Origin of the sequence: Filibacter tadaridae (genome assembly GCF_900609045.1) — a bacterium.
GTDB lineage: Bacteria > Bacillota > Bacilli > Bacillales_A > Planococcaceae > Sporosarcina > Sporosarcina tadaridae.
On record NZ_UXAV01000031.1, the window covers coordinates 57,672 to 173,014 of the forward strand.

Annotated in this window: 91 protein-coding genes, 1 pseudogene and 1 riboswitch (2 of these 93 cut by a window edge); of the genes and pseudogenes, 27 read left to right on the forward strand and 65 right to left on the reverse strand. The window is 41.5% G+C overall.

Features of this window, described 5'->3' with window-relative positions:
• The 7 genes from ilvD to FILTAD_RS05550 form a co-directional block, all read right to left on the reverse strand.
• On the reverse strand, positions 1-397 hold the start of the coding sequence (gene ilvD / locus FILTAD_RS05520) for a dihydroxy-acid dehydratase (RefSeq protein WP_124069515.1). The gene continues 1,271 nt to the left of window position 1, outside the view; 397 of the gene's 1,668 nt are visible here — the first part of the coding sequence; it begins with the start codon at positions 395-397; its stop codon lies beyond the left edge, outside the window.
• Between the two features lie 550 nt (positions 398-947).
• Complete coding sequence (locus FILTAD_RS05525; protein ID WP_124069516.1) at positions 948-2,006, reverse strand: DmpA family aminopeptidase; 1,059 nt, start codon at positions 2,004-2,006, stop codon at positions 948-950.
• Positions 2,007-2,137: 131 nt separating this feature from the next.
• A complete protein-coding gene (locus FILTAD_RS05530; RefSeq protein WP_124069517.1) occupies positions 2,138-3,175 on the reverse strand; it encodes an ABC transporter ATP-binding protein in 1,038 nt (345 codons plus the stop codon).
• On the reverse strand, positions 3,172-4,194 hold the full coding sequence (locus FILTAD_RS05535; protein WP_124069518.1) for an ABC transporter ATP-binding protein: 1,023 nt from the start codon (positions 4,192-4,194) through the stop codon (positions 3,172-3,174). The genes FILTAD_RS05530 and FILTAD_RS05535 overlap by 4 nt, the downstream gene beginning before the upstream one ends.
• A 13-nt stretch (positions 4,195-4,207) precedes the next feature.
• A complete protein-coding gene (gene opp3C / locus FILTAD_RS05540; protein WP_124069519.1) occupies positions 4,208-5,269 on the reverse strand; it encodes an oligopeptide ABC transporter permease in 1,062 nt (353 codons plus the stop codon).
• On the reverse strand, positions 5,266-6,198 hold the full coding sequence (locus FILTAD_RS05545) for an ABC transporter permease (protein ID WP_124069520.1): 933 nt from the start codon (positions 6,196-6,198) through the stop codon (positions 5,266-5,268). Before FILTAD_RS05545 ends, opp3C begins: the two co-directional genes overlap by 4 nt.
• Before the next feature lie 114 nt (positions 6,199-6,312).
• On the reverse strand, positions 6,313-7,965 hold the full coding sequence (locus tag FILTAD_RS05550; RefSeq protein WP_124069521.1) for a peptide ABC transporter substrate-binding protein: 1,653 nt from the start codon (positions 7,963-7,965) through the stop codon (positions 6,313-6,315).
• 124 nt (positions 7,966-8,089) lie between these two features.
• Here FILTAD_RS05550 and FILTAD_RS05555 point away from each other — a divergent pair, with 124 nt between their 5' ends.
• Complete coding sequence (locus FILTAD_RS05555) at positions 8,090-8,464, forward strand: DUF3899 domain-containing protein (protein WP_124069522.1); 375 nt, start codon at positions 8,090-8,092, stop codon at positions 8,462-8,464.
• Here FILTAD_RS05555 and FILTAD_RS05560 read toward each other — a convergent pair.
• The 3 genes from FILTAD_RS05560 to FILTAD_RS05570 all read right to left on the reverse strand — a co-directional run bounded on the left by FILTAD_RS05560 (position 8,449) and on the right by FILTAD_RS05570 (position 11,512).
• Positions 8,449-9,375 (reverse strand): dipeptidase, encoded by a 927-nt coding sequence (locus FILTAD_RS05560; protein ID WP_124069523.1) that lies wholly within the window; start codon positions 9,373-9,375, stop codon positions 8,449-8,451. The two genes, FILTAD_RS05555 and FILTAD_RS05560, sit on opposite strands and share 16 nt — an antisense overlap.
• A 195-nt stretch (positions 9,376-9,570) precedes the next feature.
• A complete protein-coding gene (locus FILTAD_RS05565; RefSeq protein ID WP_124069524.1) occupies positions 9,571-9,843 on the reverse strand; it encodes a hypothetical protein in 273 nt (90 codons plus the stop codon).
• A gap of 145 nt (positions 9,844-9,988) precedes the next feature.
• Complete coding sequence (locus tag FILTAD_RS05570; protein ID WP_160117569.1) at positions 9,989-11,512, reverse strand: plasmid pRiA4b ORF-3 family protein; 1,524 nt, start codon at positions 11,510-11,512, stop codon at positions 9,989-9,991.
• A gap of 214 nt (positions 11,513-11,726) precedes the next feature.
• Here FILTAD_RS05570 and FILTAD_RS05575 point away from each other — a divergent pair, with 214 nt between their 5' ends.
• On the forward strand, positions 11,727-13,769 hold the full coding sequence (locus FILTAD_RS05575; RefSeq protein WP_124069526.1) for a thioredoxin domain-containing protein: 2,043 nt from the start codon (positions 11,727-11,729) through the stop codon (positions 13,767-13,769).
• 167 nt (positions 13,770-13,936) lie between these two features.
• On the opposite strand, the gene FILTAD_RS05580 is transcribed toward FILTAD_RS05575, so the two are convergent.
• From FILTAD_RS05580 to FILTAD_RS05625, 11 genes are all read right to left on the reverse strand, one after another.
• Complete coding sequence (locus FILTAD_RS05580) at positions 13,937-14,608, reverse strand: hypothetical protein (protein ID WP_148085383.1); 672 nt, start codon at positions 14,606-14,608, stop codon at positions 13,937-13,939.
• A 224-nt stretch (positions 14,609-14,832) separates the two neighbouring features.
• Positions 14,833-16,086 (reverse strand): imidazolonepropionase, encoded by a 1,254-nt coding sequence (gene hutI, locus FILTAD_RS05585; protein ID WP_124069528.1) that lies wholly within the window; start codon positions 16,084-16,086, stop codon positions 14,833-14,835.
• On the reverse strand, positions 16,083-17,756 hold the full coding sequence (hutU, locus tag FILTAD_RS05590; protein ID WP_124069529.1) for a urocanate hydratase: 1,674 nt from the start codon (positions 17,754-17,756) through the stop codon (positions 16,083-16,085). The genes hutI and hutU overlap by 4 nt, the downstream gene beginning before the upstream one ends.
• A gap of 156 nt (positions 17,757-17,912) precedes the next feature.
• Entirely contained in the window at positions 17,913-18,386 is a 474-nt protein-coding gene (locus tag FILTAD_RS16040; RefSeq protein WP_238988156.1) for a helix-turn-helix transcriptional regulator, read from the reverse strand.
• Between the two features lie 126 nt (positions 18,387-18,512).
• Positions 18,513-19,349, reverse strand: coding sequence for a hypothetical protein (locus FILTAD_RS16045; RefSeq protein WP_238988157.1), 837 nt, complete (start codon positions 19,347-19,349; stop codon positions 18,513-18,515).
• A gap of 601 nt (positions 19,350-19,950) precedes the next feature.
• On the reverse strand, positions 19,951-20,469 hold the full coding sequence (gene essA, locus FILTAD_RS05600; RefSeq protein WP_124069530.1) for a type VII secretion protein EssA: 519 nt from the start codon (positions 20,467-20,469) through the stop codon (positions 19,951-19,953).
• 1 nt (position 20,470) lies between these two features.
• Complete coding sequence (gene esaA / locus FILTAD_RS05605) at positions 20,471-23,305, reverse strand: type VII secretion protein EsaA (RefSeq protein WP_124069531.1); 2,835 nt, start codon at positions 23,303-23,305, stop codon at positions 20,471-20,473.
• A gap of 15 nt (positions 23,306-23,320) precedes the next feature.
• The gene (gene essC, locus FILTAD_RS05610; protein ID WP_124069532.1) at positions 23,321-27,781 is read right to left on the reverse strand and encodes a type VII secretion protein EssC; all 4,461 of its coding nucleotides are present in this window, start codon (positions 27,779-27,781) and stop codon (positions 23,321-23,323) included.
• A gap of 33 nt (positions 27,782-27,814) precedes the next feature.
• A complete protein-coding gene (gene essB / locus FILTAD_RS05615) occupies positions 27,815-29,188 on the reverse strand; it encodes a type VII secretion protein EssB (protein ID WP_124069533.1) in 1,374 nt (457 codons plus the stop codon).
• Positions 29,166-29,405, reverse strand: coding sequence for an ESX secretion system protein YukD (gene yukD, locus FILTAD_RS05620; RefSeq protein ID WP_124069534.1), 240 nt, complete (start codon positions 29,403-29,405; stop codon positions 29,166-29,168). The genes essB and yukD overlap by 23 nt, the downstream gene beginning before the upstream one ends.
• Before the next feature lie 81 nt (positions 29,406-29,486).
• Complete coding sequence (locus FILTAD_RS05625) at positions 29,487-29,780, reverse strand: WXG100 family type VII secretion target (protein ID WP_124069535.1); 294 nt, start codon at positions 29,778-29,780, stop codon at positions 29,487-29,489.
• Positions 29,781-30,619: 839 nt separating this feature from the next.
• On the opposite strand from FILTAD_RS05625, the gene sda reads away from it, so the two are divergent.
• Entirely contained in the window at positions 30,620-30,748 is a 129-nt protein-coding gene (gene sda / locus FILTAD_RS05630) for a sporulation histidine kinase inhibitor Sda (protein WP_124069536.1), read from the forward strand.
• Positions 30,749-31,037: 289 nt separating this feature from the next.
• Here the strand turns inward: sda and FILTAD_RS05635 are convergent, their stop codons facing one another.
• The 4 genes from FILTAD_RS05635 to FILTAD_RS05650 form a co-directional block, all read right to left on the reverse strand.
• Entirely contained in the window at positions 31,038-31,916 is an 879-nt protein-coding gene (locus FILTAD_RS05635; protein WP_124069537.1) for a patatin-like phospholipase family protein, read from the reverse strand.
• A gap of 238 nt (positions 31,917-32,154) precedes the next feature.
• Positions 32,155-32,346, reverse strand: a complete 192-nt coding sequence (locus FILTAD_RS05640) for a hypothetical protein (protein WP_148085384.1) — start codon at positions 32,344-32,346, stop codon at positions 32,155-32,157.
• 316 nt (positions 32,347-32,662) lie between these two features.
• Positions 32,663-35,131 carry an EAL domain-containing protein gene (locus tag FILTAD_RS05645; RefSeq protein WP_160117570.1) on the reverse strand — a complete coding sequence of 823 codons (2,469 nt, stop codon included), beginning with the start codon at positions 35,129-35,131 and terminating at the stop codon, positions 32,663-32,665.
• A 453-nt stretch (positions 35,132-35,584) separates the two neighbouring features.
• Positions 35,585-36,622, reverse strand: a complete 1,038-nt coding sequence (locus tag FILTAD_RS05650) for an LLM class flavin-dependent oxidoreductase (RefSeq protein ID WP_124069540.1) — start codon at positions 36,620-36,622, stop codon at positions 35,585-35,587.
• Positions 36,623-37,150: 528 nt separating this feature from the next.
• On the opposite strand from FILTAD_RS05650, the gene FILTAD_RS05655 reads away from it, so the two are divergent.
• From FILTAD_RS05655 to FILTAD_RS05670, 4 genes and pseudogenes are all read left to right on the forward strand, one after another.
• Entirely contained in the window at positions 37,151-38,557 is a 1,407-nt protein-coding gene (locus FILTAD_RS05655) for a tetratricopeptide repeat-containing diguanylate cyclase (protein ID WP_124069541.1), read from the forward strand.
• A 104-nt stretch (positions 38,558-38,661) separates the two neighbouring features.
• A pseudogene (locus FILTAD_RS05660) lies at positions 38,662-39,048 on the forward strand (globin domain-containing protein).
• 186 nt (positions 39,049-39,234) lie between these two features.
• Positions 39,235-41,241: a penicillin-binding transpeptidase domain-containing protein gene (locus tag FILTAD_RS05665; protein WP_124069542.1), complete on the forward strand. Its 2,007-nt coding sequence runs from the start codon at positions 39,235-39,237 to the stop codon at positions 41,239-41,241.
• 97 nt (positions 41,242-41,338) lie between these two features.
• Positions 41,339-42,043, forward strand: coding sequence for an endonuclease V (locus tag FILTAD_RS05670; RefSeq protein ID WP_124069543.1), 705 nt, complete (start codon positions 41,339-41,341; stop codon positions 42,041-42,043).
• 199 nt (positions 42,044-42,242) lie between these two features.
• On the opposite strand, the gene FILTAD_RS05675 is transcribed toward FILTAD_RS05670, so the two are convergent.
• Positions 42,243-42,899, reverse strand: a complete 657-nt coding sequence (locus FILTAD_RS05675) for a hypothetical protein (RefSeq protein ID WP_124069544.1) — start codon at positions 42,897-42,899, stop codon at positions 42,243-42,245.
• Between the two features lie 235 nt (positions 42,900-43,134).
• On the opposite strand from FILTAD_RS05675, the gene FILTAD_RS05680 reads away from it, so the two are divergent.
• The 3 genes from FILTAD_RS05680 (at position 43,135) to FILTAD_RS05690 (ending at position 44,530) form a co-directional block, all read left to right on the forward strand.
• The gene (locus tag FILTAD_RS05680; protein WP_124069545.1) at positions 43,135-43,368 is read left to right on the forward strand and encodes a hypothetical protein; all 234 of its coding nucleotides are present in this window, start codon (positions 43,135-43,137) and stop codon (positions 43,366-43,368) included.
• Entirely contained in the window at positions 43,337-43,768 is a 432-nt protein-coding gene (locus FILTAD_RS05685; protein ID WP_148085385.1) for a hypothetical protein, read from the forward strand. Before FILTAD_RS05680 ends, FILTAD_RS05685 begins: the two co-directional genes overlap by 32 nt.
• A gap of 144 nt (positions 43,769-43,912) precedes the next feature.
• Positions 43,913-44,530: a hypothetical protein gene (locus FILTAD_RS05690; RefSeq protein ID WP_124069547.1), complete on the forward strand. Its 618-nt coding sequence runs from the start codon at positions 43,913-43,915 to the stop codon at positions 44,528-44,530.
• A 46-nt stretch (positions 44,531-44,576) separates the two neighbouring features.
• Here FILTAD_RS05690 and FILTAD_RS05695 read toward each other — a convergent pair whose 3' ends face one another.
• Genes FILTAD_RS05695 through FILTAD_RS05705 form a run of 3 tightly spaced genes read right to left on the reverse strand, consistent with a single transcriptional unit; the run spans position 44,577 to position 49,382 of the window.
• A complete protein-coding gene (locus tag FILTAD_RS05695; RefSeq protein WP_124069548.1) occupies positions 44,577-46,214 on the reverse strand; it encodes a thiamine pyrophosphate-binding protein in 1,638 nt (545 codons plus the stop codon).
• Positions 46,211-49,015: a bifunctional diguanylate cyclase/phosphodiesterase gene (locus FILTAD_RS05700; protein WP_124069549.1), complete on the reverse strand. Its 2,805-nt coding sequence runs from the start codon at positions 49,013-49,015 to the stop codon at positions 46,211-46,213. Before FILTAD_RS05700 ends, FILTAD_RS05695 begins: the two co-directional genes overlap by 4 nt.
• Before the next feature lie 34 nt (positions 49,016-49,049).
• Positions 49,050-49,382 (reverse strand): hypothetical protein, encoded by a 333-nt coding sequence (locus tag FILTAD_RS05705; protein WP_124069550.1) that lies wholly within the window; start codon positions 49,380-49,382, stop codon positions 49,050-49,052.
• Positions 49,383-49,395: 13 nt separating this feature from the next.
• Between FILTAD_RS05705 and FILTAD_RS05710 the strand changes: the two genes are divergently transcribed.
• The 5 genes from FILTAD_RS05710 (at position 49,396) to FILTAD_RS05730 (ending at position 52,817) form a co-directional block, all read left to right on the forward strand.
• Complete coding sequence (locus FILTAD_RS05710; protein WP_148085386.1) at positions 49,396-49,596, forward strand: hypothetical protein; 201 nt, start codon at positions 49,396-49,398, stop codon at positions 49,594-49,596.
• 156 nt (positions 49,597-49,752) lie between these two features.
• Complete coding sequence (locus FILTAD_RS05715) at positions 49,753-51,102, forward strand: ATP-binding protein (RefSeq protein ID WP_160117571.1); 1,350 nt, start codon at positions 49,753-49,755, stop codon at positions 51,100-51,102.
• A complete protein-coding gene (locus FILTAD_RS05720; RefSeq protein ID WP_124069553.1) occupies positions 51,099-51,815 on the forward strand; it encodes a hypothetical protein in 717 nt (238 codons plus the stop codon). The genes FILTAD_RS05715 and FILTAD_RS05720 overlap by 4 nt, the downstream gene beginning before the upstream one ends.
• Positions 51,816-51,992: 177 nt before the next feature.
• Positions 51,993-52,379, forward strand: coding sequence for an OsmC family protein (locus FILTAD_RS05725; RefSeq protein WP_124069554.1), 387 nt, complete (start codon positions 51,993-51,995; stop codon positions 52,377-52,379).
• Between the two features lie 222 nt (positions 52,380-52,601).
• Positions 52,602-52,817 carry a hypothetical protein gene (locus tag FILTAD_RS05730; RefSeq protein WP_124069555.1) on the forward strand — a complete coding sequence of 72 codons (216 nt, stop codon included), beginning with the start codon at positions 52,602-52,604 and terminating at the stop codon, positions 52,815-52,817.
• 215 nt (positions 52,818-53,032) lie between these two features.
• On the opposite strand, the gene pcp is transcribed toward FILTAD_RS05730, so the two are convergent.
• The 5 genes from pcp to FILTAD_RS05755 all read right to left on the reverse strand — a co-directional run bounded on the left by pcp (position 53,033) and on the right by FILTAD_RS05755 (position 57,734).
• The gene (gene pcp / locus FILTAD_RS05735) at positions 53,033-53,647 is read right to left on the reverse strand and encodes a pyroglutamyl-peptidase I (protein ID WP_124069556.1); all 615 of its coding nucleotides are present in this window, start codon (positions 53,645-53,647) and stop codon (positions 53,033-53,035) included.
• 186 nt (positions 53,648-53,833) lie between these two features.
• Entirely contained in the window at positions 53,834-55,375 is a 1,542-nt protein-coding gene (locus FILTAD_RS05740; protein WP_124069557.1) for an NlpC/P60 family protein, read from the reverse strand.
• A gap of 355 nt (positions 55,376-55,730) precedes the next feature.
• On the reverse strand, positions 55,731-56,282 hold the full coding sequence (locus FILTAD_RS05745; protein WP_124069558.1) for a manganese efflux pump MntP: 552 nt from the start codon (positions 56,280-56,282) through the stop codon (positions 55,731-55,733).
• Positions 56,283-56,716: 434 nt separating this feature from the next.
• The gene (locus tag FILTAD_RS05750; RefSeq protein ID WP_124069559.1) at positions 56,717-57,163 is read right to left on the reverse strand and encodes a GatB/YqeY domain-containing protein; all 447 of its coding nucleotides are present in this window, start codon (positions 57,161-57,163) and stop codon (positions 56,717-56,719) included.
• A 346-nt stretch (positions 57,164-57,509) separates the two neighbouring features.
• A complete protein-coding gene (locus FILTAD_RS05755) occupies positions 57,510-57,734 on the reverse strand; it encodes a helix-turn-helix domain-containing protein (RefSeq protein WP_238988158.1) in 225 nt (74 codons plus the stop codon).
• Between the two features lie 474 nt (positions 57,735-58,208).
• Between FILTAD_RS05755 and FILTAD_RS16170 the strand changes: the two genes are divergently transcribed.
• Positions 58,209-59,207 carry a peptidoglycan-binding protein gene (locus FILTAD_RS16170; RefSeq protein ID WP_124069561.1) on the forward strand — a complete coding sequence of 333 codons (999 nt, stop codon included), beginning with the start codon at positions 58,209-58,211 and terminating at the stop codon, positions 59,205-59,207.
• Positions 59,208-59,484: 277 nt separating this feature from the next.
• Positions 59,485-59,949, forward strand: a complete 465-nt coding sequence (locus FILTAD_RS05765) for a hypothetical protein (RefSeq protein ID WP_148085387.1) — start codon at positions 59,485-59,487, stop codon at positions 59,947-59,949.
• Positions 59,950-60,087: 138 nt separating this feature from the next.
• Here FILTAD_RS05765 and FILTAD_RS05770 read toward each other — a convergent pair whose 3' ends face one another.
• On the reverse strand, positions 60,088-61,881 hold the full coding sequence (locus FILTAD_RS05770; RefSeq protein ID WP_282432571.1) for a sulfatase family protein: 1,794 nt from the start codon (positions 61,879-61,881) through the stop codon (positions 60,088-60,090).
• A gap of 1,496 nt (positions 61,882-63,377) precedes the next feature.
• On the reverse strand, positions 63,378-64,070 hold the full coding sequence (locus tag FILTAD_RS05775) for a GTP pyrophosphokinase (protein WP_124069622.1): 693 nt from the start codon (positions 64,068-64,070) through the stop codon (positions 63,378-63,380).
• 667 nt (positions 64,071-64,737) lie between these two features.
• Here FILTAD_RS05775 and FILTAD_RS05780 point away from each other — a divergent pair.
• Positions 64,738-66,309 carry an S-layer homology domain-containing protein gene (locus FILTAD_RS05780; protein ID WP_160117572.1) on the forward strand — a complete coding sequence of 524 codons (1,572 nt, stop codon included), beginning with the start codon at positions 64,738-64,740 and terminating at the stop codon, positions 66,307-66,309.
• Positions 66,310-66,656: 347 nt separating this feature from the next.
• The gene (locus FILTAD_RS15785; protein WP_160117573.1) at positions 66,657-68,336 is read left to right on the forward strand and encodes an S-layer homology domain-containing protein; all 1,680 of its coding nucleotides are present in this window, start codon (positions 66,657-66,659) and stop codon (positions 68,334-68,336) included.
• 646 nt (positions 68,337-68,982) lie between these two features.
• Here the strand turns inward: FILTAD_RS15785 and FILTAD_RS05790 are convergent.
• From FILTAD_RS05790 to FILTAD_RS05850, 13 genes are all read right to left on the reverse strand, one after another.
• Positions 68,983-69,681 (reverse strand): ECF transporter S component, encoded by a 699-nt coding sequence (locus FILTAD_RS05790; protein ID WP_124069565.1) that lies wholly within the window; start codon positions 69,679-69,681, stop codon positions 68,983-68,985.
• Entirely contained in the window at positions 69,657-71,336 is a 1,680-nt protein-coding gene (locus FILTAD_RS05795; RefSeq protein ID WP_124069566.1) for an ABC transporter ATP-binding protein, read from the reverse strand. The genes FILTAD_RS05790 and FILTAD_RS05795 overlap by 25 nt, the downstream gene beginning before the upstream one ends.
• Positions 71,282-72,196, reverse strand: a complete 915-nt coding sequence (locus tag FILTAD_RS05800; protein WP_124069567.1) for an energy-coupling factor transporter transmembrane component T — start codon at positions 72,194-72,196, stop codon at positions 71,282-71,284. Before FILTAD_RS05800 ends, FILTAD_RS05795 begins: the two co-directional genes overlap by 55 nt.
• A gap of 115 nt (positions 72,197-72,311) precedes the next feature.
• Positions 72,312-73,160, reverse strand: a complete 849-nt coding sequence (locus FILTAD_RS05805; RefSeq protein WP_124069568.1) for a DUF4430 domain-containing protein — start codon at positions 73,158-73,160, stop codon at positions 72,312-72,314.
• Between the two features lie 80 nt (positions 73,161-73,240).
• Positions 73,241-78,154, reverse strand: a complete 4,914-nt coding sequence (locus FILTAD_RS05810; RefSeq protein WP_124069569.1) for an S-layer homology domain-containing protein — start codon at positions 78,152-78,154, stop codon at positions 73,241-73,243.
• A 191-nt stretch (positions 78,155-78,345) separates the two neighbouring features.
• Positions 78,346-78,534: riboswitch (cobalamin riboswitch) on the reverse strand.
• Between the two features lie 265 nt (positions 78,535-78,799).
• Positions 78,800-79,993, reverse strand: coding sequence for an N-acetylglucosamine-6-phosphate deacetylase (gene nagA / locus FILTAD_RS05815; protein WP_124069570.1), 1,194 nt, complete (start codon positions 79,991-79,993; stop codon positions 78,800-78,802).
• 45 nt (positions 79,994-80,038) lie between these two features.
• Entirely contained in the window at positions 80,039-80,977 is a 939-nt protein-coding gene (locus FILTAD_RS05820; protein WP_124069571.1) for a hexose kinase, read from the reverse strand.
• Positions 80,978-81,051: 74 nt separating this feature from the next.
• Complete coding sequence (locus tag FILTAD_RS05825) at positions 81,052-81,909, reverse strand: tagatose-bisphosphate aldolase subunit GatY (protein WP_124069572.1); 858 nt, start codon at positions 81,907-81,909, stop codon at positions 81,052-81,054.
• Between the two features lie 40 nt (positions 81,910-81,949).
• On the reverse strand, positions 81,950-83,125 hold the full coding sequence (locus FILTAD_RS05830) for an SIS domain-containing protein (RefSeq protein WP_124069573.1): 1,176 nt from the start codon (positions 83,123-83,125) through the stop codon (positions 81,950-81,952).
• A gap of 166 nt (positions 83,126-83,291) precedes the next feature.
• Positions 83,292-84,284: a LacI family DNA-binding transcriptional regulator gene (locus FILTAD_RS05835; RefSeq protein WP_124069574.1), complete on the reverse strand. Its 993-nt coding sequence runs from the start codon at positions 84,282-84,284 to the stop codon at positions 83,292-83,294.
• 33 nt (positions 84,285-84,317) lie between these two features.
• Positions 84,318-85,598 carry a Gfo/Idh/MocA family protein gene (locus FILTAD_RS05840; protein ID WP_124069623.1) on the reverse strand — a complete coding sequence of 427 codons (1,281 nt, stop codon included), beginning with the start codon at positions 85,596-85,598 and terminating at the stop codon, positions 84,318-84,320.
• A gap of 61 nt (positions 85,599-85,659) precedes the next feature.
• The gene (locus FILTAD_RS05845) at positions 85,660-86,559 is read right to left on the reverse strand and encodes an ROK family protein (RefSeq protein ID WP_124069624.1); all 900 of its coding nucleotides are present in this window, start codon (positions 86,557-86,559) and stop codon (positions 85,660-85,662) included.
• Between the two features lie 360 nt (positions 86,560-86,919).
• The gene (locus tag FILTAD_RS05850; protein WP_124069575.1) at positions 86,920-88,617 is read right to left on the reverse strand and encodes a peptide ABC transporter substrate-binding protein; all 1,698 of its coding nucleotides are present in this window, start codon (positions 88,615-88,617) and stop codon (positions 86,920-86,922) included.
• Positions 88,618-89,125: 508 nt separating this feature from the next.
• Between FILTAD_RS05850 and FILTAD_RS05855 the strand changes: the two genes are divergently transcribed.
• Complete coding sequence (locus FILTAD_RS05855) at positions 89,126-90,022, forward strand: PucR family transcriptional regulator (RefSeq protein WP_160117574.1); 897 nt, start codon at positions 89,126-89,128, stop codon at positions 90,020-90,022.
• 113 nt (positions 90,023-90,135) lie between these two features.
• Positions 90,136-91,233, forward strand: a complete 1,098-nt coding sequence (locus FILTAD_RS05860; RefSeq protein WP_124069577.1) for an ABC transporter ATP-binding protein — start codon at positions 90,136-90,138, stop codon at positions 91,231-91,233.
• Between the two features lie 198 nt (positions 91,234-91,431).
• On the opposite strand, the gene FILTAD_RS05865 is transcribed toward FILTAD_RS05860, so the two are convergent.
• From FILTAD_RS05865 to FILTAD_RS05905, 8 genes are all read right to left on the reverse strand, one after another.
• Complete coding sequence (locus FILTAD_RS05865) at positions 91,432-92,163, reverse strand: GntR family transcriptional regulator (protein WP_124069578.1); 732 nt, start codon at positions 92,161-92,163, stop codon at positions 91,432-91,434.
• Between the two features lie 117 nt (positions 92,164-92,280).
• A complete protein-coding gene (locus FILTAD_RS05870; RefSeq protein ID WP_238988159.1) occupies positions 92,281-92,925 on the reverse strand; it encodes a YesL family protein in 645 nt (214 codons plus the stop codon).
• Between the two features lie 65 nt (positions 92,926-92,990).
• Positions 92,991-94,604, reverse strand: a complete 1,614-nt coding sequence (locus tag FILTAD_RS05875; protein WP_124069579.1) for an extracellular solute-binding protein — start codon at positions 94,602-94,604, stop codon at positions 92,991-92,993.
• Positions 94,605-94,620: 16 nt separating this feature from the next.
• Positions 94,621-95,499: a carbohydrate ABC transporter permease gene (locus FILTAD_RS05880; protein ID WP_124069580.1), complete on the reverse strand. Its 879-nt coding sequence runs from the start codon at positions 95,497-95,499 to the stop codon at positions 94,621-94,623.
• 12 nt (positions 95,500-95,511) lie between these two features.
• Positions 95,512-96,402 (reverse strand): ABC transporter permease, encoded by an 891-nt coding sequence (locus FILTAD_RS05885; RefSeq protein ID WP_238988165.1) that lies wholly within the window; start codon positions 96,400-96,402, stop codon positions 95,512-95,514.
• A 124-nt stretch (positions 96,403-96,526) separates the two neighbouring features.
• Entirely contained in the window at positions 96,527-97,678 is a 1,152-nt protein-coding gene (locus tag FILTAD_RS05890; RefSeq protein WP_124069582.1) for a Gfo/Idh/MocA family protein, read from the reverse strand.
• A gap of 1,412 nt (positions 97,679-99,090) precedes the next feature.
• Entirely contained in the window at positions 99,091-100,395 is a 1,305-nt protein-coding gene (locus FILTAD_RS05900) for a M20 family metallo-hydrolase (protein WP_124069584.1), read from the reverse strand.
• Positions 100,396-100,878: 483 nt separating this feature from the next.
• Positions 100,879-101,769 (reverse strand): c-type cytochrome, encoded by an 891-nt coding sequence (locus FILTAD_RS05905; RefSeq protein ID WP_124069585.1) that lies wholly within the window; start codon positions 101,767-101,769, stop codon positions 100,879-100,881.
• Positions 101,770-101,930: 161 nt separating this feature from the next.
• Here FILTAD_RS05905 and coxB point away from each other — a divergent pair, with 161 nt between their 5' ends.
• The 5 genes from coxB (at position 101,931) to FILTAD_RS05930 (ending at position 107,163) form a co-directional block, all read left to right on the forward strand.
• Positions 101,931-102,626, forward strand: a complete 696-nt coding sequence (coxB, locus tag FILTAD_RS05910; protein ID WP_124069586.1) for a cytochrome c oxidase subunit II — start codon at positions 101,931-101,933, stop codon at positions 102,624-102,626.
• Between the two features lie 31 nt (positions 102,627-102,657).
• Positions 102,658-104,598 (forward strand): cytochrome c oxidase subunit I, encoded by a 1,941-nt coding sequence (locus FILTAD_RS05915; RefSeq protein ID WP_238988160.1) that lies wholly within the window; start codon positions 102,658-102,660, stop codon positions 104,596-104,598.
• Positions 104,591-105,160, forward strand: a complete 570-nt coding sequence (locus FILTAD_RS05920) for a cytochrome c oxidase subunit 3 (RefSeq protein WP_124069587.1) — start codon at positions 104,591-104,593, stop codon at positions 105,158-105,160. The genes FILTAD_RS05915 and FILTAD_RS05920 overlap by 8 nt, the downstream gene beginning before the upstream one ends.
• Before the next feature lie 330 nt (positions 105,161-105,490).
• Entirely contained in the window at positions 105,491-106,855 is a 1,365-nt protein-coding gene (locus FILTAD_RS05925) for a plasmid pRiA4b ORF-3 family protein (protein WP_124069588.1), read from the forward strand.
• A 116-nt stretch (positions 106,856-106,971) separates the two neighbouring features.
• Positions 106,972-107,163 carry a hypothetical protein gene (locus tag FILTAD_RS05930; RefSeq protein WP_124069589.1) on the forward strand — a complete coding sequence of 64 codons (192 nt, stop codon included), beginning with the start codon at positions 106,972-106,974 and terminating at the stop codon, positions 107,161-107,163.
• Between the two features lie 334 nt (positions 107,164-107,497).
• Here FILTAD_RS05930 and FILTAD_RS05935 read toward each other — a convergent pair whose 3' ends face one another.
• The 8 genes from FILTAD_RS05935 to FILTAD_RS05970 all read right to left on the reverse strand — a co-directional run bounded on the left by FILTAD_RS05935 (position 107,498) and on the right by FILTAD_RS05970 (position 114,131).
• Positions 107,498-107,875 (reverse strand): hypothetical protein, encoded by a 378-nt coding sequence (locus tag FILTAD_RS05935; protein ID WP_124069590.1) that lies wholly within the window; start codon positions 107,873-107,875, stop codon positions 107,498-107,500.
• 71 nt (positions 107,876-107,946) lie between these two features.
• Positions 107,947-108,516 (reverse strand): hypothetical protein, encoded by a 570-nt coding sequence (locus FILTAD_RS05940; RefSeq protein ID WP_124069591.1) that lies wholly within the window; start codon positions 108,514-108,516, stop codon positions 107,947-107,949.
• 45 nt (positions 108,517-108,561) lie between these two features.
• Positions 108,562-108,879, reverse strand: a complete 318-nt coding sequence (locus FILTAD_RS05945) for a DUF4176 domain-containing protein (RefSeq protein ID WP_124069592.1) — start codon at positions 108,877-108,879, stop codon at positions 108,562-108,564.
• A 41-nt stretch (positions 108,880-108,920) separates the two neighbouring features.
• The gene (locus FILTAD_RS05950) at positions 108,921-110,444 is read right to left on the reverse strand and encodes a ribonuclease YeeF family protein (RefSeq protein WP_124069593.1); all 1,524 of its coding nucleotides are present in this window, start codon (positions 110,442-110,444) and stop codon (positions 108,921-108,923) included.
• Positions 110,441-110,743: a YwqI/YxiC family protein gene (locus FILTAD_RS05955; protein ID WP_124069594.1), complete on the reverse strand. Its 303-nt coding sequence runs from the start codon at positions 110,741-110,743 to the stop codon at positions 110,441-110,443. Before FILTAD_RS05955 ends, FILTAD_RS05950 begins: the two co-directional genes overlap by 4 nt.
• Before the next feature lie 14 nt (positions 110,744-110,757).
• Complete coding sequence (locus FILTAD_RS05960; protein WP_124069595.1) at positions 110,758-111,105, reverse strand: YwqH-like family protein; 348 nt, start codon at positions 111,103-111,105, stop codon at positions 110,758-110,760.
• 671 nt (positions 111,106-111,776) lie between these two features.
• Positions 111,777-113,471: a phospho-sugar mutase gene (locus FILTAD_RS05965; RefSeq protein ID WP_124069627.1), complete on the reverse strand. Its 1,695-nt coding sequence runs from the start codon at positions 113,469-113,471 to the stop codon at positions 111,777-111,779.
• A 237-nt stretch (positions 113,472-113,708) separates the two neighbouring features.
• Positions 113,709-114,131 carry a VanZ family protein gene (locus FILTAD_RS05970; RefSeq protein ID WP_124069596.1) on the reverse strand — a complete coding sequence of 141 codons (423 nt, stop codon included), beginning with the start codon at positions 114,129-114,131 and terminating at the stop codon, positions 113,709-113,711.
• 401 nt (positions 114,132-114,532) lie between these two features.
• On the opposite strand from FILTAD_RS05970, the gene FILTAD_RS05975 reads away from it, so the two are divergent.
• Positions 114,533-115,343 carry the 5' portion of a YifB family Mg chelatase-like AAA ATPase gene (locus FILTAD_RS05975; RefSeq protein ID WP_124069597.1) on the forward strand. The gene runs 716 nt beyond the window's last position, so 811 of the gene's 1,527 nt are visible here — the first part of the coding sequence; the start codon lies at positions 114,533-114,535; its stop codon lies off the right edge, out of view.

Sequence of the window (115,343 nt, forward strand, 5' to 3'; positions counted from 1 at the left end):
TCCGAACCGCCGCCATCAACATGCCTGGTGTAATTTTGTCGCAGTTCGGAATGTAGAACACACCATCAAACCAATGTGCGTTAATGACTGTTTCTGCTGCATCTGCAATGAGTTCACGGCTTGGTAATGAATACCTCATGCCGATATGGCCCATTGCAATTCCATCATCCACGCCGATTGTGTTGAATTCGAAGGGAATGCCGCCTGCTTCACGAATCGCTTCTTTGACGACTTCCGCAAATTTGTTCAAATGCATATGGCCTGGAATAATATCAATATATGAATTGCAAACGCCGATGAAAGGTTTGTGCATATCTTTCAATCGGACGCCGGTTGCGTAAAGTAGACTTCGGTGTGGCGCTCGGTCCACTCCTTTTTTAATCATGTCACTTCTCATTACAGTCACTCCTAATCCATTCACTCATACAACGCTCGATTTCACGTTGCTCCTTCTTTTATCCGCTGATTACCTCTTGCTGTTTGTCTTATGTAGTTGGTGAAGTGAATCACGAACTGTTTTGAATTGTTGCTATCATATCCCGTATTTTCGATAGAGTCAACACTCTTTTTAAAATTATTAATCAATTTCGAACATTGTATTTCTATGTATCCGCTTACAATGTTGCTAGTACTACAGTTATGATTTTGTACACATTTGGAAATATATTTTGATAAGTTATATAGCTCGCATTAAAGATTCCAATGAACACGCTTCGGCGCTTGGGGATGCCCCTCGCAATAAGCCTGACAGAAGGGGCCCTGTCAGTCTTATTGCTTCGGCTACCCCTTTGCGCACCTTCGCTAGTTTGGCACACACAACCCAGTTCTTCAACACTCCCGGTGATGGTATCAGACACCATTTGTACCCTTCAAATTGTGGCAGCAGCTGGCACAAGATTAAAAAAGAGAGACAAGTCTCCGTTAAGAGCTTGTCCCTCATCCATTCGTCAAAAAGGATAGGCGTAGGCGGTATTGTCATTTCTCCCTTTTGTTGTTTCAGCTTGTGATAAGGAGTTCAGTATTGCCTCCTCAACAACTTCTACTGAAGCAAGGAAAAGGGTATCCATGATTACATGATCCTCCCGCAATTGGGATCTGCTCTCGACTGATTCCGTTGTGTCATGCGGAATCTTGTGCGCCGTTGAAAAAGCAATTACAATATCCCCGCTGCCATGACTGAAATGACTGCCCGTCCTGCCGAGTCCGATGCCACATCGTTTGGCCAGCCGCTTCAACTGCCGACTGCTAAGCGGGGCATCCGTTGCCAAGACAATCATAATGGAGCCATCTGCTTCTGTTGGATACGCGGGAGTATCCGTGTGCTTTACACGATATCTGTCAACTTGAAAATCTTCTTTCTTTCCGAAATTGCTAAGTACCATACAACCGATTGTATAGGCAGGGTCATTCTTCTCATCGATTATGATGCGGGAAGATGAGCCGATCCCGCCCTTATAGCCAAAACAAATCATTCCCTTTCCGGCTCCTACCGCACCTTCAGCCGATGTTTCCATTGAGGCTTCATTTAGACATGTTTTCGCGTGCTCAGGTTGAATCGGCAGCGAACGGATGGAATTTAATCGGCTATCGTTACATTCCCCGACGACTAAATTGATAGTCCCCGTACTCACGCCAATGGCAGGGTTATCTTCCAACATATACTGCAATGTTCCCTGCATGACTGCAGGAACAGCAAATGTATTCGTCAGCATGATTGGGGATTCGATGACGCCTAATTCATTCACTTGGACAAGACCAGTTGTCTTTCCGAAGCCATTTAATACATGGCTCGCGGCGACCACTTTATTGGCGAATAAATTGCCGTCATGTGGCAGAATAGCAGTCACACCTGTGCAGGCATGCTCACCATCAGCAAGTGGATGATCAAGCGTGACATGTCCTACTTTCACGCCTTCTACATCGGTGATGCAATTATTCTTACCGATAGGAAGACGGCCGATTGTAATTCCTTTATATCTTATTTTCCCAGTTTTCGGGTGTGTCATAATCATTCACTCCAAAATGTAAATAGATTGAAATACGGATTCCATTCAAAACCGCTTAGGATGTGCCTGCGCTAGTTTTCATACAGATACATAAATAGTAATATGAATTGTCGTTATACCCATAGTTGACTTCATACCGTTTGATAGGTCGAAACTTTTTCATCATAAAGAGGAACCGCGTCTTCCCGGGACATGACTTGTTCATCGTACAAATGGCAGGAAACAAAGTGATTGGATTCGACTTCTAAAAATTGCGGCTCGATTTCAGAGCACACCCCCATTACATTCGGGCATCTTGTCCTGAACCTGCAACCACTAGGTAGGTCAATCGGGCTTGGTACGTCACCGGTTAAGATGATTTGTTCCCTGGATCTTTCCATATCCGGGTCGGGAATCGGAATAGCTGACAACAACGCTCGCGTGTAAGGATGCAAAGGCTTTTCATACAGCGTTTCGCTTTCCGTAATCTCCATAATCTTCCCCAGATACATTACTGCGATGCGGTCGCTTATGTACTTTACCATTGACAAATCATGTGCAATGAATAAATAAGTCAACTCTTTCTCATCTTGTAGCTTTTTCAATAAGTTAACGATTTGCGCTTGAATCGATACATCCAGCGCGGCAATCGGTTCATCCGCGACGATGAATTCGGGTTCAACTGCTAAAGCTCTAGCAATTCCGATACGCTGTCTTTGCCCACCACTGAATTCGTGTGGAAACCGCTGGGCGTGTTTCTTATTGAGACCGACAAGTTCCAGAAGCTCGTTCACTTTACTTTCCCTTTCTTTGCGCCCGAGACCAGGTGAATGGATGATCAAGCCTTCTGAAATGATTTCCATTACAGTCATGCGCGGATTAAGTGAGGAATAAGGATCCTGGAAAATCATTTGCATGCTGCGTTTTTTCTCTTTTTTTGCAGCACCGCTTATTCGACCGTGGACGGAGTCATTGTTAAAAAGGACTTCACCGCTTGAGGGTTGATAAATTTGTGTAATCACCCTACCGACCGTTGATTTTCCACAACCCGATTCGCCGACAAGTCCGAGTGTCTCTCCTTTTTTAATCGTGAAGCTGATGCCGTCCACAGCCTTCAACGAACTCTTTTTCCCAACAGGGAAATGCTTCTTCAAATCGGATACAACGAGTAACTCTTCGTTTTTTTTCATTCGTATACGCTCCCAACTTCCTCGGGGATTTGTGCGGACGGTGTTCGTTCGTCCTGCAACCAACACATCACCGTGTGGCTATCACTTAAATGTGTGTATTTCGGCAAAAAGTCATGGCAGACTTTCATAGTATGTGGACAACGTGCCGCAAAAGGGCATCCAGTTCCAAGCGTCATAACATCAGGCGGCGAACCGGGAATCGGGATAAGCGGTTCCGATCTACTCGCACTTAGATTAGGCATTGAGCGCAAAAGGCCTAGTGTATACGGATGCTGCGGTTGATAAAAAATCTCATCCAATGTCCCTTGCTCCACTATTTCCCCCGCATACATAACGGCGACATGGTCTGCCATATTCGCCACTACACCAAGGTCATGTGTAATAAGGATAATAGCTGTATCCATTTTTTCCTGTAAGTCTTTCATCAACTGCAATATTTGGGCTTGAATAGTGACATCGAGTGCCGTCGTTGGTTCATCGGCAATCAATATATGCGGATTACAAGCAAGGGCCATAGCAATGACGACACGCTGCCTCATCCCTCCGGAAAATTGATGGGGATATGCTTCAAGCCTTTCTTTCGCATTTGGAATCCCGACAAGCTCCAGCATTTGCAGTGCCTTTTCTTTTGCTACTGTCTTTGAGAGCTTTTGATGTTTTAATAGCCCCTCCATAATTTGCTTCCCTATCCGCATTGTCGGATTCAAAGAAGTCATCGGATCCTGGAACACCATTGCAATCTCCGAGCCCCTCACTTTCTGCATGTCGTTCACTGACAGATTGAGTAAATCTTGTCCTTCATACAAGATGCCACCTTGTGAAATCTGAGCATTATGTTTTGGCAGAAGGCGCATGATCGCCTTTGCAGTGACGGACTTTCCAGACCCTGATTCTCCAACAATTGCCAATGTTTCTCCTTTGTTCAAGTTGAAATTTACACCGCGTACGGCTGTTACCATTCCGGCTTGGGTCTTGAAGGAAACGTGCAAATCAGTAACTGCCAATATTTCTTCTGTCATAATTGACCCTCCCCTATCTCTTCATTTTCGGATCCATTGCATCCCGTAGCCCATCCGCCAATAAATTAAAGCAGATCATAATGGCACTGATGACAAATGCCGGGAAAATAAGTTTGTATGAGAAAAACCGCATTGATTTATAGCCGTCTTCTATCAATACACCGAGTGAAGCAAGTGGCGCTTGTAAGCCAAGCCCTATGAAACTGAGAAATGCTTCAAAGAATATGGCAGTTGGTATAGTGAACATTACCGTGACAATAATCGGTCCCATAACGTTAGGCATCAAGTGTTTCCAGATTAACCTGGCATTTGATGCACCAAGTGTCTGAGATGCCAAAACAAATTCCTGACCTTTGAGCTGTAGGACTTGACCTCGTACAACACGCGCCATTCCAACCCATCCCGTTATAACCATCGCTAAAATGATGGAACGAATACCCGGCTCCAAGATGAGTATGAAAAGGATGATGACAATCAAGTTCGGAATACCGACGAGCACCTCGATGATCCGTTGCATGAAGTTGTCCACTCGACCGCCGTAAAACGATGAAATCCCTCCATAAACAACACCAATGACCAGATCAAGCGCCGCCGCAACAAGTGCGATGAATAAAGATATTTGAGTACCCTTCCAAACCCTTGTCCAAATATCCCTTCCGAATTCATCTGTTCCAAACCAATAGTTTTCTTCTACAGCTTGTGTTTCATAGACGTCTATCCCTTTGGAGTTCTTACCGTCAAAACCAAGCCATTCAAGGCCCGAAACTTTCGGCGGCATATTCGAATGAGCGATATTCTGGCTGCGGTATGTATGCTCATTCATAGAAGGTCCTACAAGAGCAACGATCACCAACAACAATAGTACAACAAGCGAAATGACTGCCCCTTTATTCCTGAATAGGCGATGAAAAGCTTCCTGCCAAAAGGAAACGGACGGTTTGGAGATTTCTTCTTGCAACGCAAGGTTCAGCGGCGCAGCTACAAATAAATCGTCCGTGATTTCATCATGGTTACCACGCGCATTTGTAAGGGGGGGTGAATCAACAAGCTGTTTCTCATTGAGTTTACTAGTCATACTTGTCCGCCCTCCTTATACTCAATACGCGGATCGAGGAATCCATAAATGATATCAACAAGGAAAACAACAAAAATAAATAATGCACTATAAAAAAGCGTGATGCCCATGATTACACTGTAATCCAGGACCAGTATAGATAATGTGAATTGTTCTCCGAGACCCGGAACGGAAAAAATCTTTTCGATGACTAATGTACCCGTCATGATGGAAACAGCAAGTGGTCCAAGCATCGTTACAACGGGGATTAATGCATTGCGGACAACATGTTTGATGATAACGGCTGCTTCACCTAACCCTTTGGATCTTGCTGTCGTTACGTAATCTTGTCCCAGCACTTCGAGCATTTCACTGCGTATAAAGCGCGCAACAGTCGCTATAACTGTTACTGAAAGTGCAATCGAAGGCAAAAGCGTACTTTCATAACTTTCCCACAGTGCAACTGGAAGCCATTCAAGTTTTACGCCAATATAATATTGCAGTAATGCGGCAAAGACGAAAGACGGAATAGACATGCCGAGAACTGCCAATGTCACAGCTCCATAATCAAGAATTGTATTATGTTTTAACGCTGAAACAATCCCTAACACCAAACCGATAATCGTACCGAAAATGAGCGCTTGTAAGCCGATGAAAGCGGATGGTCCCACCCGGTCAATAATCATGCTTTTAACCGTACGACCCTCATATTGAAATGAATAACCGAGATCTCCTTGCAGAAGGTTTCCGATGTAGCGGAAGTATTGTATGGCTGCTGGTTGATCCAGGCCATATTTGGCATTTAGGATCTGGAGCTGCGAATCAGACAATTTTTCTGGGTTAGTGAACGGTGTACCAGGAAGTAATTGCATAAGGAAAAATGTGAGTGTAACAATGATAAATAACGTGATAACCATGAAACCAAGCCTTTTTACTATGTAACGCTTCATCGTGGGCACCTCAATTCTGTGAAAAGTTCGTGTTCATCGCATGAAAGATATCTTCATAAAAAAACGTAAAACGCGGGCACACCAGTTGGCTACACCCGCGTTCTTGTCTGTCTATTATTCTTCGATATACGCCCATTTGTAGGACATATCCGCACCTGAAGGATGAATAACGAGTCCTTTCACTTTTTCATTGAGGAGAACTGCAGATCCTCTTTGATAAAGTGGTGCGACTGCTGCATCTTCTTCCAACAGGATTTTCTCGATATCCAGCAACATTTCATAACGTTTCTCCAAGTCTGTTTCACCACGTGCAGCAACAACCAATGCATCTAGTTTAGGATTATGATAATCCATGCGGTTCGCCGAACTTCCTTTTACCCACATATCTAGGTAGGTCATCGGGTCACTATAGTCTGGACCCCATGTTGATAGCGAAAGGTCATACTCAACGGCTTTTTCGATTTCAAGTCGTTGTGCAAATGGTACGGCTTTGATTTCAAGTTTGAATCCAGGAAGATTGTCTTCAAGTTGCGCTTGTAGATATTCAGCGACTTTTTTCATTTCATCTGAATCGGCGATATTGATGGACACTTCCACTTCTTTTTGTCCGAGTTCAGCTAACGCTTTTTCCCAATACTCCTGTGCTTCTTCAGGAGTCCCTTTGTTGAAATCACCATTGAGTTCACGGTAATCTTTATCATCCGGTGAGAAATAGAACGACTCAGCGACGACGCCGTAAAGTGGTGTAGAACCATCTTTCAAGATGACGTCTGTCAATCCATTACGGTCAATTGCCATATTAATCGCTTTGCGAACGTTTACATTTTTTAGTACAGGGTTGTTATGATTAAAACGTAGGAAGACGATTCCCGAGTCTTTTACGTTTTCGAATTCTTTATCATCCTTGTATTGATCGACAAGCGCTGATGTCAATTTAACACGGTCGATTTTCCCCGTTTCATAAAGGTTTGCACCTGACGACGGGTCTTTTACAACAAAGACGTTTACTTTTTCAAGTTTTACGTTGTCGGTATCCCAATAATCTTCATTCTTTTCCATTTCCCAACCTTGCTCTTGTGTCCAGCTTACAAGTTTAAAAGGCCCGTTGGCTAGAATGTTTTCAGCTTCAAGTGCATACTGATCGCCCATTTCTTCAACGAATTTCTGGTTTTGTGGTAAGAATGTTGCGAAAGACAGCAATGTCTTAAATAATGGATTTGGACTTTCAAGCGTGACTTCCAGTGTGTTATCGCCTGTTGCTTTAATACCAAGTTCTTCCGCATCCATTTCCCCATTCATGATGGCTTCCGCGTTTTTAACACCAGCAGTGGCGATCATATAATTGTACGCACCGTTTTCTTTCATGACACGTTTCCATGCATATTCGAAATCTGCTGCTGTAACAGGGTCACCATTACTCCATGTTGTATCTCTAATCGTAAATGTATGAACTGTTTTATCATCATTCATTTCATGTTTTTCAGCCAATGCAGGAACTGATTTATTGCTTTCATCTTGACGATAAAGCCCTTCGTTCACATTGTTCAACACATTGAAAGCAATTGCATCATGGGCTTTTGTAGAGTCCAAAGTAGGGACATCAGCCGGCGCGCTCAAGTTAAGTACTTGGGCAACCTCGCCATCTTTTTCATCCCCACTTTTCTTCGTTCCATCATCACTTTTTTCTGAAGAATTAAAGTTGCAACCCGCCAAAAGTAACGCAAACATTGCAAAGAACAGTAAACCAAACCACTTTTTATTCTTCATTATCCATTTCCCCCTTGCTTATTTTACTGAGTTTTATACAATTATATATGTTAGTAGTTATATTTGCAATAACATTATTAATCTTCAGTTATTTTAGTGTTCATCAGGAATAGGAGCAAATGCAATGACAAATCGTCTAGTAACAATCTTTTCCTTCATACCACTGTTAATCTTCCTGCTTGTCCGGCTGCTTTCCCCTAGTAAGATGATTCATTTTTTAAATGGAACCTTTTACATAGGTTTACTTTTTTTAGTTGTCGGAAGTGCGTTAACTCTGATTCAAGGTGGATTTTTTAATGCTTTTGCAAGAAACTCCAAACGCTTTTTTTCTACGTTAAGCAAAAAAGAACAAGTTATCCGGGAAGTCCATCAACAAAAGGCGCAGGCAAATGGTTACGAAAGAAGCTTTCCTGTTACCAAATACATTCTGCTGCTCGGTTGCATTTATTGTTTAATCGGCGTTGCAGGGTCCATTGCTTTCAGTTATTTCGGGAGATGATTAAGGAAATTTTGGGAAGCAAATCCTTGCACAGTATCCTCGCTATAGTATTTTAATAGTTCATTTACCAAGTTAGTGTGCATAGATGCATCTTCCAAGTTCACAATTTTTTTCGATATACCGTCAAAATCAGACCCTAATCCAATTTGGTGGACGCCTCCCAGTGAACAAAAGTGATCTATATGTTCAATGAGGTTTGAAATCGTCACTTTTTCCGCCACTTTTACAAATTGAGGAGCATAAACGATATGGATCATGCCGCCTTGTGCAAACATCGCTTTTGCTTGATCATCCCTTAAGTTCCGGACGTGATCACAAATCGATCTTGCATTTGAATGGCTGGCAATCGGATATTTCGCCACATCCATTACATCCCAAAACGCTTTTTCACATAAATGGGACACATCCGTAAAGATCTTATGCCGATTATTCCACTCTACAATTTCCGTCCCAAATGATGTAAGGCCTGCTCCACGCTTTTCGCCAGCTCCATCAGCTGCCAAGTTCGCATTGTTCCAAGTCAGACCAATGGATCGAACGCCTAATTCATATAATATTGTCAGTTTTTGAAGGTCATTCCCGATAGCGTCAACGCCTTCCAACGTCAATAAAGCACCGGTTTCCCCTTCTTTCAACAGACTCAAATCATCCCAGTCTTTAATCAGTTTCATAGAGGAGTTTTTGCCAAGTACTTCTGTATAGAAGTAATGGATTTGATCCAAAGCCACTTGGAACTTATCATCCGACTTGACTTCGGGATAGATGAAGATTGCGAATGCTTGGACCTTAACGCCTCCTTTTTTCAATCTCTCGAAGTTCGTATCCAGTTCGGGTGCGTCTTGGAATTTCAGTTTTCCTTTCGATTCGTACAGTTTTAATAACACATCGCAGTGCAAGTCAATGACGTTCATCTTCATACTCCCCTTTGGTATAGAGGTGTTGAAACCTCTTTAGTAGCTGAATAGATGGGACTGGCAGCTATATATAGTAGTTACTATCTTATCAATTAGTTTAGAATAATACAATAATTCTAGCGGTTAAACTTCAAAAAAAATAGGCCTTAGTAGAAGCCCATTACTTTAGTTATTATTTTCCGGTATATACGGCTATGCTTCTCTTTCTTCTTTGCGTTTTTGTTTGCTAGCTATTTTATTCTCATATGCGATTACTACTTGCTTTTTATACTCATCGGAAAAGTAAAGACCAATTGTTTCCAACTCTCGAATCGCACATTGTAAGTCGACACCATACCATTTACTATACGATTTCGCGATATTTTTGGCAGTTGTATTCGGCAACCACTTTGTCTTTGCATTCAACAAACGTTGTTCCCTTTTCATTCTTTTTCTCCGAGGTCCTGGATTTTTCTTTTTCCCCATCCTTTCGCCTCCTATTTCTACAAACGATTCTTAGTATATAACAAACGCCCTTTACGACCTATAGGACGTAAGGGGCGTTTCTGGAATAGTTTATAAGTGAGTGCCTTAATTGTGTGGGGATCTACTTAGACACCCACTTAATATGTTAAAAACCTCTATCCTTCTGTCTCATTTCTCGTAAGAACTCTTTTAATTGCTTAATATTCGGTAGTGCCTTTGTTCTCATGACCTCCATGCGAAGTGGTCTGATAATGAGCGATAGATGCCGGTACGAGTCTTCCGATAACCAGATTTCACGCGGGCGGAAACCTGTCTGTTGCACAAAACTTATAAAGGCATGTTGGGCATTTTCCGCTTCATTCGTACCCTGATAGATTTCCTGGAATAATACTAATCCATTCTTATGATCAAGCACAACGGCCATCATGGGGAACTGCGGTCGTTCGTCTTTCTTTTCTTGAACAGGTGTATCCAAATGAAAGATTTCAAATTCAATAGAACTGTTCTGACGTTCTAGCTTTTGTGCGCGTTTCAAATCCAATTCGGAAATGAACAGCTCAGGCTTTTCTACCCGTTTTCCGTCTCTTCTAATTTTCAATACACCGTCCTTCCATAGAAGTGATTCTTCCTCACTACTTGGAATTTGAGCCGGAAACTCTAGATCCCCCTCCCAGACTGGAACCCGAGTGACACCTGTTCTAACCTGTTTACACATTTCCATCGCCCGCTCGATTGCCACTGACAAAATTCGTGCTTCTTCTTCGTCTATCAACCACGGGTAACTGCCTGGCACGAAACTGCGGAATTGAAGCCATTGTTTCCGTCCACGGAATGTTCCCCCATGTTTTTTAATGAATTTGTAGTCTTCCGTGTCCAACTCATCACGGTCAACGAAAGATAGCAATATACTTCTCTGTTTGAATATCAAATCCATTGTCTCTTTCGTATTGTCGAATGTGTCCTCCAAAGACCGTAGACCCGCTTCGCCAATGTAGACTGCCATGCCGAATTCTTCCCCTGCACCGCCAAGTATGCTACAAAATAGATTTTCTCTACTTTCAGGGTCTATGACGACAAAGATTTGATTGTCATCCAGCGTTTCCCATGGTTTAAGTGCGTTGAATGCTTTTGCCTGGTTAAAGAACGCTTCCCAGTCAAATGAATCCGAACCTTCTCCTTCTCCTTCTCCTGCTACTATAGTTGACAAAGGTGCTAGAGCTTCATTGACACGTAATGTTGCCTTTTTCCAATCTTCATCCCCGGATGCAGATTGTGTCGCTTTTACACATTGAGGATAACGTTCGCCAGGTACTTCTTGAAGGACTTTTTCGAACGTAATTTCATGTTGCCAGTTGACCCCGAAATCATATGTATAGACGGCAAAATCCTTTTCATTTTTGAACCAACCGGATAGTAACTCAGTGTTTTCATCCACTGTTCGGAATGAAGGTGGGCCATCAATCATGTTTTTCGGACCGATATATAAATCAGCCACTTTACGCCCTCCTGTTTTACGTACAGAAAACGAATGCAAATGGCTATCGTCCCAGTCGAATGCCGCCTGGATTATTTCGTGTAGCTGTTGAAATGTCGCTTTACTATCTACCAGAAGCCTTCGCCAAATCGGTGGGCTTGACTGTTTTAGCAGAATTTTGAATTGATAAATCATCGAATCACCTCTGTGTGGAATTTGTTCCATTCTACCAGTTTGAGGTACTTTTCTCACGTACTTACTCGGGCGAATGCCTTACAATGTTGAAAGAATTCATTGCCCAACTACACAATGGCGCATGCTTTTCGTTTTTGCGTGTCATCTCATGTCTTTTTCTTTGTACATGTGGGAAGATTAATGGTGAAGCAATCGTTTGAGGAAGGTGGATTTTATGGACAGGCAACCGAATCGTTTACGTATGGAAAAGTCACCCTACCTATTGCAACACGCTTATAACCCCGTCGATTGGTATCCGTGGGGCCCGGAAGCGTTTGATAAAGCGAAGCGGGAAAATAAACCCGTATTCGTCAGTATTGGTTACAGCACTTGTCATTGGTGTCATGTTATGGAGGAAGAATCATTTGAAGATGATGAAGTCGCAGCTTTATTAAATGAACATTTCGTTTCCATTAAAGTGGACCGTGAAGAACGGCCGGATATCGATGCTATTTATATGGAAGTTTGCATTCAGCAGACAGGGCAAGGTGGTTGGCCACTGAATGCTTTCTTGACATACGATCAGAAACCGTTTTACGTAGGTACTTATTTTCCGAAAGAAAGCAAATACGGTCGTCCCGGGATGATGGATGTACTTCACCAACTGGCCGAAACGTATCAATCTGAACCCGAGCACATTCAGCAAATAAGCGAGGGTGTTGCAAACACATTGAAACCACGTGCAAGAACAGCTGGCGATGAAGTGCCGAGTGACGCCATGCACGCAGCGTTTCAGCAATTGTCCCAGCAATTCGACACGAAATACGGCGGTTTCGGAGGCGCTCCAAAATTCCCGTCCCCCAGTCAGCTGCTGTTTTTACTGCGCTATGCCAAGTGGACAGGTGAAGATAAGGCCCTTTTAATGGTTGAGAAAACATTGCATTCCATTGCGAACGGCGGGATTATGGATCATATCGGAGGCGGTTTCGCGCGCTATTCGACAGACGAAATGTGGCTTGTCCCCCATTTCGAGAAGATGCTACATGACCAGGCATTGCTGTTATCGGCATTTACCGAAGCCTATCAAATGACACGGAATCCTCGTTACAAAGAAATCGTTTATAGCACCGTCGCATTTCTGAAGCGGGAAATGACGCATCCGGATGGCGGGTTTTATTCTGCAATCGATGCCGACAGTGAAGGTGAAGAAGGCACGTATTATATTTGGAGTGAAAACGAAGTGCTCGCACTTCTTGGGGAGACGAAAGGTAATCTCTTCTGCGATGCTTATGACATTTCCGAGGAAGGGAACTTTGAAGGCAAAAACATTCCGCATTTGATCGGTACAGATATGAAAAAGTTGGCTGAAGAACACGAAATGTCGGAGGTAACTGCCTGGCAAACTCTTGAAGAATGCCGGAAACAATTGTTGAAGGAACGCGAAAAGCGTGTCTATCCGCATCTCGACGATAAAATTTTGACGGCATGGAACGGTTTGACGATTGCGGCACTTGCAAAAGCGGGTGCAACATTCAAAGAACCTGCATTCATTGATATGGCGGAAAAAGCAACTTCCTTCATTGAAAAGCACTTATCGGAAGATGATTTCCTGCATGCGCGGTTCCGAGATGGCGAGGCGAAATTTCTCGGTTATGTCGATGATTATGCATTTTTACTTTGGGGCTACATCGACTTGCACCAGGCAACAGGTTCTGACGAGCATCTAAAACGGGCGATAACGCTTTCCGTTTCTCTGTTTAAGCGATTTGGAAGCGAGGAGCATGGTGGTTTTTATTTCACCGATCAAGACGCGGAAAAATTGCTCGTACGGGATATGACCATTATGGAAGGTGCCATGCCTTCCGGAAATGGCGTCGCTGCCTTGCAATTATGGCGGCTCGCAAAACTGACAGGCAATCATAAGCTACTGCAGAAAGTTGAGCAACTTATGTCCGCCTTTACGGATGAGGTCATCAATTATCCGACCGGTGTATTGACCCTTCTTACAGCAAGAATGGCCTTCGAAGTAGGTGGCAAAGAGATTGTTGTAAGCGGAAGCTCAGCCGCAGGGAAGAATGAAATCCTCGAATTTCTACACACGACATTCCATCCGTTTGACGTGTGGTTGGAGGCGGAATATGAATCCAATACGGAAACTATAGCACTGACGGAAGGTAAATATAGTGATACTGAACCGCTCGTTGTCTATGTTTGTGAGCATTCTGTTTGTTCGGCGCCAGTGCGTGATGTGGGTTCGTTTTTGGAGAAGATGGATTGAGAAAGCGTTGCGAGGTTTGGGGCGCAAGCGTTGTGAGGTTCGGCGCGGGCGTTGTGTGGTTCGACGCGAGCGTTGCGAGGTTCACCGCAAACCTTGAAAACCCCATTTCCGCACCACAAATCCCCCTTCGAAGCCCATCGAAGGGGGATATTTTTGTTGCTTCATCATTAGAATGTGAGTCTACCGAAAATGTCGCCTAGCCCTTTATCCAATATAACGCGTAGATAGAACGAAAAGAGAAGCGTGAAAAGTATGAGATAGGAGATGAAACTGTAGTGGGGATCCAAGTTCGATGATGTAGTTGCTAGTAATCGCGTTAGCAGATATAAAGGTAGAACAAAAATGGCATAGAGTACGATAGCTAATAGAAGGACATTTCCAATTACGACTGACTTGATTAGAATAAGGACAAATGTGAGTAGGGATAGTGCGAGTAGTGGAATCAACTGCGTGCCATATATGCCTGTGAGCGTTTTCAGTGTTAATTCGGCGCCTAAAAATTTGTTGATAAGATATAGTGAAATAAGGACGATGAGCATGCCGAAAGCGATGAAAAAGAATGTGTCGCTCACAATGGAAACGAATGATAACGTTGCGCTATCATGACTACTTTTTAATGCGTAATTGACAATCCCGATGAATAGTGCGAACAACGCAAGCGTTACAACATCAAATATGAATTCGCCTTCCGCCCGACGGAACGCTTCAGTCGGTTTTTTCAAATAACGTAATAAATAATTCCAGTAAGCCTGTAACGATCCTTTTACTTTCTCAACATTTTCATTCGGTTGTACACGTGAAGTTCGCATTTCGATTTGTTGATTCTCAGATTTCCTCATTTCCATTCCACAATTCCCACAAAACCGTGCAACTGATTGTTCACTTCCACAATTGACACAAAAGATTTTTTATCCTCCTTTGCCTTCTTCCTACTACCCTATTATATAGAAGGTACTTCTATGCAACTAAAAAATCAGCTACCCGAACTGGCAGCTGATTTTCTAGCATATCTTCAATCCCTACAACAATAGGTAAGCATAAAAATCTTCCCCCGTAAAGATGCTCAGCCTACAACCCGTTCCCCTTTTTTCCAAACGACCCCTACATGATTCACGCCGAATAAATACTGTAATTCTTGATAACTTGCCACATTCCATAGCACGATATCGCCTTGTTTTCCAACTTCCAATGAACCGACGCGGTCTTCCATTTGAATCGCACAAGCGGCATTGATTGTTGCCGCTACAAGTGCTTCCGCTGGTGTTAAGCGCATGGAAATGCATGCTAAATTCATAACGAGTGGCATGGATGTCGTCGGTGAAGACCCTGGATTGCAGTCTGTGGAAATGGCAACGGCAACTCCCGCGTCAACCATCTGACGCCCTTTCGCCGCCTCTTCTCGTAAATAAAGGGCTGTAGCAGGCAATAAACAAGCGATGACGCCCGCTTCCGCCATTTGTTTAATCCCTTCATCAGATGCTTTCAATAAATGTTCCGCAGAAATCGCTCCTACTTTAGCGGCTAGTTCTGCTCCCCCATACGATTCAATTTCATCTGCATGGATTTTGGGTACAAGCCCTAGCTTTTTCCCTGCTTCTAAAATACGTTCTGATTGAGCGGGTGTAAAAACACCTTTTTCGCAAAATACATCGTTGAATATAGCTAACTTTTCTTCCGCCACAACAGGCAGTATTTCATTGACAACCACATCAATATAGGCTTCTTCGTTTCCCTTATATTCCTGGGGCACGGCATGCGCGCCCATGAATGTCGGGACAAGGTCAATCGGATGCAGTTCGTTCAAACGCTTCATCACGCGTAATTGTTTCAATTCAGTTTCCAGGTCAAGTCCATAGCCACTTTTCCCTTCGACAGTCGTCACCCCATGTTGGAAAAATGAATCAAGACGCTTCGTTGTTTGCGCCACCAACTCGTCTTCCGTTGCTTCGCGGGTCATTCGGGTCGTCGCATGGATTCCCCCGCCTGCGTTCATAATGTCCATATACGTAGCACCTTCGAGACGCATTTCAAATTCGCGTTCACGGCTGCCGCCGAATGCCACATGTGTATGCGGATCCACTAAGCCGGGCGTGACTAAACGGCCTGTCGCATCGACAACGTCCGCTTCTTGAGAGCGGGAACTAAACGACTTTTCCAATTCGTCTGTTGTGCCGACTGCTATGATTTCCCCGTTTTCAATCCATACGCTGCCATCTTCAATAATCGCCAAGTCCGACATCTGCTCTTTAATACGTGGCGCATTTTCACCTGACAAGGAGACTAATTGGGCTGCATGTTTTATCCACAATGGCTTCATTTATTTCCACCTTCTAACATAGGGATTTTGATGCCTTTATCGCGAGCGGTCTGAATTGCTAAATCGTAGCCAGCATCTGCGTGGCGGACGACGCCCATTCCTGGATCTGTCGTTAACACGCGTTCAATGCGTTCTTCTGCATCTTTTGTTCCGTCAGCCACGATTACCATGCCTGCGTGCTGCGAATACCCCATACCTACGCCGCCACCGTGGTGGAAAGATACCCAAGTTGCTCCGCCTACTGCGTTAATCATCGCATTCAAAATCGGCCAATCCGAAACTGCGTCCGAACCATCTTTCATGGCTTCCGTTTCCCGGTTTGGAGATGCCACAGAACCTGAATCGAGGTGGTCACGTCCAATGACGATTGGCGCACTTAATTCACCACTTGCCACCATGTCATTGATAATTTTCCCGAAGCGTGCTCTTTCTCCATAACCCAACCAACAAATACGGGAAGGCAGTCCTTGGAACTGGATTTTTTCTTGAGCCATCTTGATCCAATTGCAAAGATGCGTATTGTAGCTGAATTCACGTAAAATGACTTCATCCGTTTTCCGAATATCTTCAGGATCTCCTGATAGTGCTACCCAACGGAAAGGCCCTTTCCCTTCGCAGAATTGCGGACGGATGTAAGCAGGTACGAATCCTGGGAAATCAAATGCACGTTCAACGCCTTCATCTTTCGCAACTTGACGGATATTGTTTCCGTAGTCAAACGTGATTGCTCCTTTGTCCATCATCTCAATCATCGCGGAAACATGCTTCGCCATGGATGCTTTTGAGCGCTTCACATATTCTTCGGCATCTGCACTACGTAATTCCGCAGCCGTTTCAAGTGTCATGCCTGTCGGAATATAGCCATTCAATGGATCATGTGCCGAAGTCTGGTCTGTCAATACATCAGGCGTGAATCCGCGTGCAATCATTTCCGGTAAGATTTCGGCGGCATTGCCTAGTAAACCGATCGATAGTGCTATGCCATCTTTCTTCGCTTTTTCTGCTAATCGAATCGCTTCATCCAACGAATCTGTTTTCACATCGGTGTAGCGCGTTTCGATACGGCGATCAATACGGGATTCATCTACATCGATTCCGATACAGACGCCGCCCGCCATCGTTACAGCTAAAGGTTGCGCGCCGCCCATGCCTCCGAGACCGGCTGTTAGCGTAATCGTTCCTTTTAATGATTCGCCAAAATGCTGTTTTGCAAGTTCAGCAAAAGTTTCATATGTTCCTTGTACAATTCCTTGTGAACCGATATAGATCCAACTTCCCGCTGTCATCTGTCCATACATCATCAACCCTTTTTTATCGAGTTCATGGAATGTATCCCAGTTTGCAAAAGCGGGAACGATATTTGAATTTGCGATTAAAACACGTGGTGCATTCGTATGGGATTTGAAAACCGCTACCGGTTTACCTGATTGAATAAGTAATGTTTCATCATTTTCCAATTCTTTCAATGAACGCACAATAGCGTCGAAGCTCTCCCAGTTTCTTGCCGCTTTGCCGATACCGCCATAGACGACTAACTCTTCCGGATGCTCCGCCACATCAGGATGCAAGTTATTCATCAGCATGCGAAGGGCCGCCTCTTGTTGCCATCCTTTCGTATTCAACTCTGTGCCTCTGTATTGAACGACTTTCGATAATGTATTCGCTTTCATTTTCAAAACCCCTTTCTCTATACTTTCATTCTACAGGGAAGTTTCCGAAAACTAGTTATAAACTAATGACTATATTACAAATGGTCTTAATTCTTTTTTATTTATCTTCACTTTTTATAATTAATTGACAAAGATTACTGACTTATCAATCTCCCATTACGACTGTCGGTATTCAAATGGAGTAAATCCTGTCGACTTTTTGAATTTCGCACTGAAATAGGTAGGATACGTGAAACCCGTCAATCGTGAAACTTCCGTAAGCGGGATATCCGTTTCAGATAGCAACCTTTTCGCTTCACGGATGCGGACGTTCAGCAATGCATCCCTGAACGACACGGCCGATTCTTTGGAAAACTTCCGACTGAGTGTGCTTTTATGGACTTTCAATTGATCTGCACAAGCAGTTAAATTCCATGTAGGGTCCCAATAATTCGATTCGATTAATTCGCGTGCTTTCTCTTCCAACGTGCGCCCGATAGGTGATAATTCTTTTGAAGTACTTAGCAATTGTGCTGAAAAAGATATGAATCCTTGAAGAATTTGATACATAACAGGCTCGCGGATCGTATCCTCGAATAGCGCATGATAGGATTGTTCCAATGCATCCATTTTCAACGATTTAGCAGTCATATAACGACGAATCTGGGCAAGGATACTCGTTAACCGGACACGCACCATTTCTGGATCAGGATAAGGTGATGCGAGCGTCAGAAAATCATGCTCCAGCCATTCCCGTATCGCTATATGGTTTTGCTTCTACAACATTTCAATCCACTCTCTTTGTTCCAATGGTGATAGAAAAGGATCCATTTCCCCCCATACAAGATCACTCTTCACGGTCGTTACGATATCGTAGCCATCATAAAAGATTAGTTCACGGAAACGGCGCATTTTCTTGTAAAGTACAGGATAGCTTGTCCCGTCAACAGACTCATATATGTAAATTGCGAGCAGTGTATCGGATTGGCTTTTCCACTGTGAAAAGAAAACGCGGTAAGCCTCCTGCGATGCTTCTATATCGTCTAGATGATGGATAACGACAACAAAGTCCGGGAAAGCAAAGACGTCAAATCGTGTTGGGAACGCATAGTTTTTTAAGACATTCACAAGATAAGTCAGCGAGTCTTTTTGCGAGGGGATAATAATACTTATCAAAACCGGCCGCACTGGTTCTTTGTTCCCTACCAATAAATCTCCGTACTGTACAATGGATTCATCTGTTTGAACGGCCACTTCCCGATTCACCAGTTCGTTTCGCCACTTAAAATGGGATTGCTGTACATGTTTCATCAAACGCTCAGGTTGAAAAGGCCGGAACAATACGTCTTCGGCTTTATGTTGCAATGCATAATAGACGGTTTGGAAAGTACGTTCAGAAGAAAGCCCCAACCATGCCGATTGTGCTGGCAAATTGAAGTCTTTTTTCGCACTAAGATCCAAATCGATAATATATAAATCAATATCCTGATAATTTTCTAGTAATGAAAAGTCTTCTATTATCGTTTCCACTTTCACATCATTCCATTGGGATGTCAGCATCCATTTCAAGCCTTGTGCTTCGAGTAAGTCTCTCGTAAGGATGAGTATATTCACAGAAACAACCTTCTCTCGTCTTATTTCCTTTATAAGATTGTATCCTATTTTCGTTGTGCATGTTTTATAGGGTATTGAAATTCATTCAAAAATCGTTCTTGTTACTTCCTTCCTTTTTATCGATCCTAAAATTTGATCATGAATGAAACAAGCCTTCATGAAGGTGATATCCGTTACAAGTTTAAAAGACTTTTTCAAAGGCGTGTTTTGAACGGAATCTTTAGCGCAATCTGTATAACTAATCCATAAAAAAATCCACTCCACGTCGCAATTGACATGAAGTGGATTTTTTTGTTGTCGTACTTTCAAAATAGCGACCGGATTCACCTGTTAATCGAAAATAGCAATCACCACAAAAACTTGCCAGATCATTAAAGCTGCAAATACAAGCGCGATTACCTTATTTACGATGAGCGGTGCTTTTAGCAATGTTAGTTGAACATGATAATTAATGCCCGAGAGTATAATAGCTGCATATTTAAATGCATAATCCGAAACACTTGTTCTTTTTTATACTGCTGGAAAGGCTTGAAATATCACCATAAAGTGAATCTATACGCGATCCGTAATCGACCAAACGATTTCCCTCCAATCTTTTGTTCTACACAAACGTCTTCTTGACTTCGACAGTTGAACCCTTACCCTGTTTCGGCAATACTATGATAAATAAAAGAATAAGACTCGCAATAATGATCCCTATCAAAACCAGTATCAGTGTCCGATTATTCGATTTTCCCTCTACTGGTTCGTTGCCTTCAGTTAACACACTTTTTTTTTCCTCTTTTCCGATAAAAAGCTTAAGTTCAGACGCCTTTGCCGCAACGGTGCTTCTCGCTCCCCGTTCCGCCGTCGAGAAAAGAAACGAAGTATCGCCTTTTTTCGACAGTTGGTCCCGTCCATCAAAATAGATATTGAATTGTTTTACGGGTATCGTATTTTTCATTTCAACTTTTTTTTCATCATGTAAATAGTCGGTACTTTTTTCAAACTTTAGCTTTTCATAGAGTAGCGTCTCTAGATCATGAATTGTGTCATCTTCTTTTGCACCCAAGACATTTTCTTCAACCAGTAACGAGACCAGTACGATTACAATCGTCCCAAAGATAATCTTTTTCCACATATTACTGCTCCGCCCCGGTTGGTTCGGTTAGTTTATATTTGTTGATGAAGAACGAAACGAGCAACATTGCGACAGCAATAACTCCTACAATAGCCGCGCCAGATAAAAAGCTAGTTTCTGCTTCATATTTGATGGACATATAGACTGTTGACAATACATCAGGTACGTCAAATTCCGGCACGGCAAGCACTAGAAGTGGACTAATGTATAAGCACATCAAACCGATGCCTGCACCCCAGCCCGGGACCTGACCAAAGTCAAGCGCCGTATGGATCAACGCTGCACCCGCCAAAAGCAGAAGAATCGTGAATAGTGTCCATTCGACTGCTCGTTCATCATTCAAGACATACATATTGATGCTGTACAAACTGACAATAAGACCCACGATTACCGACAATATGCCTGTCATTCCCAATCGGAGACCAATTGTCCCTTCTTTAAACCGGTGGCTGAAAAAGCCGATTAATAGACTACTAATGAGTAATATAATGAACAGGATGACTGGCGGTACCTTTTTCACTTCATCCGCGACGGATGCCTCAGATTTCACTTGTAAAGGATTAACGAAATGATTGAATACATAACCGTTTTCTTGCCCATCCACATACGTATTCGCAAGGAAACCTTGAATATCATCCTCAAATTTAGCCATTTCGTCTACATTTGTTCCCCATTTATCACTAAATACGGTCGTTGTTTCATTTAAATCATTCGCTTTCGCTTGTAGATCACCTGCATATTCCACGAGACTCCCTTGACGATTCGATAACGAAGACATCATTTCACTTAACGATAAAAGTTGGTTAGTCGTATTTTGCTGACTCGCGGCGACTTGCTCGCCACTCGTTGATGCAACAGGTTCTCCTGAAGGAATCATGACGGAAGGTGTCTGAATTTGCGTAAGGATTGCATTAGCTTGCTCATCAATTGAATTCAGCTCAGTAAGCAAAGCAGAATGTTGCTCTTGTACCGTTTCTTTATAGCCGGACATCATTGCAGCAAATGTTGTACTTAAATTCGTCATACCTAGTTGGGATTCCGGAATGCCTTCACCTACCCTATTCCAACCATCAAGCTCAATCTCATTTATATCCACTACATTTTTCAGTAACGAAGTCAAAATCTCATCTTTCAATAGTTCGTCTTTATGAACACCTTGACCTTGTTCGTCGAGTGTGTACTTAAATTGTTCGAGGGTAGAATAATAGGAAAGCAATGCTTCTGTATTTGTACTTTTTGCACCTAAGGCAAATAATTTCTCCAATCTCGATTTTCGTTCGGCAGACAAACTTTTGTGTGCAAGAAGTGAAGCTTCTTTTTGATTAATTTCAGCCATGATTCTTGCAGTATCTGCCGGGTATGAATTTAATAGGTGACGGGCCGACTCATAGTCGTTGTATAAGGAATTATAGTTTTCAAACAAACTTCCATAGTTTGTGGACGCCGCTAAATAATCATCCGCGTCTTCTTTTTTCTTTCCGCTCCAAAGATTCACCTTTTCGGTTAGGATAGAAGGTACTTTTGCTAATTCAGAAGACACTCGTTCCAATTCCGGGAGAATAGGAGACTGCGGATCTGTTGCAGTAACGTTGTCTTTCAACGCGGATAATGCGACTAGTATCTCGTCTATTTTTGTTTGTTCTTGTTCAAGCCCTGGTAGTTGCGCTTGCGTTTTTGCAACAGCTTTTTGATCCATCTCTTTTTTTATAGCCTGACTCTTTTGTTGAGTAGCCGATGGATTTGCAGATCCTGTTACAGGCGTTCCGCTTTTTCCTTCTCGGATTCCCTTTTCCAAGTTTTTCAAAACCGTATCATTGTAACGATCAATTGCTGTTCCTTGTACGACAAGAAGGTCTTTCATCTGTCGGTTGACTTCGTTTTGACGTAAGTCGGATAGAGCTTCGAACTGTTGCTGATTCGCATCTATTTTTTCATTTACATTTTTAATTTTACTGTTCAATTGCTGATTACTATCCTCTAAACTTTGAACAGTTTCGTTAAATTGTTTGACTTGATTGGTTGCTGCCAGATGAATTTTAGCAAGACTATCATCCTGGATTTGTTGCAATACTTCTTTTTGCTTTTCTTGAAAGCTTTTATATTCCGTCACATACGTGATGAATTCATGCATTTGCACTTCGAATGACTCTGCGTTTTCAATACGCCTATCGTGCGCATTGTTCGCATTTCCCATCGTGGAAAGTAGATCTTCCATCTGTATTTTTTGCTTGTTCATCTCAACGGCAAGCGTTTCCGCTCCTGGCTCATAGTAAGCAGACATCGTTGATAAGAACGCTGTTTCTTTTCCTAAAATAGTTGTAAATTCCTTTTTAATATGGTTCATTTCCTGAGCCACATAACTCCAATAAAGTGTGGATATCTTTTCATTAACCCGGTCCGTGGCTGTTTCAATCTCGTGTAATACCTTTTCTTTCTTTGACCCGATTTTTTGGCGCTGTACGTCATATGAGAATTTCGCTTTTTGTGGATTCTCTTGATCATAAGACATAATGTTTTCCGAGAAGTCGGAAGGGATATAGACAATTGCCTCATACTGACTTGACTTCAGTCCATTGACAGCAGCACCTCGCCCCATCACTTTCCACTCGTAGGGGGAATCCTTGGCTAAAATGGACGTGACTTCTTTCCCCATTTCAATGGCCTCTTCATCTTTTGCAACGCCAAGGTCTTCATTGACAATCGCGATAACTCGTTTGTTCGACTCCTTCACATCTAGAATACTAACGCCCATAAGTTGGAAGAACAAAATGGGTATTGCTACTATCAATACAATCCCTGCAATTACTTTCAACGTTCTCACTGATTTATAATTCATTTACTACTCTTCCTTTCATTCTGCAAAGGGGGTTTGGATTTTCGTAGCATTGCCATTCAACACATAGTGTGCGAATCCTTTTGGCAGTTCCGTTTCTTTTCGTTCATATGCAACTGTATATAATGTCTGCTCGGATTTCTTCATAAAGAGAAGTGCCTGGCGAACAAGTTTAAGTTCATTTGTGAATGCATCGTAGCCTTTCGTGATTTCAGCGTTATTTCCTGAAACAATGACTGTAAATCCTAAATGGGAATACTTTTTCATCAGTTTCGATAAACGATCCTGGATACCGATGTCGGCAACTTGTAAAAATCGCGTGTAACCGTCTATGACGAAATAAGAAGGCGTGATTTCAATCACTTTGCTACCTTGTTGCAAACTTTTCAGGTACTTGTTTTCTGTTTCCATAAAGAATGATTCCACATGCGTCAACCATTCCGTCAATGTTTCCTTAGTTTCTAAATAATCGACCTTCGATTCTTCTGCAAAACTGGCTAATCCACGGTCAAATGAATCGAAGATAGCGATGAATCCTGTTTCTTGCTCAAGCAGTGTGTGTAGCATCCATTTCAACATATTCGTTTTACCGCGTTGGGGTTGACCGATTAGTAGACAATGATGCGTCTTTTTAAAGTCGATGACAACCGGTTTAACTGTTTCTTCATCCAGTCCCAGTGGTACGGAACCATTGTTTTGATTTGCTTCAATAAATGAAGGGAAATTAAAGGATGTCAATTCCAATGGCAACATCGGAATTGAATCAGGAATGTCTTCCCCTTTAAATTGTTCCTCCGTAAGCTGCACATGTTTTTTAATAGTCTCCAGTACTTCAAAATCATCTGTTCCGGAAGCTGGAAGGAATACTTGTGAAAAGTATGCATCCTCTTTTTTGATAATCGCTCTTCCAGGGAAAGGCTCCAAGTCGAATGGCACACGCCCGATAATCGTAAATGATTCAGTAGCATCCATTAAAAAGTGAACGACTTTTGTTTTCAAGCTATTCATCAGTGATTGTCTAACCGCTTGCACGCGCGTGGCAGTGATGAACAGATAAATGCCTAACGACTGACCATCGCGGCCGAATTGAATCAGCTGCATTTCAAGATCTTCCATCTCTTCACGGATAATATCAAAGTTATCCACAACAATATAAAGAAGGGGTAATGGCTCTTTGGCCAGTTTGTTATACATACTAATAGTGCTGACCTCAGCTTGTTGGAATGCAATTTTTCTTTCTGAAATCTTTTCTTTTATTAATTTAACCAATTTTTCACGTTTCAGCTCTTCATCCAAGGTCAAATAATCGGCGGTATGCGGAAGTCTGCGAAGCGGCAGTAACGATCCGTTTCCGTAGTCCAGGATGTAGAAGTTCGCCTCTCTTGGGGTCAGTTTGTCTGCCAGCCCAAGTAATACAGTGGTTACTGTATACGATTTACCGTATCCCGGAGAGCCGAAAACGCCTAAATTTCCGTCTTTTTCCGGATAATAGTAAATCGGGGTTTGACTTTGTTTTTCAGGCTCATCTACTAAGCCTAGCGAGCATCCCTGTTGTTTCAGTAAAACACTATCAGGCTTTTCCATTCGTAAAGGAAGTGGAGGTAGCCATGGACTTGCCAACTTTTGAATGCCCATCTCTTTTTGAGTAGCGAATATTTGAGCGGTCACCGCTTCAATTTCGGATACGCCGCTGGTTTTCTTCTTCACATTGGTTTTGATGCCGGAAAGAGGATGTAAGCCCAGATCTGTTACAATGGCTACCTCGTCTTCCCCTTCCAACGTTTCCTCCAAATAAGGCGCACCACTCCACGCAGACTGGAATAATTCGTATACTTCATTGTTCCCGACTTGTAAATAGCCACGACCGGTAATCGTAATCGATGCGGCATCGCTATTTTTCAAAATTTCTTTACTGTCTGATGCATCTTGAACTTTCAACGCAACACGAAAACGGGCATTACTCCAAATTTGTTCATCGATGATGCCGCCCGGTTTTTGTGTCGCTAAAATGAGATGAACACCAAGGCTCCGTCCGATTCGCGCCGTACTGACCAGCTCACGGATGAATTCAGGTTCTTCACTTTTCAACTCTGCAAATTCATCCGATATAAGGAATAAATGCGGTAGTGGTTCATCCGCCTTTCCTTCTTTATATAGTGTTGTGTAATCATCGATATGTGTCACGATGTATTGATCAAATAGACGTTGTCTTCGTTTCAACTCACTTTTAATAGAAGCGAGTGCGCGCATACTGAAGTTCTTACTGCCTTCAATATTCGTAATTGTACCTAGTAAATGGGGTATATTGCGGAATGGTTGTGCCATCCCTCCCCCTTTGTAGTCGATTAAAAGAAATGCCACTTCATGTGGATGGAAATGAACGGCAAGAGATAAAATGTACGTCTGTAGAAATTCACTTTTCCCCGAACCCGTAGTCCCAGCCAATAATCCATGGGGACCATGTGCCTTCTCATGTAAATTAAGTTCAATCCGTTCCTCTTTCCCTTTAAAACCGATTGGAACGGCAAGCGACTTCGCCGATTCATTCGTCAGCCATTTACGCTTAATGGATAACTCTTCAACTTCTTTCACATCGAACAGTTCAAGGAAGCCTACAGAAGTCGGTATTGAATTTGTCATGCCGACTTGGTGATTGAGTGTTTTCAACATCCGCGCAAATCGTTCGTCCGTTAACGGGTTATGCACATCAAGCTGAAAAGCTGTATCAGCGGCCTTTTTTTCATTGATGAGTATATCCCCTTCGCGTTCATTCACATAGCGGACGAGCGTATGAACATTTTCAGTCATCCGTTCCTGTGCTGATTCAGCGAATATAACGGAAATACCAAGCTCCTCGTGATTCTTCCCTTCCAAATATTCGAGAATGACATGCTCTGCAATCAGTGTGTAGTTGGATACGACAAATAAAAGATGTGGCGTGAATTTCACTTTACCTTTCATCTCATCGATATCTCTTTCACGAATGATTTCATACAGGGAAGAAAGCAATTGGTCCCGCGTTTGTTCATTGTGTATGAACCCTTTCGCATGCATATGAGGAAGGGTAAAATGCGGCAACCACTTCATCCATTCAATATCCGCATACTCATTATTCGGGAAAATATAAATGAAACGCGTATCATGGTAACTATGGAAAAAGGCCAGTTGTCCGATAAGTTGATGGAGTTCGCGCTTAATAATGGTTTCCTTTCCGACAAGTCCTAAAATGCCGACTGCTAATTTAGCGGTAATCGGTGCTGAGGGGATTTCTTTGTATACGGTTTCCATTTTCTGTGACTGTTCGACCAATTCATCGATTTCTCGATTCGCAAGATCCCCTGAAGATAATTTAATTTCGTAACTTGCAGGAATTGTCCCCGTACCCAACCTAACTTCCAGAAAGTCTGGGCTTTCCAATGTTCTTTCCCATATTCGCCCTGACAGCTGTTTCGTCATGAATTTCATTTGCTCAAATGTAGGAAAGTGATAATCCAGCACTTCTTTTTGTTTTTTCGAAAGCTCGTAAAGTTCTTCTCGCATGTTTTGTAAATAGTTTTTGTAGACTCGTTGTCTTTTTTCTTCGTTTAATTTGCGACGCTTTTTATCTTTCACATATTGGATAGTGGAGGTGACGAGTGTCAGTAGAAACATTGAAATCGAAATCATAATGAATATGCCTCTTGGTATTAAAAAAGCAACAAGTCCCATAACAATCAACATGACAAGCGGCGGAGCAATGATAAGCAAAAGACCGCGGTTTGTATCTTCACTTTCCTGGCTTGGAAATGATAAGGATACTTTTTCTTCCGGCAAGTCATAATTCATACGGGGTGTACGTCGATAATCGGGATACATGTTAAACAGTTCCGATTTCCGTGTCTCAATTATGGGAAGTTCTGTAGTGTAATCATCTACGGTGCGGAGTTCCAGAATATCCTGATCTACCAGTTTCATCTCCATGAATGCCCACTGTATGACATCCCCAATTTGTATGTATTGGTTCTTCACACACTTTTCTCCATTGATATAGAGCGGACAACTGAAGTTTTTAGTAATCATCCAACCAGGTGCTGTTTTGTTAAGTGCAAAATGGCCCGATTCGACTTCATGGAAATGGGCCTCATCCCGATTCACGAGCGCATCTTTACTTTCTATAGCAAATGACACTTCCTGCTCATAGTCGAGAAAATAGTGTCTTGCATCGTGAAAAGCATTCGTCAAAAATAGATGAAGACTTGTTTCTTTTTGTTCAATGACTAAGGATTCACCGTTGGAAAGTTGCCGAACAGGACCATGACCATCCTGTACGGTAAAACAGTTTCCGTCTCTTTCCAAAGTGAAATGTCCATTTGTAAATGGGTATGCACCTATCGTAACGTCATCCTCGATTTTCGAACCGATTGATAATGCCGTAAAATTGCTCTCGTCAAATTCAATTCGTTGATAATGTTCCCCGTAAAACACCCATAGCTGTAACAACGTGCACACCTTCTTTTTCAATCAATTTTCAGTTCATGAGCCGGACTTTTCTTTATCCGCTTTTTGTTGTTGCACTTTCTTTTGCTCAAGTTGTTGTTGGTTCTTTTGCTCTTCTTGCCGCTCCTTCTGTTCTTGCTGTTTCTCTTGTTCTTCCTGCTCTTTTTCCGCTTCAAGTTCCTTCTCTCGTTGTTGTTCTTCTAGCTTTTGTTTCTCTTCTTGTTCCATTAGTTTTTCATACGCTTCGACTTCCGTATCGATTTCAGCCATAAGTTGTTGTTTCTCTTCACCCGTCAATTCCGGATCAGCTTGAATTTCTTCACGTTTTTTCAGCAAGCCGTAAGTAAGTAGTTCCCCATCTTCCATCGCTCTTGCCAAATCGACTGCTTTAGCCGCTTCCGCCCGACCAATATATATCCAGTATTTCAAATAATCCTCGTCCGTTTGCAATGTGATATTCGCCAATACATTCTTTTTCTGTTCCTCATCCAGCTTTTCATTCGTGACCGAGGCGTGCGCCAGTTCATACAGCACAACGTATGGCATTCGCTTGACACGATAAGGGCTTAAAACTGTTACGACCTCACTATAATTTTGCAACAAATAACTTTCATGGCTATCAAGGTAGGCTTCGTTTTTCGGCTTATCGTATAATAAATTTGAAATGGCAAATATAAGTGCGGGAATAAAAAGGATGCCGAGTCCGATAGTTAACCATTTTGTTGTTTTCCATTTTTTCTGGGGTAGCTTTATAAACGTTTTCTCTCTTTCTTCTTGCTGTTCAAGTTGTTCTTCTATGTAGTCGAGAAGTGACTGGCTATCGGACATACCCATGATTGTTGCACCGGTTTCTTTTAACTCAAGTGTCTTATGGTATTTTATAAATTCATCGTACGTAAATGAGCCATCCACCGCTGTTGCTACAGCAGCCTTCGTTTCCAACCAGACACGTTCATCATCGTTTTCGAAAGGCGGCAAACTTTCCAGCACGCCATAATAGATGAAAGCGGAAGTCATTCCTCTGCTATACACAATATTTTCCGGACAGACAATAAGGTTCAATCGAGGGTACGGGTGCGCATCGATTTTTTCGACAAGCTGATGGGCAAACATCCATTTTATCTTTGCATCCTCCAGATGAATTGCATCAAATCGTTTGAACGATTCAGGTATAGTCGCAGTTACGATTAATTCGTCCTCAGTTAAAATTACTTCTTTTTCAATTTCGGGATTGACTTCTTTTAAAAAGGTGACTTCAGCACTTTTCTTCAGTCCAATTCTTTCCTTTTGGAAAATGAAGGTACTCTTTTTTTCCTCTTCATTGATATCACCACTTATGAGGTTTTTTAAATAGGTATGTGGTTCAGTCGGCATCATCATTACTCCTTCAAATAATTTCAATCCGGTCACCTGTTGTGACTCCACAATCAGTTAGCGTTAAATGACCAGGAAATAATTTGTTTTTATTTACGACACGTACCCAGTGTCCTTCACGGGGACTTCTTGAAATCGTTGTCGTTTGCCAGGCGATATCCAATAGCTTCTTCACTGTATAGCGATCTGATAATCTTAGGTCCAAAACAGTGCCCTCATAATTTGTAAGATCCACCGTCACTTCTATGTACACAACCATCACTCCAATTAAAGAAGAGGCGTCTTCTGTGGAGAGAATGACGCCCCTCTAAAGTCAATTGCTTATTCAATGGAATTAGCCGCGGATTTGGCCCGCAATTTGTTGGTCTGCATCTTGCATTGCTTGTCCAGCGCGGTTCAACTGAAGACCAACCTCACTTAAAAGTTGCTGCATATCGTGGAAATGTGGTTTAAGACGCTCATATTGCTCCGCAAATGCAGCACTGGAAGCCCCTTCCCACATAGATTGTAATTCACCAATCATGCCATCCAAACGACCGATTTGTGATGCAACTTCTCCTGATTCATGATTGTACCTTGTGGACATAGCTTCCAATTCCGCAGGTGTTACGCGAATAATTCCTGACATTCCATACATCTCCCTTTTTCTTCGAATTTGGTTACATTTATAAAATAACTGTACAAGATGACACCTGATGAAAAATTTCATCAAGCATCATTCAGAGACAGGTACTTCCGTATTCTGGATACAAGTGGAACTCGGGCACCGCACTTTATTATCAATAGACTTTATTAATCTACTTTAGGATAAAAAGGTGTACACCATTCCCTTCTCTTATAATTACCATCCTAAAATGCCCATGTCAAAGAAACCCAAAATCTAAAAAAAAGTAGTAGTTCCTTCTTCTCTAGGTGTATTGTCACTTTCCTTATTACACTAGATAATCCCCTCATATTTTTACACTTAATCTCATAACTTCATGCCCTTTATAATACAAATGGTTGAATCTCACGTGTTTTAATGACTATCGAATCATTTTTATACAAATTTAACTAAATAAAGTCCTGATTTCAAGCTATGTAGTATAAGTATTGACCTTTATTTCATTCGATTATTTTTCTGCTGAATGAAGTTAAATGGCATATCACGCCTCCGGTTTTTACAGACCTTGAGACATACAGATCGTCTTAAAAATAGAATACTTAAAAGAATGTTTCGACAAATTTCGCAAAATCCGCGTTTGTGGATAACATTACTCACACTGTACCGCCTACCCACCCTACTGTCATATAGTATATAAACAAGTTAAGCACAGGTTATCCACCATTTACTGTGGATAAACGAACGGTTGTTCCACGATACTTTATCTGATAGATTAAAGGTACAACAACGAATCTTACCAGTGTATGTGTGCTGGTTTCATAATAGAACTAGATGTACCAATCAAATCGGAGGTGACAGAACAAATGAAGAAGATGTCTGATGAATTGTTGATGGAGGCTTATGCACAAGCAATAGAGTTAAAGCTATGCCCTGACTTTATCAGTCTATTGGAAAACGAAATTCGGCAACGCTCTCTCGTTATTTGTGTATAAAGAGTGGATTATTGCCCTTTATGGGCCTTTTTTTTGCGTATAAATGTAGTTGATACTTGTTGAATTTGGTGCCAGTAACTGGCACCGGGTGCCTGAAAAAAACAGCGAAGGCGCCTTCATAGTGGTAGCCGAAGTGATAAGACTGGCAGTGATCTTCTGCCTGGCTTATCACGGGAGGCATCCACGAAGCGCCGAAGCGGCATTCAATGGTATCCATCATTTATAGCTTCTAATTAGTAGTAACGTTGGAAGCGCTTTTACCTTTTATCGTGTGAATCATTCAATAGATTCACCACATTTTCAAAAACTGTTCGGTACGCGTACGCCCTATTTCCATGAGCTCGTTCTTCGTTTCTTCATCCAAATCAAAATCAGTCGCACTATAATTTTCGACTGGAATGAAAACGATATTATTTTCGTGTTTTCGGGAAATATACCTGTCATCATGTGCGTTTTGCATGGTCGAAAAGAGGGCTTGGAAAAGGTCCAAAGCGTTTTTTATTTTGTGTCCCGGCATTTCTTCTTTGCTGCCACTGAGTTTCAAACCAAGCACAGGGCGTTCGTTTTTCCCGTCGCCATCTTCGAATAACCAAATTGGAAAGTTACTTAACACGCCACCGTCCACGACGATTGTTTCACCTGATTTCGCTAGCAATCGAAGAGGTTCAAAGAAAAACGGAATGCCGCAACTCATCCGTAAAGCGCGAGCAATCGGAAACGAATCCGCATCTATGCCGTAACTCTCCAAATCATCCGGCAAGACAATCATTTTGCTGTTCGTCAGATCCGAGGCGATGAGCTTCAAAGAACCTGGCGGTAAATCAGAAAATGAGTAGACACCTTTGGCTGCTAGCTTTTCCAAAAACCAATTTTCCAATGCCTTACCTTGATATAAACCAAGTTGCCAATAAAGACGAATCCACTTCATAGATGGTAAAGGAATAATTAATCGGCGCGGATCAAGTAGCTCATTGAAATCCTGTTCATCTAGCAACCTTTCGATTTCCTTACCAGAATAGCCGGCTGCTATGAAGGACGCAAGAATCGCACCTGCGCTTGTTCCCGCTACACGTCGGAATTCATAGCCCTTCTCCTCTAGTACCTGGTAAGCCCCAACCAATGCGAACCCTTTCAAACCACCGCCTGAAAACACTCCGTCTATTAACAGAATGACCTCTCCCTTTTTGTTGTCATTGTTTTAGTGTAGGTAAGAGAGGGGGAAAATAGAACATTTTAATGAGTGGTTTTGTTTTTTGGGGTTAAATTCGGAACGATGAATTTAAAAAAAGTCTCCTGCCCGAAATTAAACGGATGGAAGACTTTTTTGTAGATTTCATGCACAATTCCTTCATACACTTGTAACTTTTGAATTATTTTGCTGCGCAGCATTCGAACAATTCCGTTGTTCACAAGTCTACGTGATTGACCTGAGTTGATGAAGGTAGTCCTCTATCACGCACCACCAAATCGACCGATTGCAAAAAACCTTCGGATTGCATTTTTTCGATAAACTCGTTAAGTTCATTCATAAATTCATCAATCACATGATCTCTAGATTCTACGTCCTCAATTGCTTGAAGCCTTTTTTCCAACATCATTTCACGCTCCTTGTGTTTTTGTAAATAAATTATTGGCTATAGTTAGGTATACTGCTGCAATACAAGCAAAAACGTATAGTGTACAAGGTCCTTAATTCATTTTGTAATTTTTAAAATTTCATCATGCTCTGCTACTGTCGCTTCTTCAGTCCTACGCAACTAGACTACCCCTTTTTGCTGCCATTCTAAACATCACATCGAACGGATATCGGTGTATCTTCATAAAAAGAATACTAAAAAGGAGCAAAAATACATTAAAATGTAGTTTTGCTCCTTTTCGGCGTCTGGCGTGCGGGTAAACTTGTCCAGCCCCAGTTCAAACTTCAACGCCATTTCGAATGGCTTTCAAATAGCGCATTTTTTCTACTTTTACGAAGTTGCAGTTTGGTAGGTATGGGTTTTTTCGCACTTGAATAGCAAATGAGTTCAATAATTTCACGAGTGCTGGTTGCTCGTTTTCGCTAAGTTTAAATTGAACACCATACTGATGAAATTCACCGATGTTTTCTTTCCAAACGATGTGTCCCGTCAACTTTAACGCTTCGTCCAATATTGTTGTTCCGAATTCCAAAAGAATATCATCGTCTACAGGAAGAGCTACATGGGACATGAACCGTAATCCCCCTAGTCCTATATTTTCCACTAGAACTTCAATTGCCCCCACTCTCACGGATTTTTCCTTATACTGAATAACCGTCATTGTCGAACCGAGTGGGAAAATCATTTCCACCCGGAATCCCTTGCGCCTATTTTGGGCAGGCTGCCGGGATTTACCTTTTGCAATTTGTATAACCGGGTTCTCTAAAAGCTGAACAAATTCTCCAACAGGAATAGGCTTGCTGATCAAGTAACCTTGTATCTGGTCGCATTCGTTTTGTCGAAGATAGGTCGCTTGCTCCGCTGTTTCCACTCCTTCCGCTATAACTGTCATGTCCAACTCATGCGCTAAACGAATAATCGCTTTTAAAATCAGTGAAACGTCATTGTTTAGTAACTCCCTTGTGAAAGACTGATCTATTTTAATCGTGTCTACTTTAAACTTCTTTAAGTATAGAAGGGATGAATAGCCAGTCCCAAAATCATCAATAGAGATTTTGATACCCGACTGTTTAAGCGTTTCGATAGAAGTGATGAACGTTTCATCATTTTGAATCAATACCCCCTCCGTTATTTCCAATTCCAACAAACCGGGGTCAACATTTGTTTCATCCATGATTTGTAGCAAGGTTTCCACCCAATCTTGCCTATCAAATATTTCCGGAGATATATTCACAGAAATCGGGACAGTCGTCAAACCACCTTTTTCCCACCTTTTCAGTTGCTCACAAGCAGCACGGAATGTCCAGATGGTGATTGCAAAAATCATTCCGTTTTCTTCAGCTAAAGGTATAAAATCGCCGGGAAATATCCTATTTCCATTTGGATGATTCCACCGGATTAGCGCTTCCGCACCCACCAAACCATTTGTTTTTGCATTAATTTTAGCTTGATAGTACATTTCGAATTCATTTCTATCAACCGCTTTTCTTAAATCACGTTCCAGTGAGTATGACTTATATGCATCCTCAGTCATGGATTGGTTATAAAATTTATAATTATTCTTCCCCTTTTCTTTAATGCGATAAAGGGACAAGTCAGCCCTCTCCAATAATGTTTCTGCGCTTTCACCGTCTATCGGGAAAACTGCAATTCCAATACTGACTGTAACAAACAGTTCGGATTCCCCGATAAGGTAAGGTTCGCCCAATAAATCTATCATTTTCGAAGCTATTTCCTCAATCTGTTCCCTACCCTTCATATTACGGATTAGCACAGAAAATTCATCTCCGCCTAACCGTGCCACAAAGTCATGTGAAGAAATGCATAGTTTCAGTCTCAAAGAAAATTCTTTTAACAATTCATCTCCAGTATGATGACCCAGCGTATCATTCACTTTTTTGAAACCATCCATATCTAAATACAACACAGCAAATTTGGAGTCGAATAGAGCGGACTTTTCCAGCAAGGCATTGACTTCTTCATTAAACATCCTTCGATTAGGGAGTTCTGTCAAATCATCGTGATAGGCAAGACGCGCGAGATAATCCAACTGACTTTGAGTACTTTTTTGTTCAGTGATATCAGTAATAATTCCGTCTAACCGTATAAGTTTTCCCGCTTCGTCGTAAGTCGGAATCGATTCATCCCGCACCCATCTAATTTCACCATTCTTATGCACAATACGGTATTCCGACTGGGGCAACTTTTCCCGTTTCAACATTTCTTGTCTGTCACGATAGTCCTGAAAATCCTCATGGAAAACGATGTCTCCCCATGACATGATGTTCATCTCAAATACACTTGATGAATAACCGCAAATAGGTTCCATTCCTTTGGAACAAAACAGCACCTTATTGGTAGCTGTATCTACTGTCCAAATACCTACTTCCAAAAAACGGGCTATTTCTTTCAAATTGCCTTGCTTTCCATCCGGATTTTGTTGACTCTTCTGTTGTTCCGTAATGTCAAAAGTGGTCCCAATTACACGGAGAATCTTTTGATCCTCATCAAAAACTAGATCTGTATATTGATCCAACAATCGTATAGAGCCATCATCCCGGACAATATGAAACGCAGTCCGAAATCCAATCCCATTTTCGACGGCGGACCTATAAGCGACGACGAAACTTGTATGGTCATCGGGATGGACTCTGGAAGTGAAAACTTCATAATTAACATTTTCAGTCTTTTCTATTCCATATATGTCAAAGACTTCATCAGAGCAATCAAGTTTGCCAGTTTCCATTTCATAGTTCCATATTCCGACGCCTATCATTTTCACAATGTTCTGAATTATCAAGTCATTTGAAAGCGAGGTTTTATCATCCGTGGCGGGATTTGTACTAGTAGGGGGTGGGATAGAATTCTTTACTGAATTAAATAATTTGGAGAACAGAGTCATTTTCCATCACTTCCTTTTCTTTTTTAAAAGATTTCTGAGACTTTTGTCGAATATTCTTTTTATTCTCTTATTATAGCACAAATTGCCTAATAGACAAACAGAATATTTGTTAGCTACTAGTAATTTATACGATGAAAATACTGCCGTTATACAAGGCCTGTTTTCTTATAAATTCAAAGGTATATATACCCGGTCTGTTGAGCTTTCAACCCACTTTGATGATTGGACATTTTTTATAAAAAACGGTACCTTGATCCTAAACATCCGAAGTTGTTTAGCATCAAGGTACCGTAAAATTTATTTTGTTGAAGAAAGAGTAAACGCGTTTGCCAATAACTCATATGATTTATGGCGTGTCGTTTTTTCCGTCAACATATTCAATATCATGATTTCATCGACCATGGCGTCTTCCGCTAGTTGGCGCAGCTGTTTTTCAACGTTTTCCACACTCCCGATAACAAAACGGGCCCTGTTTTCAGCCAACACGGCCTGTTCAGCCGGCGCGTAGACATGCGTACACGCTTCTTCCAGCGTCGGCGGTCCCATCTTGAATTCGCCTGTTCCCCATCGAGTCCATTGCAAAAGCCCCGGACCCGCCAAATATTCGGCTTCTTCATCCGTTTCAGCAGTTACGACAATAATCGCCAAAATACTTTTCGGTTCGGGCATAAAACGTGACGGCTTGAAGTTTTCGCGGTACGCCCGCAGCATTGGTATAGCCAACCGAGGTGAAATATGGGCAGCAAATACGAATCCGAGCCCTTTCTGCGCCGCAAATTGCATACCGCCATCACTCGAACCTAGCATATAAATGTCCGGAATCAATTCATTATCCGGCGACGCTGTGATGTTACTGAATGGGTGACCTGCCGGGAACTCATGCGTCAAGAAAGACAACAATTCATTCAACTGTTCAGGAAAGTCATACTGCGTGACAGCCTCCCGGGAACGACGTAGTGCCAATGCAGTCAAACCGTCCGTACCCGGTGCACGTCCGATCCCTAAATCGATTCTTCCTGGATGAAGCCCCTCCAAAATCGAGAAATTCTCCGCCACTTTGAGCGGGCTATGGTTCGGCAACATGATGCCGCCCGATCCAACACGGATGTTCTTCGTCACAGCAGCCGCGTGTGCACTGAGTAGATCAGGCGATGTACTAATTTGAAACTTCGTATTATGATGCTCCGCAAACCAGTAACGCGTATAGCCCAAACGGTCCGCCAACTGGACGAGTTCCGTTGAATTTCGGAGCGCCTCTGTGGCTGTTTCCCCGTTGTACATCGTCGCTAAATCTAGAATGGATAGTTTTAATTCTTTAGGTTGAATATATGTCATTTTGAATGAGACCTTCTTTCTTTATGATTTACTTCAACTTAGTATGGAATGTAGTCGTTTATACGTATGTTTTTGGATGTATGGGCGGCACCGCTTTATAAATTAAACTATAGCAGACCCATTACATCTTCAACAGGAAATGGGTTGCACAAATGTCCATTGTTCGTGGGACACTTTCGGGATTTGTTTGGGTTTTAACTAACAATAGTTAAAGTCTTTGCGATGGATGTTGGAAATATCCATGACTAATGTAGTGAAGTTGACCCATATAAGTAGCGATATTAACTTTATATATAGGGAATTCCCTACTTTTCACCTTGTAAAGCGTTCAATATCATTACTTCCATCTTTTGGTGATACAATGGAACTATATATATTAGGTAAATGGCTATCTATTTTAATTATGCGAGGACGCCTTAAATGGGGCAGCCACAACGGATTCAATCGAATTCTTTATAGCAACATACTCAGCCCTTAATTGGTAAGTGAAAAGCTGGACAAGAAAATTGTATACAAGGAGCCGAAACTATGGATAAAAGTGAATTGATTTTATTGCAAAAAAAGGTGACATCGCTAAGAAGTGAGGGTAACTATAAGGAATCGATTAATGCATGCTACCAACTTCTTGAGAATGGCATGAAATTAAATGATACGAAGTCCATTTTAATAGCTCATATGAATAATGCTTTTTCTTACTACTCAATAGGCGCACTGGAAGAAGCTTTCAACAGTATAGAGGTGCATGAAGAACTATGTAATATACATGGCGATGAAGAGGATCAATTGAATTCGCTTTTAGCATTGTTTTTTCTTCATGAATATAACAAAGACTACGATAAAGCCAAGTATTCAATCAAACAAACCATTTTGCTTGGGAAAAAGTTAAAACATTATGACGCCGTCAGCATGGCCTACAATAACTACAGTACTATCCATGCTGAAGAGGGGAACTATGAAAAAGCATTGGAAATGGCTGAAACAGCCCTCGTATTTGCGAAGTGCCACGAACCTATGAGCCCGATTTTGGAATTCAGAATCAAAATGAATAGTGCGAATGCCTATATCGGATTGAACGAATTTGCTGCATCAAAAGTTTTAATAGATGAACTGATGAACGACTCCATTCTGGATCCATTTTCCCGCAAAAAGGCACAGTTACATTCTCTTCAAGGCCGCTGGTATATGAAGCAACAATTCTATAAGGAAGCATTTGAATCGTTAACGGATGCTAGAAATTTGGCTGCGAGTTATACGGACATCCATTTATTGAAAGTCATCCAAGAACAACGGGTTGCATTATGTGAGCTGATGAATGATGTCCATACGGGTTACGAAGTGCAAAAAGAATATATTTTATTGCTTACCGAAATTGGTAAGCGGGACTTGGCGTTGGCGGCACTCAAGCTGGATGTCAAGCACACGGTGACTTCAATTGAAAAACGGGCGAATACTGATTATTTAACGGGCTTATACAATCGGAGTTATATGGAAACGACTACGGATTTATTGTTGAAGCAAGCTGTCACGAGAAATGAAAGCATTGTTTGCATTGTCCTGGATTTGGATAATTTGAAAGCGATTAATGATAGATTTGGTCATCTTTATGGTGATGAAATGATCAAGCTCGTCAGTCAAACATGCTCCGCTACGATTCGCAGGGAAGATTTGATAGGCCGGTTTGGCGGGGATGAATTTGTTATTATTTTAAATGGCGTTTCACTTGAAGATGGTAAAAAGAAAGCGGAACAACTAGCTGAAGTCGTGCAACATACGAAATTGGAGATAGATGGTGAAATTATCGATATAACAGCAAGCATCGGCATTTCAGACAACTCGGAATGTACGACTCCGAAATTTAAAGAGCTTTTTCATCGTGCGGATATGGCGCTTTATGAGGCGAAGACGAATGGGAAAAACCAGATATGTTGTCGTTAATGGTTGAAAATTCCCTGAAAAACATCCTTATATTTAATGTGGTATACTGAATACATGTTTAGAACACACCAATGGTTGCCACTACTTTATAGGAGGTTCACGCTATGTCGAAGCAAAGTCTACAAACACTTTACAATCAAATTGGCGGCGAAAAAATTCAAGAGTTAGTGAATCATTTTTACCCCAAAGTGTATGATGACCCTGATTTAAGCCCCTTGTTTGTTGGTGATATCAATGAAATTAAGCGTAAGTAATATATGTTTTTAACACAGTTTACAGGTGGTCCACCCTTGTATAGTGAGGAATTTGGTCCGCCTGCTATGAAATATCGCCATCTGCCATTTGAAGTGACACCGAAACGGGCTAGATGTTGGCTGCGCTGTATGGGTGAGGCGTTTGAAGAAGTCGGATTGGATCAAACCGAAGCCGGACAGTTTTTTTATAGCCGCTTACAGCAGGTAGCGGGAGCTATGATTAATACAATGGATTAAGGATTCCCTTTCAACTAGTATGTTGGAAGGGATTTTTTTCACACAATTTTTCAAGTACATTAGTTGTTCCCTTCCATTTATTCGGGTAGTATTATAATTGAATTTCATTTTTCAGAAACGAATAAAACTTACTACAAAAAGACAGTACACGACCTACCAATAGCTATGATGAAAGTGGGAATACGTATGAAAAAATGGAGAGTTTTAAGTATTTTTCTTATCCTGATTATTGCGCTCGCGGCTTGTTCGAAGAAAGATACGCCGGAAGATAGGCTTGCTTCTTATACCAAACTGTGGAAAGACGCGGAGTTCACAAAAATGTATGAGGGTTACTTAAGCGATGCGTCAAAAGACGTTTTTGGTCCAGATGAATACATTGACCGCACGACGAAACTGTATAAAGACCTGGCGATTACGGATGTACAAATCAAATTTAAAAATCCAGATGAAGACAAGAAATATAAAAAGGAAGATCAGCCGGAGTTTCCTGTTCAGATAAAAATGGAAACCGTTGCAGGTCCAATTGAATTCGAAAAAAAGGTGATGATGACATATGGTAAATCGGGTGAAGAGGAAAACTGGTTTGTCGAATGGGATCCTTCGTTCAATCTTCCAAATCTAACAATGAACGACAAAGTGGGCGTCTCCAAACTCCCTTCCAAACGAGGCGAAATTCTTGATCGAAACGGCTCGCCATTGGCTATAAATGGAAAAGGGTACGAAGCTGGAATTGTTCCCGAAAAGTTTAATGAAGAAAAAGATGCAGAAAGACTAGCTAAAATACTGAATACGACGCCTGACTATATCAAAAAACAACTTAATCAGAGTTGGGTGAAGCCCGATCAATTCGTGCCTATTAAAAAAGTTGCATCTACTCAAAATGCTATTGTAGAAAAAATGATTGAAGTCCCCGGTGTTACGTATACACAAGTCGAAATGCGGGAATATCCGTATGGAGAATCCCTTTCACATCTTGTTGGCTATATCGGTCGTATCAATGCTGACGAGTTAGAGAAAGTCAAAGACAAAGGGTATAAGGAAACAGATTTAATCGGTAAACGGGGGTTGGAACAGCTTCTCGATGAACAACTTCGTGGAGAAGACGGGGCTCGAATCTATATTGAAAAAACAAATGAAAACGCAGAAAAAATAACAATTGCTGAGAAAACGGCGGTAGATGGGAAATCACTGTCATTAACCATTGATGCGGATCTCCAACAGAAAACGTTTAAAGCGATGGATGGCGAGGCGGGAACAGCTACTGCAATTGATCCTAAAACGGGCGAAGTTCTTGTTTTAACAAGCTCCCCCGCCTTTGATCCAAATGAATTTGTGATTGGTGTCAGTGCGTCACATTACGACAAATTATCCAAGGATCCGCTCCAACCCTTATTAAATCGATTCGCGGCGACATATGCCCCAGGATCTGCAATAAAACCGATAACAGCGGCAATTGGATTAGAAGCGGGAACGATTAAACCTGAAAAAGGGTATACAATTGAAGGAAAACGATGGAAAAAGGACGAATCATGGGGAAATTTCGGTGTTACGCGCGTTTACACACCACCAAATCCAATCAATTTGAAAAAGGCAATTGTCCATTCTGATAATATCTATTTTGCAATGGAAGCAATAGAAATGGGTAAAAAGACCTTAATTGAAGGCTTTAAAAAGTTCGGTTTTGAAAAAGATATCCCATTTAGTTATCCACTTCGGGCTTCTCAAATTTCGAATGATGTTACGATTGGAACGGAGGCACAACTTGTGGATACATCGTATGGGCAAGGCCAAATGCTAATGAATATCGTTCATCTAGCGTCCAGTTATTCCCCACTACTAACGAACGGAAAAATGGTCAAACCAGTTTTATTCGCGGATGAAACCAAAAGTGAAATCTGGAAAGAAGGACTTATTTCACCTGAGAACGCAGCAATTCTCCGAGCTGATCTTCGCGAGGTCGTTACGAAAGGTTCCGGTAAAGACGCAGATATCCCTTCTGTTAAGATTTCCGGTAAAACAGGAACCGCAGAACTAAAATCCGGGCAAGATAAACGCGGAAAGGAAAATGGATTTTTCGTAGGCTATCAAACGGATGAAACAGCCTATATTATGGCGATGATGATTGAAAGTATAGAGGATAATGGCGGCAGTGGTTACGTCGTTAAAAAGGTTGCAGAAGTTATGGCTGAGTAGTTTTATGGGGATGCATCTGTACTTGCAGATGCATTTTTTCTTTTGTTTAATTTGGATTGGGGGGCGTTTACAACAGGTGCCCGAGGGAGGAAACCACTTGAATAATGAAGAAAAACAATCGCTATCCATTGAAATTGAAAAGTTTAAAACCATTCAAACCTTTCTCTCCGACAAAATCAGCTTAAAAAATGGTCGGGCGGTTGAACGGATACAATTTTGTGCAGGCGTGGATGTCGCTTACTGGGAAGAAGCAGGCGTGGAATGGGGAGTTTGTAGCATTGTCGTAATCGACTACGATACGAAAGTAGTTGTTGATAAAACACATAGCATCGGAAAAATTACTGTCCCCTATATACCTGGCTATTTAGCTTTCAGGGAACTGCCACTCGTTCTGGATGCGGCTAAGAAGCTATCCAAGACACCTGATTTGTACATGTTCGATGGCAACGGCTATTTGCATCCGCGCCATATGGGTATCGCCACACACGCTTCTTTTTTTCTTAATAAACCAACAATCGGCATCGCGAAAAGTTATTTCAAAATAGATAATGTGGATGTCACGATACCTAAAAACAAGACCGGATCTTATGAGGATATCGTCATTGGAAATGAAGTGTACGGTAGAGTTTTACGTTCCCATCAAGATGTCAAACCTATTTTCATCTCCTGTGGAAATTATATCAATCTACAAGCAACTACGAAAATCGTACTTCATTTGATTAACGAAGAAAGCCGGATTCCTATTCCCGTGCGGTTGGCGGATTTGGAAACAAAGCGGATTAGGAGACGATTGGTCGAATGATGGATGGGAAAAATACCTGAAAGCTTCTTGATTGTTCGGCGGTATACGGAGATTGGAATTCATAGGATATTTGCGGGAGTTAGTTATAAATCTCCCACACGAAATGTCTATTTAAGTCAAAAGGGTTGGAAACCTACTATGCAAATCCCGCATGAAAAACCAGCCAAACACGATGCGTTGACTGGTTCCCTTTTTCAACTTATGTAGTTGGTTGTATATCAGGAAAAGTGATGAGAACTTCTCCATCGCTATTTATCACTTCAATCAGTTCTTCATTGAATAGGTAAGGGGTATCATTTTTGTCTTGAGCTTTTATTTTTTCATAACGGTTCTCAGCGGATAAAATTTGAAAAGTAACAGGAATATATCGTCCTTTGTTGAGCGTTCTCATGTTCCCCATCAAAAAGATTTCTTTGCTGGAAACCGCAAAGCTTAGGTGTCCGACTACTTTATTCAAATTACCCGATACTAATTTGACATCTTGCAATAAAGAGATGATACATAAAATGAAATCATTAATTATTTCAGAAGACAGTTTGTCAAAACCATTTTTCAAAAACAATGTGTTGAAACCGTTTCTGATTTCTTTGAAGGAGAAGATATCCTCAATTTTCTTGGTTTTTACGCCGCTCCCAAGTTGACTGATGATTTGTTTGCACTCGTCAAGATATTGATTTACATAGCCCGTGCTGTTTTCCCGCTGCGCTATAAAGTTTCCGAGTTCTTTAATATTTTCATTATCTTGCGCTTCTTCCCGCACCAACATCATGAAACTGTATAGGTCTTTTTCATCAAAGTTTCGATCTGCAAACTTAGTATAGTAGTAGGCAAATAACTGTTGTTCTTTCTTATCCACGTTTGTTCCTCCCTTATATCAACCCCCTCTATCATAACATGTACGATGCCGTTAATTTAAGCGATTAGCATGCTTTTCTCCTACAATTAAGCTATCGGAATAGTGTCCAATTTAATCTAGTCACTGTACCAGAAAGTGTACAACTACTGAATTTTATTCTTTAAATCGGCAATACTTGCTGAATAGGACAATCTTTCAATCTCAATCACATCCAACAAGTAGGGGGCCAATTGCCATGAAAGAATTCAAAGTAACTTACTTCTTTGATGAAGAACATTATATCCGCAGATTTATCCATATGGAATCTATGGAAAGTGCGGAGGCGCTCATTCAAAGTGAGCGGGATAATTACATTTCGTTTCGGGATAGTAGAGGAATTTATCATGAGTTGAATACACAGGGCGTACGCGTCATTCAAGTTGCTGAATACCATAGGATTGATAAAAGTAGTCAATCGGGGGCGGATTGAGCGGTTCTCCAGCGCAATTGATCGCTCCACCGCGGGGATTGATCGCTTCTTCATCGTGATTGATCGCTTCTCCATGCGGATTGAGCGCACCAACGCAATGATTGATCGCTTCTCCATGCGGATTGATCGCTTCAACGCAATGATTGATCGCTTCTCCTTGCCAATTGAGCGCTCCAACGCAATGATTGATCGCTTCTCCTTGCGGATTGATCGCTTCAACGCAATGATTGATCGCTTCTCCTTGCCAATTGATCGCTTCAACGCAATGATTGATCGCTTCCCCTTGCCAATTGATCGCTACAACGCAATGATTGATCGCTTCTCCTTGCCAATTGATCGCTACAACGCAATGATTGATCGCTTCTCCTTGCCAATTCAGCGCACCAAACGCAATTATTGAGCGCTTCGCCTCGAGAATTGATCGCCCCGCCTTGGGTTACTAGCTATGGTTCTCCCTGCCCCACCAATTCCCTCAATCTACCCTTATGTTATAATTCTATCTATCTATAAACATTATTCATTACAATAAAATGGGGGCTTTGGCATGCAAGTATCACAAACAGATAATAACATTGAAAAAATCTCGAAAATAGACCAAATGGATCTCCTTCTGGAATCATCCAGCGGCAGTTTGACATATACGGATATTTGTACGGTTGTACAAGAGGTTTTTGCTATTAACTTAGACATTGCTTCGCTTACACCCGAATGCAAAATGGATTCTGCTTCTTCATCCAGCGCTGTAATCGATGCGCATCTTTCTGGCAAGGAAATGACGGGTTCGGAAGTCCGTGCTATGATTCTCCGCTTTTTCGGCGTGAATCTGAACGGGATTGCCTCCCTTGAGAAAACCAAAATTTCGTTATACTCAAAAAGGCAGTGGATTGTCCAAAAAGCTACTGATTTAATTGTTGTGTATACGGGGTCGGATGATGTGGATGTGTCGGTTTATGCGACGGACTATTTCAAAGAGAAAACCGGATCGGCTGGAATTCCCAACGACTTACAAAAGGCATTGATGAGTCTTGGTTTCACGTATGACGAGGCTAACGGAAGCTGTTATTACGCAAATCCCACGGGGCAGGCGGTACCTGATGCCTTTAAAGGGCAAACAATCGGGGCAATAGCCGAATCCCTACATAATTTGTCTACGCCATTATAAAAAAAGAAATCCAGAATGGGCACTTGGCCTATCCTGGATTTCTTTTTCATTTACCGAAAGATGATAAGAATTTAACACGATCTCCCATGGGCGGAATTGTTTCATCCACCAATACGATTTCCAAAATGGAAGGGCCTTTTGCCGCCATCAAGCTTTCGATGACATCCTGGCTGAGGTCTTCCATGCTTTCAACTCGTACACTTGGAATTTGCATGGCCGCAGCCATTGCAGAAATATTGATTGGTTCCTGTGCAAATGAAGGATGAGAGCGTTTATATTGCAATGAATGGCCGTGATAGACCATTCCCAATCGCGCATTGTTCATGATTACGAATACAATCGGCAACTGCTGTTCTTTCGCAGTTAGTATCTCCATGCCGTGCATGAAAAAGCTACCATCACCGGTTATACAGATAACTGGACGCTCAGGTTCCGCCAGTTTCGAGCCTATCGCCGACCCGATTCCACTTCCCATTGCCCCAAAATGCACATTAATGTTAAATGTATCCGTGTCCAGCACATTCATATGATGAACGACATAAGCCATGAACTCGCCAATATCGATGGTGTAGCGAGTGGAAGCGGGTGCAAACTTCTGTATTTGCGTCAATACGTTTTTAGTGTTGTATTCTTCCAGATTCTCGATTTCGTTCTGCTTTTTAGCAGTAGGCATGCTTCTTCTTGAAAGTCCAAGCGCTTTTAATTCCACAATTAGGGCTTGTAAACTTAGATTGACATCACCTAAAACAGGGATATCAATTCCATATTTCCGGTGAAAGACGGATTGGTCGTAATCCATCTGTACAGTAAAGCGGTTTTTCGTCAGATTTTCATTCCAGTTATTCGTCGCCGTTTCGCCTAAACTTGAGCCGATGACCAATAAGGCCTGCCCGTCGCCTTCATTGATGAGTACTGATGCTTCGTCGTGACCCGCAAAGCCGAAAACGCCCGCTACGAGAGGATGATTATCTTGAATATACCCTTTTGCCTGAGGCGTTGTGATGATTGGCCATTCCAGCATTTCCGCCACTTCGAGCACGAGTTCTACAGAGTTCCTAATCCCTTGCCCCACAAAGATATAACCGTCTTTTCGATTGACTAGCTCTTTAGCCGCCGTCTTAAGTGTGTCATGATCGGGGACAATCGGTTCTCTTACAATAAATTCAGGTATATCAACATTCTCCATTTCTTGAAGTTGGATATCGATTGGCATGGCAATATGGACAGGTCCCGGGATACCCGACAGCGCCAGTTCAGTTGCCTTCACGAATTCGGGAAGTAAATCCTTCGCATCCGTAATCGTGACACTATATTTTGTCACCGACCGGAACAGCGGCTCGGCATCCAATTCTTGAGAGGCATTTAACCCGACGGTATTTACAGGGACTGCACCCGTTATGAAAAGCATGGGTAGATGCTCACGCATTGCATTTGCTGCACCCGTCACAAGATTTGTTCCACCAGGGCCACTGCTTGCGATGCAAACGCCTAGTTGTCCGGCATATTTAGCATAGGCGGCCGCCATATAAGCCGCAGCTCCTTCGTGTTTTGTGACGATAGGTGTTATTTCAGGCGTTTCATACAACTCATCAAAAAACGCATTTACCGAACCTGCCGGAATACCAAAAATGTATTCTACTCCATTGTCTTTTAAATAATCCACTACTGCTCGTACTGCCTTCATCGAATTCCTCCTGCGTTAATAAGATATTTTTGTTCGAATTCTTGCGCGTTCATCGGCCGGCCGAAATAAAACCCTTGCATCAAATAACAATCCCGCGTTGATAAAAATTCCGCCTGCTCTTCAGTCTCAACGCCTTCAGCAATTACATCCAAGTTCAAATTTTGGGCAAGTGTAATAATGGTATTAGTAATAGCCGCACTATTATCATCTAGTTTCAAATCTTGAACAAACGATTTATCAATTTTCAGGATATTAATGGGAAAGTCTTTCAAATAGCCAAGAGATGAATAGCCCGTACCGAAATCATCAATGGCAATCTTTATGCCGATTCCTTTTAACTTTTCAAGCGTTTTCAAGGTTAGCGCTGTGTTTTTCATGATTTGGTTTTCAGTGATCTCCAGTTGTAAAAACACGGGAGATAACGCTGTTTTATCTAAGATCGTTTTGACGATAGAATATAAATCATTCTTTTCGAACTGGCGGACAGACAAATTGACGGACACACTTAATAAAGGATAGCCCTGTTCATGCCAACGTTTCACTTGGTTACATGCCTGCTCAAGGACCCACTCGCCAATAGGGACGATTAAACCCGTTTCTTCCGCTAACGGAATGAACTTATCGGGCGGTATTAACCCTTCTGTTGGATGATTCCACCTGATTAGAGCTTCCATACCGACAACCATTTTCGTTTTATAGTCTATTTGAGGCTGATAATAGATTATAAATTCCTCATTTTCGACTGCTTTATATAAAGCATTTTCGAGTATAAGATTTTCAAAAGTGCCTGTATCCATTCCGGCTTTATAGAATTGGTAACTACTTCCTGCAAGTTCCTTAGACTGGTACATTGCAATATCCGCATTCTTTATCAACAGATCCGCAGTATCCCCGTCTTCAGGAAACAGACTAATCCCCATACTGACCTTAATGTGAATTTCATTTTCTTTGAGCGTGAACGGTTTTGAGAATGCCGCAATTACACGATCAATGACCTGTTGTATGTCCTGTTTATTTTTGATGTCAGGCAGATAGATGATGAACTCATCCCCGCCTTGCCGCGACGCCGTTGCCCCTTCAGGAATACATGTCCGTAGACGGTTCGCCAAATAATCAAGCAACTGATCACCATAACTATGCCCTAATGTATCATTCACCGTTTTAAAACGATCCACATCCATATACAGGATAGCGAGTTTGCCATCATGTGTTTTGGCGTGTTCTAGCCCTTGCTCCAGCCTGTCTTTTAACAGCACTCTATTTGGTAAATTCGTTAAACTATCATAATAGGCACGATGTTTTATTTCCTCTTCCATCTGTTTCTTTTGCGTAATGTCTTTAAACGTTACGACATACCCGACAACCTTTCCGTTTTCTGAAATCGGGGAAACAACATATTCGGACTCCAAGCTGGTACCATCATTTTTGTATAAAAGGCCTTCTCCTTGAAACTTATCGTTTTTAGCTTTTAAAAGGGCGGTTACCTTTTTTTGTTCCCCCATATGGCTAAAGTTAAATACAGCGTCATACGGTTTCCTGATGAGTGCACATTTTGTTTCGTAACCCAGCATGGATGCTCCTGCCGGATTACAAAATGTGACATTGCCCTCTAGGTTCAGACCGAATATCCCTTCACCGGCCGAGTTGAGAATCAGCTCTTTTTCACGGCCAAGCTGCTGCAACTCTGACACAACGTTTTCAAGTTGCTTGTTTTTATCGATTACTTCAGAAGTTCTTTCATTTATAATCAATTCCTGCTTTTCCATATACAATAAATTCGACAGCGTTGATGCCGTTGCATCTATAATCGACTGTGCGAGTTTTTGATTGGCTTCCGAATAGGAGACCCCTGTCTTTTCCAGATTCACCACGGCGATGACGCCTAAAACTTGGCCCAGCGATACCAACGGAAGCACGAACATCCCCTTCATCCCGAATTCCCGGCACGCTTCATGATTCGGTCTTTCATCAGCAAAGACATCCGGAATAAGAACCGCTTCCTTCGTCCTTATCACTTCTTGGAATACAGCATCCGATCTTTCGTCTATCCTCGCCATGCCGTGGGTTTCCAACCATTCTTCTTCTGTCCAATCGCTATTCTTGCTTAGGTGGGCCGGCTTAATAAGTTTGCCGGCTAGGGGATCCAATAAATGCACACCGATATTATGGTTATTCAACACTTTTCCGATATAGAAAAAACACTTCCCAATTCCCTCGTCCATTGATGAACACATGGATAAATCACGTGTGACATCCAGCAACAATTGTTTTTCAGCAAGTAGATTTTCCTTATGCGTTAAATTAGCTGCATTTTGAATCGCAACAGCAGCCATATTTACATAGGCCTCAACAGATTGAATCTCGGACTCTGTTAAGTTCATCGGAATTCCATAGTCAAATAAGAAGACAAGACCAAATAATTCATTCTCATAGGAGATAGGGAGCACCAATAACGATTTAATCTGGAATCCTTCCACCGCTCTAGGATCCGGGCGATTATCCTTTGATGTATCCGGTATGTAAATCGTCTTTTGAGTGTCAACCACTTCTTTGGCCAATAAATCGTAGTCCATATCAATTACATGCATATCCAGCGTCATACCATTAATCAATTCGGGTTTTCCAACGTACCCCCTGAAAGACCCATCCTCACGCGGTAAATAGATACCAACTGAATCGCATTGAACGATTTCTTCTGATATGGCCGTTACAACATTCTCTAGCACTTCACGTAACTCAAGCTTCGTATTAATCAACTTCGTAATATTGGCAAGCCGCGAATACCTCGTTTGTTCTTCCATCCTTTTCCACTCCTATATCGGTGTTACATGCTCATTACTTTTCCATTAAACTAGTAACCGATTGGTTGTCGTCCTTTTTAGTTATCGTACCATAACTTTCATATAGTTGAACGTATTTACTGGTGAATTTTATCGGATTATCTGGTGTTTTTTGGGGATTGGGCGATTTATTGTGTGGGTTGATCGCTTTGGGGTGGGGATTGATTGCTTCTTCGTGAGGATTGATCGCTTGGCGTGCAGGATTGATCGCTTCGGCGTGGGGATTGATCGCTTCTCCGTGGGGATTGATCGCTTCTCCGTGGCGATTGATCGCTTGGCCATGGCGATTGATCGCTTCTCCATGGCATTGATCGCTTCTCCATGGCATTGATCGCTTCTCCGTGGTGATTGATCGCTTCTCCATGGCGATTGATCGCTTCTCCGTGGCGATTGATCGCTTCTCCGTGGCGATTGATCGCTTCTCCATGGCGATTGATCGCTTCTCCATAGCGATTGATCGCTTCACCATAGCGATTGATCGCTTCACCGCGCGCATTGATCGCTTCGACATGGAAATTGAGTGTACTCTTCTAAACAGGTAGTAACAGACAGAATAAATGTATGGGTTTTGGTCAAAGATAGCTCTAACAGTAATATCGAAAAAGGAATAAAAAGTTCTAAATTAGGTTTAACTCGTTGAATATATGCCTGTTAATCTGTATGATTTATATATAGCAATCTTCGAAAGGATGTACATTATGGAACCCATTGTTCGTGTTCTAGAAGTAACATTACAAAACTTTAAAAACGTCGGCCATGGAATCGTCACCTTCCCGTCTGCCAAAAAAATGACCACCGAGAAAGCGGATATTTTGGGGATATACGGTCAAAACGGCTCCGGAAAAACAACTATAGTAGAAGCGTTTGCCATGTTAAAAACGTTGCTAGACGGAGCTGGATTCCCCAATGAATTTAACCATTTGATCTCATCAGGTAAAGATGAATCGGTTTTAACATTCGCTTTTTTATATGAAGAAGACAAAGAAAAAATGTACTTAGAATATAAAACGGCTTTTGAAAATAAACGAAACAAGATCGTACTAAAAAATGAATCAGTGAAATTTAAAAAAGTGAAAAAAGGAAGTAGAATTAAGGACCTAATCGGGTACGAAAGTGATAAAAACTTTGACTTTATGACGGTTAGAAACCCGGCAAGCATTAAAGAAATTGAAGCAACTGTTGGATTAAAAGTAAGCAAAAGCTTAGCAGAAAGAGAAAGAACCTCATTTTTATTTAGAGAAGATACACTAGAAATTTTAAGCCAAAACAATTTGGATGACGAATTCAAGTATTTACAAGCACTTAAATCTTCATTCGGGAAAAACCTTCACATATTGACCAATCAAAACTCTGGTTTAATCTATGCAAATATCGTTTTACCGATTGCATTTCAAATGGAAAGCTCGAATTTCGAAGCAGGCGGTACCGTCCCTTTACGGTTTGACGAAGCAAGGGTAATTCCTAAAGACTTATATGTAATAGCCAATGACGTTTTCCAACAAATTAATATCGTATTAAAAAAGGTCATTCCCGGACTAACGGTAGAACTAAATAATCTAGGAAATGAAACGGATAGTAACGGCCGAGAAGGCGTGCGGGTTGAATTACTTAGTAACAGGAATGGTATGAAATTGCCCTTCTGGTGCGAATCTGACGGTATTAAAAAGCTATTTTCTATACTGAGTACCTTAGTGACCATGTACAATAAATCGAATTCTTGCATCGTAATTGATGAACTGGATGCGGGTATTTTCGAGTTTTTATTGGGAGAAATAATCGAAGTTCTTGAAAACTACGGGAAAGGACAATTACTATTCACTTCCCACAATTTGAGATTACTGGAGGTTCTCCATAAAGAAAGCTTATTGTTTACAACCATCAATCCAGAAAATCGCTTCATTAAATTAACAGGGATCAAGAAGACAAATAATATTAGAGATGTCTATATCCGCGCAGTTCAATTGGGTGGTCAAACCGAAGACATTTACCAAGAAACGGATGCTTATTACATTAGACAGGCTTTTAGAAAAGCGGGTGATGTTAAGTGAGCCGCGCAAGTAGAAAAGTGGTCATAATCATTGCGGAGGGGTCGTCTGAAGAGGATGCGTTATATCCTTTCCTTGAAAAAGTTGGTAAACCGCATAATGTCATGTTCAAAGTAACGCATGGTGATCTATTTTCCGATTTAAAAAGCAAGAGTAAAAGTCCTAAAAATATAATCGGAGAAGTCGTCAGTAAATTTATCGATGAAAACAAGTTTTTGAAAAAAGATATTTTGTTGGTTGCCCAATTAACAGACACCGATGGGACTTTTTTAGATGAATCAAAAGTGGTCGTTAAAGAGTCCGTTGAACGGATTAAATACACTGAAGACGCGATTTTCGTTCCGAGCGAGAAAAAACTCGAACAAATAGTTGAACGAAATAAAATGAAATCCCAACGGTTAAAAACACTAGTGAACACCAATTTTACACTATCGTCCATCCCCTACAAGGTTTATTATTTTTCCTGTAATTTGGATCATGCAATCCATGATTTACAAACCATCAAAGCCGAGGAAAAAATAAAAAAAGCAGAATCCTTCGCTGACTCCATTACAGACGATGCGTTCGTCGAATTTTTTAACGAGCTGGCGATATTCGGGGAAAAGGATTTCGGAGAGTCTTGGGATTTCATCATGAATGAAGAAAACTCGCTAAAAAGAAGTAGCAATTTCGTCTTGTTTTTGAATGAATTAGAAGGCCTTACAGCGCCGAATTAAAGAAGTCCATTGAATCCTATACTTCGCACGGGGATTCCTTCCGCCACAAGCCGGACAGAAGTTCACTGTTAGTCTTGTGGCTTCAGCTACCCCTCGTTATCTGAATAGTCCAGTACACAATATATGCTTTATTAATCGAAACCCTCTATAATTCTAGTTCAAGGGAGGCGTATGATTATGAAATTTGAAATGATGGAAAATGGTTTTGAGACGGAGATGGATTTTGGCCGACTTGAAATTTCAGGTAATGAGGAATATGGGTTCAGGCCATTCCAACTTCTTGTTTCTTCACTTGCGGTATGTAGCGGCGGTGTATTACGGAACATTCTAGAAAAAATGCGCATGCCCGCCGATAATATAACAATTGAAGTGAAGGAAGTAACTCGAAACGTAGAAATTGCCAACAGGATTGAAAAAATTCATCTGCATTTTATCATTGAAGGTCAAGATATTGATGAAACAAAAATGGATAAAGTCTTTGAGTTGACGCTGAAAAACTGTGCCATGGCACAATCCGTCATCGGTTCGATTGAACTTGTGGAGACGTATGAGGTTAGGAATTGAGCTAGAGTAGGATAAGGTGCTAGATAGCCGAGAGCTTATAAAAACATCAACGCGGACGGAAAGTAATCTTTCCACGTTGGTGTTTTTCTTAATTTAACGGTGATTGGTACCAACAATCTCCAGTACGCAATGCAAAGTAATTAGCAGAAATCGCTTCTCAGGCATACTTGCCCCTCCCCCGTTATAAGTCGTACATATGTTATAGACAAGGGGGTGTATAGTATGTCGAAATTTAGAAACGATGTTCCGCTTTTTCTCGCCTGTATTTTAGCAGCTTATGCGGTTCTTTTGCTAATTATTATCGTGCCGGGATTACTCGTTGGGGCTAGCACTTTGCTACTTATCGGGATTGTTGTAGTTGTGATTGTTGTTGTGTTATTTGCAGTAGCGATCATTTTGAAAGGCCTTTCAAGTCTTTTAGGCGGTTTTAAATCGTAAAAGACTTGTTCGGATCAACGGAATTGAATTGATTTGATGGACAGCAGCTGGTGGTCTAAGCTGCTGTTTTTCCGTGTTTCCGTAGCATTTCTATGCATGATTCATTTAAATGACTACTAAAGAGAAGTACTTATATATACATACGAGCCTTTTGAAAAGTTTGAATCAAACGTACCTGAAACTTTGCCACCACAACTTCAGGTATGTACATTTTCTTATGATTCATCTACTGACAACATTTCAATGCAAAGCGTTACACCTTTTTTCAACTCTTCGTGTGACCAGCTTGGTATTTTGCCGTATTCGATGGCGAGTTCATGAGACGCTGGAATGTGAAGGAAACCGGCTTTCATGTTCGGTTGATTTTTCGCGGCATAATGCAATGCTTCGTACATCACATTGTTGCATAGATACGTGCCTGCAGTGTTTGAGATTTCAGCAGGCAACCCGCTTTCAAGTAGCTGATTGACCATCGCTCTAATTGGCAAGGTCGACATATAAGCGGGCTCACCATCCACTTGGATTACTTCGTCTACCGGTCGATGGCCATTATTATCAGGTTCTCCGTCTTTAATGTTAATGGCGATACGTTCTGGTGTCATTTTATAACGTCCCCCGGCTAATCCCAACGACATGACTGCATCGGGTTGTATCTGTTCAATATGTGCGAGAAGTTGCTTACCTGAAGCGTTGAAATCGACGGATAATACTTCACTATGAATGACGTAATCCCCGATTTGTTGGCCGTTTAGTTCTTCCACAATCTTCATCGTCGGATTGACCGTGAATTTCAGGAAGGGTTCGAAACCTGTAAGCAGTAACTTTTTCATCAATATCGTCCTACTTTCATATTAATGTATGCTTATTATCACTTTTGCGATGAAGATTTTGTTTTGGATTGGTATAGTTGGGCTTGGAAGTATTTGATTGGAAGTTAAAGGCCCCTCTCAACTGACTGGTTGGGAGGGGTTTTGGGTGCTAGTTGATCCTGTTTAAGGCGTCAATCCCGACACACGTTACTTCAAATATCGCCTTGAACCAGCGTAGTTCGCTTTGTATGGCTGGGCATTGATAGAAACGATTTCAACGTTTCTGCTTGAATTCGGCGCATGGATCATTTTGTTATTTCCGATATACATACCGACGTGGTAAACTTTCCCTTTCCCTTTATTATATGCGAAGAATAACAAATCCCCGGGTTGCATCTTGCTTCTGGCAACAGGTGTACCCTTTACTGCCTGAACGAATGAATCGCGCGGAATCATGATGCCATGATTTTTGTACACGGAATGGATGAGTCCTGAACAGTCGAAGCCGAACCCTGAAATGCCTGACCAGACATACGGTAGACCGAGGAACATCTTAGCGCTATCGACAATATCTTTCTGGGTCGGTTTCGGAATTGTGGCAAAGTTTTTAACAACTTTTGCATCTACCTTACGGAGGTATTTCACCCCATTGGCGGGTGTTTGCACATGAAGCCATCCCCCCTCTTCCTTAATGACTGGAAGAATCGTTGTATAACTAATGTCCATGTATTTGTTCTTCATTTTCGGTTCATTGTAGAGAGTCGCTATGTTCGTATCGACAATTGCAATTCGGCAATTAGTGTAGTCTATCGTACGTTCAGTCACATGGGATTTCGGTACCCATCCTTGATAACCAGCTTTATTACCCGGTTTGTATTGATCTTTTACAGCAATTTGATGCCAGTTTCCGCTACTTTTTAAAATGACGACTTCCTGTCCATAGAGGGCTTGTGTATCCGTTTTCCCGACGAGCCATTGTTTTTGGCTGATGGACATGCTTTTTGCCCATTTTTGCATATCTGTCGGATTGGAAATTGACGGCCGGTCTACGATACGATTTTTATTTGGTGACTTCCAAACGTTGGTCACTTGCACGTTGACAACAGTAGTCTTTTTACCATCCGCGTAACAGACGGGTATCTTTTTGAATTCAGGATTCAAAATACGTGCGAGAAACGTACCAAAATTCACTTTTGTAATGAATGCTGTCGGCCTGTACGTATTGTTCGGATAGCCCCTTGTAACTTCATTCGCAAAAAGTGTTTTAATCGATTCCGATGCCCAGTATGTTGCAGGAACGTCTTTAAAAAAGTGTTTGGATGTTCCCTTCAACTTAAAAGCTTTGACGAGAATCGCCGCCATTTCTCCTCTGGTCAACTTTTTGTACGGCATGAATTCGCCGTTTGCGTTGCCATTGACAATCCCCTTGTCAGCTATGGTAGCAATGATGTCATACCCCTCGACTTCAGGCGTTATATCGATAAAATTAGGATCAGGCCGGTTTACCGTTTCCAGTCCGAGTGCCCTGATAATCATGGCGGACGCTTCCAAGCGGGTAATTTCTTCCTTCACCCCGAAGTTTTCCTGCGGATTTGCAAAGATTATGCCGCGTTCCGCCAAAAAGTCCAATTCCGCTTTCGAACCATGCCCATCACCGACGTCTTTGAATAAAGGCGCGGCAGACACGGCGCCGATTGTTGTGAACATAAGAAAGAGTGCAGTTAAAACTGCTATCCACTTTTTCGTCATTTAGATTCTCCTCTTCTACCGAAAGGTTATCTATTAATAGTACAGTAGAATGAAAAATCTGTATAGTCATTCTTTGCAGTTAATCAGGTTCACTTTTCATCTACATCCATGAAAAGTGTACACATATTGCGAACCATTATCGCTCCCAGGCATTCTACTAAACTAAAAAGAAAGAAAACCCATTCCTGTCAGCAGCCCTTTAGCATCTATTTCCCGAGTATTCGCGGTAGAAAACAAGGGTAAGCAATCCATACACAAAAATAAACATACAGCAAAAATCAGACGACCTTCCAGTAGTCTATTCTTTACTGTATGTTTACAAAATCACGATGTGGATCCGACAAATAAACGATACTCAAATAAAGATCTCATATATTCCGATTAGTATCAGCAGAATGCCGCCGATCCGTTCTGCTTGCTTTCCGAACCAGGTGGAACCGACTTTATGGCCAAGGCGAACACCGAGTAAAATGGAAATGAATGAAAAAACGCCGACGACTAATGCTGTAGACAAAGGGGGTAGGCCAGTAATTCCCGCCCCGAAACCAATTGTTAAGCAATTAAGGGAGAGAATGAATCCTAAAACGATTGATTCCTTCCAGTTGATGGTAACAACTTTTTTACCCTTTGAAAGATTTGCCGGCAAGGTATTTACTTTCAGGACAATCCAAATACCAAGCCCGACCAGCAGTACCCCACCAATGAAATTCGCTACAAAGACGGTTAGATACTCGGACAACAAGCTACCAGCTGTAATGGCAAAATACGCACAACCCATGGAGATCAATGAAATGATTAAATTATATAGAAATGGGATCCGATTGGAGCGCAACCCGTACGCAACACTAATCCCTAAATTATCGATGTTTGCAGCCACGCCAATGAAAATAATCGTAAGCAAATGCATGTCGCACCTCCGTACTCTACATCTATCCTGTATTATATGGATGGAATGCGTAAGCGTTTAGGCGATATGACGCTTGTCTGTGCAAAGGAGTTGGATGCCAATCACCCCCTTTTTTACGTTTGCATGGGCGGTATCGAATAGTAGCTGCGAAACCTAGCAATATAATTCCTGAACCTCACAACGTTTTCTTCACACCTAGCAACCTTTTCTTCGATCCTAACAACGATATACCAAAAGCCCACAACATTTTCCCAACCTCGCAACGTAATCCCTGAACCACACAACGTTTTCCTCCAACCTTACAACATAATCCTTCAGATTCATTTTAAAATCTTCTTGCGTTGAAACAGCAAAAAGTCCCTCGATTGATTACTCAATCAAAGGACTAGAAACTTTTTTATGTCATTTTTTCGCACGGATAATCCTGCACTCTATCACAATAATTCCTTAACAACCTTGCTGATCAAACTGCCTTCTGTTTTGCCTTTAAGTTCGGCCATTGCAAGGCCCATCACCTTGCCCATGTCTTGCTTACCGGAAAAACCATTCGATTCGATGATGCCCGCTATAATTATTTTGACTTCATCTTCACTAAGTTGTTCAGGTAGATATTTTGTAAGAAACTGCTTACGATTCTCTAGATCTGATATCATTTCAGTTTTATTTGTCTGTATAGCGAAACCAAGAGACTCCTGCGTTTGCTTGATTTCCGTTTGAATGATCTGCATTACTTCCGCATCAGTCAATTCTTCTCCATCGTTTTTATCGATTTCTTTTTTCTGAATCGTACTTAAAACCAAACGAACGCTTGTTAACTCTTCTTTGTTTTTGGCTTTCATTGCTTCTTTCATCGAATCCTTCAGTTGTTGTTTTAGCGTCATTTAAAAAACTCCTTTTTCTAATTCATTTTCCACCTACTGCTATTTTTAATTATACCGCACGTTTATTACTTTTGAAAAAATAATAGCGTAATTGTGTGCAACAAAAAACAACGACCAATTCATGCAGTTGCATAAACAACCAATGGCGATGGGACAATCACGCGTTCGTCTGATCCTCAGCTCATAAATATGTAATTGTAGTGTATTGTCAGAGTACTGTCTTGCACGAGGCTCCTGAAAAAAGAAAAAAAGGAAGCCGGTCAATTGTTGATATGGCTGCATTCCTCTTTTACTTTTCGGGTTATCATGTGTTTTCTTAATAGGATCGTGCACAGCATACCAATTTTTACAGTTCAACATAAAGGTTAGAATTATTACCGTCGTTTGTCCCGTCAATTATAAAAGGTGTGTCTAATACTCTAGATATTTGCAGTAACGGATTCACCTTAGGATTTGTTATACCAGCTTCGATTCGTCCTATTGTGGATTTTGGAATACCTGCTGCATCCGCAAGATTTTGTTGGGACATATTTAGGCTTTTGCGCTTTGTTTTAATTTGTGCAGTTATCAAATTCAACATTCCTATTAATATGCTTTATCGAAGGAGTGCCCTTACCGTCTTCAGATTCACTTTCATTATGCTCTTCAGGGTATGGATTAAAACGTAATATGGTAAGTTGTCGAGCATATATGTCGGCTAATTTACACCAATACCCAACTTTCCCTATTCTAACTTATTGTTCAGGATTGCCCGACAACCGTTCTTCAAATCCCCTTACGTTTCCCTCGTATATAATTAAAAACCCCTGAGATTCATACATATCTTTGATTCTTTTCTATAATATTTACTTTACGATAGCACTCATGCTACCATTCTTCAACATTATATAAACTTTTTAAACCTTGTATCCACCTTCCCACTTTCACTCTATATAAAGAAAAAGATGTGATTGCATCATTATGGTGATAATCACTGCATCCAATGGCATTAGCCGCAAGGCCCATCGCCGCGCGGAATACAATAAGGTAAAGGAGTTGAAATAGTATGGCATATCCAATTGAAAGACGTATCGTATCTGCGGTTCCTAAAATAAAGTTACAGTCCAACTCAATTATCGTCGCCCACGAATCAGGCAATGCAAACAACACTGGAAATAATTCGCTTGAAGCAGAAGTCAACTATATGGCGAACAACTGGAAAAATGCTTTTACACATTTTTTTGTAGGCAGCAAAGCAATCATCCAACTCGCGGAGGATGGCTTTATGGCATATGGTGCTGGAGGACACCTAAATCCCCATTCCCCCGCGCAAGTCGAGCTATCACGGGTTGATACGCAAGCGGAGTTTGACGAATCATACAAACGCTATGTATGGTTGTTGCGGTATATGGCAGATAAATACAGTATCCCTAAGACACTTGATAGCAATAAAAGGACAGGCATTAAAACACATGATTGGGTGACGCGGCATCTAGGGGGCACGTCACACACGGATCCCTACACTTACTTGGCACAATGGGGAATTTCGAGAGCGCAATTCAAAAAAGACGTTGAAAACGGAATTTCCACAGCTCCAACCGAAGATAAACCTGTTAACAAGCCATCCGCAAATAAACCGACGGCACCTAAAACTACAGGGATTGTTGATTACATGAATTCGGTCGGAATGGATTCTAGCTTTACAAATCGTGCAAAACTTGCAAAACAGTACGGCATTAATAATTACAGCGGCACAGCTGGACAAAATATAGCGTTGCTGGAAAAGATCAGGGACGGAAAACTGGTTACTAAACCCAAACCGCCTTCATCAACAAAAGTGCTTAAATACGGTGATAGTGGTGCAGAGGTGAAAGCGATGCAACAAGCATTAGCATCCGTCTATTTTTATCCCGAAAAAGGCGCTAAAAATAATGGAGTCGATGGTTATTTCGGCGTTAAAACGCTGGATGCATTGAAACGGTTCCAATCAATCTACACACCAAGCGACATCGACGGGATATATGGTCCGAAAACACGGGCGGCTTTGGAGAGGTTGAAAAAGTAATTGTGTCCGTACCTGTGCGATAAACAACAACCAACAATTCATGCAATTGTATAAAAAACCAATAGAAATCGGCCACTCATGTACTTACCCACTCCCCAGCTTATAAATATGTAATTGTAGTGTATTGTCTGAATACTACCATGCACAGGTACTCAAAAAACGATAGAAACCAAATAAACGCACATTTATCTAATCCCCAACTCATAAACTTGTAAATGCAGTGTATTGCCTGAATAATCCATGCACCTGACATTTAATTCAACAAAAGGGGATAGTGATGTTGAGAAAAAGGAACAGATACAAACCTCTTCTTATTGTTATCCTATCAATAGGTTCCTTACTTGTGTTGATAGGCGGTATTAATTATCTACTTTCGCCGAGCTACAAAACAAAAAAAGTAGTAGAAGCGTTTTATACGCATGAACAAAATGGAGACTTTGCCGATTCGTGGGAGCTACTTCATCCTTTTATGAAAGAGAGATGGGGTAAATCAGCGTTTATGCGCGACCGTATCCATGTTTTTATTGGCCATTTTGGTGCCGAAACGTTCCAATTTACAGTAAAAGAAGATAGTAAAATCAAGAGTTGGAAGATGTCTGAGGAATCGGAACCATTTGCTGTAGCATACAAATTTACTGTCATTCAAACCTATAAAGGTAAATACGGAAAGTTCGGTTTCCTACAAGAAGTATATGTCGCAAAAGATCAAGGAGAGTGGAGGATACTGTGGGATTATAATTGAATTGTGTACTGTGCAATAAAAAACAAGTAATTCACACAGTTACATGAAAAGTCAAAGAAGTTCAGGTAAGTAGGCACTTATCTGAACTTTTTTGACCGTTAATATGCAATTGTAGTGTTTTTCCACATAAATAATTACCTACAATTTTTCTCCTTTACAACCACACCCCGGCATACCAGGTACGTCCCCACTTGTGGGTGCTATCCTTTTTAGTCGGCATTGTTCTTCAAGTGTCTTCATTAAAACACTTTGAATAATGGCTGATTTAGTTGTTGCGAATACGGGATCTGCTAAATTCTTTTCTTCTAGGGGGTCTTGAGTTAGGTTGTATAGTTCAAATTGTTCCGGAACCGGCTCTGTTTTTATCGTTGATTCGCAGCCGTCATCTAACCCAGTTACGACGGTATCGGCACAACCGGGTTCCGTCCAAAACTGTGGGTTGTCAAAATAACGAGCGAATTTCCATATCTCTTCACTTGAATTTTTACCGGTTTCAAGCGTGGTAATCACTGCTTCGATATCATTTGGTTCCACTACGGATGTGTAGGGTTTGCCCGTGACGGCATTCGTTTGATTCAACCCTTTGAAGACATCGTCGTCTGTCATGAAATAAATGGGTTCATTTGCACCGATACAGGTCTTATGCCCGTGAAGAAGCGGCTTCAAGTTTCGGCCGACGAGCGGAAGTGCTTCTGTGTGATCAATCGACAGCTTTTCCCGCGCTAAATCAGCGTCTATGCCCGCCAATCCTAACAATGTGGGCAGTACATCAACATGGCTAGTTAGCATTTCCGTACATTTTCCTTCATTAAATAACGTTGGGCTATGAATGATCAATGGAACATGGATGGATTCTTCATACATGTTATACCACTTTTGATGTAGACCGCCATGAGCGCCTAGTTGGTCACCATGATCGGCCGTGAATACAATAATTGTATTCTCATAGAAACGTGAGTTTTCAAGAGCCACTAAGACTTTCAGCATTTCATCATCGACCTTTTTTTGTAAACTATAATACAATTGTCTGTAAAAGTTATTGTCATTAATTGGTTGCAACGCTTTTGGATAGGTAGTGCGGTAGCTTCCCTGCGCAGATGGTTTTGTTAACAATGACTCCCTTGCTGTCGGGGCTGGCGGAATGTAAGGAAGTGTCGGATCGACTTCAAAGTTAAAGTTCGGGAAAATTGCAGATAGCGCACCGTATAACGCAATATCATGAGGATTTAAGAAAGAGCACATGATAAACCAAGGATTTTCGTCAGTATGACAAGATGATTGTTCATGTAACGATTTAATAAGCTCTACCGTTTCGGCAGCAAACACTTCGTCCCGACCACTTGTGCCGGTTCCTGCAGACGAAGCGGAATTTCGTGGATCAGTGCCATGAGGTTCCGGTCCAATCCAATCGGAATAGCCAAATGAATCAAGACGATTCGCTTTTTCATACATTTTTTCTTTCGTCTTATCGGGAATACCCGTTTTCGGATCATAGCTCGGTAGCGCTTCATGCGTACCTGGGATTAAGATATCCTCGGCTGATGCATGCCACTTCCCTTTCCAAAAGGTACTGTAACCTGCAGTCCGAAAATAATCCCCCATCGTAGGAACCGTGTTCGGGTCAAGCCAAAAAACATCCGGGTCAAAAGATCCCTTGGCAGCCCCCGGCGTTTGAGTAACGCCATGGAGCGAAGGATATTGTCCTGTATATAAAGTTGCCCGACTTGGCGCGCAGGCAGTACTTCCTGCATAGTGATTGCAAAATTCCATTCCCTTCTTCCGCAACCATTCTTGTGCAACTAAATGCTTTTTCCGCCATTCCTGCAGTGCCTTTGTTTCATAGACAGATGGAAAACGTTCCTCGTCAACCATTAAGAAAAGGATATTGGGTTGCTTTTTCTTATTTGAATAGTTGTTATTCTGTTCTTCCACTTTTCGCACCACCCTTTCTAAAATCATAAGTACTTATATACTGTATGAAAAAAGGCGTAGGTTCCTATGAGTGATTCACACAAGTTGCGTGTTTTTGGTATAACGTTGTGGGGCATGGAGAAAACGTTGGTAGGTTCGGGGAGTATGTTGGGAGGTGTGACGAATACGTTGTGAGGTTGTAGTTTTTTGTTGAGAGGTTTGATTATATGGATATCCCCCCAAAAACAGGTACCTTCACAACCAAAATGCTGTCAAATCGCAATGGTCTTGTCGGCTTTTCGATGTTGCTTCGACTTTTATTTCATCCACTTAGGTTTTCCGAAGCCTCCAAAATCCGTGAATGAGTGACAGTCACCGAAATATAAACAAAGACATAGGAGACTCATCGACGATTTATCGATGGGTTTCCCATGTCTTTTTGAATTAAGAGCTCCACAACTAACTTCCCACTTACTAAATTATCGAGTCATTTCTCCTTACATATCCACAACGACTGCAACAATTTGAATAATAACTCATCCGGTGATATCCCGACAGCTTACATACCCATTTCCCAAACCATTTTCCGATGAGAATCCCCCCCATATATAACTAAGAAAAAGTACCGGTAATTGATAGAGATAGCTGTAAACTAAATATCTCTTCTCCCTATATTATACACTTAGTGTGCTTTCTTACTAACTATTACTTTTAAAATAGTTAAATAATTAATAAAAAGAGCATTTGGACCTAATTAGTTAGGCACAACGAACCTAAATAGTTAACATTTTTTCATCGTTCGGATAAAGTCTAGGGTTCCAAGCATGTCAACTTTTAATTTTGGACAATAAACGATAATAATGCTCTGTCCCAATAATGCAAGCATCAAATATCACCCACCTGACTTTTCAGGGAAGCGCTTGTTTGATGTTGTGAGCTTGGTGATGTGTTGCGGGGTTTTGGTTAAACGTTGGGTGGTTGGCGTTTTTGCTGCACGTAATGCAAATGCTATATTTTCATAACGTTTAGGTTTGCCACTTAGGGTGCCGGGATATTGGCACCCTAAGTGCTTCAAACCATGGCAGTACCTGGTATCCTGTAAGTCATTCAATTAGTGGAACAAATAACCAATCGAGATGGAACAATCACGCGCCCGTAAAACTTGCAGAAGAAAAAGGCGACCATTCCTAGTGAATGGTCGCCTTTTTCTTCGCTATTTTAAATCGATATGGTTGTAATAGACACCATTTTATGGTGACAGCCACTCACACTTTATATATGTTGAACTAATGATTCAATATAAACTCCAGCGAAGGAGCCTCACTGGGGTAGCCGAAGCAATAAGACTGACAGCGGTCTTCTGTCAGGCTGATTGCGGGAGGCATCCCCAAGCGCCGAGCGTTGTTAAGAGGATTCTTTATATCAAAATATATATCTTGATTATTTGAACTATCATATTTGTATGAGTGAAAGGCACCGTATATCGCTTACGATTTAATTGAGAACTAAAACACCAGCTATATTTTAGTCGGAGTAGTATTGCTATTTCCATTCATCATTTCCAGGAATTTAAGCGGGATATTGAATTCATTCTTTTCATTAAAGAGAGTCGTAGAAAATTCTTCATCCATTCGTTTAATTTCACTGATTTCCTTATGAAGATTCTCCATCTTCCAATCCAATTCGTTGGCAGATTCCGCAGCCTCTTTCAACTCTCTTGTTATTTTTTCAGGGACTGATTTATTAAATTTATAAAAGATTTTATGTTCCAGACTTGCCCAAAAATCCATAGCGATTGTCCTGATTTGCATTTCAACGAAGACATGCTCCACCCGATCTGACATAAACACAGGAATTTTTAATATCAAATGTAGACTTCGGTACCCATTGGGCTTCGGGTTTTTAATGTAATCTTTATACTCAATCACTTCAATATCCTTTTGCTTTTGAATCATTTCACTTAGCTTATAAATGTCAGAGTTAAAGGAACAGTTAATACGGATTCCTGCAATATCCCGCATATTTTCCTTTATGGAAGGTAGGGATAGTTCAACGTTTTTACGAAGTGCTTTTTTTATAATGCTTTCTGGTGTTTTCAAACGAGTATTAATATGTTCGATAGGGTTGTATTCATGTATCAATTGAAATTCTTCTTCCAAGATATTGATTTTGGTGCTCACTTCATCTAATGCAAATTTATATGCCAGCATGAATCTTGTCACTTCTTTTTTCAAATGATTCAATCTACTATAGTCTTGTTCATTTGTACGTTTCAAAATAAATTCCCCTTTTCTTTACATTCGCCATCACTAAGATGTTCTAGAGTTGAAGTTTACTTTAGTTCTCTCTCGGAATTGGATGATTACGTCCGGCGGAAATACCCTGGGTTCAATCTCTTTCACCGTCGTGTTTTCGTATCCTTTTTCTATAAATAAAATGCGGTTACTCTCAAATAGAGCTGTTCATTTATTTTCGGAACGTTTTTGTTGTGGCAGCATCGGAAAAATCTCAAAGAGTGGACTGTCTTGTTTGTACATCTTTTGACCACTTTATTGAATAATAGCATGAATGATAGAAAATGCTTAACTTGAGTTCAGGTAATTTTAGCATTTTTACGGGATATTTGCTTTGGCGTTCACCCTTTGTTCAAATTCGGTTTACGGTTACAGTCACTCAAACTTTGCGCTTCACCAACCTCGCAACGTAATCGCCAAACCTCACAACATAATTTCTAAACCCTGCAACATTAGACGACGACCTCACAACGTTAATTATGCAGATGCCTAAAATTAGTACTCTTTTATAGGCCATTTGATACGAGAAATAGAAAGTATTCCATTCTATAATAAATTTAGTTTACTAGAAAGGATGTTTTCATTGAAAAAAGTACTACAGGTTTTAATGGTATTATCATTAAGCCTTTCCATAGTTACTCTTCCAACTCGGAGTGTAAAAGCAGCAGGATTTTCTGATGTATCTGGATTAAAAAAAGAAATCAACTATTTAACTGACCAAAAAGTAATCAACGGTTACAAAGATGGCACATTCCGTCCTTCTGAAAAACTTACGCGCGCGCAAGCGGTTGTGATGATTATGCGCGCAATCGGTTTGCCAGAGACGCCAATGCAAGACTCAGGATTCTATGATGTGAGTCCAAGCAGTTTCGGCTATAAAGAAATTTCCCACGCCGTGAATGGTGGGATTATTAATGGAAAAAGTAAACATCAATTTGATCCAACCGGGAAAATCACGCGGGCTGAAATGGCTAAAATACTGGGGAATACATTTAAACTGGAAGGGGTCAATGAGTTCGAATTCAAAGATGTATCCCATGGTTCATGGGCATTCCCATTCATCTCATCATTGGCTGCGAACAATATTACCGTTGGGTATGACGATAGAACGTTCCGACCAACTCAACCGATTGACCGTGCGCAATTTTCAGCTTTCCTCGCGCGAAGCATGAAGCCACACTTCCGCCCGTCCACTGGAAAAGTTAAGCATTCCGTCGTCGACCTACCCATGGAGGCAACAATCATAGATGTTGTGAAAAATCCAAAGAAGCCATTCATTTACTATCTTGATAAGGAGTCAAAATCGCTCGTACTGCTAAATTTGGAAACCAAAGCTAAAAAGGTTGTGAAACTGACACATCCAGCAGAAAAGCTCGCCATCAAGAACGATAAAATTTTCGTCACGCAACTTATTCAAGAAAGAAGCCCGTATAACTTCATCGAGACACAAAAAGGACTCATCAATGTCTACGATGCGGATGATCTTTCTTTTCTAAAGGTAGTAAACGTAAATATCGAACCCTACGATATTGCTGTGGCTGATGATGAAACCCTGATTGTTTCATCTGGATCCGGTCAACATACGGAGCTTCATACGTATAACTGGCAAACGTCAGAACACCTTTCGTCTGCTGATAGTATACAACAAGAATTGATTGAACTATCACCAACGCAAAATAAAATCTATTCAGTGAAAACTTCGCACTATACGGGTAAAATTGATACGTATAGTTTACTAGCAGGGGTTATCAAGAAGGAAGAAATGGTGTCTCGCTTCTTCGACACCATGAAACTTAGAGGCTATATTCAAATGTCTCCTGACGGAAGGGTTATTTATAATGGAGACGGGACAGTTTACGCATCAAGCAGTGACCCATCCAAGGATTTGGCTCCTCTTGGCAAGTTGGCCACTCCTTTCAGTACGATGACGTTCGATGAGTTTGGCAAGCAAATGTTCCTTGCTGATCGCTCACCACAAATTTCTGTTTATAAATATGACTCGCTTGAGCCTACTTTTGCTTTGCGCGTGTATGGCAAAGTAAATCGACTGGTTTATGTAGAGGAGACAAAAGAACTATATGCGCTTACCTCAATCAAGCTCGATGGTTCTAAAGTAGAATCCACGATATTGGAACGATTTGATTTTGGACAATAAATGATAAAAGTGGTTTTGTTTCACTAACGCAAATGAGAAATGGCGCCCGCCTGTCTTTTTTCAGGGGGGCGCTATTTGTATGTTGTGGGCTTTGTAGAATGTTGCGTTTTTTTGGCGAAACGTGGGTAGTTTCGGGGATTGCGTTGGAAAGTCCGTTTGAAAGTTACAAAGAGACTATAGTTGAAGAATAACTAAAAGTTGTTGCCTAAACTTTCATGATTTAGGACTAATAGTAACCTATTCATTCGCAATTATCCCGGTCGTTAAACAATTTAAAATAGTAGTATTCCTTTTACATTACTAATGATATAATACAAATGTCATGGTAATGTAAAAGGAGGAATTACATGAAGCGTTTTTTATCTATATTTATAGTCTTAGGCCTTGTATTTTCATTGGTTACACAGGTAAGTGCAGCAAGCGCTACTTTTAAAGATGTACCCGCAAGCCACCCTTTTTATAAAGAAATCACATTTCTTCTTGATAGAGGGGTAATTAGTGCGAAAGATAAATATGGCGTAAACGACAAGGTAACACGTGAAGAAGTTGCGGTAATGGTTTCAAAAGCAGTTGGACTCAATGGGACTCAAACCTCAACTAAATTCAAAGACGTACCAAAAAGTAATAGATCTTCTGGATATATTAATTCAGCGGTTAATGCAGGGATAATTAATGGATATTCGGATGGTACATTTAGACCTAAATTAATAGTGAATCGTGGGCAAATGGCTATCTTTTTAGCAAATGCATTTGATTTAAAGGTAGATTCTAGTTCGAATTTTAAAGATGTCAAGCCATCGATGGCTTCTTATTCAGCGATCAAGAAGATTGTACAGGCAAAAATTACTACTGGATATTCAGACAATACTTTCAGACCGAACGATACTTTAACACGTGGACAAATTTCAGCTTTTCTTGCTCGCGCAATGGATTCTGGAAAAGTAGATTCTGAAAAAGTTTATTCCACAAAAGAAGTTGTAGAGTTAAATGACCCGAAAGTTGTATTAATTGAAACGGATACTGGTCAAGGTAGTGGTGTCGTTATTGCCAATGGCTTAATTATAACTAACCATCATGTAATTGATGAAGCAACAAGGGCAACTGTTACATTTAATAACGGTGCGAAATTTGAGGTTGCTGGTGTTGTAGAATCTGACTCGAAAAAAGATATAGCTATTTTAAAAACAACAAAGACATTTACAGAATCAGGTGTATCCATTAGGCCTTCAAGTAAAGGGCTATCTAAGGGTGAAAAAGTAATAGCTATAGGTAACCCAAAAGGATTACAAAACACAGTTTCAGAAGGGATTATCAGCTCATTTAGAAATCCCGAAGGCGTTTCACTAATTCAAATAAATGCAGATATTGACCACGGTAGTTCAGATGGTGGATTGTTTGATGTCAGTGGTAAACTAATTGGTATTACTAGCAGTGGATATGATAAGGCATATGCTAATCTTAATTTTGCTGTTGCTTCTGAAGAATTCGTACCAATGGTAAACAAGTATATTAATAAGGACTTTAAAAATATTAATGCTTCGTTCGCTAAACCGAATATTCCTGAACAGCCAACAAAACCAACAGAACCAACAGAACCCAATCAGTATCCAGTATTAGGAAAAGTAGCATTAGGGATGACAAAGGAACAAGTAAAAAATTTAGCAGGCGGATATTTTTCGAATGAAACCACCAATACTCTGTATTTCAGTAATGCTAACGTATTGGGGTATTTAGCTGATACAAGTTATGAATTCCAAGGGAATAAATTAGTAGCAATTAATGTTTTTCATTATGTAGTAGAAAATCAATATGATTTGGATATCCTAGAAGCCTTTTTTGTAGTCATGTACAATGAAATTAGTGACGTTTATGGGCGAGCAGATATTCTGGATACCGACTGGTATGATGATAACGATGGTTATTCTTTAAGTGCGTACTGGATGAACCCGACTCATAACACACTTCTTGTAGTTAAGATTATGGAGAGCTTTGATACTTATGGAGGAATTCGAATTTCGATTTCATAGTCGTTCATCGTGATTAACAACAAACCTGTAGGTTTCCGCATTCGTAGCAACCCGCCGAAAACGTATAAAGCGAAACTTCAATCAGTGGGGGGGCGACGCACAGGACGTGCTAGTGCAGACGTTGCGACAGGACGTCACTTATTTAGTCTACCTCATCCCCCACTTATTGTTTAAGGCCCGAGCCATTCGGACATTAAAGCGGAATCGCATTTTAATCCGCAAGCTCTTCGGGCAGTTGATCTCCCACTAATTCTTCTTGTTTCCGCGAAGACTTGAAGTTAGGGGTCTTACTGCACGTTAATGCGGGATAAATGGATGCATGCCACGATAACTGCAAAAAACAATATATCTATATAAGTTTGTAAGCCACCTTCGCCGAGAACAATCTTAGGGTGCCGGGCTATTGACACCATTTGTGCACTTCAAATTGTGGCAGTACCTGGAATTCCGTAAGTTACATTTTACCAACCTCGCAACATAAAACGTCAATCCCACAACGTAATCCCTGAACCTACCAACGTTTTCTTCACACCTCACAACGTTTCACCAAAACCTCACAACGTTTAATAAAAAGGTACCAGGTTACAAAACAATTCCAAACTGTTTTGTAACCTGGTACCCTAAATTAATGAACAGGCATCTAACATCAAGCCCTCTGAAAATCAAACAATCCATATTTTTTCTTAAAACGCTCGAGAATACGCATCCAGCTAACACCGAACACAAGTAGAAAAAAGACATTGGATAATCCATGCGCAAGGTCAAAGTAAATACTGGCCACATAAATTCCTGTGAAAAACTCCCATGAAAAGCTTTCAAGGTTACCAACAATGATCCACATATTCATGAACCATCCAAACAAATAACCCCACACAAACCCAAACACACACTTGCCCCAGAGTTTGCTCATCCACCACGTATTCCGTAATAAGCCTGCAGTCATGCCGACCATGCCCCATGCATACATTTGCCAAGGGGTCCATGGTCCTTGTCCTAGAAAGATGTTGGATACAATCGCCGCCACTGCCCCAACAAGGAACCCTGATTCAGCTCCAAATACAAGGCCTACCATAATGATGACAAAAGTGGTGGGTTGTACACTCGGCAACCCTGCGAACGGCACACGTCCAACCGCCGCTATGGCTGCAAGCATCGCAAGCATGACAATTTCACGGCCGCCGATTTCCTTCATTTCAAAACGAGCGAACATCGGCAGCATGATACAGCCGATAAGAAGAAAACTGAGTAACAAATACGCTTTATATTGAAATAAAACGATTGACGCTACCAACAAGATGACGATTAGGATTGAAACAGCCATTAAATAACGATTGGATTTCGCCATAGGATACGCGCCTCCTCTAACGTCAATACTTCACCTACTGAACTTTGTCTTGTTGCGCGATTCAACGCTGTTGTGTAAAAGTAATTGCCCTTGAATAATTGTCCCGGTGTCCCATCCACCGTTATTTCTCCGTCAAACATCATTGCACATCGCTCCGCATTTTGTGCGGCAAACTCAATATCATGCGTCACCATCATAATTGTGATGCCTTGCTTATGAAGTTCAGCTATTATTTCTGCGAATCGCTGCTTTGAAATCGGGTCGAGCCCTTTTGTCGGTTCGTCGATAAACAACATCTCAGGATTACCAAGCAACATACAAGCCAACGCAGCTTTTTGAATTTCGCCCCCCGAACAATCATAGGGATGCCGTTCGCGAAGGTTTGAAATACCGAAACTCTCTAGTACCTCCGTAATGCGATTTCCTCCATTTACCACCCCATATCGCTGAACGGCGTCCTCCATTTCCTTCCCAATCGTATCTTGAACAAAATACGTCCGTGGATTTTGCGGTAAATAGGCGACCTTCCCCGCGAGGTCAAGCCCTTTTAACTTCGTAATTTCTTTTCCCTCAAACGTTATATTGCCGCGTTGGGGACGAAGACTACCTATGCATGCTTTCAAAGCTGTCGTCTTACCTGAACCGTTCCCCCCTACTAGCGCGAAGAACTCTCCTTGTCTGATTTGAAGAGAAAAACTTTTTAAAATAAATTTATCCTTCTTTCCGTAGCGGAAATACACATCCTTCACAGCAAGCAGTGGATTGGCTTGCCTCTTCTCTGTCGTTGACTCATGAACATGTCCACTTGAAAGTTGAGCAGATTGCGTCGATAGCCATCCCCTCGCCTCCTTGACATTAAGTGGAACTTGGGAAGCGACAGGCATTTGGTCAAACTCCATGTACATTCGTGAAACACTTGGTATGTAAGGGATGAACCGTTCATCTTCTGTCATATAAAGCGAATGAACCAATTCACGGCTCATACCTTCATAAATGATTTGCCCGGCCTCCATCATAACGATATGATCAGCCACAGCAAATAACTCTTCCAGCCGATGTTCAACAAGAATAATTGTCATGCCCATTTCTTTATTTAACCGTTCCAGCATCATGATTAATTCCTTTGCCGCAATCGGATCGAGTTGCGATGTTGGTTCATCCAGCAACAGAACTTTCGGTTTCAATAACAAGACGGAGAGCAAATTGAGCATTTGTTTTTGCCCACCTGAAAGTTCAGAGGGCTTCGTTTGCAACAAATTTTCCATTCCAAAAAAGTGAACCATTTCCGCCACCCGCTTGCGCATTTCAAAATTTGAATAAGCAAGGTTTTCCATGCCGAAAACAATTTCCTGCATCACTTCATCCATCACAATTTGATTGTCGGGGTCCTGTGAAACAAGGCCTATTTCCTCAACCAACGTACGGTCATCCCATTTGTCCATCGCCTTACCACCGTAGCGTATTTCTCCCGTCCGTTTACCGACAGGAGCCAGCTCTTTCTTCAAAAGGCGCAGCAATGTCGTCTTGCCGCAACCACTTGCCCCGCATAGGACGACGAATTCCCCTTCCGACACATGCATATCAATGTTTTGAAGAACTTTTACGTTCTCGTCCGGGAATTCGAATGAGACGTTTTCCATAGCGAGTAATTCCATTTCAGCAATTCTCTCCCTTCTATCAGTAACGGAAATGCCATAATCACAAGCATACTGATGAACACTATCCAGTCAATTGGATATAACTGAAGCGTTCCAAGCTGGGGATAAATAATTATTTTTCCATAGCCAAGCAACCCACCAACAAGACAAATCAACAGCAAAACGGCAAGCGTCACGAGCCAACCGACTTCCTGCCTAGCCAATCGATAAGGAATATAAGGACTGCGTTTACCGATTCCATACCCGCGCGCTTTCATGGAATCGGACGTTTCGATCGCCTCTTCCAATGACCAGGTCAGCAAAACTTGCAGAATCACCATTCCGCTTTTTGCTCGTTGACGAATCGTCCCCGTCTTTATCGATAAGCCTTTCACGCGTTGCACATCGGCAATTTCATCTAATCTTCTATTCAAAAGTGGCACAAAACGGATGGCCAACATAGTCAAAAATGCCGTACGTGGTAAAAATCGTGAAAAGACAAATAAGAATTTATTGCCGTTCAATATCAAGTTGAATGATATGAACATCAGTAAAATGAGAACAAGCGACATCGACAAGACGGCACCATATAAGGTGGCCTCAAGCGTTACTTGCTTTCCGCGGAAATAAAAGAAAATATGCGTCCCGCGGGAATTAATAAAAGGATTCACCAAAATGATGACAGCGCACATTACACTGAGCATCGGAATCCATTTTTTTAGTGCTTTGCCATTGTCATGTGTCAAGTTGACAAGGATCAAAACGATACAACCCACCCCCAAAAACAAGGGGTGATTGAAATACATCGCCAAGACACCAACCGCTACATAATACAAAAACAAGACGAAAGGATGCATTCTTTCAAGCCCGTTTGACATCACTCGTCACTCTCTTTCCAGTGGAAGGATTTTAACTGTTTCCACAACTGAATTTGAAAACCGAATCGATCCTTCGCCTAGGCATAAAGGATGGATTCGGCTTTTACTGAACTCCCTAACGACGGAACGGTTTTAAATTTGCATTCAAGTCAACGCCGAGATTTGTCGTATAAAGCCATTCGACCCGGTCACCGTCCAGCAGTTTGACAACACCTGCACCTCGATCCGGGAAAATGCCATTTACACGATACATCCAGCCGCTTCCTTGACCACGGTCAAATTCATAGACATTGTCGATTCCTTCCACGTAGGCAGTCGCTCCTTGGCCGCCTCGGTAATCCATTTGGACCTTATTCTTCTTTGTAATGTTTATGAGCGTTTTCAATACCGTATCGCCGTCTTTAATTTCCATGGTTGTCGGTGCTAATGGTATTTCACTTCCAGAAATAACAATTGAGTAAACCACTTTACTTGTCTTGGCTTCAGGTACTGTAGCCGGCTTGTTAGGCTTCGGTTCCGCCGGTTTTGTTGGAGAAGGTTTTGTCGGAGCAGGTTTCACTGCCCCCGGTTGAGTAGCTGTTGTAGATTTCGCTGATTCGCTTGCCGGCTTATGCACTACAGCAGGCGATTTCGTGGTAGCTGCCGGCTTCTTGGACTGTTGATCGGATGCAGGCTTCTCCACCGTTTTGTTCGCTGACTTCACATCGACCCCTGGTTTTTGTGTAGCTTCTTTTTCAGAGGTAGCTCGAGTCTTTTCTTGCACAGTAGCATCCGGCATCGTTTCTTCATCTTGCGTTTCGTCCTCTATTGCCTTCTGTGATTCATCATTCACTGCTTCCGCAATAGGTTGGTCCTCATTCTCCAAACCGGTAGGCTTCTGGAGGGATGATCCACATCCACTAACGATAAATACCATGAGAAATACACTAAGGGTCAGCACTAGATGTCTCGAAATTCGCTTCATTAGACAACCTCCTGATCATTTTATTTCCCCCTCAAACATTTGTGTTGGAGGGGTGAAATTCTAAATAGCTCGTTCACACATCAGTTTGCTTGTTCTAGTTCAATAAGGTTCACTAGCATTTTTGTTGCTTGTGCACGTGATGTTGGACTTCCCGGCATATACTTTCCGTTATTACCTATCGCAATCCCAGTGGCATATAACACCGATATCGCATCTACTACTTCTTGGCTATAGTACCCAAAGTCAGTAAAAGGTGCTTTTTTCGGCGCACTATATTCACCACCAAATTTGTATGCCAATGCACGTTGCATCATTAGAGCCATTTCAGCTCGCGTCACTTTCCGGGTCGGATTGAAGTTACCGTTGCTCCCCTTCACAATTCCATATTTGTAGGCAGCCGCAATTCCCATCTTCGTTTCTTCGGGAAAGTTTTTTATATCTTTGAACGGTGCCTTATCCGTTGTTTCTAATTCCAACGCTCGAACAATTAGTAAAACTGACTGGGAACGTGTTAAATGATTATTCGGTCTGAACGTTCCATCTGTATAGCCTTTTACGACTCCAGCTTGAACTGCTTTATAGATATAATCTTCCGCCCAATGTGAAGAAAGATCTTTGAATCGAATCTGTGTCGGCTTTACTTGTTGACCTGTAAATTGGTAAAGCGCCCCTTCACCTTTCACATATAATTCAACTGCGACAAGCGCTTGCAAGGCTTGTTCAGTCGCCATGCTATTTGCTGTTTTATCTTCTGCAGTATGCTTGAATCCACCATTTTTTGCCTCGAAGCTTAGTAAATGATCCAGTAAGTTAATGCCATTCTTTGTAAATTCCTCACTTCTTGGATCAATCCCATTCGTCGTCAACGCAATAATTACTTGCGACGCCGCTTCACTTGTAATGCCGCCGACAAAGGCTTCATTAAATCCGCCTGTCGCGCCTTGTTCTTTCGATAAAAATGCGACTGCCTTGTCAATCGCTGTCTTCACATTTGCTTGTTCTTTATAAGGGGCCAACGCAATCAATGCCATTGCCGTAATATCAAAACTTGTAGAGCCTGTTGTCGATGTTTCCAAACTCCATGAGCCATCCGCTTTTTGATACTTTAAAAGTTCTGCAACGAGTTTGTCGCGTGTCCATTTTGCATTAGCAGGAACCTTATACGCTTTTGAATCAAGAGCGATAAGCGCGAAAATAATTCCGTTGTTCCCTTGGAAAGTTAGGCTATCAACACGCTTAGTCCCCATTATCCGATCTTCACTGTTGTAAATTTTCTCAATAAGATTGAAGCCTTTGCCATCCACATTTTTCGGATCGATACCGATTGCGGTAGCCGCCATTGTTAAGCGTTCAATATCTGTGATTTTCATGCGTCCTTTACCTGATTTGCTGATTACTTGGTCTTCCAGGTTCTTCTTGAACTGAGTCACATAATTAGCTGGTACTTGTACACCCGCTCTAGCGAGACCGATTGCTTCCCATTCAGTTTTCACACCATCACGTAATAGCTTATCGCTAATCGCTTTGATCGCCGACTTGACAGTATCGGGTACTTCACCAGATTGTTTTCCAGTTGTTTCAAATACAACAAATTCAGTAAAATGCGTCGTTTTAATGACAAGGTCTTTCCCATCTTGGAAAGCATAAACATCGTCTTGACTGTTTCTTGAACCCTTTTTGTCGATACGTGTGAACTTGCCGTCCACGTCGATAAAGCCCGCTTCTTTTTCACCAAGATTTTCAAATGCCAAGCTCACATGTTTATCAAATGTAATCGTTTGGCTTCCGCCCACTTTGATATGCGCATCAATGCCAACTAATTGTTCACCTGCAAGCGCTTTTGTAACTTTCGCTTTGTCTTCTTTGGTTGTTTTTATTTTAGTGGGTGCTTGTATTTTTTTATCCCAATCACTTGTGACCGACGTACCTGAAGGTATCTCCAATTTTGCACCTGCACGATCGGCAATCAAATTAGGAAGTACAGCAGTGCTGAATTCCATCATTACTGGAATCGAGACGTCTTCGTTCGGTTGTACTGCAAGTGTATAGCTTTGATTTGACGGAACACTAACAACGGGCAATTTAGGCGGAGTTAATGGCTTTCCAACCTGATTTTCTTCCTCGGAACTCCAACTATTTCCGACATCTTTACCTAAGTCTCTTGTATATTGCCAACGAAGCGAGTCTCCCTCTTTAAGTGTATAAATTCCAGCACTAAATTGGGGGAATTCTCCGTTCACCGAATACATCCAGCCGCTAAGTGGCCCACCATCGAACTCACCCAGTCCATCAATTGCTTGGACATAAAGTGTCGGACCTGAACCGATGGAGCTTATTGAAATGCTTTTATTATCCACGACTCTTTGCAATAACGTATACGCCGTGTCGCCTTCTTTAAGAGTGGCTTCCATCGGTGAAATGATATCGCCTTGTCCCATCGTCCGTTTTTCAACAGATATGCGGACCTTCTTCGTTATTGGAGTTGGATCTGGTGTTTCTTCCGGATTTGGTGTTTCCTCTGGATCTGGCTTTTCTTCTGGATTAGGTTCTGTCGATTCTTCACTTCCAAATTGATAAAGAGGGCCATTTCCATTCACATATAAATCAAATGCCACAAGTGCTTGCAATGCTTGCTCAGTTGCCATGGCATTTGAAGTTTTATCATCTGTAGTATGCTTGAATCCACCGTCTCCTGCTTTGAAGCTCAGTAGATGATCTAATAGAGTTATACCGTTTTTTGTGAATCCTTCACTTCTTGGATCAATCCCATTTGCTGTCAAAGCGATAATGACTTGGGAAGTTGCTTCACTGGTAATACCGCCAACAAAGGCTTCATTAAACCCGCCTGTTGAACCTTGTTTTTCCGCTAAGAATGCCACTGCATCGTCGATTGCTGTCTTCGCATTCGATTTGTCTTGATAGGGAGCCAACGCAATCAATGCCATCGCCGTAATATCAATACTGGTAGTACCTGTTGTTGATGCTGATAAACTCCATGAACCATCGGATTTTTGATTGTTCAAAAGCTCCGTGACTAGTTTATCGCGTGTCCATTTGGCATCAGCAGGAACCTCATACGCTTTTGAATCGAGTGCGATGAGCGCAAAAATAATTCCGTTGTTTCCTTGGAAAGGAAGGCTATCAACATGCACAGATCCCATTATTCGATCTTCACTGTTGTAAATTTTCTCAATAAGGTTGAAACCTTTTCCATCTACGTTTTTCGGATCGATACCGACTGCAGTTGCCGCTATCGTCAGGCGTTCAACATCTGTAATTTTCATACGGCCTTTGCCTGATTTGCTAATCACTTGCTGTTCCAGGTTTTGCTTGAACTGATCTACATAACTAGCTGGAATCTCTACACCCGCTTTAGCGAGCCCGATTGCTTCCCATTCGGATCGCACGCCATCGCTCAAAAGCTTGTCACTAATGCCCTTGATTGCCGACTTAACAGCTGCTTCTTCATTTTCATCCGGGTTTGATGCCGTCAAATCTTGCTCAGCGAGTCGCTGCCAGACTGATTTGCCCGTTTGGATATCTGTCAATGCAACGAGTGCTTGCTCTGTTGACATTCCGTTCACGTTTTTATCGTTGTGCCTCCACTTAAATCCTCCGTTTTCTAGTAGAAAACCTCTATATGCATCCACTACTGTCTTTCCATTTACAATCCATTTCTCCGCTAGTGGATCTTCTCCAACCGCCACTAGTCCCGAAATAGAAGTAGAAAGGCTATTGGAATTATCGCCCATTCCAAATCTACCTGCGGAATTAAAGCCTCCGTTTTCCAAGTCCAATTGTCGCGCTTTCAAATAGTCCTTCGCGCGTTCAATGGCTGCATCAGTAGCACTTTCCCCCTGATAGTTTCCGAGAGCCAGTAATACCATTCCTGTTATATCTATATCAGATTGAGTACCAAAAAGAGCAAAGCCACCATCGTCATTTTGTGAATCCAATACGAATTTCAATGCTTGTTGTTTTTTACTTGCATCCCAAGTCCCCACATCATGGCCAAGTTTTTCACCCGCATCCAAAGCGAGCATTGCCCATACATGCTTGTTTATGCCACCGATATTTCCTTTTTCTTTTTGCTGAGCAGCTAATTCGGCATACAGATTCCTATTTGTCTCCCAAGCCTTTGAAGGATCTTCACCCATAGCTAGCAAGCCAAAAATGTAGCGGATATGTTCCGTATCTCCAGAATCCGGCTTCAACTTAGGATCAGTTGTCTGCCAACTCGGCAATGTCCAAGAACCGTCCGTCAGGTTCTCTCCTGCCCCCCATAATGCAACAATTTTCCACCACCACGATAAGTTAGTACTGTTCATTTTATAATACTGGACCGTATCTTCAATCATTTCTTCCAATGACTTATCACCCACCGAGCCATTTAAGGACGGTTGTGTCTGACGGTTGTAATAAAAGCGTACAGTATCACCCGCTTCCAGTTCATATACATCCGCACCAACCTGAGGAGTTTCTCCATTGACCGTGTAAATCCAACCATCCGAGCCATCTAGACTTCCAGCTGCTTCTCCATTGATTGCTTGAATAGATGAACCTTCAAGCGTATAAGATATTTCTTCTGCATCCAGCGTTTGTTTCAACGCATCTAGTGCAGTTTGATTATCAGTTATACTGATAGATTTACTTGGTAATAGTACACTATCAATTCCATCTACCGATAAATCAACGGTAAATTCGTTCACTTCTGCCTTTTCACAAGATTCGCTACCTGATTCTGTTTCTACATCTATAGTAGACTTTTTTTCAGCTTCCAGTGGAGCCCCTTCCTCTGATATATCAGATTTGGATGAATCTAATGTAGAAGATTCTTCCGCGTCTGTATCAACTAGCTCCCCTTCACTATAATTGCTGCCTTCTTCATTCTCGACACTCCCTGCTAGTGCTGTCGGTACTACCATTGAAAATATAAGTAAGAAACTCATTAAAATTGTGAAGCATTTTGTCAACTGTTTATGTAGTTTTCTCAATTCCTAATCCTCCCTGTTTTGGTACTTCCCATTAGATTGCCACTCATTCAGTACTAGTGATTTCCTTTCAAGTTATTTTTATAAAAATTAAAAAGCTCCTACCTCCCTAAATAGAGGTAAGAGCTTATGCACTCGCATTAAATTACTAATGACATGAAGACATACATAATGCTACCTTTCTCCGGAAGGTATTTCGCATACAAGTTTTGGCAAGTCTCCTGACTTATGGGTATATCGTTTCTTCCACCTTCCCAGTTTTTACACCAGTGGTATGAATAGAAGTCACTTCCCATTTACAGTGGCCGGACCGTTCAGGATTTTCACCTGATTCCTTTTTAATCTTCGCTAAATAGCAAAAAGCCAAAACTGTTTTATTTAATTTTTTATTTTTACTCTATTAAGTATAGTGCTAGAGTTTGAGAAATGCAAAACTATTTGCAGTTCTTTACTTAGGATACCAGGCTACTGACCCAGGTTTTACGGTGACAGGTACTCACACCTTCACGTTTGTTTTAACTATCTTGATTAATTATACTCTCATGTTTGTATGGGTGACAGGCACTGTATATTGATGTTTCACCAACCTTGCAACATTATCCTCACACCAACAACGTTTCACCAAAACCCCGCAACATAAATCAAAAGTCACCCAAACGCCCCACTACGCTCATAACCAACAGCCCCTCTACAAATCGTCAACTCAATTTCACCATCCCTGCCAATTACAACAATATCAGCATCTTTCCCACTCTCTAAAGATCCTTTTCGGTTTGATAGTCCTAAACGGTTAGCTTGATTCATTGAGGTGATTTGTACTTGGTCATGTATAGATAATTCAAGCCACTTTGCGAGATTCAATCTTACATCATTCATCGTCACTATACTTCCCGCCAAAGAACCCGTAGACGTTAATGTACATTTCCCGTCCAGGGAGGTCACTTGCTGTCCACCCAGATCATATTCACCGTCCGGCAATCCTTTCGCACGCATTCCATCAGTTATCGCTAGTATTCTTTCAAGCCCTTTCATTTTCACAATGAGTTTCAGTAAATCCGGATGGAAATGGATGCCATCCGGAATAATTTCAACATGGACATCGTCTTGTAAAAGGACCGCTCCAACAACTCCCGGGTCACGATGGTGCATTCCCTTCATCCCATTAAACAAATGCGTTGCATGGGTAACCCCCTGCTGGATAGCGTGAATCGATTCGTCGTAGGTTGCATTTGTATGCCCCATTGATGGAATCACATTGGTTCTTTCAAGTTCGGTTAAAAGTTCAAAATCAGTGTCCAACTCAGGGGCATATGTGATTACTTTAATAGTATTCCCGGATAACTCCTGCCATTCTTTGAACAGATCAGCATTCGGTACAATAATGGCACTCTCTGGCTGGGCTCCTTTTTGTTCTTTATTTATAAAAGGTCCTTCCAAATGAATGCCAATCATTTCCGCAACGCCAGGGCCATTACTGTCCTCTTTATACCATCCAAGACTTTTTAACGTATCACTTGTATGTGAGACGGGGTTCGTTATCGTCGTCGCTAAGAATGAGGTGGTTCCCTCTTTTGCTAGAGCGCGCGCGATTCCTTCAAAAGCTTCCTGTTTTCCATCCATAAAGTCAAATCCTGCTGCGCCATGAACATGGATATCAATCATACCCGGAATCACATAGCCTTTCTCACTACAATCAAAAACTCTATCGGCGGCCGTCAAAGATGGACAATTTTCCATCTTACCAATTGACTCAATTTTTTCTTCTTTAATATGTATAAACCCTTCTTGCAAGATACTATCTTTTAAAGCTATTGTTGCGTTAAGTAAATATACGTTTCCCACGAATAACTTCCTTTCCTATGCTTCGTTCAATCATATACAATCACATTAGTCATTTTCGATTCTTTCAACCACTATCTGGCCAACAGCCCAACCGATTTTTTCTACATTAATATGACCTGTTTTTTCTTCCAATGCATTTAAGACACCCATCGACAGACCAAACTTGATCAATTCTTCATCGGCTAATTCACGAGCGATTCCTGCAGCAAATCCCGCTACAACTGAGTCACCCGAACCGACCGGATTACTAGCACTTACTTTTGGTACCCTTGCCCTGTATAAATTTTTATCATGTTTCACAATCGCTCCATCTGCCCCAAGCGTGACAACGACCCAAGGAATATCAGCAAATAGTAACGATCCTAGTGCATCCATTATTTGAGACTCGTCAACAGACCTTTGGCCAAGCAAATTTGCTAGTTCTTCCTCATTTGGTTTGATGAGTAAGGGTTTATGTTCACTTTCTATTATGGTTGTCAATGAAGCACCATTTGAATCTAGTAAAATGGGCGTATCATACTGATTAGCGATTTCCACCAATTTCACATAGTAATCAGCTGGAAGTCCCTTTGGCAAGCTTCCGGATAGCGTTACTAGCCTAACCAGTTGTACGTATTCAGTAAACCTTTCTAAAAAAAGTGTTGCTTCATTTTCTGAAATCAGTGGACCACTTTCCAGTATTTCCGTTTGTTTTCCTTCATGGATAATAGCGATACAGTTCCGTGTTTCTCCGTCTATCGGAACAAAAAAATCCCGTATACCTAAGGCCGCAATCTGCGCACTGATGAACCCTCCTAAACTGCCACCTAAAAATCCCGAAGCAGCCACATCCTCGCCAAGCTGGTACAATACCCTTGCAACATTCAGTCCTTTACCACCCGCAGTTTTAGAAACATCCCCAACCCGGTTTACAGTGTCTAGCGAAAGATTATCAAGCTTATAACTTATATCTACAGCTGGATTTAATGTAATCGTTACTATCATCGTATACCACTCCATCCCCGCTACATTTAGCTCTTTATAGTCAAATGGAGTGAGAATAATCTCACCCCACAGTTTTATGCTTTCCCGTCACTCATACACATAACTATCTTCTCTTTTACCACGTTCCTCATCGCATCTTTTGCCGGTTTCATATACTTTCTAGTATCTGTCTCATTTGGATTTTCGATTAAATGCGTGCGCAATGCATCGGAAAATGGAATTTTCAGCTCCGTAGAAATATTCACTTTTGCACAACCAAGTGAAATACATTTCCGGACATCCTCTTTGGAAATCCCTGAAGCACCATGAAGTACAATCGGAATATCCACTAAGTTCTTTATCTCTTCCAGACGATCAAAATCGAGATTCGGTTCAGTTTCGTAAAGACCATGACCTGTACCGATGGCAACAGCTAGGGAGTCAATGCCCGTTCGCTCGATAAACTCCTGGACAGTACTTGGATCTGTATACGCTGCATCCGCCGCTTCAACAATCATATCGTCTTCTTGCCCAACTAATTTTCCGAGTTCAGCTTCGACTGTTGCACCGTATTTATGCGCTATGTCCACTACTTTTTTGCTAAGCTCAATATTGTCTTCGAACGTACCATGCGATCCATCTATCATGACCGCTTTTACACCTAATTCAAGCGATTCTACAATCGTTTCAACGGTTTCATGATGATCTAAGTGCAAAGCAATAGGGATATCATGGGTCTTTGCTGCTACCTCCGCAATTGCTTGAATGTAGGCGCGCCCACTGTAAGCCATCGTTCCTGGAGTCGCCGCTAAAATGACAGGTGACTTTAATTCAACTGCCGCCTCAATGACCACCTGGATTGTTTCTAGGTTATGAATATTAAAAGCGGGAACAGCATACCCCTCTTTTCTAGCTTTCTTAAGCATTTCCATTGTGTTTTGTACATATCCCATCACTTTTCCCCCCTGTTGGTCGATTTGATTGTCGGATTGATTATTCTTTATAGTCGTAAATCGTAACACCTTTTACGACACGACTAATCGCACCATCTGGACTTGGATTATCCGGTGTAATTCCCAATTGGATTGACTTTTTCAACGCTAAAGCTTGCGCGAAAACAACATATAGTAGTGCTAAATGGAAATCGTTTGAAATTGGTTCAGTTCCAGCATTCACTGAAATAACCCAATCTGCGAGTTTCTCCACTTCTTCATCGTTTGTTTCAGTAAGTACGATGATTTTCATGCCTGATTGTACTGCTGCTAATTCACGTAAAATATCAAGATCGTATTTTCGCGTATAAGGATCTTGTGACATGAACAAAACGACTGCTGATTTATCAGTCAAAATTGATTTCGGACCATGACGGAAACCGAGCGATGATTCATGGATTGCAACGACTTGTCCACCAGAGAGTTCAAGCATTTTTAAAGCTGCTTCATGCGACAGTTGAGCAAGTAATCCAGAACCCAAATAGACAATTCTTTCAAAATCGAATTCTAATACCTCATCAATAGGAGCCCCAATTTTACCCATTAACTGTTCCGCACTATCAATAATTTGGTGGGCTACATCTTTTGTAAAAACGTTTTCTGTAAACAACATATAAGCAGCAATGGTCATGCTTGTGAAACTACTTGTCATTGCTAGTGATTGATCATTTGCTTTTTCAGGCATTAATAAAGTAATACTTTTGTCATCACCTTGAATGTTTTTCGCTAATTGCCCGTCTTTATTACACGTAATCACAACTTGGTAAAAGTCAGTAACAATCTCTTGTCCTAATGTGACAGTCGCAACACTTTCAGGACTATTTCCGGACCGTGCAAATGATACCAATATTGTTGGTGTGTCTTTAAACAAGTAGGCTGTTGGATTTGAGACAATATCCGTTGTTGGAATGGACTCAAATTGGATGTTTTGTTGATTTTGTCGTGCTAATTCTGGAACGAGCGTATCGCCAACAAATGCAGATGTACCGGCACCCGTTAAGATGACTCGAACCGTAGGGTGTTTTATGTAGATAGAGTCAAGAAATGTTTTATATGATTCTTGTTGCTCGAATAGATCTGTAACTAATTCCTGCCATACAGCAGGCTGTTGGTGTATTTCCGTTGTCGTGTGTATCGCGTTACTTTCATTGATTTGTTCTAAAGTTAAGTTAAACATTGTCTGAAACCTCCACTTTTCAATAAATAATAGATGTCGAACTAAAGATTCCATTCAAAACCGCTGTGGCGCTTGGGGATGCCTACGCTGGAGATTATATCGAATCCCCTGTTCAACATATACAGCATGCAAGAGTAACTTATCAATAAACTCACTTAACGAGTCCTTACTTTTTCACACTATCACGGATTACAAGTTTGGTGGAAACAACTATTTTCTTTGCAATTTTTCTTCCTTCTAATCGTTCTACTAATGTATCGACAGCTGTTTCTCCCATAACTTCCGTATATACCCTAATCGTGCTCAATGCTGGATACATATATTTCGAAACGGTCATGTCATTTATTCCGATGATACTCACCCGCTCCGGGATTGCTATACCCGCCTCGTGAAGGGCTCGTAAACCGCCAATCGCCATGACATCACTACTCATGAAAAAGGCAGTGGGTAAGTCTTCACCTAATTCTTCGATTGCTTTTTTCATTAAACGATAGCCATCTTCAACGGAGAAAGAGCCTACATACACAAATCGTTCATCGAACAAACGATTTTTTTCCATATAGGATCGGAATGACTTTTCACGCAACTCTTCTAGGGGTTCAGTTTGCCCTTTCAGTAACTCCCTCCCGCCGATAAAGCCTACTTTGCTATGATTGGTCGCAAGGAAATAATCGATGATTTTTTCCGTCGCTTTTTCAAAATCAATGACAATCGCATCATATTTATCTTCATTTGGGCTGTAGTCTACAAAAACAACTTTCGGATTAATCGTCGTCAATTGCTTCACTTGTGGGTCGCTGAACTTACCTACAGCAATAATGCCCCCGATTTCAGCTGCATTTATATCAGTAATATTATCGAAAAAGTACACTTCCGGTTTCATACCGATTTCCTTACATCTGACTTCAATCCCAAGCCTTATTGATAAATAATAAAGATCATTCAATTCTTCTTTTTCTGTATACCAATGTACAATCGCAATTTTTTGATCGATAAATTTTTTCACTGGACTTTTTCGGTAAGATAACGCTTCGGCTGCTTCAAATATTTTCATCTTCGTGCCATCTGCTACCGACAAACTTGCATCATAATTGAGCACGCGTGAAACTGTTGCAGAAGATACACCAGCTTTTTCTGCTATATCTTTAATCGTTGCCATTCTACTATCACCTTTTCCATTTCCATGACTACCTTATTTCACACTAAGAGACTTCACTCGAGAGACTTCATTCGAAAAGTCAGCAATACGAATTACTTTACCATTTTGAAGCCTTGAAGCTTCAGCGCTAAATGCAAGCAAATGACTTTCTAAGGATACAGCAGCGGATGATCTGCTCTCATTCCCATTATAGTTTTTAACTTCATGTAAAAAGTCCCTGACAATTGCTTCGTCACCACCACCATGGCCGCTCTTTGGTTCATTCAATTTAGTAATTGTTTCATTTTTTGTTTGGAAATCAAATACGGATATCGAGTTTTCATCCATTTTTCCTCTAATTTCTCCTTTTGTGCCCATGATTTGCACAATGCGCGTTTGCTCTCTTGTGAATCCACACATACTAAAAGTAGCGGTAGCGCCATTTTCAAACTCCAGGTTGACCACTTGATGATCGACAACATTATTATCAGAACGGTAGACACATTTTCCGTAAGGCGTTGTTTGTAATGCATGAATAATACCTTCCCGTGAATGATCCGTTGTGAACTTTTTCGCCCAGCCTCTTCCTTCACCTAAATAATATTTCCCTGCATGAAAAGCACATTCGTTTTCGATTGGACAGCCATCCAAACAGCGTAAAGGTCCCTCTTTAGGCGCGTTCGACTCTTTAAAATGCATCAATGATCCGAATGAGCTCACATGCTTACATTTTTGGTCCATCAAATACATTAAGATATCCATATCATGACATGACTTTTGCAAGATCATCGGGCTGGATACATCACTATTATTCCAGTTTCCACGTACAAAACTATGTGACATATGCATAACTTCAACATTTTCATTCAATTGAATGGAGACGATATCCCCTATTTTTCCTTCTTCAATAATGCCTTTGATTGTTTGCCAAAATGGTGTATACCTTAACACATGGCAAATCGTCAGCAATTTATCATGTTCTTTTGCAACCTCCACCATGGAAATGCATTCTTGCGGATCTGGAGACATCGGTTTCTCAAGTAAAACATGATAGCCCTTTTCAATCGCTTTGACTGTCGGCTTATAGTGCTGCCGATCCAATGTACAAATGAAAGCGACATCCGCTTCGAACTCATCTTCCAACATCTCTTCCCATGAGGCATAACAACAACTTTCCGAAATTGAGTATTGCTGCGCGAATGCCTCTCGTCGCTCGGAATTCAGCTCGGCAACAGCTACAAACTCCAATTCATGTGGAAAATCGTTGGCATAAGGGGCATATGCTTTCGCTCCTCTATCACCTGCACCGATTAAAACCGCTTTTATCTTTTTTATGGTTTTCTCATCTTTATCGTGTTTCAAAGTCTTATTTCCTCCCCTTAAATCGAGTAGTTTATTATTCAATCCCTTTTAAACCCGCACCGATAATTCCTGAATCCTCTTTCAACTTGCTTGTAAATAAGCGCTCCAAGCTATGGAGTTGTTCGGGGATTAGATATTTTTTCAATTCCTCCTTGAATAAGTCCAGTAAAAAAGGATTGCTATTCATTACACCGCCTCCAAGAACAATTCGATGGGGATCTAACAAACAGATTATCGAATAAATACCATGCGCTAACGATTCGACAACCTCACTCATTAACGCTTCCGTTTCTGCATCTTTCTGTCCATACTTCGCGAAAAAATCACTTGTCGTAACAGCAGGGTTGTTGAATCGTTTTTCCGCAAGTTTTTTTATTGCAGGACCTGAAGCTGACTTTTCCAAATTAGCAATTCCATTTGCTGACGACTTTGCCAAAACTGGAAACAAACCTAATTCCCCTGCAAACCCATTGCCTCTTATAAATGAACCTTCATGAATGATCGAACAGGAAATTCCTGTACTAATTGTTACATACACAAATGTGTCTTGCTTATTCGTGTTCGCTACTTTCCATTCTGCAAATGTGGCCATGTAGACATCATTATCAATCACAATATTTTCAAATGAAAAATAATCTTGTAACCGACTCACGATCGGAAAGTTATCCCAAGGCAAGTTATTTTGAAAAACCGCTATACCCTTTTCACGATCTACTTTTCCGGGTACACCAACACCCATACCTTTGATATCATTTAGCTGTACATGTGAATCCTCTAAAACCAGTTCAATACTTTTAATAACTTGCTCAAACATCTTTTCTTTATCTGATGGATCACTTGGAACTTCTGAACGTTTATATATTTCGCCATTTTGATCAATTAGTACAGACGCTATTTTTGTGCCGCCAATATCCACACCCAATGCATATGCCACATAATTCACCACACGATCTCTTTATTTACTTGTTAGCTTCATTATTAAACTCTGAAAGTATTTAGTAAAACTATTACCTATGTATTTTCACCTTATCATATACTCTTTTTTCTGTCTACACAGTTCATTAGAGAATAATCCCCTCCGTAATAACTAGGACACTTGTCCAGTCGCTTGTGCATAGGAATTTAACAGAGGGAATCCTCTCAACACCGCTCGGCGCTAGGGAATGCCTCCCGCGATAAGCCGGACAGAAAACCATTGTCAGTATTATCGCTTCGGCTGCCCCAGTAGGCACCTTCGCTGGAGATTAAATAGAATCTCATTTGTTCAACTTATATAGTTACCTACCAAGACTTTTTACTTCCCGTCTTCTTCGATATACATCCACTTATAAGTAAAGTCACTACCGAATGGATTAACGGCAATTCCTTTTACAGCAGGATTCCGAAGAAACATTCCGCCGCGTTGATAGGTCGGAGCGATGGCTGCATCATCTTCAAGTAGGACTTTTTCAGCTTCCGCAAATACTTCAAAACGCTTGATAGGATCATTTGCATACGTTGTTTTCGTAGATTCAATAAGTTCGTCATACACTGGATTCGAGTAACCCATTTTGTTCTGCGGGCTATCCGTTACAAACAATTCCATGAATGAGATTGGATCCTGAAAATCGGGGCCCCACCCTGTTGCTTGGAGATCATAATCACTTGTGTCATCCAGTTCAAGACGTACTGCCGCAGGAACTTCTTTCAATTTAATCGTCAAGCCTGGAAGGTTTCTTTCCAATTCGGATTTGTACCACTCTTGTTGTTTCTTGGAGCTTTCTGCGTCTCCGCCGAGAAATTCAAGTGTTATTTCGTCTGTTCCAAGTGCTTCCAACCCTTTTTTCCAAAACTCTTGTGCTTCTTCAACGTTGTAAACAGTGAAATCTTTACTATACTCACGGAAGTCTTTCCCGTTTTCGTCGAGCACAAAGTCATTTGCGACGAGGAAGTTAGCAGCTTTAGCTCCATTCGCCATGACCGCGTCCGCAAGTTCTTCTTTATTGAACGCCCGTGTGATTGCCTTACGAATATCAGGATTGGCAAGCGGTGTCGGTTTACCATCACGCAGTTGGTTCATTTTTAGATAGAACACGGCTGTTTCAACCTCATTGTAAACGTTTGGATCTTCAGCATATTGCATGGCATACTCAGAGTTCAGTACTACACGATCTTTATCGCCGCTTTCATATAATTTTACAGCTGTTGATGTTTCTTTAATAACATCCACAACGATTTCATCAAGTTTTACACTCCCAGCATCCCAATATGTATCATTTTTAACGTAGTTCCAGTTACCGGTGCCATCCCAATCTGACAATGAGAATGGGCCATTGTAAATCATTGCATCCGAGCTAGTCGCATAACTATCACCTTTGTCTGCTACGAACTCTTCGTTAAGTGGTAAAAATGTAGCGAAAGAAGTAAGTGATAAGAAGTAAGCAACTGGGCGCTCAAGTTGAACGACAAGTGTTTTATCATCTTCAGCCTTAACTCCAAGGTCCGCAACTTCTGCTTTCCCTTCACCAATTTCGGTTGCATTTTTGATCATTCCCGCCATCAAATAAGGTCCGTAAGGCGAAGCCGTTTCAGGATCAACAGCACGTTGCCAAGCATATACGAAATCATGCGCAGTTACAGGTGTACCATTCGACCATTGTGCATCACGAATTTTGAACGTATACGTCATTCCATCCTCACTGATTTCAGGCTCTGTTTCAGCCATCGCTGGCGCTAGTAAACCTTCTTGGTTCACGCGGTAAAGCCCTTCCATTATATTGTTCAGTACCTTAGTGCTTACCGCGTCTTCAGCAATCGATGAGTCAGCAGATGAAATTTCGGCTACTTCAATCAAACTCAAAACTTGCGATCCATCTCCCCCTGATTTTTCTGTAGCCTTTTTTCCGGATTCAGTAGAATCATCAGCATTGTCATTTTTATCGCTGCACGCCGCGAGGAATACGCTAAGTACAAGCATAATACCCATCAACCACATAAATTTTCTATTCTTCAAATCAATGACCTCCTCAATAATTGTCAAGAAAACGCTTACTTTAGTGTTATAAAGTTATTCTTACAGTTTGGCAATCTCTTTGAAATTTCAACACGAACTGGGACAGAGTACTATCATTCACCACACAATCTTTTTATCTGATTTTGAAAAATACTATCAGATTAAGTAAAACTAGAAGTAAATATGGTAACTAAACTATTTACTAATATTTTTTTCAACATTAACATATATCGACTTTTCTGTCTATATAGAATATGAGAGAACGCCAAAGAAGCCCCATCTATAGACCGGACCAAGAATCTTTGTGACAAACGCTTAGGAGGTCTGGCTACTGACACCATTTGTGTTTTTCAAATTGTGGCAGTACCTGTGGTCAAGCTTAATTGGCGTGGATTTGTTGGACACTTAAGCGGAACTTCCCCGGCTTTACTTATTGGAATTCTAAAAATACAATATAGATTAAGGTATTCCTCCATTAAACGGATTCATGAAAGGAGATAACCAGGCAGTGCACAACAACTTATCTGTACTTTTTCCCTCTATTCAACTACTATCCGAACGCCCTGTGGAATCCAGTGAAAAGGTATATGTTTTCCACAATAACTATACAGGAAATTGGATGAAAATCGACCAAACTGAAGTATCCGAACGTGAATACGCCTTACTTTCTTCCCTTTTTTCAGAAATTAAACCAAATCCTTCAGCCAACCATTCAGTTTCAGAGAAGTGGTTTAAATTTCTTTTTGAAAATGGTTCCGCACCTTTTGAAGAAGAAACAGAGATCCGTGTTATCCAACTTCATTTTAAGATGGACCACGGTAAGAATTCTGATTTAGAAGAGGCCGTTAAAGCATTTTTTGATGACTCTATACAATTAGTTTTTATTTCTGCTCAAAATGCGATACTTATTGAACAGAGGTCTTCATATATTCAGACACCTGAAGACTTCTATTCTTTTATCAACACCCTGGAGAGTGATTTCTACATTAAGTTGAAGTTGTATATTGGAAAATTCCACTTAACTGATAGACATTTCCCCATTCATTTCTCAACTGAAAAAGAGTGGTTTCTTAAAGGTATTTCCCGGAACCGTGCTATACGAATCTACACAATGGAAAATACATTTCCATTTAGCCTGGTTGATCAAATGTCCGATGAAATGAAACACATAATCCGTAAAGAAATTCTCAACCCGATTCAATATGACCAGGAATTACTGCAAACGATGCAACTCCTTTTTGAAAATGGCTTTAATGCAACAGTTACGGCTAAGAAATTGCATGTACACAGAAACACACTGCAATACCGCCTTACCAAGTTTCAAGATATTACCGGCATTTCTGTCCGTAATTTTGACGGTGCACTTGTTGCATATTGTGCGAGTCTGATTGCTATAGAAGGTTAAGTCAACGTGCACAATTGAGATGTCTAAATACTGTGCACACTTCACATACCGCATCCATTTCATCTTTGGTAACCTTAGTTTATAGAAACCGAATGATAAAGGGGTGCACCTAAATGGAGAAAATGGTTCTTGATAATATTTTCAAGATTTATGATGATGGCGCTACGGCAGTTTCGAATTTCGATTTACGCGTCCAAGATAAGGAATTTATCGTTCTGGTCGGTCCCTCGGGTTGCGGAAAGTCAACGACACTACGTATGATTGCGGGACTCGAAGATATTACTGAGGGTGAATTTCTAGTCGATGGTAAGTTAATGAATGATGTGCCTCCAAAAGAACGAGATATCGCGATGGTGTTTCAAAACTACGCTCTTTATCCACATATGAGTGTCTACGATAATATGGCTTTTGGTTTAAAGCTTAGAAAGTTCTCGAAAAAAGAAATTGATGAGCGCGTGAAAAATGCAGCCGACATTCTTGGGCTTGAACCTCATTTAGGTAGGAAGCCCAAAGCCTTGTCAGGTGGACAACGACAACGTGTGGCACTCGGTCGCGCAATTGTTCGTGATGCAAAACTATTTCTTATGGACGAACCATTATCAAATCTGGACGCGAAGTTACGTGTACAAATGCGTGCCGAAATCGCAAAATTGCACGGACGCCTAGGAACCACAACAATCTACGTAACACATGATCAGACAGAAGCGATGACCATGGCATCGCGTCTTGTCGTTATGAAAGATGGATTCATCCAACAAATTGGGACACCAAAAGAAGTCTATGAAAACCCAGAAAACATATTTGTTGGTGGTTTTATCGGATCACCTGCCATGAACTTTTTTGAAGGTCAAATTGCTGACGGCTATTTCAAAATCGGAAACGAACTTATTAAAATCCCGAAAGATAAATTGACGTTATTGAATTCTCAAGGATTTAATGGACAGGATATTATTCTTGGCCTAAGACCGGAACATATCACTGATACCCCTGAATCCCTAGCTCTATTTCCTGAATCTATAATAGAGGCAGACGTTGAAGTAGCCGAATTAACCGGCGCTGAACTAATGGTTTATTCATCTATTCAAGATCAGCAATATGTAGCGCGTGTAAGTTCTGATGCTAATATCCGGCCAGGTCAAAAAGTTAAACTTGCATTTGACCTTGAAAGAGCTCATTTCTTTGATAAAAAAACTGAATCTCGTATCAGATAAAAAACTACCCCACATCCGATAATTCACGATGTGGGGTAGTCTTTTGTAGGTAGTCTATCACTCTTAAGACTGCCCTCGCTACCGACCGTATTGACGATGTTAACTTTAGAGGCATCTGCGCTTAAAATGATCCCATTCAATGATTAGGTTGTCTGTACAACTCCACTTATTTTCAAATTCAAAAAAGGCTCTACGAATTTATACAAGATCCGTGTAAAACCTGCAACGATCCCCTCGTACGATTGAAATACAAAATTCTACCGGTTCGCCGTTGGTATCATATGCTGTTCGCTCCAAAAGTAAGGCAGGTTTCCCTACTTCCGTTTCTAGGAGAACGCTTTCACCTTCCCTTATTAAAACCGGTTCAAAAGCTTCTTTCGCGCGGACAACTGTTACGCCATAGCGTTCATCTAACAAATCATAAAGGGATGATGTTCCTACCTCATACAAAACAGATATGTCTTGAATAACCGATTTCGGCATAAACGATGATTCAAGAATGATCGGTTCTCCATCTGCACAGCGTAGGCGTCTCATTTCAACTACATTTTCTCCTAAAGGGAGCTGTAATCCTGCTCTAACGATTGCAGATGGCTCGACTTCCCTTACTTCAAGCACTTGGTCAGTAGGATGAAGTCCTTTTTCCCGTAAAACACGGCTAAAGCTATAAAATCCTGTTAAAGATTGTTCAAACTTGGGTCTCGAAACAAAGGTGCCTTTCCCTTGTATCCGATAAAGTGTGCCTTCCTGGACCAATTCTTCGATTGCTTTCTTCGCTGTATTTCTACTCACATGAAATATATCCATCAAACTATTTTCCGAATCGATTTTATCGCCCGGCTTCCATTCTTCTGCTCGGATGCGTGCATCCAAACGTTGTTTTAATTGATGATATAGCGGAATAACACTTCCTTGGTCTAACGGTTTCATCACATATCATCCTTTTTCATAGTTCTTATACTTCCAATGTACAACATTTTCACTAGAATTCACATTAAATTAACCGCCTGTTCAAGAACAAACGCCACGTTAATTTCATATAGCGTTTCACGACATCTTTTCTTTCAACGTTCCTTCCGAGGCATCTTTAAGCTTAAAAATCTGTGATGACATCCATGTAAGGAAAAGTACAGTTATGCTTACACCGAAAAATGGAAGTAACCCTGGAACAATCATAAATAACCGATAAAGCACATAAAGCCCCATAACAGATCCAATAGCTTGAAAGGGAAATGAAATACTAAGTAGAAGTGACGCGGAAAAGTACCGTGTAAACGGCATATTATAATGTGCAAATACTTGGAAAATGTTCATCAGCATGACCGAATACAAAATAGTGATCATGACAAGTAGCGTTAACATGAACAAACCGGAAGTTCCGTTCAAGGTCAACACAATCCGTAAATTAAGAATAAGAAAATAACCAATGACAAGCAAAATAACACCGATTTTATTGGAATTGACAAACTCCGCTTTATATGTCGCCCAATAGTTTTTCGCAAGTGACCGCAAATCATCTTGCCCTTGCAATCTAGCCCTCATGACAACGAATAACCCTGCAGTAGCCGGCGATATTCCAAAAACAACTAAACCGAGTATAGTAAGACCTACCCACATTAGTTGCAGCACCGCAAGCATGGTAACGAATTCAACAAAACGATATAAACTTCCCTTCCATCCTTGTAAGTCCAAGCAAATAACCTCCCTGAAAGGGTAAAGCCCATACAAAGATACTGAATTTGTATGGGCTTTTTATTTTATTCCTCTTCTTTCGAACGCTCATATGCTCCTTGAGCTACTTCGAGATAAGATTCTAACCCCATCTTATCCAATGTCTTCTTATAGTCATCCCACTTGCTGAAATCTTGGTTTCCAGTGATAAAGCCTGCAGTCATTTCATCAACATATGTCTGAACATCCGTCATAACTGCACTAACCTTTTCATTCTCTTCGAGCGTATAGTTCAGTCCCGGTAGAATGTCCTCGTCTTTGATGCGGTAAGGTAAAACTTTCTCAGCATTTAAAGTAGAATTTTCTTTACCCTCTGCACCTTGGAAGTACTTTTTCCTTACCATTCCTGGATAATATCCTCCAGGCCAAGTCAAATATTCACTAATTGCTTGGTCCACATTTAATCCATCTGGGTTGTCTGTAATTGTCTCTAAGTATTTGAAGTTTCCTTCTTCATCTTCTTCGAACGTAACACCTTCGAAGCCCATAAAGAACATTTTAGATCCTTCTTCTCCATAAAAGTAATCCATCCAGCGAACCATTGCTTCGGGATTTTTTGCCTTATCAGTCAGCACGAACATCCCTAGATTTCCAAGACCATTCGAAACCGTGTTATAAGCCCGTTCACCAGTAGGACCTTCAAGGACAGGTACACCAACGTAACCGTCAAGGTTCAGTAATTCCGCCGGGTCAACCTCAGCGAGCATTCCAAAATTCCCTTTAGACGCTTCCGCGGCAAACACATGCGGTTCGGTAGTGAAAATATCCTGATTGATTAATCCCTCTGTATATAGCTTGTTCAAGAATTTAAGCAATTCCTTATACTCATCTGTAGCCGGAACAAAACGGAATTCTTCAGTTCCTTCTTTAAAGTCGAGGTTTATGTTCATAGATCCCTGTTTGTTCAATCCATATGTTCCTCGTAAATAGCCAATGAATTGATTGATACCATAGCCGGTGCCCCAACCTTCTTCATCCGCTTTTCCATTACCATTCGGATCTTGTTCTTTGAACGCTTTCAACACTTCGTACAATTCATCAGGAGTTTCAGGCTCCTCTAGCCCCAATTTGTCCAACCAATCTTTTTTGATCCAAGGTGTACCTGCGCGGAGTGCCTCGAAGTTCGGGTCATAGAAAGCAGGGAACCCATAAATTTTACCATCAGGCATTGTAACTCCTTTTTTTACAGATGGATATTCTTCAAGGATTTTCTTGAAATTCGGTGCATATTCATCAATATAATCACTTATTGGTAAGAAGACGCCTTGTTGCCCATATTTAATCAGGTCTGTTTTCGGAAATGCTGATGCAAAGAACAGTTCAGGATAATCACCAGCTGCCAACATTAAGTTTCGTTTCTCGGCAAGACCTTCAATTTGAACTGTTTTCCAGTCCACTTCGATATTTGTCATTTTTTCATACTCATCCCAAAGCATCAAGTCATTCCAATTTTGTGAGGCAAAGAACTTTGCAGCAAAGCCATCAACCTGAATACTTTCCTCAACAATCGGCATGCCGGTTGCCTTTACATTATGCGCATTTTCACCTTTTTCAATTGTCTGATCGTCTTCTGAACAAGCCCCCAAAATACTTGCTGTCAATAGTAATGCTGCAACACTTGAAAAGTACTTTCTCTTCAATGCGCTCTCCCCCTTATTATCCTTTTAGTGATCCTATCATGACACCTTTCACGAAATACCTTTGTAAAAACGGATATAGCATCAGCATCGGTAGATTCGCAACAATTAGCACTGCATACTTCAACCCCTCAACGCTAAGTTGTTGTGCCAAAAAGCTTTCCGAAGTTGCTTTAATCATGTCATCGGTTTGACCTTGAATAAGAATTTGTCTGAGAATCAGTTGAAGCGGAAACTTGTCTTGATCCTGCAGATAAATCAATGCCTGGAAGTAGGAATTCCAATGGCCAACAGAATAGAAAAGAACCATTACAGCAATGACAGGAAACGATAACGGGAGAACGATACTCCACAGTATTCTGAAATTCCCGCATCCATCAATCTTCGCTGATTCCTCCAATTCATGCGGTATGGCCTGGAAAAATGTTCTCATAATAATAATGTTCCAAACTGCAACCGCATTAGGAATCACCATAACCCAAAATGTATTCAGCATTCCAAGATCGTGAATGAGTAAGTACGTTGGGATAAGTCCACCACTAAAGAATATAGTGAAGACAATGAACGCCATAATGAGTCCACGACCCTTTAAATCTCTTCGTGAAAGCGGGTATGCTGCTAATATTGTCATTATGACGTTCAGTATAGTTCCAAATACCGTATACTTCAGCGTGTTTACAAATCCATTAATAATATCTTTGTTTTTGAATACTTTTTCATATGCATCTAGCGTTATATCTTTTGGCCACAACCACATCTCACCTGACACTACGTATTGTGGGTTACTAAATGATGCACTCAAAACAAAAACTAAGGGATAAATTACGAGTAAGGCGACAATGGTCAGGAACACAAAGTTGAATATATTAAATGTCCGATCTGTTTTGGATTCTCTCAACTACCCCACCCCTTACCATAGACTTGTCTCATTTACTTTTTTCGCAATCTGATTAACCATTATGAGCAGGAAGAAGTTTATCAATGAGTTGAATAGCCCTACTGCCGCAGAGAAGCTGTACTGCGCTTCCAAAATCCCACTTCGGTAAACGAATGTCGAGATGACATCGGAAGTCGACATATTCAAATCATTTTGCATAAGATAGACCTTTTCAAATCCTACAGCCATAACGGACCCCGCATTCAAAATGAATAAAATTACAATTGTAGGCATAATGGCTGGAATGTTAATGTGTAGTATTCGTTGAAATCTTGACGCTCCGTCGATCATTGCTGCCTCATGTTGTGAAGGATCTACTGCAGCGAGTGCGGCGATGTAAATAATCGAGCTCCACCCCATTGTTTGCCATACATCTGAAAACACATACAAACTTTTAAAAAAAGCAGGTTCCGTTATAAAGTCAATTGGTGTACCTCCAAAAATTTTGATCACCTGATTGACTAACCCATCCGTTTTCAAGAAGAGTAACAACATCCCGACAACTACTACAGTTGAAAGAAAATGTGGTGCATAGATTACTGTCTGGACAAACTTTTTATATCGTAAACTTTTTACTTCATTAAGCATTAGTGCTAGTATGATTGGAACCGGGAAAGATACAACTAGAGTGAAAACACCAATTCCGATTGTATTTAGTATCAGTCTCCAGAAATAGTAACTATCAAAAAACCGCTCGAAATGTTTCATACCTACCCACGGGCTTCCCCAAATCCCTTTGTTTGCGATGAAATCTTTAAATGCAATTTGCAAGCCATACAGAGGGAAGTAATGGAATACGAGAAAATATAGAATGACTGGTGTTAGTAATACGTACAATTCCCAGTTTCTACGTATTGATTTCATCCATCCAATCCCTGTTTTTTTCTTTACTTTTTCACTCTTTTTCCTATGCACTCCATCCTCTTTGACACCCTCTACACTTTCGCTCATATTTGTCACAATCAGACCCCTTTTCTTTCTAACACATTCAACTGTGCACGATGCTAGACACCTGAGAAATCCTGACGACTTTACCTCCTGCACGGATTGACTCCGTTGCCGCACAGCCAACTGCCACACTCATTCTTCCTGCGAAAGGCGTTGTAAGGGGTTTTTTATCATGTAGAATCAGATCGATAAAATCTTGCGTTATTTTAGGATCCGCTCCACCGTGACTACCCTCTTCCTTCTTCATTTCATACGTTACATCACTAAACTCTTTCCACGTATTCGTTTTACGCGTTTTCAAGTATACTTTCCCATTCACATCGTCATTCTCTATACGACCTTCAGTTCCAATAAATGTATAGTTACGGTTATAGTCTGGCGTGAAATGACATTGAAGATAAGATGCCTTAATCCCGCCCTCAAGCTCCATAATAAGCATGTTATTGTCTTCAACATCGATTTCTTCACGGAATGCACATTCCGTAAATGTATGAGCAACATACTCAGGACACGTATTCTTTAACTCACACTCAGGACATGTTAAGTCGTTTGGCTTATCCCCTCCGTAGTAATCAAGGCTCCCGAATGCAGATACTTTTGTCGCATACTTGCCTGAAATCCAATGGATCACATCAAGGTCATGCGAACCTTTCTGTAATAGTAGAGAAGTTGTATTTTCTGATTTCCCATGCCAATCGTGGTAGTAGAAATAACCGCCAAAGCCGACGAAATGACGAACCCAAATTGTTTTTAATTCTCCGATAGCACCTGAGTCAATTAATTCCTTCATCGTCTGGTACATACTCATATAACGCATATTGAAACCAACCATTAAATGCTTTCCTGAATTCTGCCATGTATCGATAATTCGGTCACATCCTTCAACCGTAATCGCAAGCGGTTTTTCGGAATAGACATGTTTCCCAGCTTCAAGGGCTGCAATGACGTGTTCCTCATGCAAGTAATCCGGTGACAAAACCGCAATCGCATCGATATCATCACGCTTCAATAATTCTTTGTAATCATTTGTTTGAAATAACGGTGTGTCGTATTTTTCTTGAAACTTTGCAATGCGTTCGTCAGAAATATCCGCAATCGCAACGACCTCTGACTCCCCCCCTGGCTTATGCCAGTAGTGTGCAAGTCCACCCCGTAGACCCGCTCCGATAATTCCCATTCTTACCTTTTTCATTTCTCCACCCCATCTGTATATGTCGTTTTTTTCTTTCAAGGGATTCCCCGGTTTACAGAAAAAACTTCCCGATTGAATCAATAGGGTTACTTGTACATTGTCGTGTTAGTTGACGAACGACTAATCCGAAATACCGTACACAACTTTGTCGGGTATCCTAAGCTCTAGCCCATGTAACACAGGCGTTACTGCTATTTTCCTATTTCATTTGTAACCGTTTTCTATACCCATTCCCACTATACAATTACTTACTACTCGACCTTCATTTTGAGAAACCGGGTTGTCGGGTTGTAGGTACAACTTTAACGAAATAAAAAGAAAAACCATTTTTCTCAAAATCGTAACTTCTATTAATAATAATATATAGCTAGCAACCTAGTATGTCAACAGATATTTTTAAATAGTCTGTTAGTTATAGAATAGGTGACACACCGTGCTTAAGTAAATTCACACATCAAATCTAGGTATTCCGCCACCAATACGTTATCGAAGTCGAAGAAAACTGAGTGTCAATACGATTAAATATAGTTTTTTAGGTTGGACTGGCTCTTCCAATGAACTTCGCTATTTCGATTTTACGTCCTTTCCACAGTGAACGTTGGGTGGTTCGGGGATGATGTTGTTAGGTTGGCGGGGTTTGTTGTGTGGTTTCACTATTATGTTGTGAGCTTTGCGAAGCGTTAATTAGGTGTCAGCTGCCTGGCACCTATTCTAATTGGGCAGAATCCAGCGTCATTGATTGCACTCACGCAGGGTTTGGGCTGAATTCCATCGCCTTTGATCGCTCCCGCGCAATGTTTGAACGGAATTCCATCGCCTTTGATCGCACACGCGCGAGGTTTGAGCGGAATTCCATCGCCTTTGATCGCACACGCGCGAGGTTTGAGCGGAATTCCATCACCTTTGATCGCACACGCGCGAGGTTTGAGCGGAATTCCATCGCCTTTGATCGCACACGCGCTAGGTTTGAGCGGAATTCCATCGCCTTTGATCGCACACGCGCGAGGTTTGAGCGGAATTGCCTTTGCCGCAGGAAGCGGCAATCTTGTGATGCCTTCTATTTATGAAATTGCGGCAGTACCTATGCATCCCATAACTAAATACGCCGCGGCGCATCGCTCGATTCACTTAACTAATTGTAGAAATACCTGATACCCCGTGAGTTACGTTTCACCAACCTAGCAACATAACCCATGAACCCCGCAACAAAAAACGCCAACCTCCCAACATAATCCCTAAACCTATCAACGTTTTACCAAAACCCAGCAACGTTTCACCATCTAAATAATAAAAAACAATAGAAATCAGAAAATCAAACACTTACCTAATCTACATTGCATAAATAAGTAATTGCTGCACATCGCCAGAATACTATCATAATCAAGTACCCAAAACTCGGTTTCTAAACTTTTTCAAATCGAATGTTGCAATTTCTCCAGGAATTTTTTCAGAACATGTACTCCTGTTACACAATCATTTAGACTCGTCCACTCCACGGGATTGTGACTGATCCCGTCTTTGCTTCGGATGAAAAACATCGCGATTGGGACATGGCGGCCTACAATCATAGCATCATGGCCTGCCCCACTTGGAATATAAATGGGATGGATTTGGTTTTCCTTAAGCGAATCAGCCTGCAATACCTGCATGAAATCCTGTACAAGGACCGGATCTGCTAGTGATGTCTCTTCCCAAACAGCATCCACCTTATGAACGGTAGAAATTCTTTTCGCCTCATCAATGATCAGTTTGACTAGCTCGTCTAGCGTTTCCCTGTGGATATCCCGAATATCTACACTGAGCTTAACTTCCCCTGGGATGACATTTGTTCCATTGGGGAAAACATGCAGTCGTCCAACAGTTGCGACTGCAGTAGAACTTACTTTCTTCGGAAGGAAACTCACATTTAGAATGAATTCACTTGCCGCAACCATCGCATCCTGGCGGTCATCCATTGGCGTATTTCCAGCGTGTCCCGCCTTCCCTTTAAAGGAAAATTCAAGTCCATTGAGGCCCGTTATCCCAGTCACGATACCAACCGGTTCATTATTCTTTTCAAGTTGCTTCCCCTGTTCTATGTGAACTTCCACAAAAGCAGCTATTTCTTTAGTATCTCTGGCAGCGTCCATGAAGCTGTTTGCCGATAAACCATTTTTACGAACTACTTCCTCAAAAGGGACCCCTTCATGATCTATTAATGATTTTAAATCCGATAACCCGACGTCACCCATCATCGCCTTACTGCCGGTTAGACCTGCGTTAAATCTTGAACCTTCTTCATCGGAAAATATAACGACTTCAACTGGCCTAGAAGGTTGATAATTCGTCTCTTTCCATGCTTCTACAACTTCCAGTGCCGTTAAAACGCCCAACACTCCATCGAAATGCCCACCATTAGGCACACTATCAACATGGGAACCTGACAGTATAGCAGGAAGATTATCCTGTTTCCCGGCCAGCCTACCTATCACATTTCCAGCATCATCTTGCCTAACTTCAAGCCCAGAGTCTCTCATCCATTGCTTGACCAAGTCTTTCGCCTGCTTCTCTTCATCGGAATAGCCGAGCCGGCATGAACCCATCTCTGCAGTGAATCCAACTTGGGCAATCTCGCGGAGTCTTGATGCAAGTCTTTTTCCCTGAACTCCCGAATGATCCAGGTGAAGATCATATTCCCCTAAAAGTCGTTGTTCCATAGCGTCATTAAATAAAACCATGTTTTATCGTCCTTTTGAGTAATCTTTAATTTATTCAATATATTGCGTTTACTTAAATGATACCATAGTAAAGCGCAGCCGTGTCTAGCAAATTAATTACTAAGACATGGCTGCAATTGTACGAGTGCCTGTGTAATAAAGCGAAACTTCAATCAGTGGGGGTTTTCCTCATCCCCCACTGATTGTTAGTTGAGCCATTCGGGCTTTTACGGGCAGTTGATCCCCCACTTATTCTTCTTGTTCCCTCGATGACTTGAAGTTGGGGGTCTTACTGCCCGTTAATGCGGGATAAAAAACAACGAACAATTCAACCGGTTAGATAAACATGCAATAGGTAGTAGAAATTCATGCACTTATCCACTACTATACTCATAAACATGTAATTACCTAGCATAGTGAGAGTAGTTCCTTGCCTTGGCGCCTAAAAAACGCAAAAAAAAGACTATTCCCACTTTACAGGAACAGCCCATTTCGTAACCTACATCATTCCTTCTTCGGTACCACCACGTCTAAATCAGTCCATTGAAATTCTCCCGTTTTCAGCTTTTCGCGACGCTCTTTAAACATATAATCCTTTTCCGGATCCTTGTGGCTATCGCCAATTTTTTCAGGATCTCCTTCCGGCCGGTCGTGCGATAGTACAAAAGCTGCGAGGTCTACCGCTTCCTGGTCCGTCAGTGTATTTGCTTGGCCTTTCGGCATATTGTTTTGAATGAAAGCCGTTGCTTTACTGAGCCGTGTCAATCCTGCACCTTCATTGAATGAGCCTTCTCCCCATAACGCAGGGCCTGTATGGTCGCTCGTGCCCGAGCCATCCCCGGCGTGACAGGTGATACAGGTTTTTTGCACAAATAGTTCTGCCCCATCGTTTACATTCGGCTCAGGCACTTTTTCTCTATCATTCGTCATCCGCCACGTAATATCATCAACTGTTTCCACGTCTTTTGATATGAATTCCATATAGGAAACCATCGCTTTCATTTCTTCGCTATCCATTTCTAGTTCGGTACCATTCATGCTTCGTAGAAAACAGCCGTTGATGCGGTCTTCAATTGTAGTCCATGTACCACTACGATCTTTCGGATATTTCACTGTTACACCGACCATCGGCGAATTAGCGGAAAGTCCGCCATCCCCGTGGCAGCTGATGCAGGACAAATTATTGCCAACATGCTCGGGCAACACTGTTTTCGTACTGTCAAAGAGCTCTTTGCCGTATTGAATCATTTTCGTTTCCGGGTCATCCGGGTCCAAATTACTTAATTCTTTCCGGATTTTCGCAGCATCGTATCCTTCGCTGCTGCATCCTACTATGACAAGTGCCAGTAACAGTAATAGAAATAGAATCCCTGTTGCTTTTTTGTAAGAAAACATAAACCATATAACCCCCTACTGTAAATAAATCCGTATAGAGCTCTACCACCTTTCTACCTTTCCGAAACTATTTTTCATAAAATCCTGGTGTTTACTCTATTCTTTTGGGGGAATAGAAGTCTAATAACATACTATATTTAGTTAGAAAGGTGGGGACACACGTGAAAAAATTGGGCATCTTTCCTTTGCTCTTTCTGTTGGCAGGGTGCACGAATAGTACTGTATTGAACCCGAAAAGTACGACGGGAAAAGAACAAGCTTTTCTAATTTGGTTTGGGCTTGGCATTATGCTGTTCGTATTGGTGATAGTCTTTTTTCTGCTTGCCAGAGTAGTCATCAACTATCGCGAAAAAAAGAATGGACTGGAAGAGTATAGACCTAAGTTTATTAGTCCAAAAAAGCAACGGAAACTCGAATTGATTTGGACGATTGGTCCAATTGTTTTACTGATTATCCTTGCCATTCCAACAGTCAGCACAGGTCTCAAGCAATCCCCGGTCGCGGAAGCCGAATCTACTATGGATGGCGTACATATTGACGTAACGGCAAAACAGTTTGAGTGGACGTTTATCTATGAAACAGATAAAGAGAAGCACAATATTTTACTGTTGCCTGAAGGTGAACCGATTATCCTTCATTTGTCTTCGATGGATGTGATTCATTCCTTTTGGGTGCCTGAGCTTGCTGGAAAAGTAGACTTGGTCCCTGGAAAACCAATCGTTTACAGGATTGAGAATCCCGAAATAGGTGTTTACAAAGGAAAGTGTGCTGAGTATTGCGGAGTTCAGCATGCAAATATGACGTTTACTGTAAAAGTAGTAGCCAAGGAAGAGTTTGAGGAGTATATAGCAAAATAAATAAGTAGCCGGCAAGCAAGGGTTAGCGGCTATGAATTGGAGTGAAATAACTGTGCATATTCCTTTTTTCGGGGAGTCTATTTTCTTAACGATTGACGTTTTCATCGCATGGATCCTTCTAATCGTACTGGTTATCGGGGCTATCGTTTATGCCTTTAGAAAACGCAAGTTTCCTGTTATCCGGGATTACCTATATACGACCAACCACCGGAAAGTCGGTACCCTTTACATGATATTTGGATTTATCTTCTTCTTGCGAGCCGGGCTGGATGCACTCTTCATCCGCCTGCAACTCGCGTTACCGAATAATAATTTTATGGATTTTCAGCTTGAAAAGTATAATGAAACCTTTACATCACACGGTACGATGATGATTTTCTTCGCTGCCATGCCGATGCTAATCGGTCTTATGAATATTGCAGTTCCATTGCAAATTGGTGCCAAGGATTTGGCGTTCCCCTTTTTAAATGCAGTGTCCCTTTGGCTGTTTGTCGCTGGCGGAGTCATGTTTGGATCTGCTTATTTTCTTAACAGTTCACCGGCAATCGGGTGGACGGGCTATGCGCCTTATTCGACCGCGGTGTATACGCCCGGCGCAGCTACCAACTTTTACGTTTTCGGCGTGCAGATTTCTGGTCTTGGGACTATATTTGCCGCCCTCAATATGATTGTGACGATTGTCCGGCACCGGGCTCCCGGCATGAAGCTAATCCGTATGCCCTTGTTTCCATGGGCCTCCCTTGTTACTTCATTTTTGATCGTAATTGCCTTTACGGTGCTTGCGATTGCTTTATATTTGCTTATGTTTGACCGGTTGTTTGGCACCTCTTTTTTCGGAGGTGAAGAAGGTGATCCGGTTTATTGGCAGCATTTATTCTGGTTTTTCGGTCACCCGGAAGTATATGTATTGGCATTGCCTGCATTCGGTCTTTTTTCTGATATTATTTCGTCATTTTCAAAGAAACCAATCTTCGGGTATCCGGCAATGGTCATTTCCCTTGCGTTGATCGGCTTTCTTGGTTTCATGGTCTGGGCACATCATATGTTCACCGTTGGGCTTGGGCCGATGGTCAATACATTTTTCGCTGTAACAACGATGACAATCGCTATTCCGACGGGCATTAAGGTATTTAACTGGATTTTCACGATGCACGGCGGATCACTTAAGACGACAACGCCGATGCTGTTTGCGATCGGTTTTATCCCATCGTTTGTTATGGGAGGTGTGACGGGTGTTATGTTGGCTGTATCGGCAGCCGATTTCCAGCTCCATGACACACACTTTGTTGTTGCACATTTCCATTACGTCATTTTAGCTTCTACCATTCTAGGTATTTTTGCTGGCCTCTATTACTGGTATCCGAAAATAACCGGCTATCAGCTGAATGAAACGCTGGGCAAATGGCATTTCTGGCTCTTTTTAATCGGCTATCATATGACATTTTTACCGATGCATCTTACAGGGATGCAAGGCCTGCCGCGCCGTGTATATACTTACGGTTCTGACGAAGGCATGACCGCACTTAACTTTACGAGTACAATCGGCGCTTCACTAATGGGCGTTAGTATCGTTATTTTGGTTTGGAATATTTGGCAGACGAACAGGCAAGGTATACTCGTCGGAGATGACCCGTGGGATGGAAGAACTTTGGAGTGGAGTGTGGCTTCCCCGTCTCCTGAAGATACATTTACGCCTATGCCATTCATTGAATGCACCGATCCGTTTTGGGATGCAAAAACGAAGGGCCAGAAACTGAAGACTGCACCCAATCCACGACCTGCTCCAATCGATGAACATACCGTACTGCCTTTTCTTATGGCACTTGCTGTTCTTGTTATCGGTTTCGGTCTCATTTATCAGTCGTATCTAACGGCTGGTATTGGCGGCGTTGCGATCTTTGCGTTATTTATCATCCGTTCGTTTCGTGATGAACACACATCTTTTCACAAGGAGGGAGCGCGCCATGAATAATACAGATGCTGCCTTGTTTAAAGACAAAAAAATGGGATTCCTCATTTACTTAGGTATTGAGGCTATTATGTTTATGGTCCTTTTCATGACATATACCATTTTTACGCCACCAACCAAAGATCCATTCCCAGCTGACATTTTTGAAATTAAAACCGTCGTGCTTGCATCCGTTTTTCTTTTATCAAGCAGCGTCACACTCTTTTTGTCTGATAAGTATTTAAAAAAAGAACGGAAAACACCATTTATCATCTGGCTAGTTCTTACCTTTTTGCTGGCCGCCGCCTTTCTCGGTGTGGAGATCAACGAGTTTGCAAGTTACGTCCAGCAAGGCTACACAACGAGCAGCAATGTTTTCATGGGAGCGTTTTATGTATTGGTCGGCCTCCATGCAGCGCATGTGGTGTTTGGAATTGGATGGATGATCATTTTGTTCATTCACCACATAAGAAAAATTCCGGCCCCCTTGTTTCTGAGTAAACAAACAATCTTTTCGTACTACTGGCATTTTGTCGATTTGATTTGGGTACTGATTATTATCATTGTATACGTTCCTTATTTGTAACTAATTTAGGCCCGGCTGCATTTCATCGATATGTGAAATGGGTTAAGCCATCATCTAGGGTGCCCACGTCTAACAGAATTCTGAGTTAGACGTGGGCACCTATTTTAATCTCAAAACCTCATAATATAAAACGCCAACCCTACAACGTAATCCACAAACCTCGCAACGCTTTCTTCACACCTCACAACATAATCCCTTAACTTATCAACAACTTCTTTACACTCGGCCCTTCTATTTCATTTGTAACAAGTGTTGGTAGACTGTTATTATCAAAGTACTGCCTACAATCCAATCGGCAATGCGCGGAAAATGAACACTTGGAGTGAGTCTATGAAAGCATATATCGTAAAACTGACATTCGAAGGCATCGAACCGGTGATTTGGCGGAGAGTGATTTTGCCGGCGGATGCTACATTTAATCGACTGCATGAATTAATCCAGAGGGTCACAAACTTCCAAAGTGAATGGATGGATGAACCTTATCATTTCTTCGAGATACGGGTGGACGACCTTCTCGTCACAAACACCCCCGTTGTCCTGGAGGAAACGAAGAAGGCGTCGAACGGTCTTACGGCCAAGCAGCCATCCCGTATTAAAATCGATACGTATTTGGAAAAGCACGGCTCTTTACATTATCTATATGATTGGGGGGACGAATGGCGGATTACGGTCGAGTTGGAGGAAATTGTGGAAGATTACTTTTTCGGCTATCCGACTTTACTTGCGGGCGAAGGCACGGCGCCGCCTGAAGATGTGGGGGGACCGCCTGGCTATGCGGCATTTTTGCAGGTTTACCGCGACCCATCCCACCCGGATTATTTGACGACCTACGCATGGGCTGAAGAACAAGCGTACAAATCATTTGACTTGGATCACATCAATGACATGCTAAAGTCCATGAAATACAAAAAAACCGAATGGGCACGGATTGACCATGACAACTATGTCGTGCTATCAGACAAATACCGTGGATCCGATAAGGCGGACTTGAACGCCATTCCCAATAAAAAGCTGTACCTTGATTATATCGCTGCTTGCACTTCTTTATATGGAATGGTGCGTTTTGACAAAGTGATGGACATCTACAATGCACAAAATAAACCCGAGATGACGCACAAACGAATGTTGCAATTGGTAAACGATCCGGAAACTGTCCAACTTTTGGAGAAAAAATTCGTCTATATGCAACACCATCAATTTCTTCATGAGTCAATGGATTACAACGATGAAAAGCTGCTCGCAAAGCGGACAGCAGGGAAACCCTTTTATGTCCCTAACAAGACCGAACTACTCCATTATGTGAAAGACGCTTATTTCAAACGGACGCCGCAACATAAAAAGTTGCAGAACCTGTTAAAGAAGGACGGGCTTACTTCACGACAAATCGAAGAGGAATTACAAGATTTGGTCGGCGAACTATCCCTCGTAAATGCCAATACAAACCTGATATTTCGGAACTTCGCAAGCCGTCTGGACCTCACAAATCGTGAACAGCTCCAACGTTATCTTCAACCCGTCATGGAAATCGCAAATTCCACGCGAATCTGGGAAAACCGGGGACATACGCCGGATGAACTATTTCAAATGGAAAAGCATCATTTAAAGCCCCTCCCTGAACCGATCACGGTGAAAACGGGCCGCAACGACCCCTGTCCATGCGGCAGTGGGAAGAAGTATAAGAAATGTTGCGGATAAGATTTCTGTTGCCAGTCGCCCCTGCCATCGTTTGATTGACCGGCTTCGATAGAAAGAATATTTTCCCACTCATAAGAGAAGTCAGACAGCAATATCCATTAGGAGGGGGTGCACTAATGGATAAGAAAAAAGAAACTGCATTGGAATTTGCAAAAATACTGATTCAAAAGAATAACGTAGTCCCTGTGTCAACAATGAGTAGTATCGACTCCAATTCCATCCAATACACGATTGGTGAAAAAAATTACACTTTCTTTGAAATTGTTTCCCACTTCTTGGAATGCATCGATAACTTTGAAGAATTATAGGAGTCGCGTGGAAGATAACCATGGATAATTGAATGTTCACCATTCAAATCCCTGAATAAAAATAAAAGAGGATGCCGCCAAATGTTTGATATGGCGGCATCCTCTTTTAACTTATGCTATCGTAATGTACTCTCTGAAAAGTGTCGTCCCCAGATACCCTATACTAAATTTCTAATTCCTGTAGTGTATGGTGACAGTCACTCACACTTTCACGTTTGTTTTAACTATCTCGATTGTTTAAACTTTCATGTTTGTACGAGCAACAGGTACATTACATAAGTTCTGCGCGTTATATGGTCGGTCTGCTTGCACAATCGGGATGTTTCGAAAAAAGTCAATCCTCGTAAGGTATTTGAATTGAATGTTTCTTAAAGTATTCCCCTTTAAAAATAGGATAGTGCGATGTCCACATGTTATGTACAAAATACAAAAATGGCAGCGCAGCAACTGGCAATAGAAATAGGAAGAAATAATATGGACTCTCTTTAAGCCCTAGGACCGCGCCGCCTATGAAACCAAATAGAATGTACAGTATGGAGATAAAGCAAAGGCTTGCATAGACTAGAAAAAAACCGATATTCATATATATTAATACATATACTTTTATCCTTTTGCCCCTTTCTTGTACACATTGGCTAAACTTCCAATTCGCCTTTATTTCAGAGGCGGATTCTTTCAACACTTTGCTTATACCACTCATTATTTTCTTCATATTTTCGGGGCCTCCATAACCTCTCTAGACGCAAAAACGCTACAACTTCGTGAAAAGCTGTAACGCTTTTTTTATTTTTCCAAATCGAATTTGGCATTTTCAAGTTTCAAAACCTTATTTTCCTCTGTCATCAACTGTAGGAGTTCCTGTCCTTCTGGTGTAACCGGAACGGTAAATGGAATTGCGTGGTTTGGTTGAATAACACCTGCAAGTGATTCGGAAAGTTCTACTTCTTTACGATCAAAAACATATTTGACAGAACCCTCAGTCTCCACACCCAACGTGTAGTCAAACTTAATGTCTTTAATCCCTTTTTCCAACCGATTAATGCCTAGGAATAGCATGACTTTCTCGCCTGTAGCCGTCTCTACAAGGTCAATTGCATGAACACTAAAGTCTTCCGCAACGCCAATATCTGGGTTTGCTTCTACAAGTCCAGCCAGTTGTTGGTACATCTCTTCTTCTAATGTGACGCCATTTTCTTCATCCGCTTTCAATAATTGCATAGAAAGTGCTGGCTCCTCTTGTTTGCCTTTATCTTCCTCCACGTTTACTTCATCTCCTTTCTTTTGTTGTTCGTCGTCGGCATTACACCCTACTAACAGTATTGCAAGGAATAGAACTCCAAGTAGCTTCTTCATTTACGGAATCTCCCATCATTAGTCAATATAACTGGCACCTATTCGTTAGTTACTACTTTCCTCTTTTGCTAGTAATCTGTTTAACTCTTTTCGGAAAGCCAGTTCCCCTTTTGTTTCTAACCCTTTGAAAACGACATCCGCAATATCTTCGTGTTGGAAGAATATATTCGTATTCGTTGAGATATGTCCTTGTGGATAAGGACATCCCACATAATCCCACAATTTTTCATCGCCATCCACTTGGTTTTGTTTCCTTCCGTAAATCATGATGAAAGGTTCTACACCGTCCATCTTGAGTACTGTTCCGATTGGCAACAGCTCATTTCCTTTATCAATCGATTGTGAATGAAATTGATCCTTCATTTAAATTAACTCCTTTTACCATTTATTTTGCAGAAAGCAACTTATTGCGATTCATTTTCAAAACTGATTCCCACTTTTGCTCCGAATAATAAACGTAAGTCTATTAAAATTTCCTTGCCAATCTTTGCTTCGCCCCCAATGCCTATTGCGGATACACCCAACGTTAGCTTCGCGTTTATATCCGTGAACGGTATCCCAATCGTCGGGTTCACTTCCGCTTCCGCTACCGAAGCTTTAGCGCCAATTCCAACTGATCCTTTATCAAATCCTGCATATGCTTTTGCGTTACCAATACTTGCACCAGCACCTATACCGGTACCCCCAATTACTTTTCCAAGATAGGGAATCTCTCTATCAAATTGCGTTTTACCTTCCAATCCATAAACAGTACCTTCAACTTTAGCCAATGGCAATGGTAAATTCAAGCCCAGTACAGATTCCCCACCGATTCTTGCATCGGCAGAACCTTTTAAAACATTTATCGTTCCTTCCCCGTCAATAATTGTTGTATCAAGCCCAACTTTCCCGTATATCAAACTGGCTTCTGAACTTCCACCAATTTTTTTATCCCCATTCGTATAGCCATCAAAACCAGACCAATCATTTTTATACATGCCTGCCCCGCCAGTAACCTCTATATTCTCGCCTACCGCTACGGTATCCCCATCAATGAAGTAATCGGTGGTAGAAGTTTTTTCAACAGAATCGGGTTCTTTCACATCATTACTTGCGGAAGCCCTATAGTGCAGGAAACCAGAGCTAAATGGGGTACTTGGATAACGCCCTTCATTAAAAAGAAGTGAGTTCTGAAATGGAAACAGGTTTTGTGTGTTTAAGATGCTACCCACAGTCGACCGATCTTCTAGTATGGATACAGGAGCACCCATCATTTCCTGATGAGTTAACTCTTTCTTTAATGGATTCCATGTGGAATAAGCAATCCAATCGGCTTTCGGAAAGTTTATTCCCGTAAGATTGTTCTTAAAAAGACCTTCTAAATCGACTAACCAATTTTCCATTATTGTCAGGCTACTTTCAATCGTTGAAAGAGCGTTCGTTTGTTCCGCGTCAAATTGATTCAAATTCGTGACGGTTTCATTTCGTTTTCTTTTTCCATCCCTTACGCCTTGCTGAACTTCATGATCATTCAAATGAGGTAAGGCGACAATATCCTGGACTTGGGCCATAATACAATTTGCCTCGTCCGTTAACTCGGTTGTCAATTGTGATACCGCCGATAGTCCGCTTTCAACTTCTACTTCAAGAAAATTTTCACGAATGAAACCATTCGAACTCGGTTCAAGCGTATGTAAAGCAGATTCGATTTGAGTAAGAATACTAGCAAAAGTGTTTTTGAATACAAGAAAGTATTGAACAAAAGGCAAATGACACTCGCTGTAAAATGCCCTGATCGCATTTCCTCCCTGTCCTTTTAGGGAATCTTCCATCGCAACAAGTCCTTCGATGGCGATTTCAATCGCTTTCATCTCACTTTCAAGACGATCGAGCATGATACTATTCTTCTGTAATCCTTCTTGAAATGGATCAACGTCTAGAATCTTCATTGTGACACCTTCCTTGGACCAGCCAACGTTTCTTGCATGGCGGACGCCACTTTATCATCGGATTCACGCATAAATATCACTGAATTTGTGGTCATTTCAGTGTTAGCAAGAAGCACTCTTTGATAATTCGTCAATAACGTTTCGAGCTTCATCGAAAGCTCCGTCAATTTCGACACGACATCCAGTGTGTTGCCTGGAATCGGTGGTTCCACTTTTGGATTGAGCAATTCTGCTGCATTCGTTATATCTCCTACCTTATTTTCAACGTCTGCATACACTATTTTTACTTCGGTAGACATACTCGTTTCGCCTCCTATTCACTTGCTCTTGCCTCTGCCGCCTCTAAACTCGCAATGGTCTGTTGAAGTGAGGCGATTTCAGCGCTGAGCGAATTAATTTTGTCAGCAATTGCATTGTATACGTTTGCGAACTGGGCGTCAGCCATTTCCAGAAAAGCCGTATGGATTCCCATTTCGCGAATATCCTGAAACGCAGTGGCAAGCGTACCGTGCCATGTTTTTGCAGATAGCTCGGGTTCCAGGCATTTTTGTTCATTCGCTTGAAATTCCGATTGTTTTCTTTGCAAGGATGATTTGCACGCATTGAGCCGCTCCACTTCCTCTTGTTTCCTCATTACTAATGCATAGTAATATGCAAGCAAGCTTATTCCTCCTATCTTATTGATCTGTTTCTTGACACCCTCGAAATACTAAACTTCGTTTCACATAAAGCGAAACTTCAATCAGTGGGGGTTTTTCGACGCACAGGACGTGCTAGTGCAGACGTTGCGACAGGACGTCGCGTATTTAGTCTGCCTCATCCCCCACTTATTCTTCTTGTTTCCTCGAAGATTTGAAGTTGGGGATCTTACTGCCCGTTAATGCGGGACAAATTTTCCATTATACTAACAAATAACATTCGGATAACCCACTGTCAAAACAAATCACAAAGCTATGGTTTTTATATAGACCATTCCACCTGCTTTATAAAATCGTTTTTTATTGACAAGGAATAACTAGCGTCTCTCACTTACAAAGGTTCTCGTAAACTATTACTTATACAGCTTTAAAAAGGAAGTATTAGGTAACTCGAGATTCGATTGATTCATTTTTCATCATTTTCTAGTTAATAAAAGAGGATGCCGCCAAATAGTTCATATGGCTGCGTCCTCTTTGAATTGTGTCAGTACCTGTGCAACAAAAAACAACCAATAATTCAACCAATTGCATATATATACGATAAATAGTAGACCTTAACGTTTTTTTCGGATAAATATGTAATTGTAGTGTATTGTCGGAACTTTGTCTTGCACAGGTACCCAAAAAAAGGTACCTATAAAACCCGACCCATCATATCTTCCACCAACAAACCTATCGCAATTCCCGCCTCTTCAGCAGAATCCTTCCGAACCCCAAAATAGAACTTACACTTCGGCTCCGTTCCCGAAGGCCTTACACACACCCAAGAACCATCCTCTAGCAAGAACTTCACAACATCCGCACTCGGCAATACCAATTCCTCAATCGCCCCATCCTTCAACTGTCTAGTCCCCGCTTGATAATCCTCAATCGCACGAACCGCAACGCCACCAATAGACTTTGGCGGATCGTTTCGGAACGCTTTCATAATTTCCCCGATTCTTTCTTGTCCATCTTTCCCCGTAAGCGTTAACGACTCCAATGCTTCCCGGTAATGGCCAAGCTCCTCATATAGATCTAGTAACCCGTCATACAACGACTTCCCAGTAGACTTATAATAAGCAGCCATTTCCGCAGTCAACAACGCCGCCTGGACTGCATCCTTGTCCCGTGCGAATGTGCCGATTAGGAAACCATAACTCTCTTCATAGCCGAATAAATACGTGTATTCGCCGCTCTTCTCGAATTCCTCAATCTTCTCGGAGATAAACTTGAAGCCGGTCAATGTATCCATTGTAGGGATTCCAAACGTTGCCGCAACAGCACGACCGAATTCTGATGTAACTATCGTTTTCATAGCCACGCCGTTTGAAGGTAGAATCCCTTTCTCCTTTTTCTGCATAAGTAGATACTGTAACAAAAGCGCTCCAAGCTGATTCCCGGTGAGTAATTCATAGTCGCCATCCGAGTTTTTGACTGCCACACCCAGACGGTCGGCGTCGGGATCTGTCGCGAGTAACAAATCGGCATCTTTTTCTTTCCCCAGTTGAATCGCTAGTTTGAATGAATCACGCTCTTCTGGGTTTGGATAGACCACTGTCGGGAACCGTGCATCTTGTATCGCTTGTTCGGCTACGACATGCACGTTTGAAAAACCGAAGTTACGCAGCCCTTCCGTAACCGGAACAAGCCCCGATCCGTGAAGCGACGTGTAGACGATGGACATGTCCATCCCTACCGTTTCAATGGCCTCGGCATCTTCTCTTAATGTAAGAAGATTTTCTTGATAAACCTCATCAATTTCTTCCAATATGTATGTCAGCGTTTCACTTTGAAGCAACTCATTCTCATCGGCTGTTTGAATCGCAAATAGGTCTTTAATTTCCTTCATATGTCGAACAATTCCATCTGCCGCGTCCGGTGGTAACTGTCCTCCGTCTTCCCCGTACACTTTAAAGCCATTATATTGTGCTGGATTATGACTTGCCGTAATGACAACGCCTGCAAATGCATTCAACTGTCTCATCGCAAACGACAGTTCAGGTGTAGGCCTGCTTTCTTTGAATAAAAACACGCGAATGCCATGTTTGCCAATTGTTTTCGCCGTTTCCAAAGCGAAGTCATGGGAATAATGGCGCGTGTCATAGGCAATGACAACGCCACGACCCATCGCTTCTTCCCCAGAAACAAGGAGTTGCTGGGCCAGTCCTTCCGCAACGCGGCGGATCGTATAGATGTTCATCCGGTTCGTACCTGCTCCCAGTAGTCCGCGCATTCCACCTGTCCCGAACGACAGATATTGATAAAACCTGTCTTCTATTTCTCCGTTATTCTGTATGATGAGTTTCAGATCACTCTGCAACTCCTGTGGCATTGTATGCTCTTGCATCCATCTTTCAAAAACCTGTATATATGTTCCCAACTTTACAGCCTCCTTTTCATTCAAAACCGATATTCCCATCCTTCAAACAGCTGTACCTTTTGTAGACCTCACTACCCGGCCAATCAAATAGCTTTAACTAGCAAGAAATGAGCTAACAGAGAGGAAACTGGTCCATCCATGCTAACCCTATTTTAATAAGAAATACCTAAGTAGTAAACCTTCATTGGAAATTAGCTACTCATGCTATTTTTTATACAGATACTTAGAAATCAAATACGCTATACAGATGCCCGCCAAATCAATACCTACGTCAAAGAGTCTTCCATTACGCTTAAAATACAGTTGCAAAACTTCTGTACTGCATGCGAAGAGCCCACAATATAAGAAGGCCGTTCCAGGTTTTTTAATCCAGGAAAAAAGAAAAAAATACAGTAACCCGAACGATGCCAAATGCCCCATTTTTTGAATCAAATAAAATTCACTAGTCAAGTTAATATCACTTACAATGAGCAAGTCTGAAAATGAAGGCGCGGACACAAACGTGAAATTCACGATTTGGTGATACAAAAAGTCATGCGCATTAGATGTACAGGTTGCAACTAAAATGAACGCCGTACATATAAAAATCAGTAAAGGGGCGAAAAGCAAGATGCAACAACCTTTCATTTCTATGACAATTCAGCAAATCAATACGTAACCTTAGTGTATCACCAAAACCAAATTGTGTGCATACCTATGCAATTACCTCGCAACGTTTCCTTAATTGAGCACGTGCTGAATTGTGTGGGTACCTGTGCAACAAAAAACAACAAACAATTCAACCAATTGTATAACTATTCAACAAACAATAGACATCAACGTTTTTTTCGCATAAATATGTAATTGTAGTGTATTGCCTGAATAGTTCGATGCACAGGTACCGACAAAAAGATGCACGGGTACCTCCAAAAAAAACAGGCAAAATCGAGTTATCCCGTTTCTAGTTGTATTCCGACAGTTGTCAGTTTATTCAATTTGCGATACTGTGAAGAAAAGGAAAGTGGTGAATCACAATCGCATCGATCATTATGAGTGTTGGGTTACAGGGAATGAAGGGACATAAGGTGACAGTTGAGGCGAGTGTACGGGGAGATAAGGAGCAATGTGTCATTATTGGTTTACCTGATGCTTCTATCAAAGAATCGAAAGAACGGGTGCTTAGTTGTTTACATGAGATGAATTTGGATATTGAAATGAAAAAGATCACGATCCATTTATCACCTTCTGATGTTCGAAAAAGTGGGACGGGGTTTGATTGTGCAATGTTGCTTGCAGTTATGCAGGAGGTTCTGAAAAAACCGCTTCCGATAGATGACTCGACATGTGTCATTGCAGCACTCTCTTTGAACTGTGAATTGGTTCCGTTTCACGGCATGATTCCGGCAATTCAACAAGCCATTACGCTCGGTTTCAATCGTATCCTTATTCCCCCTATCAACATATCTTTTTTGCAACATGTGGCGGGTGTGGAAATTGTCCCTCTACATGATATGAATGGAGTGGTTTCTTACTTGAATGGGCAACCATCCCTTCTATTGAATGAACATCAGGAACCATTCTTGGAAGAATTTGAAGCTTCTCAGGAAGATCCATCCACAACGGATTTTTCATCCGTTCGTGGACATCAAGAAGCAAAACGGGCTATGGAAATCTGCGCGGCAGGTGGACATCATCTATTCCTTACCGGGCCGCCCGGTTGCGGAAAAAGTATGTTGGCAGATGCGTTTCATACGATATTGCCAGATTTGACGCCTGAAGCGATGGTAGAACTTTATGGAATTTATCACTTGGCGCGCGAAAACCGGGGCATGTCCTTACGTCCTCCCTACCGCCATCCCC

What these genes read in the sequence shown, in the direction of transcription:
- FILTAD_RS05860 (WP_124069577.1), top strand. Translation starts at nt 90,136, where the DNA reads ATGGAGAAAATGGTTCTTGATAATATTTTCAAGATTTATGATGATGGC.
- FILTAD_RS05545 (WP_124069520.1), bottom strand. Translation starts at nt 6,198, where the DNA reads ATGAAGCGTTACATAGTAAAAAGGCTTGGTTTCATGGTTATCACGTTA.
- FILTAD_RS05790 (WP_124069565.1), bottom strand. Translation starts at nt 69,681, where the DNA reads ATGGCGAAATCCAATCGTTATTTAATGGCTGTTTCAATCCTAATCGTC.
- opp3C (WP_124069519.1), bottom strand. Translation starts at nt 5,269, where the DNA reads ATGACTAGTAAACTCAATGAGAAACAGCTTGTTGATTCACCCCCCCTT.
- FILTAD_RS05750 (WP_124069559.1), bottom strand. Translation starts at nt 57,163, where the DNA reads ATGACGCTAAAACAACAACTGAAGGATTCGATGAAAGAAGCAATGAAA.
- FILTAD_RS05645 (WP_160117570.1), bottom strand. Translation starts at nt 35,131, where the DNA reads ATGGAAACTGGCAAACTTGATTGCTCTGATGAAGTCTTTGACATATAT.
- FILTAD_RS05970 (WP_124069596.1), bottom strand. Translation starts at nt 114,131, where the DNA reads ATGAAAGGTTGTTGCATCTTGCTTTTCGCCCCTTTACTGATTTTTATA.
- FILTAD_RS05965 (WP_124069627.1), bottom strand. Translation starts at nt 113,471, where the DNA reads ATGCAAGAGCATACAATGCCACAGGAGTTGCAGAGTGATCTGAAACTC.
- FILTAD_RS05580 (WP_148085383.1), bottom strand. Translation starts at nt 14,608, where the DNA reads ATGAGGAAATCTGAGAATCAACAAATCGAAATGCGAACTTCACGTGTA.
- FILTAD_RS05555 (WP_124069522.1), top strand. Translation starts at nt 8,090, where the DNA reads ATGACAAATCGTCTAGTAACAATCTTTTCCTTCATACCACTGTTAATC.
- FILTAD_RS05940 (WP_124069591.1), bottom strand. Translation starts at nt 108,516, where the DNA reads ATGAAGAAGCTACTTGGAGTTCTATTCCTTGCAATACTGTTAGTAGGG.
- FILTAD_RS05905 (WP_124069585.1), bottom strand. Translation starts at nt 101,769, where the DNA reads ATGTTTTCTTACAAAAAAGCAACAGGGATTCTATTTCTATTACTGTTA.
- FILTAD_RS05565 (WP_124069524.1), bottom strand. Translation starts at nt 9,843, where the DNA reads ATGGGGAAAAAGAAAAATCCAGGACCTCGGAGAAAAAGAATGAAAAGG.
- FILTAD_RS05935 (WP_124069590.1), bottom strand. Translation starts at nt 107,875, where the DNA reads ATGAAGAAAATAATGAGTGGTATAAGCAAAGTGTTGAAAGAATCCGCC.
- FILTAD_RS05805 (WP_124069568.1), bottom strand. Translation starts at nt 73,160, where the DNA reads ATGAAGCGAATTTCGAGACATCTAGTGCTGACCCTTAGTGTATTTCTC.
- FILTAD_RS05945 (WP_124069592.1), bottom strand. Translation starts at nt 108,879, where the DNA reads ATGAAGGATCAATTTCATTCACAATCGATTGATAAAGGAAATGAGCTG.
- FILTAD_RS05825 (WP_124069572.1), bottom strand. Translation starts at nt 81,909, where the DNA reads ATGGGATATGTACAAAACACAATGGAAATGCTTAAGAAAGCTAGAAAA.
- FILTAD_RS05865 (WP_124069578.1), bottom strand. Translation starts at nt 92,163, where the DNA reads ATGAAACCGTTAGACCAAGGAAGTGTTATTCCGCTATATCATCAATTA.
- essA (WP_124069530.1), bottom strand. Translation starts at nt 20,469, where the DNA reads ATGTGGAAAAAGATTATCTTTGGGACGATTGTAATCGTACTGGTCTCG.
- FILTAD_RS05775 (WP_124069622.1), bottom strand. Translation starts at nt 64,070, where the DNA reads ATGCTGGCATATAAATTTGCATTAGATGAAGTGAGCACCAAAATCAAT.
- FILTAD_RS05575 (WP_124069526.1), top strand. Translation starts at nt 11,727, where the DNA reads ATGGACAGGCAACCGAATCGTTTACGTATGGAAAAGTCACCCTACCTA.
- FILTAD_RS05650 (WP_124069540.1), bottom strand. Translation starts at nt 36,622, where the DNA reads ATGACATATATTCAACCTAAAGAATTAAAACTATCCATTCTAGATTTA.
- FILTAD_RS05640 (WP_148085384.1), bottom strand. Translation starts at nt 32,346, where the DNA reads ATGATGTTGGAAAAAAGGCTTCAAGCAATTGAGGACGTAGAATCTAGA.
- FILTAD_RS05925 (WP_124069588.1), top strand. Translation starts at nt 105,491, where the DNA reads ATGAAAGCATATATCGTAAAACTGACATTCGAAGGCATCGAACCGGTG.
- esaA (WP_124069531.1), bottom strand. Translation starts at nt 23,305, where the DNA reads ATGAATTATAAATCAGTGAGAACGTTGAAAGTAATTGCAGGGATTGTA.
- FILTAD_RS05900 (WP_124069584.1), bottom strand. Translation starts at nt 100,395, where the DNA reads ATGGTTTTATTTAATGACGCTATGGAACAACGACTTTTAGGGGAATAT.
- FILTAD_RS05570 (WP_160117569.1), bottom strand. Translation starts at nt 11,512, where the DNA reads ATGATTTATCAATTCAAAATTCTGCTAAAACAGTCAAGCCCACCGATT.
- FILTAD_RS05655 (WP_124069541.1), top strand. Translation starts at nt 37,151, where the DNA reads ATGGATAAAAGTGAATTGATTTTATTGCAAAAAAAGGTGACATCGCTA.
- FILTAD_RS05700 (WP_124069549.1), bottom strand. Translation starts at nt 49,015, where the DNA reads ATGGAAGAACAAACGAGGTATTCGCGGCTTGCCAATATTACGAAGTTG.
- hutU (WP_124069529.1), bottom strand. Translation starts at nt 17,756, where the DNA reads ATGAAAGCGAATACATTATCGAAAGTCGTTCAATACAGAGGCACAGAG.
- FILTAD_RS05835 (WP_124069574.1), bottom strand. Translation starts at nt 84,284, where the DNA reads ATGGCAACGATTAAAGATATAGCAGAAAAAGCTGGTGTATCTTCTGCA.
- FILTAD_RS05920 (WP_124069587.1), top strand. Translation starts at nt 104,591, where the DNA reads ATGAATAATACAGATGCTGCCTTGTTTAAAGACAAAAAAATGGGATTC.
- FILTAD_RS05915 (WP_238988160.1), top strand. Translation starts at nt 102,658, where the DNA reads ATGAATTGGAGTGAAATAACTGTGCATATTCCTTTTTTCGGGGAGTCT.
- FILTAD_RS05955 (WP_124069594.1), bottom strand. Translation starts at nt 110,743, where the DNA reads ATGTCTACCGAAGTAAAAATAGTGTATGCAGACGTTGAAAATAAGGTA.
- FILTAD_RS05885 (WP_238988165.1), bottom strand. Translation starts at nt 96,402, where the DNA reads ATGAAATCAATACGTAGAAACTGGGAATTGTACGTATTACTAACACCA.
- FILTAD_RS05800 (WP_124069567.1), bottom strand. Translation starts at nt 72,196, where the DNA reads ATGTCAAACGGGCTTGAAAGAATGCATCCTTTCGTCTTGTTTTTGTAT.
- FILTAD_RS05830 (WP_124069573.1), bottom strand. Translation starts at nt 83,125, where the DNA reads ATGTTTAACTTAACTTTAGAACAAATCAATGAAAGTAACGCGATACAC.
- FILTAD_RS05690 (WP_124069547.1), top strand. Translation starts at nt 43,913, where the DNA reads ATGCAAGTATCACAAACAGATAATAACATTGAAAAAATCTCGAAAATA.
- FILTAD_RS05560 (WP_124069523.1), bottom strand. Translation starts at nt 9,375, where the DNA reads ATGAACGTCATTGACTTGCACTGCGATGTGTTATTAAAACTGTACGAA.
- FILTAD_RS05665 (WP_124069542.1), top strand. Translation starts at nt 39,235, where the DNA reads ATGAAAAAATGGAGAGTTTTAAGTATTTTTCTTATCCTGATTATTGCG.
- FILTAD_RS05950 (WP_124069593.1), bottom strand. Translation starts at nt 110,444, where the DNA reads ATGAAGATTCTAGACGTTGATCCATTTCAAGAAGGATTACAGAAGAAT.
- FILTAD_RS05625 (WP_124069535.1), bottom strand. Translation starts at nt 29,780, where the DNA reads ATGTCAGGAATTATTCGCGTAACACCTGCGGAATTGGAAGCTATGTCC.
- FILTAD_RS16170 (WP_124069561.1), top strand. Translation starts at nt 58,209, where the DNA reads ATGGCATATCCAATTGAAAGACGTATCGTATCTGCGGTTCCTAAAATA.
- FILTAD_RS05695 (WP_124069548.1), bottom strand. Translation starts at nt 46,214, where the DNA reads ATGAAGGCAGTACGAGCAGTAGTGGATTATTTAAAAGACAATGGAGTA.
- FILTAD_RS05820 (WP_124069571.1), bottom strand. Translation starts at nt 80,977, where the DNA reads ATGATAGTAACGATTACATTAAATCCAGCTGTAGATATAAGTTATAAG.
- FILTAD_RS05930 (WP_124069589.1), top strand. Translation starts at nt 106,972, where the DNA reads ATGGATAAGAAAAAAGAAACTGCATTGGAATTTGCAAAAATACTGATT.
- FILTAD_RS05725 (WP_124069554.1), top strand. Translation starts at nt 51,993, where the DNA reads ATGAAATTTGAAATGATGGAAAATGGTTTTGAGACGGAGATGGATTTT.
- FILTAD_RS05765 (WP_148085387.1), top strand. Translation starts at nt 59,485, where the DNA reads ATGTTGAGAAAAAGGAACAGATACAAACCTCTTCTTATTGTTATCCTA.
- pcp (WP_124069556.1), bottom strand. Translation starts at nt 53,647, where the DNA reads ATGAAAAAGTTACTGCTTACAGGTTTCGAACCCTTCCTGAAATTCACG.
- FILTAD_RS05890 (WP_124069582.1), bottom strand. Translation starts at nt 97,678, where the DNA reads ATGAAAAAGGTAAGAATGGGAATTATCGGAGCGGGTCTACGGGGTGGA.
- hutI (WP_124069528.1), bottom strand. Translation starts at nt 16,086, where the DNA reads ATGAAGCCATTGTGGATAAAACATGCAGCCCAATTAGTCTCCTTGTCA.
- FILTAD_RS05745 (WP_124069558.1), bottom strand. Translation starts at nt 56,282, where the DNA reads ATGCATTTGCTTACGATTATTTTCATTGGCGTGGCTGCAAACATCGAT.
- FILTAD_RS05535 (WP_124069518.1), bottom strand. Translation starts at nt 4,194, where the DNA reads ATGACAGAAGAAATATTGGCAGTTACTGATTTGCACGTTTCCTTCAAG.
- FILTAD_RS05795 (WP_124069566.1), bottom strand. Translation starts at nt 71,336, where the DNA reads ATGGAATTACTCGCTATGGAAAACGTCTCATTCGAATTCCCGGACGAG.
- FILTAD_RS16040 (WP_238988156.1), bottom strand. Translation starts at nt 18,386, where the DNA reads ATGACTGCTAAATCGTTGAAAATGGATGCATTGGAACAATCCTATCAT.
- FILTAD_RS15785 (WP_160117573.1), top strand. Translation starts at nt 66,657, where the DNA reads ATGAAGCGTTTTTTATCTATATTTATAGTCTTAGGCCTTGTATTTTCA.
- FILTAD_RS05715 (WP_160117571.1), top strand. Translation starts at nt 49,753, where the DNA reads ATGGAACCCATTGTTCGTGTTCTAGAAGTAACATTACAAAACTTTAAA.
- FILTAD_RS05740 (WP_124069557.1), bottom strand. Translation starts at nt 55,375, where the DNA reads ATGACGAAAAAGTGGATAGCAGTTTTAACTGCACTCTTTCTTATGTTC.
- FILTAD_RS05530 (WP_124069517.1), bottom strand. Translation starts at nt 3,175, where the DNA reads ATGAAAAAAAACGAAGAGTTACTCGTTGTATCCGATTTGAAGAAGCAT.
- FILTAD_RS05705 (WP_124069550.1), bottom strand. Translation starts at nt 49,382, where the DNA reads ATGCCATGGAGAAGCGATCAATGCCATGGAGAAGCGATCAATCGCCAT.
- sda (WP_124069536.1), top strand. Translation starts at nt 30,620, where the DNA reads ATGAAGAAGATGTCTGATGAATTGTTGATGGAGGCTTATGCACAAGCA.
- FILTAD_RS05525 (WP_124069516.1), bottom strand. Translation starts at nt 2,006, where the DNA reads ATGACACACCCGAAAACTGGGAAAATAAGATATAAAGGAATTACAATC.
- FILTAD_RS05680 (WP_124069545.1), top strand. Translation starts at nt 43,135, where the DNA reads ATGAAAGAATTCAAAGTAACTTACTTCTTTGATGAAGAACATTATATC.
- FILTAD_RS05550 (WP_124069521.1), bottom strand. Translation starts at nt 7,965, where the DNA reads ATGAAGAATAAAAAGTGGTTTGGTTTACTGTTCTTTGCAATGTTTGCG.
- FILTAD_RS05730 (WP_124069555.1), top strand. Translation starts at nt 52,602, where the DNA reads ATGTCGAAATTTAGAAACGATGTTCCGCTTTTTCTCGCCTGTATTTTA.